Origin of the sequence: Halomonas sp. NCCP-2165, from assembly GCF_023708045.1 — a bacterium.
Lineage (GTDB): Bacteria > Pseudomonadota > Gammaproteobacteria > Pseudomonadales > Halomonadaceae > Bisbaumannia > Bisbaumannia pacifica.
This window is the reverse complement of record NZ_BRCY01000002.1, coordinates 1-109,476: the sequence shown is the minus strand read 5'-3', so window position 1 is coordinate 109,476 and position 109,476 is coordinate 1. Positions and strand designations below refer to the sequence as shown.

109 protein-coding genes and 1 tRNA gene (1 of these 110 only partly in view) are annotated in these 109,476 nt (G+C 67.7%); 48 read left to right on the top strand and 62 right to left on the bottom strand.

Annotated features, from left to right (window positions below):
* The 6 genes from NFU04_RS01535 to NFU04_RS01510 form a co-directional block, all read left to right on the top strand.
* A protein-coding gene (locus NFU04_RS01535) for an ABC transporter ATP-binding protein (protein ID WP_251307779.1) crosses the window boundary here: on the top strand, positions 1-458 show its 3' portion. It extends 496 nt beyond the left edge of the window; 458 of the gene's 954 nt are visible here — the last part of the coding sequence; its start codon lies off the left edge, out of view; the stop codon is at positions 456-458.
* Positions 455-1,198: an ABC transporter permease gene (locus NFU04_RS01530; RefSeq protein WP_251307778.1), complete on the top strand. Its 744-nt coding sequence runs from the start codon at positions 455-457 to the stop codon at positions 1,196-1,198. Before NFU04_RS01535 ends, NFU04_RS01530 begins: the two co-directional genes overlap by 4 nt.
* A 197-nt stretch (positions 1,199-1,395) precedes the next feature.
* Entirely contained in the window at positions 1,396-2,586 is a 1,191-nt protein-coding gene (locus NFU04_RS01525; protein ID WP_251307777.1) for a thiamine pyrophosphate-dependent dehydrogenase E1 component subunit alpha, read from the top strand.
* 1 nt (position 2,587) lies between these two features.
* Entirely contained in the window at positions 2,588-3,565 is a 978-nt protein-coding gene (locus NFU04_RS01520; RefSeq protein WP_251307776.1) for an alpha-ketoacid dehydrogenase subunit beta, read from the top strand.
* Positions 3,566-3,588: 23 nt separating this feature from the next.
* Positions 3,589-5,238: a dihydrolipoyllysine-residue acetyltransferase gene (locus tag NFU04_RS01515; protein ID WP_251307775.1), complete on the top strand. Its 1,650-nt coding sequence runs from the start codon at positions 3,589-3,591 to the stop codon at positions 5,236-5,238.
* Between the two features lie 144 nt (positions 5,239-5,382).
* Entirely contained in the window at positions 5,383-7,221 is a 1,839-nt protein-coding gene (locus tag NFU04_RS01510) for a protein kinase domain-containing protein (RefSeq protein WP_251307774.1), read from the top strand.
* Between the two features lie 63 nt (positions 7,222-7,284).
* On the opposite strand, the gene NFU04_RS01505 is transcribed toward NFU04_RS01510, so the two are convergent.
* From NFU04_RS01505 to NFU04_RS01490, 4 genes are read right to left on the bottom strand one after another with little or no spacing between them, the layout of a single operon-like run.
* On the bottom strand, positions 7,285-7,815 hold the full coding sequence (locus NFU04_RS01505) for a winged helix DNA-binding protein (protein ID WP_251307773.1): 531 nt from the start codon (positions 7,813-7,815) through the stop codon (positions 7,285-7,287).
* Positions 7,816-9,114, bottom strand: a complete 1,299-nt coding sequence (locus NFU04_RS01500) for a TRAP transporter large permease (RefSeq protein WP_251307772.1) — start codon at positions 9,112-9,114, stop codon at positions 7,816-7,818.
* Positions 9,115-9,128: 14 nt separating this feature from the next.
* Complete coding sequence (locus NFU04_RS01495; protein ID WP_251307771.1) at positions 9,129-9,680, bottom strand: TRAP transporter small permease; 552 nt, start codon at positions 9,678-9,680, stop codon at positions 9,129-9,131.
* A 59-nt stretch (positions 9,681-9,739) separates the two neighbouring features.
* Positions 9,740-10,732, bottom strand: coding sequence for a TRAP transporter substrate-binding protein (locus tag NFU04_RS01490; protein ID WP_251307770.1), 993 nt, complete (start codon positions 10,730-10,732; stop codon positions 9,740-9,742).
* A 216-nt stretch (positions 10,733-10,948) separates the two neighbouring features.
* Between NFU04_RS01490 and NFU04_RS01485 the strand changes: the two genes are divergently transcribed.
* The 4 genes from NFU04_RS01485 (at position 10,949) to sugE (ending at position 13,765) form a co-directional block, all read left to right on the top strand.
* Entirely contained in the window at positions 10,949-11,692 is a 744-nt protein-coding gene (locus NFU04_RS01485) for a 5-oxoprolinase subunit PxpA (RefSeq protein WP_251307769.1), read from the top strand.
* Entirely contained in the window at positions 11,689-12,408 is a 720-nt protein-coding gene (locus NFU04_RS01480; protein WP_251307768.1) for a 5-oxoprolinase subunit B family protein, read from the top strand. Before NFU04_RS01485 ends, NFU04_RS01480 begins: the two co-directional genes overlap by 4 nt.
* A complete protein-coding gene (locus tag NFU04_RS01475) occupies positions 12,405-13,337 on the top strand; it encodes a 5-oxoprolinase subunit C family protein (RefSeq protein WP_251307767.1) in 933 nt (310 codons plus the stop codon). Before NFU04_RS01480 ends, NFU04_RS01475 begins: the two co-directional genes overlap by 4 nt.
* 107 nt (positions 13,338-13,444) lie before the next feature.
* A complete protein-coding gene (gene sugE / locus NFU04_RS01470) occupies positions 13,445-13,765 on the top strand; it encodes a quaternary ammonium compound efflux SMR transporter SugE (RefSeq protein WP_251307766.1) in 321 nt (106 codons plus the stop codon).
* 81 nt (positions 13,766-13,846) lie between these two features.
* On the opposite strand, the gene csiR is transcribed toward sugE, so the two are convergent.
* Positions 13,847-14,533 (bottom strand): DNA-binding transcriptional regulator CsiR, encoded by a 687-nt coding sequence (gene csiR, locus NFU04_RS01465; protein ID WP_251307765.1) that lies wholly within the window; start codon positions 14,531-14,533, stop codon positions 13,847-13,849.
* Between the two features lie 185 nt (positions 14,534-14,718).
* Between csiR and glaH the strand changes: the two genes are divergently transcribed.
* From glaH to alr, 3 genes are all read left to right on the top strand, one after another.
* A complete protein-coding gene (gene glaH, locus NFU04_RS01460; RefSeq protein WP_251307764.1) occupies positions 14,719-15,696 on the top strand; it encodes a glutarate dioxygenase GlaH in 978 nt (325 codons plus the stop codon).
* Positions 15,697-15,792: 96 nt separating this feature from the next.
* Positions 15,793-16,986: an L-2-hydroxyglutarate oxidase gene (lhgO, locus tag NFU04_RS01455; protein ID WP_251307763.1), complete on the top strand. Its 1,194-nt coding sequence runs from the start codon at positions 15,793-15,795 to the stop codon at positions 16,984-16,986.
* 199 nt (positions 16,987-17,185) lie between these two features.
* Complete coding sequence (gene alr / locus NFU04_RS01450; RefSeq protein WP_251307762.1) at positions 17,186-18,427, top strand: alanine racemase; 1,242 nt, start codon at positions 17,186-17,188, stop codon at positions 18,425-18,427.
* A gap of 95 nt (positions 18,428-18,522) precedes the next feature.
* Here alr and NFU04_RS16470 read toward each other — a convergent pair whose 3' ends face one another.
* The 4 genes from NFU04_RS16470 to NFU04_RS01435 form a co-directional block, all read right to left on the bottom strand.
* A complete protein-coding gene (locus NFU04_RS16470) occupies positions 18,523-18,810 on the bottom strand; it encodes an FmdB family zinc ribbon protein (protein WP_459382056.1) in 288 nt (95 codons plus the stop codon).
* Positions 18,811-18,814: 4 nt separating this feature from the next.
* Positions 18,815-20,044, bottom strand: a complete 1,230-nt coding sequence (gene fmdA, locus NFU04_RS01445; protein WP_251307761.1) for a formamidase — start codon at positions 20,042-20,044, stop codon at positions 18,815-18,817.
* Between the two features lie 142 nt (positions 20,045-20,186).
* Positions 20,187-20,897 (bottom strand): anti-sigma factor, encoded by a 711-nt coding sequence (locus NFU04_RS01440; protein WP_251307760.1) that lies wholly within the window; start codon positions 20,895-20,897, stop codon positions 20,187-20,189.
* Entirely contained in the window at positions 20,876-21,433 is a 558-nt protein-coding gene (locus NFU04_RS01435; RefSeq protein WP_251307759.1) for a sigma-70 family RNA polymerase sigma factor, read from the bottom strand. The genes NFU04_RS01440 and NFU04_RS01435 overlap by 22 nt, the downstream gene beginning before the upstream one ends.
* 177 nt (positions 21,434-21,610) lie before the next feature.
* Here NFU04_RS01435 and NFU04_RS01430 point away from each other — a divergent pair, with 177 nt between their 5' ends.
* Complete coding sequence (locus tag NFU04_RS01430; protein ID WP_251307758.1) at positions 21,611-22,162, top strand: fasciclin domain-containing protein; 552 nt, start codon at positions 21,611-21,613, stop codon at positions 22,160-22,162.
* A 66-nt stretch (positions 22,163-22,228) separates the two neighbouring features.
* On the opposite strand, the gene NFU04_RS01425 is transcribed toward NFU04_RS01430, so the two are convergent.
* The gene (locus tag NFU04_RS01425) at positions 22,229-23,962 is read right to left on the bottom strand and encodes a SulP family inorganic anion transporter (RefSeq protein WP_251307757.1); all 1,734 of its coding nucleotides are present in this window, start codon (positions 23,960-23,962) and stop codon (positions 22,229-22,231) included.
* A gap of 341 nt (positions 23,963-24,303) precedes the next feature.
* On the opposite strand from NFU04_RS01425, the gene NFU04_RS01420 reads away from it, so the two are divergent.
* Both NFU04_RS01420 and NFU04_RS01415 read left to right on the top strand, forming a co-directional pair.
* Positions 24,304-25,578, top strand: a complete 1,275-nt coding sequence (locus NFU04_RS01420; RefSeq protein WP_251307756.1) for an O-acetylhomoserine aminocarboxypropyltransferase/cysteine synthase family protein — start codon at positions 24,304-24,306, stop codon at positions 25,576-25,578.
* Positions 25,579-25,790: 212 nt separating this feature from the next.
* Positions 25,791-28,121, top strand: a complete 2,331-nt coding sequence (locus tag NFU04_RS01415) for an EAL domain-containing protein (RefSeq protein ID WP_251307755.1) — start codon at positions 25,791-25,793, stop codon at positions 28,119-28,121.
* A gap of 130 nt (positions 28,122-28,251) precedes the next feature.
* On the opposite strand, the gene rarD is transcribed toward NFU04_RS01415, so the two are convergent.
* Positions 28,252-29,184 carry an EamA family transporter RarD gene (gene rarD / locus NFU04_RS01410; RefSeq protein ID WP_251307754.1) on the bottom strand — a complete coding sequence of 311 codons (933 nt, stop codon included), beginning with the start codon at positions 29,182-29,184 and terminating at the stop codon, positions 28,252-28,254.
* Between the two features lie 104 nt (positions 29,185-29,288).
* On the opposite strand from rarD, the gene NFU04_RS01405 reads away from it, so the two are divergent.
* Complete coding sequence (locus NFU04_RS01405; protein ID WP_251307753.1) at positions 29,289-30,104, top strand: amidohydrolase; 816 nt, start codon at positions 29,289-29,291, stop codon at positions 30,102-30,104.
* A complete protein-coding gene (locus tag NFU04_RS01400; protein WP_251307752.1) occupies positions 30,104-30,802 on the top strand; it encodes a pseudouridine synthase in 699 nt (232 codons plus the stop codon). The genes NFU04_RS01405 and NFU04_RS01400 overlap by 1 nt, the downstream gene beginning before the upstream one ends.
* Before the next feature lie 226 nt (positions 30,803-31,028).
* Here NFU04_RS01400 and NFU04_RS01395 read toward each other — a convergent pair whose 3' ends face one another.
* The 6 genes from NFU04_RS01395 to gloB all read right to left on the bottom strand — a co-directional run bounded on the left by NFU04_RS01395 (position 31,029) and on the right by gloB (position 38,757).
* Positions 31,029-32,612 (bottom strand): ABC transporter ATP-binding protein, encoded by a 1,584-nt coding sequence (locus tag NFU04_RS01395; RefSeq protein ID WP_251307751.1) that lies wholly within the window; start codon positions 32,610-32,612, stop codon positions 31,029-31,031.
* On the bottom strand, positions 32,605-33,654 hold the full coding sequence (locus NFU04_RS01390) for an ABC transporter permease (protein WP_251307750.1): 1,050 nt from the start codon (positions 33,652-33,654) through the stop codon (positions 32,605-32,607). Before NFU04_RS01390 ends, NFU04_RS01395 begins: the two co-directional genes overlap by 8 nt.
* 4 nt (positions 33,655-33,658) lie before the next feature.
* Positions 33,659-34,732 (bottom strand): microcin C ABC transporter permease YejB, encoded by a 1,074-nt coding sequence (locus NFU04_RS01385; protein ID WP_251307749.1) that lies wholly within the window; start codon positions 34,730-34,732, stop codon positions 33,659-33,661.
* 17 nt (positions 34,733-34,749) lie between these two features.
* Entirely contained in the window at positions 34,750-36,588 is a 1,839-nt protein-coding gene (locus NFU04_RS01380) for an extracellular solute-binding protein (RefSeq protein ID WP_251307748.1), read from the bottom strand.
* Positions 36,589-36,764: 176 nt separating this feature from the next.
* Positions 36,765-37,940: a transglycosylase SLT domain-containing protein gene (locus tag NFU04_RS01375; RefSeq protein ID WP_251307747.1), complete on the bottom strand. Its 1,176-nt coding sequence runs from the start codon at positions 37,938-37,940 to the stop codon at positions 36,765-36,767.
* Positions 37,941-37,989: 49 nt separating this feature from the next.
* The gene (gene gloB / locus NFU04_RS01370) at positions 37,990-38,757 is read right to left on the bottom strand and encodes a hydroxyacylglutathione hydrolase (RefSeq protein WP_251307746.1); all 768 of its coding nucleotides are present in this window, start codon (positions 38,755-38,757) and stop codon (positions 37,990-37,992) included.
* A gap of 213 nt (positions 38,758-38,970) precedes the next feature.
* On the opposite strand from gloB, the gene NFU04_RS01365 reads away from it, so the two are divergent.
* From NFU04_RS01365 to nudC, 4 genes are read left to right on the top strand one after another with little or no spacing between them, the layout of a single operon-like run.
* A complete protein-coding gene (locus tag NFU04_RS01365) occupies positions 38,971-39,750 on the top strand; it encodes a class I SAM-dependent methyltransferase (RefSeq protein ID WP_251307745.1) in 780 nt (259 codons plus the stop codon).
* Entirely contained in the window at positions 39,743-40,216 is a 474-nt protein-coding gene (rnhA, locus tag NFU04_RS01360) for a ribonuclease HI (protein WP_251307744.1), read from the top strand. The genes NFU04_RS01365 and rnhA overlap by 8 nt, the downstream gene beginning before the upstream one ends.
* Before the next feature lie 2 nt (positions 40,217-40,218).
* On the top strand, positions 40,219-40,974 hold the full coding sequence (dnaQ, locus tag NFU04_RS01355; RefSeq protein ID WP_251307743.1) for a DNA polymerase III subunit epsilon: 756 nt from the start codon (positions 40,219-40,221) through the stop codon (positions 40,972-40,974).
* Positions 40,961-41,731, top strand: coding sequence for an NAD(+) diphosphatase (nudC, locus tag NFU04_RS01350; protein ID WP_251307742.1), 771 nt, complete (start codon positions 40,961-40,963; stop codon positions 41,729-41,731). Before dnaQ ends, nudC begins: the two co-directional genes overlap by 14 nt.
* Positions 41,732-41,775: 44 nt before the next feature.
* On the opposite strand, the gene NFU04_RS01345 is transcribed toward nudC, so the two are convergent.
* Positions 41,776-42,087, bottom strand: a complete 312-nt coding sequence (locus tag NFU04_RS01345; protein WP_251307741.1) for an SCP2 sterol-binding domain-containing protein — start codon at positions 42,085-42,087, stop codon at positions 41,776-41,778.
* A 149-nt stretch (positions 42,088-42,236) separates the two neighbouring features.
* Here NFU04_RS01345 and sohB point away from each other — a divergent pair, with 149 nt between their 5' ends.
* A complete protein-coding gene (gene sohB / locus NFU04_RS01340; protein ID WP_251307740.1) occupies positions 42,237-43,265 on the top strand; it encodes a protease SohB in 1,029 nt (342 codons plus the stop codon).
* 54 nt (positions 43,266-43,319) lie between these two features.
* On the opposite strand, the gene NFU04_RS01335 is transcribed toward sohB, so the two are convergent.
* On the bottom strand, positions 43,320-43,637 hold the full coding sequence (locus NFU04_RS01335; protein ID WP_146801210.1) for an ArsR/SmtB family transcription factor: 318 nt from the start codon (positions 43,635-43,637) through the stop codon (positions 43,320-43,322).
* A 383-nt stretch (positions 43,638-44,020) separates the two neighbouring features.
* Here NFU04_RS01335 and NFU04_RS01330 point away from each other — a divergent pair, with 383 nt between their 5' ends.
* Positions 44,021-45,934 (top strand): acetate--CoA ligase, encoded by a 1,914-nt coding sequence (locus NFU04_RS01330; protein WP_251307739.1) that lies wholly within the window; start codon positions 44,021-44,023, stop codon positions 45,932-45,934.
* A 388-nt stretch (positions 45,935-46,322) separates the two neighbouring features.
* Here NFU04_RS01330 and NFU04_RS01325 read toward each other — a convergent pair whose 3' ends face one another.
* Positions 46,323-47,909, bottom strand: coding sequence for a Na+/H+ antiporter NhaC family protein (locus tag NFU04_RS01325; protein ID WP_285835103.1), 1,587 nt, complete (start codon positions 47,907-47,909; stop codon positions 46,323-46,325).
* Between the two features lie 347 nt (positions 47,910-48,256).
* Between NFU04_RS01325 and NFU04_RS01320 the strand changes: the two genes are divergently transcribed.
* Both NFU04_RS01320 and NFU04_RS01315 read left to right on the top strand, forming a co-directional pair.
* Positions 48,257-48,943: a 7-cyano-7-deazaguanine/7-aminomethyl-7-deazaguanine transporter gene (locus NFU04_RS01320; protein WP_251307738.1), complete on the top strand. Its 687-nt coding sequence runs from the start codon at positions 48,257-48,259 to the stop codon at positions 48,941-48,943.
* Positions 48,944-48,988: 45 nt separating this feature from the next.
* Positions 48,989-49,780: an alpha/beta fold hydrolase gene (locus NFU04_RS01315; protein WP_251307737.1), complete on the top strand. Its 792-nt coding sequence runs from the start codon at positions 48,989-48,991 to the stop codon at positions 49,778-49,780.
* Here the strand turns inward: NFU04_RS01315 and NFU04_RS01310 are convergent.
* Complete coding sequence (locus NFU04_RS01310; protein WP_251307736.1) at positions 49,777-50,898, bottom strand: ABC transporter substrate-binding protein; 1,122 nt, start codon at positions 50,896-50,898, stop codon at positions 49,777-49,779. The two genes, NFU04_RS01315 and NFU04_RS01310, sit on opposite strands and share 4 nt — an antisense overlap.
* A 142-nt stretch (positions 50,899-51,040) precedes the next feature.
* On the opposite strand from NFU04_RS01310, the gene NFU04_RS01305 reads away from it, so the two are divergent.
* Positions 51,041-52,750, top strand: a complete 1,710-nt coding sequence (locus tag NFU04_RS01305) for a potassium/proton antiporter (protein WP_251307735.1) — start codon at positions 51,041-51,043, stop codon at positions 52,748-52,750.
* 289 nt (positions 52,751-53,039) lie between these two features.
* Here NFU04_RS01305 and rcsF read toward each other — a convergent pair whose 3' ends face one another.
* Both rcsF and NFU04_RS01300 read right to left on the bottom strand, forming a co-directional pair.
* Positions 53,040-53,444: an Rcs stress response system protein RcsF gene (gene rcsF, locus NFU04_RS16465; protein ID WP_459382059.1), complete on the bottom strand. Its 405-nt coding sequence runs from the start codon at positions 53,442-53,444 to the stop codon at positions 53,040-53,042.
* 197 nt (positions 53,445-53,641) lie between these two features.
* A tRNA-Ser gene (locus NFU04_RS01300) sits at positions 53,642-53,731 on the bottom strand.
* Positions 53,732-53,844: 113 nt separating this feature from the next.
* On the opposite strand from NFU04_RS01300, the gene NFU04_RS01295 reads away from it, so the two are divergent.
* From NFU04_RS01295 to NFU04_RS01265, 7 genes are all read left to right on the top strand, one after another.
* Positions 53,845-54,300 (top strand): NUDIX hydrolase, encoded by a 456-nt coding sequence (locus tag NFU04_RS01295; protein ID WP_251307734.1) that lies wholly within the window; start codon positions 53,845-53,847, stop codon positions 54,298-54,300.
* Positions 54,301-54,379: 79 nt separating this feature from the next.
* Positions 54,380-55,048: a Bax inhibitor-1/YccA family protein gene (locus NFU04_RS01290; protein WP_251307733.1), complete on the top strand. Its 669-nt coding sequence runs from the start codon at positions 54,380-54,382 to the stop codon at positions 55,046-55,048.
* A 72-nt stretch (positions 55,049-55,120) separates the two neighbouring features.
* Positions 55,121-55,513, top strand: a complete 393-nt coding sequence (gene tusD, locus NFU04_RS01285; RefSeq protein ID WP_251307732.1) for a sulfurtransferase complex subunit TusD — start codon at positions 55,121-55,123, stop codon at positions 55,511-55,513.
* Positions 55,514-55,522: 9 nt separating this feature from the next.
* A complete protein-coding gene (locus tag NFU04_RS01280; protein WP_251307731.1) occupies positions 55,523-55,903 on the top strand; it encodes a DsrE family protein in 381 nt (126 codons plus the stop codon).
* An 18-nt stretch (positions 55,904-55,921) separates the two neighbouring features.
* Positions 55,922-56,212, top strand: coding sequence for a sulfurtransferase complex subunit TusB (gene tusB / locus NFU04_RS01275; RefSeq protein WP_251307730.1), 291 nt, complete (start codon positions 55,922-55,924; stop codon positions 56,210-56,212).
* On the top strand, positions 56,212-56,565 hold the full coding sequence (locus NFU04_RS01270) for a TusE/DsrC/DsvC family sulfur relay protein (RefSeq protein ID WP_251307729.1): 354 nt from the start codon (positions 56,212-56,214) through the stop codon (positions 56,563-56,565). Before tusB ends, NFU04_RS01270 begins: the two co-directional genes overlap by 1 nt.
* Before the next feature lie 6 nt (positions 56,566-56,571).
* Positions 56,572-57,135 carry an acyl carrier protein phosphodiesterase gene (locus NFU04_RS01265; protein ID WP_251307728.1) on the top strand — a complete coding sequence of 188 codons (564 nt, stop codon included), beginning with the start codon at positions 56,572-56,574 and terminating at the stop codon, positions 57,133-57,135.
* Here the strand turns inward: NFU04_RS01265 and NFU04_RS01260 are convergent, their stop codons facing one another.
* From NFU04_RS01260 to NFU04_RS01210, 13 genes are all read right to left on the bottom strand, one after another.
* Entirely contained in the window at positions 57,136-58,341 is a 1,206-nt protein-coding gene (locus NFU04_RS01260) for a molybdopterin molybdotransferase MoeA (protein WP_251307727.1), read from the bottom strand.
* Positions 58,342-58,418: 77 nt separating this feature from the next.
* Complete coding sequence (gene moaB / locus NFU04_RS01255) at positions 58,419-58,949, bottom strand: molybdenum cofactor biosynthesis protein B (RefSeq protein WP_251307726.1); 531 nt, start codon at positions 58,947-58,949, stop codon at positions 58,419-58,421.
* Entirely contained in the window at positions 58,946-59,266 is a 321-nt protein-coding gene (locus NFU04_RS01250; RefSeq protein ID WP_251307725.1) for a DUF1244 domain-containing protein, read from the bottom strand. The genes moaB and NFU04_RS01250 overlap by 4 nt, the downstream gene beginning before the upstream one ends.
* A gap of 89 nt (positions 59,267-59,355) precedes the next feature.
* Entirely contained in the window at positions 59,356-60,408 is a 1,053-nt protein-coding gene (locus NFU04_RS01245; protein WP_251307724.1) for a formate dehydrogenase subunit gamma, read from the bottom strand.
* Positions 60,409-60,419: 11 nt separating this feature from the next.
* Entirely contained in the window at positions 60,420-61,034 is a 615-nt protein-coding gene (fdh3B, locus tag NFU04_RS01240; RefSeq protein WP_146801857.1) for a formate dehydrogenase FDH3 subunit beta, read from the bottom strand.
* Positions 61,035-61,057: 23 nt separating this feature from the next.
* On the bottom strand, positions 61,058-61,186 hold the full coding sequence (locus tag NFU04_RS16330; RefSeq protein WP_285835102.1) for a hypothetical protein: 129 nt from the start codon (positions 61,184-61,186) through the stop codon (positions 61,058-61,060).
* A 23-nt stretch (positions 61,187-61,209) separates the two neighbouring features.
* Entirely contained in the window at positions 61,210-61,338 is a 129-nt protein-coding gene (locus tag NFU04_RS16325) for a hypothetical protein (protein ID WP_285835101.1), read from the bottom strand.
* 23 nt (positions 61,339-61,361) lie between these two features.
* Positions 61,362-64,220, bottom strand: a complete 2,859-nt coding sequence (locus NFU04_RS01235) for a molybdopterin-dependent oxidoreductase (RefSeq protein ID WP_251307723.1) — start codon at positions 64,218-64,220, stop codon at positions 61,362-61,364.
* A 13-nt stretch (positions 64,221-64,233) separates the two neighbouring features.
* Positions 64,234-64,449 carry a twin-arginine translocation signal domain-containing protein gene (locus NFU04_RS01230; protein ID WP_251307722.1) on the bottom strand — a complete coding sequence of 72 codons (216 nt, stop codon included), beginning with the start codon at positions 64,447-64,449 and terminating at the stop codon, positions 64,234-64,236.
* Complete coding sequence (locus NFU04_RS01225) at positions 64,446-65,108, bottom strand: TorD/DmsD family molecular chaperone (protein WP_251307721.1); 663 nt, start codon at positions 65,106-65,108, stop codon at positions 64,446-64,448. Before NFU04_RS01225 ends, NFU04_RS01230 begins: the two co-directional genes overlap by 4 nt.
* A 4-nt stretch (positions 65,109-65,112) precedes the next feature.
* The gene (locus NFU04_RS01220) at positions 65,113-66,804 is read right to left on the bottom strand and encodes a 4Fe-4S dicluster domain-containing protein (RefSeq protein WP_251307720.1); all 1,692 of its coding nucleotides are present in this window, start codon (positions 66,802-66,804) and stop codon (positions 65,113-65,115) included.
* Positions 66,805-66,933: 129 nt separating this feature from the next.
* Positions 66,934-67,467, bottom strand: a complete 534-nt coding sequence (locus tag NFU04_RS01215; RefSeq protein ID WP_251307719.1) for a DUF3306 domain-containing protein — start codon at positions 67,465-67,467, stop codon at positions 66,934-66,936.
* Complete coding sequence (locus NFU04_RS01210) at positions 67,464-67,895, bottom strand: DUF3305 domain-containing protein (RefSeq protein ID WP_251307718.1); 432 nt, start codon at positions 67,893-67,895, stop codon at positions 67,464-67,466. The genes NFU04_RS01215 and NFU04_RS01210 overlap by 4 nt, the downstream gene beginning before the upstream one ends.
* A 93-nt stretch (positions 67,896-67,988) precedes the next feature.
* On the opposite strand from NFU04_RS01210, the gene NFU04_RS01205 reads away from it, so the two are divergent.
* Together NFU04_RS01205 and NFU04_RS01200 are read left to right on the top strand one after the other, a co-directional pair.
* Positions 67,989-68,825, top strand: coding sequence for a formate dehydrogenase accessory sulfurtransferase FdhD (locus tag NFU04_RS01205; protein WP_251307717.1), 837 nt, complete (start codon positions 67,989-67,991; stop codon positions 68,823-68,825).
* A gap of 211 nt (positions 68,826-69,036) precedes the next feature.
* Positions 69,037-70,473, top strand: a complete 1,437-nt coding sequence (locus tag NFU04_RS01200; protein ID WP_251307716.1) for an APC family permease — start codon at positions 69,037-69,039, stop codon at positions 70,471-70,473.
* Between the two features lie 66 nt (positions 70,474-70,539).
* Here the strand turns inward: NFU04_RS01200 and NFU04_RS01195 are convergent, their stop codons facing one another.
* Together NFU04_RS01195 and NFU04_RS01190 are read right to left on the bottom strand one after the other, a co-directional pair.
* Positions 70,540-71,172, bottom strand: coding sequence for a helix-turn-helix domain-containing protein (locus NFU04_RS01195; protein ID WP_251307715.1), 633 nt, complete (start codon positions 71,170-71,172; stop codon positions 70,540-70,542).
* Between the two features lie 116 nt (positions 71,173-71,288).
* Positions 71,289-72,224: a histone deacetylase family protein gene (locus NFU04_RS01190; RefSeq protein WP_251307714.1), complete on the bottom strand. Its 936-nt coding sequence runs from the start codon at positions 72,222-72,224 to the stop codon at positions 71,289-71,291.
* Positions 72,225-72,327: 103 nt separating this feature from the next.
* Between NFU04_RS01190 and NFU04_RS01185 the strand changes: the two genes are divergently transcribed.
* Positions 72,328-75,075: a bifunctional acetate--CoA ligase family protein/GNAT family N-acetyltransferase gene (locus tag NFU04_RS01185; RefSeq protein ID WP_251307713.1), complete on the top strand. Its 2,748-nt coding sequence runs from the start codon at positions 72,328-72,330 to the stop codon at positions 75,073-75,075.
* Between the two features lie 48 nt (positions 75,076-75,123).
* On the opposite strand, the gene pdxH is transcribed toward NFU04_RS01185, so the two are convergent.
* The 7 genes from pdxH to NFU04_RS01150 all read right to left on the bottom strand — a co-directional run bounded on the left by pdxH (position 75,124) and on the right by NFU04_RS01150 (position 79,040).
* Complete coding sequence (pdxH, locus tag NFU04_RS01180; protein WP_251307712.1) at positions 75,124-75,765, bottom strand: pyridoxamine 5'-phosphate oxidase; 642 nt, start codon at positions 75,763-75,765, stop codon at positions 75,124-75,126.
* 174 nt (positions 75,766-75,939) lie between these two features.
* On the bottom strand, positions 75,940-76,287 hold the full coding sequence (locus NFU04_RS01175; protein WP_251307711.1) for a branched-chain amino acid transporter permease: 348 nt from the start codon (positions 76,285-76,287) through the stop codon (positions 75,940-75,942).
* A complete protein-coding gene (locus NFU04_RS01170; RefSeq protein WP_251307710.1) occupies positions 76,284-76,967 on the bottom strand; it encodes an AzlC family ABC transporter permease in 684 nt (227 codons plus the stop codon). Before NFU04_RS01170 ends, NFU04_RS01175 begins: the two co-directional genes overlap by 4 nt.
* A gap of 141 nt (positions 76,968-77,108) precedes the next feature.
* Positions 77,109-77,501, bottom strand: a complete 393-nt coding sequence (locus tag NFU04_RS01165) for a DUF2069 domain-containing protein (RefSeq protein ID WP_251307709.1) — start codon at positions 77,499-77,501, stop codon at positions 77,109-77,111.
* Complete coding sequence (wrbA, locus tag NFU04_RS01160; protein ID WP_251307708.1) at positions 77,498-78,109, bottom strand: NAD(P)H:quinone oxidoreductase; 612 nt, start codon at positions 78,107-78,109, stop codon at positions 77,498-77,500. Before wrbA ends, NFU04_RS01165 begins: the two co-directional genes overlap by 4 nt.
* Before the next feature lie 37 nt (positions 78,110-78,146).
* Entirely contained in the window at positions 78,147-78,485 is a 339-nt protein-coding gene (locus NFU04_RS01155) for an arsenate reductase family protein (RefSeq protein ID WP_251307707.1), read from the bottom strand.
* A 141-nt stretch (positions 78,486-78,626) separates the two neighbouring features.
* Positions 78,627-79,040, bottom strand: coding sequence for a gamma-glutamylcyclotransferase family protein (locus tag NFU04_RS01150; protein WP_251307706.1), 414 nt, complete (start codon positions 79,038-79,040; stop codon positions 78,627-78,629).
* An 84-nt stretch (positions 79,041-79,124) separates the two neighbouring features.
* Here NFU04_RS01150 and smrA point away from each other — a divergent pair, with 84 nt between their 5' ends.
* Positions 79,125-79,709 carry a DNA endonuclease SmrA gene (smrA, locus tag NFU04_RS01145; RefSeq protein ID WP_251307705.1) on the top strand — a complete coding sequence of 195 codons (585 nt, stop codon included), beginning with the start codon at positions 79,125-79,127 and terminating at the stop codon, positions 79,707-79,709.
* A 72-nt stretch (positions 79,710-79,781) separates the two neighbouring features.
* On the opposite strand, the gene NFU04_RS01140 is transcribed toward smrA, so the two are convergent.
* The 4 genes from NFU04_RS01140 to metH form a co-directional block, all read right to left on the bottom strand.
* Positions 79,782-80,300, bottom strand: a complete 519-nt coding sequence (locus tag NFU04_RS01140) for a DUF934 domain-containing protein (RefSeq protein ID WP_251307704.1) — start codon at positions 80,298-80,300, stop codon at positions 79,782-79,784.
* Positions 80,293-81,945: a nitrite/sulfite reductase gene (locus tag NFU04_RS01135; protein WP_251307703.1), complete on the bottom strand. Its 1,653-nt coding sequence runs from the start codon at positions 81,943-81,945 to the stop codon at positions 80,293-80,295. Before NFU04_RS01135 ends, NFU04_RS01140 begins: the two co-directional genes overlap by 8 nt.
* A 133-nt stretch (positions 81,946-82,078) precedes the next feature.
* Entirely contained in the window at positions 82,079-83,407 is a 1,329-nt protein-coding gene (locus NFU04_RS01130) for an MATE family efflux transporter (RefSeq protein WP_251307702.1), read from the bottom strand.
* Positions 83,408-83,461: 54 nt separating this feature from the next.
* Entirely contained in the window at positions 83,462-87,178 is a 3,717-nt protein-coding gene (metH, locus tag NFU04_RS01125) for a methionine synthase (RefSeq protein ID WP_251307701.1), read from the bottom strand.
* A gap of 209 nt (positions 87,179-87,387) precedes the next feature.
* On the opposite strand from metH, the gene nfuA reads away from it, so the two are divergent.
* Entirely contained in the window at positions 87,388-87,978 is a 591-nt protein-coding gene (gene nfuA, locus NFU04_RS01120) for a Fe-S biogenesis protein NfuA (RefSeq protein ID WP_251307700.1), read from the top strand.
* Positions 87,979-88,062: 84 nt separating this feature from the next.
* Here the strand turns inward: nfuA and NFU04_RS16320 are convergent, their stop codons facing one another.
* Complete coding sequence (locus NFU04_RS16320; protein ID WP_285835100.1) at positions 88,063-89,061, bottom strand: DNA-binding protein; 999 nt, start codon at positions 89,059-89,061, stop codon at positions 88,063-88,065.
* A 265-nt stretch (positions 89,062-89,326) separates the two neighbouring features.
* Between NFU04_RS16320 and NFU04_RS01105 the strand changes: the two genes are divergently transcribed.
* Both NFU04_RS01105 and NFU04_RS01100 read left to right on the top strand, forming a co-directional pair.
* Entirely contained in the window at positions 89,327-90,478 is a 1,152-nt protein-coding gene (locus NFU04_RS01105; protein ID WP_459382058.1) for a tyrosine-type recombinase/integrase, read from the top strand.
* 138 nt (positions 90,479-90,616) lie between these two features.
* Entirely contained in the window at positions 90,617-91,042 is a 426-nt protein-coding gene (locus tag NFU04_RS01100) for a SufE family protein (protein ID WP_251307698.1), read from the top strand.
* 62 nt (positions 91,043-91,104) lie between these two features.
* Here NFU04_RS01100 and NFU04_RS01095 read toward each other — a convergent pair whose 3' ends face one another.
* From NFU04_RS01095 to gorA, 12 genes are all read right to left on the bottom strand, one after another.
* Positions 91,105-91,473 carry a ribbon-helix-helix domain-containing protein gene (locus NFU04_RS01095; RefSeq protein WP_251307697.1) on the bottom strand — a complete coding sequence of 123 codons (369 nt, stop codon included), beginning with the start codon at positions 91,471-91,473 and terminating at the stop codon, positions 91,105-91,107.
* A 67-nt stretch (positions 91,474-91,540) separates the two neighbouring features.
* Positions 91,541-92,122 carry a DJ-1/PfpI family protein gene (locus tag NFU04_RS01090; RefSeq protein WP_251307696.1) on the bottom strand — a complete coding sequence of 194 codons (582 nt, stop codon included), beginning with the start codon at positions 92,120-92,122 and terminating at the stop codon, positions 91,541-91,543.
* A gap of 133 nt (positions 92,123-92,255) precedes the next feature.
* The gene (yidD, locus tag NFU04_RS01085; protein ID WP_251307695.1) at positions 92,256-92,615 is read right to left on the bottom strand and encodes a membrane protein insertion efficiency factor YidD; all 360 of its coding nucleotides are present in this window, start codon (positions 92,613-92,615) and stop codon (positions 92,256-92,258) included.
* Between the two features lies 1 nt (position 92,616).
* Positions 92,617-93,063, bottom strand: coding sequence for a phosphoribosyl-AMP cyclohydrolase (gene hisI / locus NFU04_RS01080; protein WP_251307694.1), 447 nt, complete (start codon positions 93,061-93,063; stop codon positions 92,617-92,619).
* A gap of 39 nt (positions 93,064-93,102) precedes the next feature.
* Positions 93,103-93,582, bottom strand: a complete 480-nt coding sequence (locus tag NFU04_RS01075) for a transcriptional repressor (RefSeq protein ID WP_251307693.1) — start codon at positions 93,580-93,582, stop codon at positions 93,103-93,105.
* A gap of 68 nt (positions 93,583-93,650) precedes the next feature.
* The gene (locus NFU04_RS01070; RefSeq protein ID WP_285835099.1) at positions 93,651-94,661 is read right to left on the bottom strand and encodes an alpha-L-glutamate ligase-like protein; all 1,011 of its coding nucleotides are present in this window, start codon (positions 94,659-94,661) and stop codon (positions 93,651-93,653) included.
* A gap of 2 nt (positions 94,662-94,663) precedes the next feature.
* A complete protein-coding gene (locus NFU04_RS01065; protein ID WP_251307692.1) occupies positions 94,664-96,169 on the bottom strand; it encodes an inactive transglutaminase family protein in 1,506 nt (501 codons plus the stop codon).
* An 85-nt stretch (positions 96,170-96,254) separates the two neighbouring features.
* Positions 96,255-97,109: an ATP-dependent zinc protease family protein gene (locus NFU04_RS01060; RefSeq protein WP_251307691.1), complete on the bottom strand. Its 855-nt coding sequence runs from the start codon at positions 97,107-97,109 to the stop codon at positions 96,255-96,257.
* Between the two features lie 450 nt (positions 97,110-97,559).
* The gene (locus NFU04_RS01055) at positions 97,560-97,973 is read right to left on the bottom strand and encodes an ectoine synthase (RefSeq protein ID WP_251307690.1); all 414 of its coding nucleotides are present in this window, start codon (positions 97,971-97,973) and stop codon (positions 97,560-97,562) included.
* Between the two features lie 75 nt (positions 97,974-98,048).
* Positions 98,049-99,311, bottom strand: coding sequence for a diaminobutyrate--2-oxoglutarate transaminase (ectB, locus tag NFU04_RS01050; RefSeq protein WP_251307689.1), 1,263 nt, complete (start codon positions 99,309-99,311; stop codon positions 98,049-98,051).
* Positions 99,312-99,391: 80 nt separating this feature from the next.
* On the bottom strand, positions 99,392-99,970 hold the full coding sequence (gene ectA / locus NFU04_RS01045) for a diaminobutyrate acetyltransferase (RefSeq protein ID WP_251307688.1): 579 nt from the start codon (positions 99,968-99,970) through the stop codon (positions 99,392-99,394).
* A gap of 268 nt (positions 99,971-100,238) precedes the next feature.
* Complete coding sequence (gene gorA, locus NFU04_RS01040) at positions 100,239-101,600, bottom strand: glutathione-disulfide reductase (RefSeq protein ID WP_251307687.1); 1,362 nt, start codon at positions 101,598-101,600, stop codon at positions 100,239-100,241.
* Between the two features lie 210 nt (positions 101,601-101,810).
* On the opposite strand from gorA, the gene can reads away from it, so the two are divergent.
* The 7 genes from can to NFU04_RS01005 all read left to right on the top strand — a co-directional run bounded on the left by can (position 101,811) and on the right by NFU04_RS01005 (position 109,448).
* Positions 101,811-102,458: a carbonate dehydratase gene (gene can / locus NFU04_RS01035; protein WP_251307686.1), complete on the top strand. Its 648-nt coding sequence runs from the start codon at positions 101,811-101,813 to the stop codon at positions 102,456-102,458.
* Positions 102,459-102,623: 165 nt separating this feature from the next.
* Positions 102,624-104,195, top strand: coding sequence for an ABC transporter substrate-binding protein (locus NFU04_RS01030; RefSeq protein WP_251307685.1), 1,572 nt, complete (start codon positions 102,624-102,626; stop codon positions 104,193-104,195).
* A gap of 89 nt (positions 104,196-104,284) precedes the next feature.
* Entirely contained in the window at positions 104,285-105,334 is a 1,050-nt protein-coding gene (locus tag NFU04_RS01025) for an ABC transporter permease (protein WP_251307684.1), read from the top strand.
* The gene (locus NFU04_RS01020) at positions 105,331-106,287 is read left to right on the top strand and encodes an ABC transporter permease (RefSeq protein ID WP_251307683.1); all 957 of its coding nucleotides are present in this window, start codon (positions 105,331-105,333) and stop codon (positions 106,285-106,287) included. Before NFU04_RS01025 ends, NFU04_RS01020 begins: the two co-directional genes overlap by 4 nt.
* Positions 106,288-106,299: 12 nt before the next feature.
* Positions 106,300-107,322: an ABC transporter ATP-binding protein gene (locus tag NFU04_RS01015; RefSeq protein WP_251307682.1), complete on the top strand. Its 1,023-nt coding sequence runs from the start codon at positions 106,300-106,302 to the stop codon at positions 107,320-107,322.
* Positions 107,319-108,404, top strand: coding sequence for an ABC transporter ATP-binding protein (locus NFU04_RS01010; protein WP_251307681.1), 1,086 nt, complete (start codon positions 107,319-107,321; stop codon positions 108,402-108,404). The genes NFU04_RS01015 and NFU04_RS01010 overlap by 4 nt, the downstream gene beginning before the upstream one ends.
* Before the next feature lie 102 nt (positions 108,405-108,506).
* Positions 108,507-109,448 (top strand): LysR family transcriptional regulator, encoded by a 942-nt coding sequence (locus NFU04_RS01005; protein WP_251307680.1) that lies wholly within the window; start codon positions 108,507-108,509, stop codon positions 109,446-109,448.
* The last annotated feature ends 28 nt before the right edge of the window (positions 109,449-109,476 follow it).

Genomic DNA, 109,476 nt, shown 5'->3' with positions numbered 1-109,476 from the left:
AGCCCTTCGGGGCCCTGGACCCGATCACCCGGGAGAGCCTCCAGGAGGAGCTGCGGCGCCTGCAGGGGCGCATTCGCAAGACCATCGTCTTCGTCACCCACGACATGGACGAGGCCCTGAAGCTGGCCGATCGCCTGGTGGTGATGCGCGCCGGGCGCATCGTCCAGCAGGGCAGCCCGGCCGAGCTGCTGGCGGCACCGGCGGATGACTTCGTGGCCTCCTTGCTGGGTGGCCGCGACCGAGGCCTCAAACGCGCCGCCCTGACCCCGGTGGCACGGCTGATGCGTCCCGTCGACGCCGGCCTGCCGGTGGAGCCCGCCGTCGCCCCCGACGAGGACCTGCGCCTGGCCCTGTCGGTGATGCTCTGGCATCGGGTCGAGCGGCTGGCGGTGGTGGATGGCGAGGGTCGAGCCTGTGGCAGCCTGCATCTCAGCGACCTGATGGGGGGCGGCCTATGAGGGCCGTGGCAACCTGGCATCGCTTCGGTCGCGGCCTGGTCCCCCTGCTATGGGGGGCGGGGCTGGTGGGCCTGCTGACCTGGCTGCCCCGGGCCGAGGCCGGGTTTCGTTGGCTGGCCCCGGAGGCCCGGGAGGTGATCTATCCCCGGGACGACTTCACCGCCCTGCTGCTCAATCATCTGGCCCTGGTGGGGGTGGCCTCGGGGCTGGCGATCCTGCTCGGGGTGGGGGCGGCCCTGGCGGTGACGCGCCCCTGGGGACGCGACTTCCTGCCCCTGGCCAGCCAGCTCGCCGCCATGGGCCAGACCTTCCCGCCGGTGGCGGTGCTGGCCCTGGCGGTGCCGAGCCTGGGCTTCGGCGCCCTGCCCACGGTGGTGGCCCTGGTGCTCTACGGGTTGCTGCCCATCCTGCGCAACGGCCTGGCCGGTATCGAGGGGATCGACCCCGGGGTGCGCGAGGCGGCCCGCGGCATGGGCATGTCCCCGGGCCAGATCCTCTGGCGCCTGGAGCTGCCTTTGGCGGCGCCGGTGATGCTGGCCGGCATCCGCACCTCGGTGACGGTGGGCATCGCCACCGCCGCCATCGGCTCCACCATCGGCGCCAAGACCCTGGGCGATCCCATCATCGCCGGCATCGTCAACGGCAACAGCGCCTATATCCTCCAGGGGGCGCTGCTGATCGGCGTCCTGGCCCTGACCCTCGATAGCCTCTTCGAGGCGGTCACCCCGCGTCGCCGCTGAATCTACTGACATTTGGTCGATATCCCGGAAAATTTCCTTGGCAGGGGCGGCTTTGGCTGGTTATCTTAACGTTAACGTCAACTGCGGCGTCGTTGATCCAGCGCTGGAGCGAATCGCTGGCGGCTGACTAGAGTAAAGATGACACTTGCCCTCACAAGGGGCGTGAGATTCCTCACCACTACCCAAGGAAGAGGATCATGACCACAACACCGGCTTCCCAGGTCATCCATGAGCCGCGTTTCATGGATGGCGATGAGTTTCATATCGCCACCTTCGCGCTGCTCCAGCAGGACGGCACCCTCTTCGAGGGGGCTCGGGCCCCGGAGCTCGACCGCGAGACCGCCCGCCGCATCTACCACACCATGGTGCTGATCCGGGTGCTCGACGAACGCATGCTGGCGGCCCAGCGCCAGGGGCGACTCTCCTTCTATATGCAGTGCACCGGGGAGGAGGCGGCGGTGATCGGCAGCGCCGCGGCCCTCGACGACGACGACATGATCATGGCCCAGTACCGGGAGCAGGGCGCCCTGGCCTACCGCGGCTTCGGTATCGACGAGTTCATGAACCAGCTGTTCGGCAACGCCGAGGATTACGGCAAGGGGCGCCAGATGCCGATCCACTACGGCAGCGCCAAGCTCCACTACATGACCATCTCCTCGCCCCTGGCCACCCAGATTCCCCAGGCCGCCGGCTACGCCTATGGCCAGAAGCTCGACGGCCAGGGCCGCTGCACCATCACCTACTTCGGCGAGGGCGCCGCCTCCGAGGGGGATTTCCATGCCGCCCTCAACATGGCCGCGGTGCACCGGGCGCCGGTGATCTTCTTCTGTCGCAACAACGGCTACGCCATCTCCACCCCCTCGGTGGAGCAGTTCGCCGCCGACGGGGTGGCGCCTCGGGCCTTCGGCTACAAGATGCACGTGATCCGCGTCGACGGTAACGACGTGCTGGCGGTCTACGCCGCCACCCGGGAGGCGCGGCGCATCGCCGTGGAGCACAACCAGCCGGTGCTGATCGAGGCCATGACCTATCGCCTGGCGGCCCACTCTTCCTCGGATGATCCCTCCGGCTATCGCAGCAAGAAGGAGGAGGCGCTATGGCGAGAGAAGGACCCGGTCAATCGCATGCGCCTGTGGATGCTGGCCCAGCAGTGGTGGAGCGATGACGAGGAGAAGGCCCTCCAGGAGCAGCTGCGTCGCGAGGTGCTGGAGACCATGAAACGCGCCGAGAAGCGCCCGCCGCCGCCCCTGGCGAGCCTGGTGGAGGACGTCTATGCCGAGGTGCCGGCGCGTCTCCAGGAGCAACTCGACGCCCTGGAGGCCCATGTGCGCCGCCATCCGGAGGCCTACCCCAAGAGTGCCCCGGGCCTCGATCAGGGAGGTGCCTGAGATGCCGACCATGAACCTCTTGCAGGCGATCAATAACGCTTTGGATATCGCCATGGAGAGCGACCCGCGGGTGCTCTGCTTCGGCGAGGACGTGGGCGGCTTCGGCGGCGTCTTCCGCGCCACCAGCCACCTCCAGGAGAAGTATGGCCGCGAGCGCTGCTTCAATACCCCCCTGGTGGAGCAGGGCATCATCGGCTTCGCCAACGGCCTGGCGGCCCAGGGCCACAAGCCGGTGGCGGAGATCCAGTTCGCCGACTACATCTTCCCGGCCTTCGACCAGATCGTTAACGAGTCCGCCAAGTTCCGCTACCGCTCCGGCAGCCTCTTCGAGGTGGGCGGCCTGACCATACGCGCCCCCTACGGCGGCGGTATCTCCGGGGGGCTCTACCACTCCCAGTCGCCGGAGGCCTATTTCGCCCATACCCCGGGCCTGAAGATCGTCGTGCCGCGCAACCCCCATCAGGCCAAGGGCCTTCTGCTGGCGGCGATCCGCGACCCCGACCCGGTGCTGTTCTTCGAGCCCAAGCGGCTCTACCGCGCCTCCACCGGCGAGGTGCCCGAGGCGGACTACCAGCTGCCCCTGGGCGAGGCCGAGGTGATCAAGGAGGGCGGCGACGTGACGCTGCTGGCCTGGGGCGCCCAGGTGGAGGTGACCGAGAAGGCCGCCGAGCTGGCCGAGAAGGAGGGCATCTCCTGCGAGGTGATCGATCTGCGCAGCATCCTGCCCTGGGACGTGGAGACCGTGGCCCAGTCGGTGCTCAAGACCGGGCGCCTGGTGATCAGCCACGAGGCGCCGCTGACCGGCGGCTTCGCCGGCGAGATCGCCGCCACCATCGCCGAGCGCTGCTTCCTCTACCTGGAGTCGCCGATTCAGCGGGTGACCGGCCTGGATACCCCCTTCCCCCTGACCCTGGAGAAGGAGTACCTGCCCAATCACCTGAAGATCGTCGAGGCCATCAAGGCCAGCATCGACTTCTAGGCCGATATCCGAGGAGAGCGACAATGAGCGATTTTATGCTGCCCGATATCGGCGAAGGTATCGTGGAGTGCGAAGTGGTCAAGTGGCTGGTCAGCGAGGGGGAGACCATCAGCGAGGATCAGCCGGTGGCCGAGGTGATGACCGACAAGGCCCTGGTGGAGATTCCCGCCCCCTACGCGGGAAAGGTGACCCGCCTCTATTACCAGGAGGGGGAGATCGCCAGGGTGCATGCGCCGCTGTTCGCCCTGGTTGCCGAAGACGAGGCCGAGGCGGAGAGCGAGACTCGGCGCGAGGCGGCAGCGACGCCGCCCGATAAGGCCCCGGCCGGCGAGTCCGGTGAGGCGACCCCCGAGCCCTCCGCCGATGCCGGCGAGGCGAGCGCCGCCGGCAAGGACTTTATCCTGCCGGATATCGGCGAGGGCATCGTCGAGTGCGAGATCGTCGAGTGGCGCATCGCCGAGGGCGAGACGGTCGCCGAGGATCAGCCGGTGGTGGACGTGATGACCGACAAGGCGATGGTCGAGATCACCGCCCCGGAGGCGGGGCGGGTGACCCGGCTCCACTACGCCCAGGGCGAGAGCGCCCGGGTGCATACGCCGCTGTTCGCCTATCTGCCGGAGGGTGGCGAGGCCGCGACGGCGTCTCCCCGGCCGGCCCAAGGCGCCGCCCGGCACCAGGCCGCGGCTCCTGCCCGGGGAGACGCCCCGGCGCAGCCGACGCCCGCCAGGGAGACCGGAGGCCAGGGGCCCTATGGGCGGATCCCCGCCAGCCCCGCGGTGCGTCGCCTGGTACGCGAGCACGGCCTGACCCTGGCGGCGATTCCCGGCACCGGCAAGGACGGGCGGGTGCTCAAGGAGGATGTGCAGCGCTATCTTGAGGCGCCCCAGGGCGGCGACCAGGCCGAGCCGGCCGCTGCGTCGCCATCGCGTCCCACGCCTGCCTCGGCCCAGGCCGGTGGAGCGCCTCGGGACGAAGTCCGGGTGGAGCCGCTGCGCGGGATCCAGGCGGCCATGGCCAAGCGCATGGTCGCCTCCGCCCAGTCGATCCCCCATTTCGCCTATGGCGACGAGTTCGATGTCACCGAGCTGGTGAGCCTGCGCGAGCGCCTCAAGGTCAAGGCCGAGGCCCGCGGGGTGCGCCTGACCCTGATGCCCTTCTTTATGAAGGCGCTGGCCCTGGCCGCGCTCGAGTACCCGATCCTCAACAGCCGGCTGGACGAGGCGGCGGGGGAGATTCACTACCTGCCCCGGGTCAATGTGGGCATGGCGGTGGATGGCAAGGCGGGCCTGATCGTGCCCAACGTCAAGGGGGTGGAGCGGCTTGGCCTGCTGGAGATCGCCGCCGAGGTGGGCCGCCTGACCGAGGCGGCCCGGGAGGGGCGCGTCGCGCCATCCGACCTCACCGGCGGCACCGTGACCATCTCCAATATCGGCGCCCTGGGGGGCACCTATGCGGTGCCGATCATCAATGCCCCGGAGGCGGCCATCGTCGCCATCGGCAAGACCCAGTGGCTGCCGCGCTTCGATGCCGACGGCCAGGTGGTGCGCCGGGCGATCATGACCGCCACCTGGTGCGGCGATCACCGGCTGATCGATGGCGGCACCATCGCCCGCTTCGCCAATGCCTGGAAGGGCTATCTGGAGGATCCCGAGAGCCTGCTGTTGGCGTTGTAGGTCGGATAAACGAGCCGCAGGCGAGAGCATCCGACGGATGTCGTCGGATGCGCCTGCGGCTTATCCGACCTACGCAGCTGCCCTAAGCGCCCTCGGGCTATCCTCACCCAGGGTGCGTGCCCCGGGGCCCAATCAGGAGAGTCGATGAGCCAGGCGCCCCTGCAGCAGTTCTATATCCCCGAAGAGCAGTCCATCTACCTGCTCAGCCAGGACGATGCCCGCAAGCTGCGCGAGTGGGTTGCGCTGTGCCGCACCCAGCTCGAGCAGCTCGGCTACCGGCAGATCGAACTGGTGGGCAAGGGCGCCTACGGCTTCGTCTTCGCCGGGATCACCGCCCTCGACCAGCGGTATGTCTTCAAGTTCAGCCGCGTCACCCTGCCGGCCCACCTCCAGGAGCGCCTCGAGGAGGAGGCCTTTATGCTCGAGCAGGTGGACCATCCCCGGGTGCCCCGGCTGATCGCCTACCAGCGGGTGCGCAACCAGTCGATCCTGGTGATGGAGCGGGCCCCGGGCCTCAACCTGGAGGAGGTATCGCTCAGGGAGGGACGCCTGGCGCCGCGCCTGGTGGTGCATATCGCCGACCAGCTGGCGGATATCCTTCGCCACCTGCGGCGGGAATCCGGCGTCACCGGCAAGCCGGTGATCCACGGCGATATCAAGCCCTCCAACCTGGTCTTCGATGCCGCCCGGGAGGAGGTGGCGCTGATCGACTGGGGCTCCTCGGTATTCGCCCAACTGGACGCCAACGGCCAGTTCGTGGCGTCCAATGTCATGGAACTGATGTCCGACAACCTCCAGCAGACCAATGCCCGGCTGGGGGACGTCTACTTTATCGGCGAGGAGCAGCTGAATGGGGCCCTCTCCTCGCCACGCTTCGACGAGCAGGGCGCCGCCGCCACCCTCTATGCCCTGGCCTCGGCCCAGTCCTGCCGCTTCGGCCACCGGGTGATCCCCGCCACCTCCCTGGGCCTGCCCATGGAGTTCGCCCGCCTGCTGGATGCCATGCTCGACCCGGATCCCGGCCTGCGGGCCCGGGCCGGGGACTACTTCCTGAGCGAGATGCCGCGCCTGGCCCGGGTGGTGATGATCGACCTGCCGACGCCCGCCGAGAGCGCCCTGGTGCCGGTCTGGGCCCGTCCCGCCGGCCGCGAGATCGATACCGTGGTCTACTCCTCCCGCAAGGCCTTTTTGCGCGAGGAGCATGCCGAGGAGACCCTCAACGACGTCAACGACGTCCAGCTGGATCGCTACTACAAGAACTTCATGCAGGGCATGGGGGAGACCGAGAAGGCCTTCCTGGCGGCGGTGAGCCGGCTCGGCAAGTACCCGGTGGTGGGGGGGCTGGCGGTGCGCTGGGAGGCCGACGGCGTCTATATCGACACCTCCCTCAACCTGCATGACCCGGCGCTCAAGCCGGCCTTCGTGGCGGCGGTCAACAACCTGGTCAGCCTGGCCCGGGGCATCTATCGCCAGGGCATCTTCAAGAGCTGCCTGTTCAACGCCCGGGACACCCTGCATATCGACCGCCACGGCCCGGAGCAGCCGTTTCGCCTTACCCCGGGCATGTGCCTGCCCTACGAGGTCAGCGCCGCCCCGGAGCTGGAGGACCGCAGCCGGGTCCACTCCTACTTCGAGGATGGTCCCGACCCGGAGGAGTTCCTGGTGCTCCCCGACGAGATCATCCTCTCCCTGGAGGCCCTCAACCAGATCCACCACACCGGCATGATCATCTTCGAGGCGCTGCCCAATCACCTCAAGATCCATAGCTACTACCGGCTGCTCGACCCGGCCCGGGAGGCGGAGTTCCGCCACTACCTGGACGATATCCTGAGCGCCGTGGGGCTGATCGAGGGGCTCGGCGTCTCCGGCTTTATGAAGATGCCCTACAAGGACACCCGCTTCTTCTCGCATATCGAGCAGATGCCGGAGCGCTACTATCCCAAGAATCCTCGCGGGGCCAGGCGCCAGGGAGACGGCGCCTGAGCAAGGCCGCCGCTCCGGGGAGCGGCGGCGGGGTGGCGTTATGGTGAGGCGGCGCTCGGCGTGTCAGAGCGAGGCGGCGGAGCGGGCCGCCTGATCATAGAGCCCCGACATGGCCCTGAGCATACCGGCGATCTGATGCATCTCCTCGCGGCCGATGCCCATGGAGGAGAGCGACTCCACCAGGCAGGCCTCGCGAATCTCCGCATACTTCATGCAGGCCGCCCGGCCCGCCTCGCTGGTGCGAAAGAAGGTCTCCTTGCCGTGCTTCTCGCCGCCGACCAGGCCCAGCTTGGTGAGCTTCTTCAGCGCATAGGTCACCGTATGGGTGTCCTCCACGTTGAGCACCAGGCAGATATCCGCCTGGCGCTTGGCGCGCTCCCGATGGTTGACGCTATGCAGCACCAGCACGTCCAGGGCGCCCAGCTCCGGGTAGCCGCTGGCGGTCATGCAGCGCACCATCCAGCGGTTGAAGGCGTGGCTGGAAATGATCAGGCCGAATTCGAATTCCGAGAGCTCCTGGGCGCTGCGCGACAGGTGCTCGGAGGAGACGATGGGCCCGCGCGGATCGGCGGCGCTGCTGCGTGCTTGACTCATTTAGCGGTTCCCCATGGCATCGGGCAGATAAGTGACGATCTGCGGGAAGAGGGTGATGAGGATAACACCCAGCAGCATCAGCCCGAAGAAGGGCAGGGCGGCCTTGGCGATATGCAGGATGTTCTTGCCGGTCATGCCCTGCAACACGAAGAGATTGAAGCCCACCGGTGGCGTGATCTGCGACATCTCCACCACGATCACCAGGAAGATACCGAACCAGATCAGGTCGATGCCCGCGGCCTCCACCATCGGCAGCATGATCGAGGTGGTCAGCACCACCACCGAGATACCATCCAGGAAGCAGCCCAGCACGATGAAGAACAGGGTCAGCGCCAGCAGCAGCATCAGCGGCGACAGCTCCAGGGTGGCGATCCAGGCGGCCAGCTCACTGGGTAGCCGGGTGAAGCCCATGGCCACGGTGAGGAAGGAGGCCCCGGCGAGGATAAAGGCGATCATGGTGGAGGTCTTCACCGCGCCGAGCAGGGCGTCGCGGAAGATTGCCCGGTTCATGGCGCCCTGCACCCGGGCCAGCCCCAGGGAGAGGGCCACCCCCACCGCGGCCGCCTCGGTGGGCGAGGCCAGGCCGGCGTAGATGGAGCCGATGACCCCGACGATCAGTCCCATCATCGGAATCAGGCGCTTCGAGCGGCGCAGCTTGTCGCGGAAACTGGTGCGCTCGTCGGCGGGGGGAACCCGCTCGGGGTAGCGCCAGGCCCAGAGCATCAGATAGCCCGTGAACAGGGCGATCAGCAGCAGGCCCGGGAAGACGCCGGCCATAAAGAGGCGGGCGATGGACTGGTCGGTGGCCACGGCGAAGACGATCAGGATGATCGACGGGGGAATCAGCAGCCCCAGGGTGGCGGACCCGGCCAGGGTGCCCAGCACCAGGCGGTCGTCATAGCCACGGCGGCCGAGTTCCGGGAGGGTCATCTTGCCCATGGTGGCGCAGGTGGCGGCGGAGGAGCCGGAGACCGCGGCGAACAGGCCGCAGCCCACCACATTGGTGTGCAGCAGGCGTCCCGGCACCCGCTGCATCCAGGGCGAGAGGCCGCTGAACATGTCCTCTGCGAGGCGTGAACGAAACAGGATCTCGCCCATCCAGATAAACATCGGCAGGGCGGTCAGCTCCCAGCTGTAGCTGGCGCTCCAGATGGTGCTGGCCATGACGTCACCGGTGGGCACATTGGTGAAGGCGGCGATACCCAGCCAGCCCATGCCCAGCAGGGCGAAGGCCACCCAGACGCCACTGCCCAGCATGATCAGCAGGGCCACGAAGAGAAGGGTCATCATCAACAGCATGGTGGACTCCGGGCTTATTCGTGGCCGGCGTCGTCGATGCGAAAGCTCGACGGGCGGGTCAGGGCGATAACGAGGGTGGTGAGCCAGGCCTCCAGCAGGGCCAGGCAGAACAGGATCACGCCGGCCAGCATTGCCGACTGGGGGATCCACAGCGGGATACTCAGTAGCCCATAGGAGGTCTCGCCGAAGGCGATGCTGTCCTCCAGCAACCAATAGAGGTTCCAGCCCAGGTAGGCGGCCAGGAGGAGTGCCAGGCTAAGGCAGAGCAGTTCCACCTGGGCGCGCCAGGCGGGGGCCAGGCGGCCGATCAGCAGGGTCACGCGGATATGGCCGCCGTGGATAAAGGTGTAGGCCAGCCCCAGGAAGCTGGCACCCACCAGCAGGAAGCCGGAGATCTCGGCGAGACCGGGAATCGCCAGGCCGATGCGGTCGAAGCCGAGCTGGATGGCGAGTCGGTCGACGATGCGGCCGAGGATCTGGGCGGTGATCAGGCCGCAGATCAGGCACAGGCAGGTAGCGGCCAGGTAGCCCCCCAGGGTGTAGAGGGGGCGGAGTCGATAGCGCATGGGAGTCACCGTGATGCGGTCGGCAGGGGGAAGCCGGGCCCTGGGGGCCCGGGCCCCGGCTAGCGGGCGTTGAGGTAGTTGCCGAGGATGGCGGCGCCCTGGTCGCCGGCGCGCTCGACCCACTCGTCGGTCATGGTGGCGCCGACCTGTTCGAGCAACCCGGCAAGCTCGGCGCTGGGCTCGTTGACCTGGATGCCGTTCTCGGCGAGTACCGACAGGGCCTCCGCGGTCTCCTGGCGGCTCATCTCCCAGCCACGGCGCTCGGCCTCGGCGGCGGCCTCGAGCAGCGCCTCTTGGGTGGCCTCGTCGAGGCGCGAGAAGCTCCGCTCGTTGACGATCACCATGTTCTTGGGCAGCCACAGCTGGGCATGGTTGAAATGGCTAAGGTAGTCCCAGGCCTTGGTGTCGGCGCCGGTGGCCGGCGAGGTGACCATGGCCTCGACACGGCCGGTGCTGAAGGCGGTGGGGATATCCGGCACCTCCACCTGGGTCGGCACGGCGCCGGTCAATTGGGCCAGGCGCTCGCTGGCGGTGTTGTAGGCGCGCATGCTGAGGTTGCGCAGGTCATCCGGCGACTCGATGGCCCGCTGGGTGAAGATCCCCTGGGGCGGCCAGGGCACCGCGAACAGCAGACGCAGGCGCTGGCTGGCCAGCTCCTCGGCGATGATCTCCCGAGAGGCCTCCCACAGGGTCCAGGCATCCTCGTAGTTGGCCGCCAGGTAGGGCACCGAGTCGACCTCGTAGATGGGGTTCTCGTTGGCCAGCCGCGACATGATCAGCTCGCCCATGGGCACGATACCGCGGCGCACCGAGTTCTTGATCTCGGGGTGACCGATCAGCGAGCCGTTGGAGTGAACGGTGATATCCAGCTCGCCATCGGTGCGCTCGCGCACCTCGTCGGCGAACTCGCGGATATTGACGGTATGGAAGGTGCGATCGCCATAGGGGGTAGGCATGTCCCATTGGGTGGCGGCCTGGGCGCCGGTGCCCAGGGTGGTGAGGCCGAGGCCCAGGGCGGTGGCGGTCAGCCCTGCCAGTAGACGGGTCTTCATCGAATCTTCCTCGTGGTTGGGTCTCTGTTGTTGTATCGGTCGCCATGGCGCCGAGGTTCACAGTCGCAGCGTAGTCGCTGGTGTGATGGGAGGTTAGGTCCCCTATAGATGATACGTCAATGTTTCTAAGACTATTTGATGATGAAATACCATCAATTTATCTATAAATTGTTTTTAAAGCACAACGACGTCATCGCCATGACGAGGAGCCTGGACATGACCCGACTACGACTCAACGCCGATATGGGCGAAAGCCTGGGGCCCTGGGTGATGGGCCGCGATAGCGAGCTGATGCCCCATGTCGACCTGGCCAATGTGGCCTGCGGTTTCCACGCCTCCGATCCGGATACCATTCGCGCCACGGTCCGCCTGGCGGTGGCCCATGGCGTCACCGTGGGGGCGCATCCCGCCTATCCGGACCTGGTGGGGTTCGGGCGACGCTCGCTGGCCTGCAGCCCCGAGGAGGTGGAGAGCCTGCTGCTCTATCAACTGGGCGCCCTGGCGGGCATCTGCCGCGCCGAGGGCACCCGGGTGGGCTATGTGAAGCCCCATGGCGCCCTCTACAACGACATGATGCGCGATCCGGCGATCCTCGCGGCGGTGATGCGGGCGGTGGCGGCCTATGATGCCGGCTTGCCGCTGATGGTGATGGCCACCCGCGACAATGCCCCGGCCCGGCGCCTGGCCGAGCGTCATGGCCTGACCCTGTGGTTCGAGGCCTTCGCCGATCGTGCCTACGATGGCCAGGGGCGCCTGGTCTCGCGCCGCGAGCCCGGCGCCGTGCACCATGACCCGGCACGGATCGTCGAGCAGGCGCGTCGTATCGCCCGGGGCGAGCCCTTGACCGCCAGTGACGGCAGCGAGCTGGTGCTCCAGGCCGAGACCCTCTGCGTACACGGCGACAACCCCGAGTCCATCGCCGCCGTGGTGGCCATTCGCCAGGCCCTGGAGGCGCTATGAGTCGTCCTACTCCGCGCCTGGAGTCGGCGGGGCTGGATGGCTGGCTGGTACGCCTCTTCGAGGAGATCGACGAGGCCAACCTGGCCTGGATCGAGGCCCTGATGGACGCCTGCGAGGCGAACTTCGGCGCGGCCCTGATCGACCTGGTGCCTTCGTACACCACCCTGCTGGTGTGCTTCGATCCGCTGCGTCTGGACGGCGGCGAGGCGCGCCGCCGACTGCTGTCCCTGCTCGCCGAGCTGAGGCCCCGGGAGCCTGGCGCCGAGCGGGCTCCGCTCAAGACGCTGCCGGTCTGGTATGACGAAAGCGTGGGGCCGGAGCTCAAGCGTCTCGCCGGGCGTTTCGATGGCGAGATGGGGGCCGTGATCCACGCCCATACCCAGGCGGAGTATCGGGTCTTCGCCCTGGGCTTCGCCCCGGGCTTCGCCTTTATGGGGGGGCTGCCGGCGAGCCTGGAGGCGCCGCGCCTGGCCACCCCGCGACGCCGGGTGCCGGCGGGCAGCGTGGCGGTGGCGGGGCGCCAGGCCGCCGCCTATCCCGCGGCATCCCCCGGGGGCTGGAACCTCCTGGGGCGCACGCCGATAGCGCTCTTCGATCGCCACCGCCAAGGCTATAGCCTGCTGGCGGTGGGCGATCGGGTGCGTTTCGAGGCGGTGGACCGGGAGACCTTTATCGAACTGGGGGGCGACCCCACCCCCATGGAGGAGGGCGCATGAGCGAATTGGCGAGACTGCGGGTGGAGCAAGCCGGTCCCCTGGCGCTGCTTCAGGACGCCGGGCGCTTCGGTGTCAGGCGGATGGGCGTGACCCAGGGGGGAGCGGCGGACCCGCACGCCTGGGCCTGGGCCAATCGCCTGGCGGGCAATGCCTGGGGCGCCGCGGCCCTGGAGATCACCCTGGGGGGGCTGACCCTGGTGGCGGAGCGGGACGCCTGGCTGGCCCTGGCCGGGGCGGACCTGGGGGCGACCCTCGATGGCGAGCCGCTGGCGCCCTGGCGGCGCTTTCGCCTCGGCGCCGGCCAGCGCCTCGCCTTCGCCACGCCCCGGGCGGGGCTTCGGGCCTACCTGGCGGTGAGCGGTGGCTTCCGGGGCGAGGCGGAGCTGGGGAGCCTGGCCTGCGTGGTGCGCGAGGGCCTGGGCGGCCATCGCGGCGAGGGCCGGGCGCTGGCGGCGGGGGATGCCCTGGCGTTTCGGCCTGGTGGCCCCGCCGCCGGCCCCGCCGAGGCCCCGCTGGCGGTACGCCCCGACTATACGGCCGAGCCCCGGCTGGCGCTGATTCCCGGCGCCCAGATCGGTGCCTTTCGTGGTTCGAGCCTGTTCGCCGCCTTTCATCACCCCTGGCGGGTCGATGCCCGGGCCGACCGCATGGGGGTGCGCCTGACCGGCCCGAGGCTCGAGTGCGCCATCGACTCCCTGGTCTCGGAGGGCATCGGCCTGGGGGCGGTGCAGGTGCCGCCGGATGGTCAGCCCATCGTGCTGCTCAACGACCGCCAGACCATCGGCGGCTATCCGCGCCTGGGCAGCCTGACGCCCCTGGCCTGCGCGCGCCTGGCCCAGTGCCAGCCGGGGCAGCGGCTGTGGCTCAGGCCCCAGGGCCGGGAGGCGGCCCATAACGACTTCGTGCGCTGGCGCCGGGAGTTCGACTAGTTCCCCTTGACCGGGAGCCCCCCTTTGCTAGGCTTGCTGCCGCGGCGGGACGACCCGCCGTTATCGCACTCACCGGGGACGGCCCCGACCGACCCGGAGGCACTCCCATGACCACCGCCTGGATCCTGCTCGTCGCCGCCGGCCTGCTCGAGGTCGCCTGGGCCCTGGGGCTCAAGGCCTCGGAGGGCTTTACCCGGCTCTGGCCGAGCCTCTTTACCCTGGTCGCCATGCTGGCCAGCTTCTACCTGCTCGCCCAGGCCATGAAGGTCCTGCCGGTGGGCACCGCCTACGCCATCTGGGTGGGCATCGGCGCCCTGGGCACGGTAGTGCTGGGCATGCTGATCTATGGCGACAGCGCCACTCCCCTGCGCCTGCTCAGCCTGCTGCTGGTACTGGCCGGCCTGGTGGGGTTGAAGCTCGCTAGCTAGCCACGCTTCCCTGCGACCACAAGACAAGGCCCGCGGCGATCGCCGCGGGCCTTGTGGTTGTCGGCTGTCCGGGCCCAAGGCCTAGAGCAGGCCGCGGCGCTCCAGCACCCCGGCGATGATCGGTACCGGGGTCATCAGGTGCTCGCGCATCATGGCGCAGGCCCTGGGGCTGTCCCGGTCGAGGATCACCTCCACCAGGGCCGCGTGTTCGTCCCGCTTGGTGGCCAGGGCCGCCTCCGAGAAGACCGTCTCCCGCAGCCACAGATGGCGATAGCGCTCCGCCTGGTCGAAGAGGCTCGCGCGAATGCGCAGCAGGTGCTCGGAGCCGCAGCCGGCGACGATGGCCTGGTGGAAGGCCTTGTGGCGGGCATCCCAGATATCCAGCACCTCGTCGGGGCCGTTCACCTCGACCACCTTGGAGAGGGTATGGGCATGGGCGAGGATCTCCGCCTCCCAGTCGTCGTCGCCGCGCTCGATGGCCAGGCGCAGCAGCAGGCCCTCCAGCTGTGAGCGGGCGTCATAGAGGTCATTCAACTCCGCCAGGGACATGCTGGCGACCCGGTAGCCGCGCTGACTGATGGCCACCACCATGCGCTCCGCCACCAACTGGGACAGGGCCTCGCGGAGCGGGCCGACGCCCAGGTCGTAGCGCTCCTTGAGGTGGCTCATCAGCAGCTTCTCGCCCGGGGGGAAGACGCCGCGAATAATGTCTTTCTTGAGCCAGGTGTAGGCGCTGATGCCCTGATTCTGCCGAGGGGGGGTATCCATGGGTTCACTCCTTATCTTGTCGACATGATACCCAATCCATCGATGAGCCGCCTAATGGGATAGACGATCGAATAATACCTACTTTGCGGATACTGGTTGACGTAAATTATAAATGTCGATATTTTTGTATTGTGTCGTCAATAAGGGCGCCCCAGAGGGCCCACAACGCCAGCCAGGAGCCAACCATGACCGTCTTGACTCAGCTTCCCGCCGCCATGCCGCTGCCCGAGGCCATCCAGGGCTTCACCCTGGAGCCGAGCAGCCACTCCCCGCGCCTGCTCGACCTGACGCTGTCCCGTGAGGTGGTCGAGGCCTTCCTGGCCGCCGTCGCCGATACTCCGGTACAGGCGCTGGAGTACAAGTCGATGCTGCGCTTCCGGGTCGCCAAGGTGCTCGACGACCTGTGCGGCAACACCCTGCAGCCGGTACTGATCAACACCCTGGTGGACCGCGCCACCGGTGGCCTGCAGGTGACCCCGGAAGGCCTCGATGAGGTGGCCCAGGCCGAGGAGATGGTCAAGGTGGCCACCGCCGTCGCTCACCTGATGGGACGCTCCAACTATGACGCCATGAGCGGCCAGTACTATGCTCGCTTCGTGGTCAAGAACGTCGACGACTCCGACAGCTACCTGCGTCAACCGCACCGGGTGATGGAGCTGCACAACGATGGCACTTTCGTCGAGCAGGACACCGATTATGTGCTGATGATGAAGATCGACGAGCAGAACATGGAAGGCGGCAATTCCCTGTTGCTGCACCTGGACGACTGGGCCGACCTGGAGCGCTTCTACGCCCATCCGATGGCGCGTCGCGAGATGCGCTGGAGCGCGCCGCCCAGCAAGAATGTCGCCAAGGACATCTACCATGCGGTCTTCGATGTGGATCGTGAGGGGCGTCCGATCATGTCCTATATCGATCAATTCGTGCAGCCCAAGGACTTCGAGGAGGGCAACTGGCTCACCGACCTCTCCGAGTCCCTGGAGACCAGCCCGGGAATCCTCTCGGTGCCCAACCCGGTGGGGAGTTTCCTGCTGATCAACAACCATTTCTGGCTGCATGGCCGCGATCGTTTCACCCCGCATCCGGACCTGCGTCGCGAACTGATGCGCCAGCGTGGCTACTTCACCCACGCCAAGACCCTGCGCAATCCGCGTCAGAAGTAAGTAGACTTTCCGCGGCCGCGCCAGGCGCGGCCGCGGTATATGACGTTCCTCCCGGTGCAGGAGGAACGCGCCCCTGACAAGACGACGAGGCCTGCGGTGTACGACTTTATTATTATCGGCGGCGGCATCATCGGCATGTCCACCGCCATGCAGCTGATCCGGACCTATCCCGATCGGAAGATGCTCCTGGTGGAGAAGGAGTCGGGCCCGGCTCGCCACCAGACCGGCCATAACAGCGGCGTGATTCATGCCGGGGTCTATTACACCCCGGGTAGCCTCAAGGCGCGCTTCTGCCTGGAAGGCAATCGTGCCACCAAGGCGTTCTGCGACACCCACGGCATCGCCTATGACGAGTGCGGCAAACTGCTGGTGGCCACCAATGATGTCGAGATGCAGCGCATGCAGGCGCTGTGGGAGCGCACCGAGGCCAACGGCCTGGAGCGTCACTGGCTGTCGGCCGCCGAGCTCAAGGAACGCGAGCCCAATATCACCGGCGTGGGCGGGATCTTCGTGCCCTCCAGCGGCATCGTCGATTACGCCCAGGTGACCGAGGCCATGGCCGGCGAGTTCCAGCGCCTGGGTGGCGAAATTCGCTATTCCACCGAGGTGACCGGCCTGGAGGAGCGCGCCCAGGAGGTGGTGGTCAAGACCCGCCAGGGTGAGGTTAGCGGCCGGTATCTGCTCTCCTGTTCGGGGCTGATGGCCGACCGGGTGGTGCGCATGCTGGGCCTCGACCCCGGCTTTACCATCTGCCCCTTCCGCGGCGAGTACTACTTGCTGCCGGAGAAACACAACCAGATCGTCAACCACCTGATCTATCCGATTCCCGATCCCTCCATGCCGTTTCTCGGCGTGCACCTGACCCGCATGATCGACGGCACCGTGACCGTCGGCCCCAATGCGGTGCTGGCGCTCAAGCGCGAGGGCTACCGCAAGACGGATATCTCGGTGGGCGACCTGGCCAAGATGTTCACCAATCCGGGGATCCTCAAGGTGCTCAAGGCGAATCTCAAGCCGGGGCTCCACGAGATGAAGAACTCCCTGTTCAAGGGCGGTTACCTGGAGGAGGTGCGCAAGTACTGCCCCAGTATTTCCAAGGCCGATCTGGGGGCCTATCCCGCCGGGGTGCGGGCCCAGGCGGTCTCCAAGGACGGCAAGCTGGTGGACGACTTCCTCTTCGTCAACACCAAGCGCACCATCAATGTTTGCAATGCGCCGTCTCCGGCGGCCACCTCGGCGATTCCCATCGGCGCCCATATCGTCGAGAAGGTACAGGCCCAGGTGGCCTGAGGCTGCCGCCACTTATGTGACTCTCGGTCTTGCCGCGGCCCTGTGCCCGGTAGCCATTTTGCCCACGCCTCGGCGTGGGTTTTTTTATTTATTTGCCGTTTCTTGTATAGAGGCGTCATCGAGGTTCGTGAGTCGAAGGGGGCAGGGCTAGGGTGGGCGCGGGATGCCATAACAACCCCAACCATTCAAGGAAGCGAAGATGAAATTGACACCCACCCTGTTGGCGGCGGCCATCGCCACCGCCCTCTCCGGCACCACCCAGGCCGCCCCGCTGCTCGACGACCGGCCCCTGCTGGTCGGCAGTCCCGAACACCAGAGCGCCAATGCCTGGGTCGAGATCTCCCAGGCCGCCTTCGAGGGCAATGTGCGCGGGGTGCAGCAACTGCTCGACGGCGACTCCGAACTGTGCGCCATCATGAAGGCGGACGCCTATGGTCACGGTATCGCCAACCTGATGCCCTCGGTGATCGCCCTCGGCATTCCCTGCATCGGCGTGGCCAGCACCGAGGAGGCGCGGGTGGTACGAGCCAGCGGCTTCGCGGGGCGCCTGATGCGGGTACGCAGCGCCACCCCCGAGGAAGTACGCGGGGCCTTCGACTATGAGATGGAAGAGCTGTTCGGCGATATCGCGGCGGCGCGCCAGGCGTCCGAGGCGGCCGCCGAGGCGGGGGTGACCCTGCGCTATCACCTGGGGCTCAATGCCGGTGGCATGGGGCGCAATGGCCTGGCCCTGGAGGACGACGCCGGGCGTCAGGAGGCGCTGGCGCTGATGGCGCTGCCGCGGCTGGAACTGGCCGGGATCATGACCCACTTCGCCTTCGAGGACGTCGACTATGTGCGCCAGGGGCTGGCGGCCTTTCACGAGCAGAGCGACTGGCTGATCGAGGCCGCTGAGCTCGACCGGGATGCCCTGATCCTGCACGCCGCCAACTCCTTCACCACCATGGAGGTGCCCGAGGGGCGGCTCGATATGGTGCGCCCCGGCGGCCTGCTCTACGGCGATCTGCCGCATTATCCGCAGTTCCAGCCGGTGATGTCCTTCCGCACCCGGGTCGCCTCGGTCAACGACTATGCGGCGGGCAGCGGCGTCGGCTACGACAACGTACGAGTCCTGGAGCGTGACAGCCTGCTGGCCAACCTCCCGGTGGGCTACTCGGATGGCTATCGCCGGGACTTCACCGATGCCGCCCATGTGCTGATCAACGGCGAGCGGGTGCCGGTGCTGGGCAAGGTCTCGATGAACACCACCATGGTGGATGTCACCGACCTGCCCGGGGTGAGTGCCGGCGACGAGGTGGTGCTCTATGGCGTCCAGGGGGAGGGGCGTATCACCATCGAGGAACTGGAGGCTCTCAACGACGCCCTGCTGGCGGATGTGTATACCGTCTGGGGCAACTCCAATCCCAAGGTGCTCAGGCCCGACGACGCCGAACCGCAGTAAGCCGATGCCTCACCATCGACCGGACGCCGCCCCCAGGGGCGGCGTCCGGCATTCGGGGTGGGTGAAAAGGTGAAAAGGAGGCCTGACGAGAAGCCCTAGTGACCCAGCATCCAGGGCCGGCCGTGTCCGGCTCGGGGGCGAGCGTCCCGTTCTCCGGGGGGCTGGGCACAGGCGTGACGCTGCCTGGGTTCGTGGGCGCTACGCTCGTTGGTGGCATGAGCCCGGCGCCGGGCATCAGTCAGTATGGCCAGGCGCGGCGCGCTGAGGCGCCGAGGCGCGGGATCGCCACAGCCGGGGCAGGGCCTCGCTGCCCCGCGCTCGTTCAAGGGCAGCAGGGCATCGAAGCTCCCGCAGCGAGGGCAGTCGAATTCATAGATGGGCATGGCGCTATCCTCTCCAGGGGGCCTTGGGGAGGTCGCCGGCCTGGATGCTCGGGTGGGGGCCCGAGGCCTGGGGCTGGATATCGAAGTCGAAGATCTCCGTGGGCAGCCAGAGCGTCGCGCACACATTGGGGATATCGACGATGCCACTGATATGCCCCTGCACCGGGGCCGTACCCAGGAGGGCGTAGGCCTGGGCGCCGCTATAGCCGAAGGTCTTGAGGTACTCGATGGCGTTGAGGCAGGCCTGCCGGTAGGCCACATGGGCGTCCAGGTAGTGCTGTTTGCCGCTTTCATCCACCGAGATGCCCTCGAAGATCAGATGGTTCTGATACTTTGGCTGCATCACGCTGGGCTGGAAGATCGGATTCTTGACCGCATAGCGGCGCATGCCGTCCTTGATCAGCTGGACCCTCAGGTGGATCCAGCCGGCCATCTCGATGGCCCCACAGAAGGTGATTTCGCCATCCCCCTGGGAAAAGTGCAGGTCGCCCACCGAGAGGCCACCCTCCTTCACGTAGACCGGGAAGAAGACCCGGGACCCCTTGGTGAGATCCTTGATATCGCAGTTCCCGCCATGCTCCCGGGGCGGTACCGTGCGTGCGCCCTCGGCGGCCGCCTGGGTAGCGCTTGCCTTGTCCATCCGCCCCATATGGGCGGTATCCGCATAGGGTGGATTGGCCAGCGGCGGGACGCGCTGCGGGTCGGTATCGATCAGCGCCTGTTCGCGGCGGTTCCACTCGTCGAGCAGCTCCCGGGACGGCAGGCAGCCGATCAGGCCCGGGTGCATCAGGCCGGTGAACTCGACGCCTGGCAGGTGGCGGGAGCGGGTGGTGATGCCGTGGAAGTCCCAGATCGACTTGCGCGCCTCGGGGTAGTGCTCGGTGAGGAAGCCGCCGCCGTTTTCCCGGGCGAAGATGCCGTTGAACCCCCAGGTCTGCTCGGGGAAGGCGCCGATATCGAGGATTTCCACCACCAGCAGGTCCCCGGGCTCGGCTCCCTTGACCCCAATCGGACCGCTAAGGTAGTGCACCTGACTCAGGTCGGCATCGCGGATGTCCTCGGCACGATCGCTGTTGCTTACCTGGCCCCCGGTCCAGTCCATGCACTCGACGATAAAGTCATCGCCGGGATTGACCCTTGCCACCATGGGGATATCCGGGTGCCAGCGGTTGTGGATGGTGTCATGCTCGGCGGGAGACTTGCTGAGATCGATACGAATCAGGGTGTCGGTCATGGCTGATGTCGCTCCATTGACATGGGGGATTATGCTTATGTGCAGCCATTCTTAAGTTAGTAGAAAAACATTTAAGCGCCAGGGCATCGCGGCAAGAGAGGTACGAGCCACCGAGGTGGCCCGATAAAGGGGGGGGGTGAGGCTAGAAGCGCAGGGTGGCGCCGCGCACCGGGGTCAGGCGGCCATGGTCGACGATGGGGCCGGTGGGTTGGCCCTGGGGGGCGCCCCCCGCGGGCTCGATGCTGACCGCCAGGTCCGCCTGCAGCAACAGGGCGCGCAGTTCGGGACCGGGGGCCAGGCGTTCGCGGCCCTGGCTGGGCAGCAGGCCCAGGGAGACCGGGGTGCCGTCGTCGATCAGCCACAGCTCGCCGGTCTGGGCCTCGCCCACCTGGGTGGGTTGCACCGCCTGGACCAGCAGTTCGCCGGCCTCGGTGGCACTGATGATCCAGCCGGGGGTGCGCTGTTCGTCGAGGACCACGAAGACCGCCTGCTCGTCGGCGGGCAGGACGGGCTCGGCCTGCTGCCACAACAGGCCCAGGGCGATGGCCAGGACGGCCACCCCCGCGGTCATGGCCTGCCAGGCCCCCAGGCGCCGCCACCAGGGCGTCGCGGCCAGGCCCGTGGCGGCGGTGATGCGGCGCCATACCTCGGCGGGGGGCGTGCGTGGGTCGAGGCGCTCGTTGAATAGCTGCAGGTGCTCCCGCCAGCGGGCCACGTCGTTCTGCAGATCATGGCTTACCGCCAGCAGGGCCTCGAAGCGCGCCTTCTGGTCGGTATCCAGCACGCCCAGCACATATTCGCCGGCGGCAAGGTGGCGCTCCTGCGGATCGCTCAGGTCCCATGACTCAGGCATGCCTTTAACCTCTCCAGTCCACGTCGAATCCAGCTCTTGATGCTGCCCAGGGGTTGCGCCAGGGCCTCGGCGAGCTCGCGATGGGTCAGCCCCTGGTAATAGGCCATTTCCATGGCCTGGCGCTGGGTCCCGGTGAGCGTATCGAGGCAATCCCGCAGCTCATGCTGCAGCTGTGCCTGCATGTTGCGTGTCTCCGGGTCGTCATCGCCACTCAGGCCGTCCAGCAGGGCGTCCCCTTCGGTGCTGTCCTGGGGCTTCTGGCGGCGTAGCCAGTCGATGCCGATATTGCGCGCCAGGGTGGCCAGCCAGGTCATCGGCCTGGCGCGGCTCGGATCGTACTGTCCGGCGGCATGCCAGAGGCGCACATAGACGTGCTGCAGGCAGTCCTGGGCGGCGCTCTCGTCTCTAACGATACGCAGCAGGATGGCATACAGATGCGAACTGCTGGCTCGATAGAGACGCTCGAAGGCGAGGGCATCGCCCCGGGCGCAGGCGGCGAGCTGATCGATCAGGTATTGCTGGGAGGCGTCGGGCATGGGCGTCCTTGCGAATCCAAGCGTATCAAGCGCCAGTCTTGGGTAGGCAGTCGCTAATGTAAAGCGGCCGGGATCAACGCGATCGAAGGAGTTGCATCCAGTCGGCGCGGCGCTGCGTACCTCTCGATGACACCCCGCTGCGGGGTGACCTCGATTCGCCAGACAGGAGAGTACGCCATGACACTCAAGCTTCTTACCGCCGGCTGCTGCGCCGCCGCCCTGAGCCTCGGCATGGCCCAGGCCGATCATGGTCCCACCGAGGTCGGTGGGGCCGCCATGCTGCCGGAGCGCAATATCATCCAGAATGCCGTCAATTCCGGCGACCACGAGACCCTGGTGGCGGCGGTGCAGGCCGCCGGCCTGGCCGAGGTGCTGCAGGGGGAGGGGCCCTTCACCGTCTTCGCGCCGGTGGATGCGGCCTTCCAGCGGCTGCCCGAGGGCACGGTGGAGACCCTGCTGCGGCCGGAGAATCAGGAGCAGTTGCAGACCGTGCTGACCTACCATGTGGTGCCCGGCAACCTGACCCGGGACGACCTCTGGGAGGCGGTGATGGCCCGCGATGGGGCGGCCAGCTTCGCCACCGTTCAGGGCGAGTGGCTCACCGTGATGCGCAACGGCAATAACCTCAAGGTCATGGATCGCAATGGCAACTCGGCCAATCTCAGCGTGGTGGACGTGGCCCAGGCCAACGGGGTGATCCATGTGGTCGACCGGGTGCTGATGCCGTAAGGGCATCGCCGCAAGGCCACCCTCGGCAAGCGCTGCCCGACAGCGCCCCGCGACGCCGCCGCCGGCCTAGCCGGCGGCGGCGTCGTGTTCCACGCCGCGTCCCTTGAGCTCGCTCCAGGCGGCATAGGTGCTGAGGAAGACTCGGCCGCCCAGGTCGTCGAGGAAGTCGCTGTGCTTTAGGCGATCCATCACCGGCCCCTTGACCTCGGCCAGGTGCAGGGTGACCTCCGCCTCCTTGAGGCGGGCATTGATGGCATCCAGGCTCTCCAGGGCCGAGGCGTCGATCAGGTTGACCGCCGAGCAGATCAGTACCACATGCTCGAGCCCCGGGCGCGCCGCCACCAGTTCCAGCACGGTGTCCTCCAGGTAGCGGGCATTGGCGAAATAGAGGCTCTCGTCGACCCGCAGGAAGGCCACATGGCCGAGGGTCTCCACCTCGTGACGCTCGGGATTGCGGAAGTGCTCGGTGCCGGGGACGAGGCCCACCAGGGCGCAGTGGGGGCGGCTGGTGCGATAGAGGAAGAGGCCGATGGAGAGCGTCACCCCGGCGAGGATGCCCAGTTCCACGCCCTCCGTCAGGGTCAGCAGGATGGTCACCGCCATGGCGGCGAAGTCGCTGCGGGAGTAGCGCCAGGTCTGGCGCAACATCGGGATGTCCACCAGGGTGAGGATGGCCACGGTGATGGTGGCGGCCAGGGTGGCGATGGGCAGGTAATAGAGCCAGGGGGTCAGGGCCAGGGTCACCAGGCCGATGCCGAGGGCGGCGAAGACCCCCGCCATGGGCGTGCGGGCCCCGGCATCATAGTTGATCACGGTGCGCGACAGCCCGCCGGTCACCGGCATGCCGGCGGAGAAGGCGGCGGTCAGGTTGGCGCCGCCCAGGCCCAGCAACTCCTGATTGGGGGAGAGGCGTTCGCGACGCCTGGCGGCGAGCATTTGGGCCATGGAGACCGACTCCACGAAGCCCACCACGCTGATCAACAGGGCCGGCATCAGCAGGGCCCGCCACAGGGTGCTGTCGAAGCCGGGCAGGGTCAGCGGCGGCAGCCCCCGGGGAATCTCGCCGATCACCGCGACGCCGGCCCGGTCCAGGCCGAGGCGCCAGGTCACCAGGGTGGTGACCACCACCGCCAGCACCGGCCCGCTGCGGGTCAGCAGCCCCGCCAGGTTGGCGGGCAGGCCGAGGCGCCGGAGGCTCGCCTGACCATATCGACGTACCGCCACCAGGAAGGCCAGGCTGCCGCCGCCGATGGCCAGGGTCGGCCAGTGGAGCCGGTCGAGGTTGGCGGCCAGGCTCAGCAACTGTTCGAGCAGGGTATAGCCGTCCCCCGGGATGCCCAGCAGGTGGCCCGCCTGGCCGGCGGCGATCAGCAGGCCCGAGGCGGTCAAAAATCCCGAGATCACCGGGTGGCTAAGGAAGTTGGCCAGGAAGCCCAGCCGCGCCAGGCCCATGATCACCAGCATCAGCCCCGAGAGCAGCGACAGCACCAGGGCCGCCTGCAGGTACTCCGGGGTGCCCGGGGTGGCCACCCCGGCCAGGGCGGCGCCGGTCATCAGGGCGACGATGGCCACCGGACCCACCGCCAGGGTGCGGCTGGTGCCCAGCAGGGTATAGGCCAGCAGCGGCAGGATGCTGGCGTAGAGGCCCACCACCGCCGGCAGGCCGGCGAGGAGCGCATAGGCCAGCGACTGGGGAATCACCATGATGGTAACGATGATTCCGGCCAGCAGGTCCGCGGCGCAGAGGCGCCGAGTGTAGTGGGGCAACCAGGTGAGGATCGGCAGGTAGCGCTTGAGCATCCGGTCTCGTCTTGGGGGAAAGCGGTCCTACAGCCTAAACGAAAAGTGGGCGCGGCGAGAGGGGCGTGTGGCACCAGGTGAAACCCGCGGCACAAACTCCTGGATATCGGTCATATCGCCGGGGGCTTGAGTACGCCCTGGGTCGTGCCGCCAAAGTCCCACTTTCGTCCCGCTCGCCCCCGGGTATGCTGGCGACAGATCAACAAGAACGGGGATAGCGCATGCTGATGATCGGACTGGCCCTGGCCGCGGGGGGGCGCGCCGAGCCCGCGTCACCGCTGGTCGCCGTTGAGGCGCTGAGGTAGCATCGACTGGCTGGACTCACCTACAAGGAAGCCCCAATGAAGCCCGAAACGCTGGCCCTCCATCATGCCTATGCCCCGGATAACCAGAAGTCCGTGGCGGTGCCGATCCACCAGACCACCTCCTTCGCCTTCGATAGCGCCCAGCATGCGGCGGATCTCTTCGATCTCAAGGAAGAGGGCAATATCTACTCGCGGATCATGAACCCCACCTGCGCCGTGCTGGAGCAGCGCATCGCCGCCCTGGAGGGCGGGATCGCCGGCCTGGCCGTGGCCTCGGGGATGGCCGCCATCACCTATACCATCCAGACCCTGGCCGAGGCGGGAGACAATATCGTCTCCATCAGCGAGCTGTATGGCGGCACCTACAACCTCTTCGCCCATACCCTGCCGCGCCAGGGCATCGAGGTGCGTTTCGTCGACAAGGATGACCTGGCGGGCATCGCCCAGCGTATCGATGGTCATACCAAGGCGCTCTACTGCGAGAGCATCGGCAACCCCTCGGGCAGCGTGGTCGATATGGCGGCCCTGGCCGAGCTGGCCCATGAGCATGGCATCCCGCTGGTCGTCGACAATACCGTGGCCACGCCCTTCCTGTGTCGGCCCATCGAGCACGGTGCCGATATCGTGATTCACTCGGCGACCAAGTACATCGGCGGCCACGGCACCACCGTGGGTGGGGTGATCGTCGATTCTGGCAAGTTCCCCTGGGCCGAGCATGCCGAGCGCTTCCCGCTGCTCAACGAGCCGGATGTCTCCTACCACGGCATCAGCTATACCCGGGACGTGGGCGAGGCGGCCTTTATCGCCCGGGCCCGGGTGGTGCCGCTACGCAACATGGGGGCGGCCCTGTCGGCCCAGGCGGCCTGGAACCTGCTGCAGGGGCTGGAGACCCTGGCCCTGCGCATCGAGCGGGTCTGCGCCAATGCCCAGCGGGTCGCCGAGTACCTGGCGGGGCATGAGGCGGTGACCTGGGTGCAGTTCGCCGGCCTGCCCGGCCACAAGGATCACGCCCTGGCCGAGCGCTATATGCAGGGACGCGCCTCGGGCATCCTCAGCTTCGGCATCCGCGGCGGCCGGGAGGCCGGGGTGCGCTTCTATGATGCCCTGGGCCTGATCCTGCGCCTGGTCAATATCGGCGATGCCAAGAGCTGTGCCTCGATTCCCGCCGCCACCACCCATCGCCAGCTCAACGACGAGGAGCTCGCCAGCGCCGGAGTCAGTGCCGATATGGTGCGCTTGTCGATCGGCATCGAGCACGTGGATGACCTGATCGCCGACCTGGATCAGGCCCTGGCCGCCAGCCAGGCCTGAGGCGACGGGCTCGCCGGCCTGGCGTGAGCCCCGGCGAGGGCCTGCGGTCACCCGGCTGTCGTCATCCGCGTTGATGTGTCAGGGTTGACGGCATCCCGGTCGGCGGGTGTCATACTCCCTCGATGCCCGGGGATCCGATCATGACGTCGCGCTACCGCCGAACTCTCACACTGCTCGCCTGTTTCGCCGCCCCATTGTCGGGGTGGGGGGCTGTGGGCGAGGCGCGTGGGGCGGGCGCACCCGCCCCCGAGCCGCTCCAGGTCCTCGCCTCCTACCATCGTGGCAACCCCTGGAACGATGAACTGGTGCGGCGGCTCGGCGAGGCCTCCGAACGGCTCGGCCTGCCCCTGGAGGTGGACTACCTGGATGCCCGGCGGCTCCCCGAGGCCCAGGCCTTCCAACTGCAACTGAGTCGCCTCGTCGGGCGCCGGGCGGTCACTCCCGGCGATCGCCTGCTGCTGCTCGATGATGCGGCCCTGCGTTTCTATCTGGCCCATGCCGAGGCCCTGGGCGAGCCGCAACGCGTGCTGGCCCTGGGCATCAACGAGCCCGCGCTGCGGCGGCGCGCCATGGCGCGGGGCGTCCGCCTGGTGGCGTATCGCCCCGTCGCCGAGGACTCGCTGCGCTTTCTCGTCGAGCTCTTCGGCCCCTCTCTGCCGCTGCTGGTGCTGGGCGATGACACCGAGGTGGGGAGCGCACTCACCCGAGACTTCCTGGAGGCCTTGGCGGCGGTGGATGGGGCCACGGCGGTGGAGGTGCTCTGGCAGTGGGACCCGGCACGGGTGCGCGAGGCCCTGGCGCGGGCCCCCGCGGGGACTCGCGTCTACCTGGTGGAGGGGCAGACCACCGGCGCCGGGGACCTGAGCCGCGAGGCGCGCAGCTGGCTGCCGGCGCTGGAGGCGGCCGGGGTGCCGGTCTTCTGCCACCTTCCCTATCAGGTGGACCTGGGCTGCGCCGGCGGTGCCATCCTCGATACCCGTCGCCTGACGCAGTTGGCCGTGGAGAGCCTGGTGGGAAACGCCTTCGAGTGGCTACCAGGGTCGCTCGAAGTGGAAACGACTCGCCTCCAGCTGCATGCCAGCTTCCATCCGCGGCTCTCGGCGGCGAACCGTGAGCGGGTGGACACCTGGCTGGCGGTGGATGAGACCCTGGGCAGCCTCGATACCCAGCGGCGCTGGATCCTCGTCGGGTGGGGAGGCGTGGGGCTGCTGGGCGTGGGTCTGACGCTGCTGGCGGCCTCCCGCTGGCGGATGCGTCGGCGGCTGCTGGTCGATGCCACCACCGGCCTGCCCAGCCGTCAGGCCCTGGAAAACGCCTTCGTCAACGACGCGCCGGAGCAGGATGGCTGGTTGTTCACGCTCTTCTGCCCCGGGCTGCGGGGGTTTCGTCAGCGCCTCGGTAGCGAGGCGGCCCTGGGCGTCTACCGCGAGCAGCTGCGGCTGCTGCGCCGCCTGTTGCCATCGGGCTGGCGCCTGTATGCCGGCAGCGAATTCACCCTGCTCGGCCGCATCCCCCCGGGCCACGCCGCCCGGGCGGAGAGCGACTTCGATGCCCTGCTGGCGCGATTCGAGACGGCCCGGGAGGAGGGCGGCGGGCCGCGCCTGGCCTGGTACGCCAGCCTGTTGCCGCTGGCCGGCCACCGGGCCGGCCTGGCCCAGTGCTGGGCGGCCCTGGACGATGGCCTGCTGCGCCTGGAGCGCCAGGGCTGGCGTCAGCCGGTGATTCGGGTCTCGCCGATGCCCCGGGGCCTGGCCACCCGCTTCCGGCGCCTGGCCGACGACCTGGAAGCCTTGATCGAGGCGCCGGAGCGCCAGTGGCGGCTGATGATCCAGCCTCGGATGGGCCCCGCGGATGGGCGCCTGCTGGGGGGCGAGATGCTGCTGCGCTGGGATCACCCGTCCCTCGGCGAGATCCCGCCGGGGGAGTTCCTGCCGATCGTCGAGGTGCTGGGCCTGATGGCCCGGCTGGATGCCTGGGTCATGACGCGGAGCCTGGCGTGGTTCGCCGGCCCCCGGCCCGGGGCGGTACTGCCGACCCTGGCCATCAACGTCAATCTGGCCAGCCTGGAGGGCCCGGGCTTTATCGAGGCCCTGGACGAGCAATTGCGCCGCCATGGCCTGGATCCGCGGCGCCTGGAGCTCGAGATCACCGAGCATGCCGACTTCAGTGACCCCGATCGGGTGGCCCGGACCCTGGAGGCCCTCGAACGGCTGGGCGTGCGCCTGTCCCTGGACGATTTCGGCACCGGCCGCACCGCCTTCCAGCTGTTGCAACGATTACCGCTGAGCACGGTCAAGCTGGATCGCGAGCTGTTGTACGCCGCCGGCAGTGAGCCACGAGCCCGGGAGGCCTATGTCGCCCTGGTGCGCTTCTGCGAGCAACTGGGCCTGGACACGGTGGCGGAAGGGGTCGAAGACGGCGAGCAGGCCGAGTGGCTCAGCGAGCTGGGCGTCACCGAGGTGCAGGGCTTCTTCTACGCCCGACCGATGGCCCTGGATGCCCTGCTGGTCGCTTATGCCCCTTCCTCCAATATGGCGCCCTAAGCCGCGGGCCGGGCTGGGCGGCGATAAGCCTGCCAGACGGCGAAGGTGTTGGAGTGAGGGCGCTCAGGCCTCGAGGTGGGCCTGGCGGCGGTGAGCCTGCCAGGCGGCGAAGGTGTTGGAGTGAGTGCGCTCAGGCCTCGAGGTGGGCCTGGCGGCGATGGGCCTGCCAGGCGGCGAAGGAGTAGAGCGCCAGTCCCAGCCAGATCAGCACGAAGGTGCCCAGCTGCACCGTCGACAGGGGCTCGCGGAACACCAGCAGGGCGATGGCGAACTGCACGCTGGGGTTGAGGTACATCAGGAAGCCCAGGGTGGCCAGGCGCAGGCGCCGGGCGGCGCCGGCGAAGGCCAGCAGGGGCAGGGCGGTGATCACCCCGCTGGCGACCAGCAGGGCGCTGACTTCGGCGCCCTCGCCGAAGTGGGACGCGCCCACGGCGCTTAGCCAGGCCAGGGCCAGCAGCCCCAGGGGCAAGAGCAACAGGGTCTCGACGAAGAGCCCGGAGAGGCCATCCAGGGGCACCTGCTTGCGCAGGAGTCCATAGGTGCCGAAAGTCAGCGCCAGGGTCAGGCTGATCCAGGGCAGCTCGCCCAGCAGCAGCAACTGCAGGGCGATGGCCGCCACCGCCAGGGCCACCGCGGCGCCCTGCAGGCGCGACATCGATTCCCGCAATACCAGCAGGCCCAGGGCCACATTGACCAGCGGCGTCATAAAGTAGCCGAGGCTCGCCTGGAGCACCTGGCGGCTCTCCACCGCATAGATATAGAGCCCCCAGTTGATGCCGATCAGCACGGCGCAGCCCAGCACGCGCCCCAGTCGCCGTGGTTCGGCCAGGGCCGCGCGGATCGGTGCCCAGCGTCCCAGCAGGCTGACCAGCCCGATCAGGAAGAAGCACGACCAGAGCACCCGGTGAATCAGGATCTCCCAGGCCGGCACCCCCTCGAAGAGGGCGAAGAAGAGCGGGAAGCAGCCCCACATCAGGTATGCGGCCAGGCCGAAGCCGACCCCGCTGCGGGCCTCTCGGGCCTGGCGCTGCTGTTCCATCCGCTGCTCCACTTCCTGGCTCATGGTTATCTCGCTATCGAAAACCTCAATCTACCATAGTCGATGCTGGGCGTCGGCGATTTCAGCGGGTAGCCTAGTCGCTATCGCGACCAATCGAGGAACCAAGCGTGAGCGAGCTACGTGTGACCCTGGTGCAGTGCGATCTGCGCTGGGAGGATCCGGCGGAGAACTGCCGCCGACTGGAGGAGGCCCTGGGCGAACTGGGGAGCGAGCAGACCGACCTGATCGTGCTGCCGGAGATGTTCGCCACCGGCTTTACCATGAACTCCCGGGCCATGGCCGAGCCCATGGCCGAGAGCCGCACCCTGGCCTGGCTACGGGCCCAGGCGCGTCGGCGCGGCTGCGTGATCACCGGCAGCGTGGCCATCGTCGAGGGCGGCGAGTACTACAATCGCCTGCTCTGGGTGACTCCCGACGGCGGGGTCACCCGCTACGACAAGCGGCACCTCTTCCGCATGGCCGGCGAGCACGAGCGTTACGGCATGGGTGACGAGCGGGTGATCGTCGAGCTCAAGGGCTTTCGGCTGCTGCTCAGCGTCTGCTATGACCTGCGCTTCCCGGTCTGGCTGCGCCAGCGGCCCACCGAGGACGCGCACTTCGAGTATGACGCCCTGCTCTGCGTGGCCAACTGGCCGGCGCCGCGGCGCCACCCCTGGCGGACGTTGCTCCAGGCCCGGGCCATCGAGAACCTCTGCTACGTGATCGGCGTCAATCGGGTCGGCGAGGATGCCAAGGGGCTGGCCTATGCCGGCGACTCCCTGCTGGTCGACTTCAAGGGCGAGGCGCTGATCGACCGCCCTCGAGATGAGGCCTTTATCGCCACCGGTACCCTCTGCCGGGAGGCCCTGCGCGAGTTCCGCGACAAGTTTCCCGCCTGGCAGGACGCCGACGACTTCACCCTCTCCCTGGAGGCGCCACGCTGATGCGTCTGGATCGTTTTCTCTGCGAAACCACCGAACTGACCCGCAGCCTGGCCAAGCGCGCCCTCAAGCGCGGCGAGGTCAGCGTCAATGGCGAGGTGGTGCGTGGCGCCGCCACCCAGCTCGACGCGGCGGACAAGGTCAGTTGGCTGGGCCAGTCGCTGGCCCTGGTGGGGCTGCGCTACGTGATGCTCAACAAGCCCGCCGGGGTGGAGTGCAGCGCCCGGCGCGGCCTCTATCCGCTGGTCACCGAGCTGATCGAGCTGCCCAAGGCGGAGCGATTGCAGCCGGTGGGGCGCCTGGACGTGGACACCACCGGGCTGGTCCTGCTCAGCGACGACGGCCAGTGGCAGCACCGGGTGACCTCGCCGGCCAGGCGCTGCGGCAAGGTCTATCGGGTCAGCCTGGCCGAGCCGCTGGAGGGCGAGGCCCTGGCGGCGGTGGTCGAGCGCTTCGCCGAGGGGGTGCTGCTCGACGGCGAGGAGAAGCCCACCCGGCCCGCCGAGCTGAGGATGCGCGAGCCCCGGGTCGCCGAGCTGACCCTCTACGAGGGCAAGTACCACCAGGTCAAGCGCATGTTCGCCGCCGTGGGCAACCATGTGGAGGCGTTGCATCGCGAGGCGATCGGCGAGCTGAGCCTCGACGGCCTGGCCCCCGGCGAGTGGCGGGAGCTCAGCGAGGCCGAGGTGGCGCTCTTCTAGGCGCCTGGCAACGCCTTCATTGTGGTGCCCCCGCGCTGCCGCGGGAGACCATATCCCGGCGGGTCGGGCCGGTTTATACCGTTATCTTGTTTGTCGATGCCGGGGTGTCATGGCCTCGGCGCCTGCTCGCCGCGCATCGCAGCCACGGGGGCATCGCGGCGAGAGGAGTGGCATCCATCGAGGCCGCCGCCGCCGGGCCGTTCCTGGCATATCACCCGGGCTGGCCTCAGGAAGCGAGGCCGGCGGCCTCCACCAGGGCTCGGGTGTAGTCGCTCGCCGGGGCCCCGAGCACCGTCTCGCAGTCGCCGGCCTCCACCACCCGGCCCTCCTTGAGCACCATCACCCGATGGGCCATGGCCCGGACCACCGCCAGGTCGTGGCTGATAAAGAGGTAGCTGAGCCCGCGCCGCGCCTGGAGGTCGCGGAGCAGCTCGACCAGTTGCTTCTGCACGGCGCGATCCAGCGCCGAGGTGGGCTCGTCCAGCACCAGCAGCTCAGGCTCCAGGATCAGCGCTCGGGCGACGCTGATGCGCTGGCGCTGGCCGCCGGAGAACTCGTGGGGGTAGCGGGCGGCGCAGTCGGCGGGCAGGCCCACCTCGGCCAGCGCGGCGGCGACCCGGTCCGCTACTTCGGGCGCGCCGAGTTCCGGATGGTGAAAGCGCAGCCCCTCGCTGACGATCTCCGCCACCGGCAGTCGCGGCGAGAGGGAGCCATAGGGGTCCTGGAAGACCACCTGGAAGCGCCGCCGCTGGCGGCGCAGGGCGTCGCCGCTCAGGCGATCGAGACGCTCGCCGGCGAAGTCGATCTCGCCGGAGCTCGCGGTCAGGCGCAGCAGTGCCAGGGCCAGGGTGGTCTTGCCGGAGCCGGATTCGCCGACGATGCCCAGGGTCTCGCCGCGGCCCAGGGTCAGGTCCAGGGGCTTGACCGCCTCGAAGGGCGGCGGACGGCGACTGAAGAGGCGCTTGGGGCGCTGAAAGCCGACCGAGAGCGCCCGGGCGCTAAGCAGGGCGGTGCCGGGGTCGAGCGGGGGGCCGGGGCGCCCCTGGGGCTCGGCGGCCAGCAACGCCCGGGTATAGTCGCTGCGCGGTGCGGTGAAGACGCGCTCCACCGGCCCCGACTCCTGCTCCCGGCCGCGGTAGAGCACGCAGACCCGGTCGGCATGGCGGCGTACCAGGTTGAGGTCGTGGCTGATCAACAGCATGGCCATGCCGTGACGGTCGCGGAGCTCCGCCAGCAGCGCCAGGATCTCGCGCTGGACGGTGACATCGAGGGCCGTGGTGGGCTCATCGGCGATCAGCAGCTCCGGCTCGTTGGCGATGGCCATGGCGATCATTACCCGCTGGCGCTGGCCGCCGGAGAGCTGATGGGGCCAGGCGTCGATCAGTCGCTCGGGGTCCGGCAGCCTGACCTGGGCGAGCAGCGCCAGGACGCGGCTGCGGGCGGCGGCCCCCGAGAGGCCCTGGTGCAGGCGCAGGCTCTCGCCGATCTGGCGACCGATGCGCTGCAGCGGGTTCAGCGAGGTCATCGGTTCCTGGAAGATTACCCCGACGCGGGCGCCACGCACTCCCTGCCATTGGCGGGGGGTGAGGCGCGAGAGGTCGGTGTCGCCGAGCCGGCGGCCGCCCTCGACCCGGGCGCTGTCGGGCAGCAGGCCCAGGGCGCCCAGCGCCGAGACCGACTTGCCGGAGCCGGACTCGCCCACCAGGGCCAGGGTCTCGCCGCGGCCCACGCCAAGGCTCAGCTGCTCCACCACCGGCTGGCCGTGGAAACGGACGCTCAGGTTGTCGAGGCGAAGGACGGCATCAGGCATGGTCGGCGCTCCGGGGCGTGTGACGGGGGTCGAAGGCGTCGCGCAGTCCCTCGCCGATAAATACCAGCAGCGAGAGCATCAGCGACAGGCTGACGAAGGCGGTGATGCCGAGCCAGGGCGCCTGGAGGTTGTTCTTGCCCTGGGCCACCAGCTCGCCCAGCGACGGCGACCCCGGGGGCAGGCCGAAGCCGAGGAAGTCCAGGGCGGTGAGGGTGGTGATGGCGCCGGTGAACAGGAAGGGCACGAAGGTCAGGGTGGCGACCATGGCGTTGGGCAGCACATGGCGCCACATCACCAGCCGCGAGGGCAGGCCCAGGGCCCGGGCGGCGCGCACGTACTCCAGGTTGCGGGCGCGCAAAAACTCGGCGCGTACCACGTCGACGATGCCCAGCCAGGAGAACAGCAGCATGATGCCCAGCAGCCACCAGATATTCGGCTCCACCAGGCTGGCCAGGATGATCAGCAGGAAGAGCATCGGCAGCCCCGACCAGATCTCGGTGAGGCGCTGGCCGAAGAGGTCCACCTTGCCGCCGAAGTAGCCCTGGAGGCCGCCGATCAGCACGCCCAGGGCCAGGGAGCCGGCGGTGAGCACCAGGGCGAAGGCCACCGAGAGGCGAAAGCCGTAGATCACCCGAGCCAGCACATCGCGGCCCTGGTCGTCGGTGCCCAGCCAGTGGCGGCCGTCCGGCGGCGCCGGGGAGGGGCGGCGCATCTGCATGTCGAGGGTCTGGTAGGCGAAGGGGATCGGCGGCCACAGGGCCCAGCCGTGGGCGTCGATCCGTTGCTGGATAAAGGGGTCATGGTAGTCGGTGCCGGTGGGCAGGAAGCCGCCGAACTCGGTCTCCGGATAGTCCACCAGCAGCGGCACATACCACTGGCCGTCGTAGCGCATCACCAGGGGCTTGTCGTTGGCGATCAGCTCGGCGGCCAGGCTGACCAGGAAGAGGCCGGTAAACAGCCACAGCGAGAACCAGGCGCGCCGGTTGCCGCGGAACACCGCCAGGCGGCGGCGGGCGATGGGCGAGAGGTCGAAGCGGGCCATCGGCTCAGGACTCCCTTGTCTCGAAGTCGATGCGCGGGTCTACCCACACATAGGTGAGGTCGGAGATCAGCTTGAGGATCAGGCCGATCAGGGTGTAGAGGAAGAGGGTGCCGAAGATCACCGGGTAGTCGCGCTGCATCACCGCCTCGAAGCCGAGCAGGCCGAGCCCCTCCAGGGAGAAGATCACCTCGATCAGCAGCGACCCGGTGAAGAAGATGCCCACCAGGGCCGCCGGCAGCCCGGCGATGATGATCAGCATGGCGTTGCGGAACACATGGCCGTAGAGCACTCGCCGGTCGCTGGCGCCCTTGGCCCGGGCGGTCAACACGTACTGCTTGTGGATCTCGTCGAGGAAGCTGTTCTTGGTGAGCATGGTCAGGGTGGCGAAGCTGCCGATGGTCAGGGCGGTGACCGGCAGCGCCAGGTGCCAGAAGTAGTCCTTGACCTTGCCCCAGGCGGAGAGCGCCTCGAAGTCCGGGGAGGTCAGGCCGCGCAGCGGGAAGAGGTCCCAGTAGCTGCCGCCGGCGAACAGCACGATCAGGAGTATCGCGAACAAAAAGCCGGGGATGGCGTAGCCGACGATCACCAGCGACGAGCTCCAGATATCGAAGCGCGAGCCGTGGCGCAGCGCCTTGCGGATGCCCAGGGGAATCGAGATCAGGTAGACCAGCAGGGTCGACCAGAGGCCGAGGGAGATCGATACCGGCAGGCGCTCGACGATCAGCTCGACCACCGGGCGATCGCGAAAGAAGCTCTCGCCGAAGTCGAGGCGCGCATAGTCGGCGAGCATCCCCAAAAAGCGCTCATGGGCGGGGCGATCGAAGCCGAACTGGGCCTCCAGCTGCTCGATGAACTGGGGATCGATGCCCCGAGCGCCCCGCGACTCGTTCTCGACCACCACCTCGCCGCCGCCCATGTCGAGGCGGGTGCTGGCCCCGGCATCCAGGCCCTCGAAGCGCGCCAGCAGCTGGTCGATGGGGCCGCCCGGGGCGGCCTGGACGATCACGAAATTGAGCAGCAGGATGCCCAGCAGGGTGGGGATCATCAGCAGCAGGCGGCGCAGGGTATAGCTGGCCATGGACGTGTCTCCTCGGGCTAGCGGCCGCGCTGGCGGCGGGTGATCTCGGCGGCTCGCTCGGGGTCGACCCACCAGGCGGCGAAGTCGTTGCCGTAGCGGGGGAAGGGCTGGGGATGGCCGAACTTGTCCCACAGCGCCAGGCGCGTCTCGCCGGAGTGGTAGTGGGGAATGATCGCGAAGCTCAGGCGCAGCACCCGGTCCAGGGCCCGGGTATGGGCGATCAGCGCCTCGCGGCTGTCGGCGCGGATCAGCCCCTCCACCAGGGCATCCACCGCCGGGTCGGCGAGCCCCATCAGGTTGCGCGCCAGGGGCGTCTCGGCGGCCTCGCTGGTCCAGTAGCTGCGTTGCTCGTTGCCCGGGTTGTTGGACTGGGGGAACTGGCTGGTGACCATGTCGAAGTCGAAGCCACGCAGCCGATTGAGGTACTGGTTGACGTCGACGATGCGGATGCGGGTCTCCACCCCCAGGCGCGCCATGTTGCGCAGCATCGGCTGGGCGACCCGCTCCATGCCGGTATCGAAGAGCAGCATCTCCAGGCGCAGCGGCTCGCCGCTCTCGCCATGGACCAGGCGCCGGTCCCGGTAGACATAGCCCGCCTCCAGCAGCAGGTCATGGGCCCGGCGCAGCCGCTCGCGCAGGTCCTCGGGCTCGGCCAGCGGCATGGGCTCGTCGAAGACCCGCGGGTCGAGGTGTTCGCGCCAGGGCTCGAGCAGGGCCAGCTCGGCCTCGGAGGGCAGGCCGCGGGCGGCCAGCTCGGAGTTCTGGAAGGCGCTCTGGGTGCGCGCATAGCTGTCGTAGAAGAGGTTGGCGTTGAGCCAGGGGAAATCGAAGGTCAGCGACAGCGCCTCGCGGACCCGCGGGTCCTGGAAGCGTGCCTGGCGCAGGTTGAAGACATAGCCCTGGAGGGTGGCGGGGGTGCCGTCGGGGATGGTCAGGCGCCGCACCGAGCCATCCTGGTAGGCGGGAAAGTCGTAGCCGGTGGCCCAGGTGGCGGCGCGGGCGTCGATGCGCAGGTCCAGCAGTCCCGCCTTGAAGGCCTCCATGGCGATGTCCCGGTCGCGGAAGTAGTCGTAGACCAGGCGCTCGATGTTGTGGCGCCCGCGGTTGACCGGCAGCGCCTCGCCCCAGTAGTCCGCCACCCGTTCGTAGACGATGCGCCGGCCCGGCTCGACCCGGGCGATGCGATAGGGACCGGAGCCGGGGTGGGCCTCGAGGCTCGGCGAGGCGAAGTCGCGGCTTGCCCAGTAGTGCCTGGGCAGGATCGGCAGGTCGCCGAGGATCAGCGGCAGCTCCCGGGAGGCGTTGTCGACGAAGGTGAAGCGCACCCGACGGGGGCCCAGCACCTCGACGCCGGTCACCTCGGCGTAGTAGCTGCGGTAGCTGGGAATGCCTTCCTCCATCAGCAGCTCGAAGCTGAAGGCCACGTCCTCGGCGGTGATCGGTTCGCCGTCGTGGAAGCGTGCCTCGGGGCGCAGCCGGTACTCGATCCAGCGCCGCTCGGGGTCGAGGACCAGGCGTTCGGCGATCAGGCCATAGACGCTGAAGGGCTCGTCGGGGTTGGCGGTGGTCAGGCTGTCATAGGTCTGGGAGAGGCCCGCCGCCGGGGTGCCGCGGAGGATAAAGGGGTTGGTGGAGTCGAAGCTGTCGCCCACCGCGGCGCGGGTCAGGCTGCCGCCCCGGGGCGCGTCGGGATTCACATAGGGGAAATGGGTGAAGTCCGCCGGCAGGGCCGGCGCCCCGTAGAGGGCCAGGCCATGCACCGGGGCGGGCGTCGGCGCCTGGGCCGCCAGGGGCAAAGACAACGTCAGGCACAACAGGGCGAGCAGCCCGGCACGCGGCATGGGTATCCCTAACATGATCACTCCCGGATAAACGACCGGGGCTAGTCTACCCGGAACCGCGGCCCGGGGTCAGGGGGGCAGGCCAATCGGGCCTCCACGCCGCGTTGCGCAGAACCCAAAAGAGCCCCGGCGAAATCGACGGGGCTCGTATGGTATCGGCGTCGCGCCCCGGTGCAGGCGCTGGACCGCGATTAGCTGCGGTTGGCGGCGAGCTGCTGGGTCGGCACGCGCAGGGTCTGGCCGATCTGCAGGGTGTCGTCGTCCAGGCCATTGCGCCGACGCAGTTGACTGACCGAGGTGGCGAAGCGGCTGGCGATGGCGGAGAGGTTGTCGCCGCGGCGCACCACGTACTGCTGCCAGCCACCGGCAGTGGCCAGGCTCGGGGCGCTCGGTGTCGAACGGGTCAGGCGTGCCACCAGGCGCTCGGCGTTGTCGCTGGGCACCAGCAGTACCGGGGTGTTGGCGGGATTGTGGCTGCCATCGAGGACCCCGGGGTTGAGGGCCGCCAGGGTCTCGTGGCTGACCCCGGCCAGGCGAGCGGCCTCGTTGAGTGCCAAGGGGCGGTCCACCGTCACCCTGGCGAAGGCGGGGGCGTCCTCGATCTCCGGCAGGGCCACGCCGTAACGTTCCGGCTCGTTGATGATGGCGGCGATGGCCAGCAGCTTGGGCACATAGTTCATGGTCTCGCGGGGCAGATTCAGCGCCCAGTAGTCGCTGTCCGCCCCGGCGGCGCGGCGGGCCCGATTGACGGTGCCGGCGCCGGCATTGTAGGCGGCCAGCGAGAGCAGCAGATCGCCCTCGTACCAGCGTTCGGCCTGCTGCTCGATATAGTCCAGGGCCGCGCGGGTCGAGGCCACCACATCGAGGCGACCATCGTAGTGACGGTTACGGCGCAGTCCCAGGGAGTCCCCGGTGCGCGGCATGAACTGCCAGAGCCCCCGGGCACCGCGGTGGCTGCCGGCGGTGGGATCGAAGGAGCTCTCCACGAAGGGCAGCAGGGCGATCTCGGCGGGCAGGTCACGATCCTGCAGCCGATCGAGGATCCAGCTCATCCAGGGGCGGGCTCGCTCGGTGATCTCCTCGATATTGTGGGGGCTGGCGCTGTAGTGGTCGATCCACTCCTGCACCCGGGGGTGGTCGATCTTCTCCTGCCAGGCCAGTTGGCCACGCAGACGCGACCAGACGTCGCTGGGCTGGGGTTCCAGGGCCAGGGCGTCCCAGAAGTGGCCGCCGTCCAGCGGGGTAGCGTCGTGCGGCGTCGCCGACAGGCGCGGGTTACCGCTCTGGGCGCCGGCGGCGGCCAGCGACAGGCCGAGCAGGGTCACCGCCAGGCCAAGGACCAGGCGGCGGTGGGTACGGTAGGTCATCTAGGCGTGTCCTCGTGGGCGCGATGGCAGAGGGCGTCCATGGGCATCGTCAGAAGCGATCCTTCCAGGATCGCAGGGTGGTAAAGGTCGTCAGTGGATCGCTCGCTTCGCCTTGGGCCGCAGCTTGGCGCTGCACAGCCGGGTCGGCACCGCGCAGAAAGGGGTTGATGCGCCGCTCCTGCTCCAGGGTGCTGGGCAGGGTGGGGCGATCCAGGGCCCGGGCCTGCTCGCACTGCGCCTGGTAGGCCTGCAGGTCGGCGTTGTCCGGGTCGGCGGCCAGGGCGAAGCGCAGGTTGGCCAGGGTGTATTCGTGGGCGGCGAACACCAGGGTCTCTCCCGGCAGGGCCGCCAGCCGCGTCAGGGAGTCGAACATCTGCTCGGGACGGCCCTCGAAGAGCCGGCCGCAGCCCGCCGAAAAGAGGGTGTCGCCGCAGAACAGCAGGGGGGGCACCCCCGGGGCGAAGAAGGCGATATGATCCAGGGTGTGCCCCGGCACCGCCATGACCTCGAAGCGACGCCCCAGCACCCGGCATTCGTCGCCGTCGCCGAGGCGCTCGTCGATGCCGGGGATGCGCGGGTTGTCCGGGCCATAGACCCGCGGCGAGTAGCGCGCGATCAGCTCCGCCAGGCCGCCGGTATGATCGGCGTGGTGGTGGGTGATCAGGATGGCATCGAGGCTCAGGCCGTCGCGCTCCAGGGCCTCGATGACCGGGGTAGCATCGCCGGGATCGACCACGGCGGCGCGGGAGGTCGAATCTTCCCGCAAAAGCCAGATATAGTTGTCATTGAAGGCAGGAATCGGTGTCACGCTCAACATGGCATCGCCTTCCTCACAGAGGCTAGGGGCACGCAGGCTCGTCCTGGTCGCGCCGGTCGGGGATCACGGTCTGTCTCGACTCGAATCTCGAGAGGCCAGTCCGCCCACCTGTCGATGGCCCACGGTGCTCGATGCCCATGCCGCTCGATGTCAGGCGCTTAACGTCAGGGATCTGGCCCACAAAATCGCACACTTTGGAGGCTTCGCCGCGCCGTGTCAAATTCGCAAAGGACGATCTCACTGCCGGAACGGGTGCGCGAGGGGCGTCGCTTCTGGGCCTCGAAGGCGGGTAGTGCCCTGTGGCGCGCCGAGCGAGCCTGCCTGGGGCCCGCCTGTGAGGCGCTGCATGGGGCCCATAGCCTGGAACTGAGCATGGCGCCCTCGCTGACCGATATGTGTCCGGTGCGCCATACCCTGCGCTGGTCGCCGACCCGGGAGCTCGCCGAGGGGCCCTCGACCCTGGTGTGCCAGCCGGACCACCTGCCGCTGCCCGATGGCTGCCTGCAACTGGTGGTGATCCATCATCTTCTGGAGGTGGTGGCGGACCCTCATCATCTGTTGCAGGAGGCCGCCCGGGTCACCGCCGATGGCGGTCGCCTGGTGTTGATCGGCTGGTTGCCCCTGGGGCCGGCGGGACTCTCGCGGCTGTGGACGCGACGCCGGCGCCAGCCGCCCTGGCGCGGGTCCTGGCGGGGGCCGGGACGGCTCAAGGACTGGCTGACATTTGTCGACTTCGAGACCGAGCGGATAGACTATTGCGGCTTTCATCTGCCGGGGACGGCGCCGCGCAATGCGAGCCTGGAGGCCCTGGGGCGGCGCCATAACCTGCCCCTGGGCGACAGCTTCATGATTCGCGCCCGGCGGCGTGCCATGCCGGCCCAGGTGCAGCGCCCGCGCTTCAGCCTGGATGCCGCCCTCGGCGGCCACTCCCTGGGTTCGGCCACCCGGCTGACCCGCCAATCCCGCAGCGACAGGAAGATCGAGGTTGACTGATTCCCCCCAGGCGAGCCCCGCCGTGACCATCTATACCGACGGCGCCTGCCGCGGCAACCCGGGCCCTGGCGGCTGGGGCGCCGTGCTCGAGAGCGGCCCCCACGAGAAGACCCTCAAGGGCTTCGAGGCCGAAACCACCAATAATCGCATGGAGCTGATGGCCGCCATCATGGCCCTGCGCGAGCTCAAGCGCCCCTGTCGCGTCGAGCTGTGGACCGACTCCCAGTACCTGCGCAAGGGGATCACCGAGTGGATCCACGGCTGGCAGAAGCGGGGCTGGAAGACCGCCGCCAAGCAGCCGGTCAAGAACGCCGAGCTATGGCGGGCGCTGCTGGCCGAGAGCGAACGCCACCAGGTGGCGTGGCACTGGGTCAAGGGGCATAGCGGCCACCCCGGCAACGAACGGGCCGACAGCCTGGCCAACGAAGCCATCGACGCGGCCCAGGCCGCCCATCAGGGAGACTAAGCATGCGTCAGATCGTGCTGGATACCGAGACCACCGGCATCGACCCCAAAGAGGGGCATCGGCTGATCGAGATCGGCTGCGTGGAGATGGTCAACCGCCGCTTCACCGGCCGCACCTACCACCAGTTCATCAACCCCGAGCGGGAGATCGAGGCCGAGGCCATCGAGGTCCACGGCATCACCAACGAACGGGTCGCCGACGAGCCGCGTTTCGCCGACGTCGCCGACGAGTTCTGGGAGTTTATCCGCGGCGCCGAGCTGGTGATCCATAACGCCGCCTTCGACGTGGGCTTTATCGACCACGAATTCGGCCTGCTCAATGCCCGGCGGGGGGAACCGCGGCTCGGCCCGGTGGCCGAGCACTGCGGCATCCTCGATACCCTGAAGATGGCCAGGGACAAGCACCCGGGGCAGCGCAACAACCTGGATGCCCTGTGCAAGCGCTACGACATCGACAATGGTCGCCGGGTGCTCCACGGCGCCCTGCTGGATGCGGAGATCCTCGCCGAGGTCTATCTGGCGATGACCGGTGGTCAGACCGCCCTGACGCTGGACGCCAGCGGCGAGGAGGAGGGCGGCGACGCCCAGGGGGGCACCACCGGCGGCATTCGTCGGCTCTCGTCGGCGCGTCCGCGGCTGGCGGTGGTGGCGCCCAGCGAGGCGGAACTCGCCGCGCATCGCAGCAAGCTGGAGGCGATCCGCCAGGCCGCCGGCGAGTGTGTCTGGGATCGGCTGGAGGGCGGCGATGTTTCGTCGTGATCGCCCGCAGGGGGCCACGGAAGGCTACCTGATCCGCCTGGCCCAGGGGCGCATCGCCCCGGGGGCCGAGGCGGGGATCCTGCAGCCGCCGGCGCCCTGGCCCGAGGGCGCCATGGCGCTCGGCCACTGGGAGGATATCCCGGTGGCCCTGTCCCTGGAGGACGAGCCGGGGGAGGCCTGGCTCGACGGGCGCGGCTGGTTGGGGCGGCTCCCCGAGTCGCACTTCGGCCTGCTCTCCACGGCCCTGCAGGTCGGCCATTGGTACCGCAACCACCGCTTCTGCGGGCGCTGCGGCAGCCGGGCCAGTGCCCTGGAGCACGAGTTTGCCATGGCCTGTCCGAGCTGCGGGCACCGCAACTACCCGCGCATCTCGCCCTGTATCATCACCCTGGTGACCCATGGCGAAGAACTGCTGCTGGCGCGTAGCCCGCGGTTTCCGCCGGGACGCTACTCGACCCTGGCGGGGTTTATCGAACCGGGAGAGGCGGCGGAGGAGGCGGTGCGTCGTGAGATCTTCGAGGAGGTGGGCCTGACGGTGGGACGGGTCGGCTACTTCAAGAGCCAGGCCTGGCCCTTTCCCCATGCGCTGATGCTGGGCTTCTTCGCCGAGGCGGCCAGCCGGCGGATTCGTATCGACGGCGAGGAGATCGTCGATGCGGCCTGGTTCACGCCGCGGCGGCTGCCTCAGCTGCCGCCGCTCTACTCGATTTCCCGCGCCTTGATCGAGACGCATCTCAAGGCGGTGGGAGGGCGGTAAACGGTGAACGCCCCTTGGCCACTCTAGCCGGGATGGCCTAGGGCTTAGCCCCTGGGAAAGAGGCTGGTCAGGCGGGTGGCCAGCATCACATTGCCGGTGGCCTTGAGCTTGCCGGTCATAAAGGCGCTCATGCCGTTGATCTCGCCGCTCATCACGCCCTTGAGGGTATCGGTGGAGAGGCTCAGGGTAACCGAGGGGTCGTCGTGATCGCCCTGCTGGATATCGAGCTCGCCGTCCTTGACCGCCAGGTAGTGGTTGTCGGTATCGGTAAAGTTGAACTGGAAGACGTCGTCCATGCCCTGGGCGGCAGCGGCATCGAAGCGGGAGTGAAGCTTGTCGAAGATCGGGTTGCTCATCGGGGATCCTGTCCGTGTCGGGGAGTCAAGGGAACTCGAGCATATTTAAAACAATCGTTTGAAGCAAGCGGTCTCGGAGCGATCGCCGGACGGAGGCGGATGCCGCCCGCCGCGGCGTCCGGGCGGGACGCTCAGGGAAGGAGGTGCGTGTGAGCGAGTGGTTGAGTGATCTGGGGGCCTTCGCGGTCCAGATGGCCCTGCTGGCCCTGGTGGTGGTGGTGACCCTGACGCTGGTGGCGAGACTGCGGGAGAACGGCGCGGAGCGTACCCGGCTGCGTATCGAGGAGCTCAATGGGCGCAGCCGGCGGCGGCGGCGGCTATTGCAACTGGCGGCCAGTGCCCCCGGCGAGCGTAAGGGGCTGCTCAAGCGGTTTCGCCGTGATGACAAGCGGCAGCGCCGCCAGGGCGAGGAGAGCGGCCAGCGCTGCTGGGTGCTGGATTTTCATGGCGACCTCAAGGCCTCGCGGACGGCCCGCTTCGGCGAGGAGATCTCGGCGCTGCTGGAGGTGGCCGAGCCCGACGATGAGGTGGTGATTCGCCTGGAGTCCGCCGGCGGCCTGGTCCATGCCTATGGCCTGGCGGCGGCTCAGCTCGACCGACTACGCGAGGCGGGACTCGCCACCCGGGTCTGCGTCGACAAGGTGGCGGCCAGCGGCGGTTACCTGATGGCCTGCTGCGCCCAGCATATCCAGGCCGCGCCCTTCGCGGTGCTGGGCTCCATCGGCGTGGTGGCGCAGGTGCCCAATGTGCATCGCCTGCTGAAGCGTCATGACGTGGACGTTGAGGTACTGACCGCGGGGCGTTACAAGCGCACCCTGACCGTGCTCGGCGAGAACAGCGAGGAGGGGCGCGAGAAGTTCGTCGAGGACCTGGAGCATACCCATGAGCTGTTCAAGGCCTTCGTCGCCGAACGCCGTCCGGCCCTGGATATCGAGGCGGTGGCCACCGGCGAGATCTGGTATGGCCGGGATGCCCTGGGGCGGGGGCTGATCGATGAGCTGGGGACCAGCGAGGCCTACCTGCAGCGTCGTCAGGAGACGGCACGGGTCTACCTGGTACGCCTGGAGAGCCAGAAACGCCTGGGCGAGCGCCTGGGAATGGCGGTCTCCCGAGGCGTGGAACGCGGCATCGAACGGACCCTGGAGGCGCTGGATGCCAGCCGCTGGCTCAAGCGCTGAAAGGGAATTAACCGCCGCTGGGCAGCGGACAGGGCCCCACGACCAGCGGCCTCATCACTCCAGGTAAAGCTCGGCGAGGGTCGCGACGATACGTTTTGCCTGATCCCCCTGCAGGGAGTAATAGATGGTCTGGGAGGCGCGGCGGGTACTGACCATGCCTTCCCGACGCAGGATCGCCAGGTGCTGGGAGAGCGCCGACTGACTGAGGCTCAGCTTGGCATTGAGCTCCGATACCGACAGCTCGACGCCGTCCAGCAGGCAGAGGATACGCAGACGGTTTTCATTGGCCATGGCCTTGAGCAACGCCGTGGCGCTCTCCAGGGTGGGGGCGCCGGCGGCCAGCAGGCGGGCGGCGGGTTGGGATGTGCTCATGGCGGTCTCCGGGTGAGGCGAGGACGCCAGGGCATCCCCGCGGTTTCGAGCCGTACTGGCGGTTCACCCTGCGCACTCGGGCGTGTCGAGTCGTGGGGCGTAGCGTCTCCCTGCGTGTCTTGTCAGTTTCTCATTTAGTTATCCCTCAATACTGATTTAGTGGATCAGCCAGCGGGATGCCACTTCTTTGTCACCAATAAGTTAACGCTGAGTCAATGTGTGTGTCCTGGATGGGAGTCATTCGGCTGGTTGTAGACAATTAGTCGAGTGGGGACGGAGAATTAGCCGATGGTCTCAGGGAAAAACGCCGTGAATTCGCTAGAGTGTCAACAATGGGCGGCGACGCCTTCGCCCCTTTCACTCAGTGAGTCATGAGATCCGCCATGAGCCATTACCAGACCAGCTATCGTCATGCCATCGAGCAGCCCGAGGCCTTCTGGGCCGAGCAGGCCAAGCGCCTTCCCTGGTTCACGCCGCCATCGACGATTCTCGAGTATGACGATCAGGGGCATGCCCGCTGGTTCGTGGATGGCGAGATGAACACCTGTTTCGCGGCCCTCGATCATCAGGTGGCCGAGGGGCGTGGCGAGCAGGCGGCCCTGCTGTGGGACTCCCCGGTCACCGGCGAGAAGCGGCGCCTGAGCTATCGCGAGCTGCGCGACCAGGTGGCGCGCTTCGCCGGGGCCCTGGCCGGCCTCGGCGTCACCAAGGGCGACCGGGTGGTGATCTATATGCCCATGGTGCCGGAGGCGCTGGTGGCCATGTATGCCTGCGCGCGCCTGGGGGCAGTGCACTCGGTGGTATTCGGCGGCTTCGCGCCCCATGAGCTGGCGGTGCGCATCGACGACGCCCAGCCCAAGGTGGTGGTGGCGGCGTCCTGCGGGATCGAGGTGGATCGCGTCATCGCCTACAAGCCGATTCTCGACGAGGCCCTGAGCCAGAGTCGGCATCGGCCTGACGCCTGCGTGGTGCTGCAACGCGAGCAGGGCCGGACCGAGCTGACGCCGCGGGATCATGACTGGCAGGCGCTGGTGGCCGAGGCGGCGCCGGCGGAATGCGTGCCGGTCAAGGCCACCGATCCACTGTATATCCTGTATACCTCCGGGACCACCGGCAAGCCCAAGGGGGTGGTGCGCGACCACGGCGGCCATGCGGTGGCGCTGCACTACTCCATGGAGGCGATCTATGGCATGCAGCCCGGCGAGGTGTTCTTTTCCGCCTCCGACGTGGGCTGGGTCGTCGGCCACTCCTATATCGTCTATGGCCCGCTGCTGCGCGGCTGCACCACCCTGGTCTACGAGGGCAAGCCGGTGCGCACGCCGGATGCGGGGGCCTTCTGGCGGCTGATCGAGGAGTACGACGTCAGGGTCTTCTTTACCGCGCCCACCGCCTTTCGCGCCATCAAGAAGGAGGACCCGGAGGGGCGGCGGCTGGCGGATCACGATATCTCGGGGCTGCGTGCCCTCTTCCTGGCCGGGGAGCGCCTCGACCCGCCCACCTTCCACTGGCTCGACGACCTGGTGCCGGTGCCGGTGATCGATCACTGGTGGCAGACCGAGACCGGCTGGCCGATCGCCGCCAATCCCCTGGGGCTGGAGGCGGTGCCCACCAAGGCCGGATCCGCCACCTACCCGGTGCCGGGCTTCAATGTCCAGGTGCTCGACCGCGACGGCGAGGTGGCGCCGACCAGTACCCAGGGCAGCGTGGTGATCCGCCAGCCCCTGCCGCCGGGGTGCCTCACCGGTATCTGGCGCGACCCGCAGCGCTTTCACGCGGCCTATATGGCGGCCTATCCCAACTGCTACCTCACCGGCGATGGCGGCTACTTCGATGACGACGGCTACCTGTTCATCATGGGGCGCACCGATGATGTCATCAACGTGGCCGGGCACCGTCTCTCCACCGGCGAAATGGAGGAGGTGCTGGGCAGTCATCCGGCGGTGGCCGAGTGTGCGGTGATCGGTATCCAGGACGCCCTCAAGGGGCAGCTGCCGGTGGGGCTGGTGATCACCAAGGATGGGTTCGACGGCGACGAGGCGGCGCTGGAGGCCGAGCTGGTGGCCCGGGTACGCCAGACCATCGGCGCCATCGCCTGCCTCAAGGAGGTGCTGGTGGTGCCGCGGCTGCCCAAGACCCGCTCCGGGAAGATCCTGCGTAAATTGCTAAGGACCATCGCCGATGGCGAGGCCTACGGCATTCCCTCGACCATCGATGATCCGGCCAGCCTGCAGGAGGTGCATGAGCAGATGCGGACCCGGGACCTGGGGCAATCGAGCCAGGCGCGACCGGCGCAGTAGCGCTAATTGCTCGGCTAACACCGGACCGCCGATGGCGAGGCCTACGGCATTCCCTCGACCATCGATGATCCGGCCAGCCTGCAGGAAGTGCATGAGCAGATGCGGGCCCGGGACCTGGGGCAATCGAGCCAGGCGCGACCGGCGCAGTAGCGCTAATTGCTCGGCTAACACCGGACCGCCGATGGCGAGGCCTATGGCATTCCCTCGACCATCGATGATCCGGCCAGCCTGCAGGAAGTGCATGAGCAGATGCGGGCCCGGGACCTGGGGCAATCGAGCCAGGCGCGACCCGCCGACTGACCCCGGTCAGCCGACGCAGCATCGACGGGCCCCGGCGTGATACCGCCGGAGCCCGTCGTGTCGGTTGGGGCTTAGTGAGGGGGGAGGGTTAGGCCCGAGTCGCCAGGCGAGCCTGGCGCCGCACCAGCAGGGCGATGCTCAGGGCCAGCAGCGCCAGGCAGCTCAGCAGGCCCCAGAGGGGGCTGCCACTCAGCCCGACCACCAGATAGCCCGTCAGGCTGACCAGGGCCCCCAGGCCCGCATAGGGCAGCTGAGTGATCACATGATCGATATGGTGGCAGGCGGCTCCGGTGGAGGAGAGGATGGTGGTGTCGGAGATCGGCGAGCAGTGATCGCCGAAGACCGCGCCGGCCAGCACCGCGCCCAGCATCGGCAGCAGCATGGCCAGGTCGGTGGCCGCCGCCAGGTCCCCGGCGATCGGCAGCAGGATGCCGAAGGTGCCCCAGCTGGTGCCGGTGGCGAAGGCCATCAGGCCGCCCAGCAGGAACAGCAGGATGGGCAGCCAGTGGGGCGCCAGGACCCCTTCCACCAGGCCGGCCAGGTAGGCCCCGGTGCCCAGCTCGCCGATCAGGCCGGTGAGCAGCCAGGCGAGGATCAGGATCTGGATGGCCGGCCACATGGTGCCCAGGCCGAGCCACAGGGTGCGCGGCAGGTTGGTGCGTACCGCCGGCCGCGACCACAGCAGGGCCAGGGTGGTGCCCAGGCCGAGCAGGCCACCGACCAGCAGTGACAGGGCCACGTCGGTCTGCTCGAAGGCGCCGAGCAGCGAGAAGGGCAGCCCCGCGGCGGCCAGGCCCCGGGCGCCGGTCACCAGCAGGGCGAACAGGGTGCCCGCCACCAGCACGGCGATGGGCACCAGCAGGTCACGGGGGCGTCCGCCCTCGTGTTCGGTGACCGGCGGATTGCCCGGCGGCTGGCCGCGGCGGCTGTCATAGACCCGCCCCTGGCGGGCGGCGGCCTCGTGGCGGCTCATGGCGCCCAGGTTGAGGTCGAGGGCGGCGGTGGCGATGACCAGCAGCAGGGCGCTGATGGCATAGAAGTTGAGCATCGAGACCTGCACGAAGGCGCCCAGGGCGCTGCTGCCGGTGATAGCGTGGGCGGCGAGGATGCCGCCGATCAGGCTGATCAGGTAGGCGCCCCAGCTGGAGAGCGGCATCAGTACGCAGACCGGGGCCGCCGTGGAGTCGATCAGGTAGGCCAGCTTGGCCCGGGAAACGCCCTGACGATCGGTTACCGGGCGGCTGACATTGCCCACCGCCAGGCTATTGAAGTAGTCGTCGATAAAGATCACCGCGCCCAGAACCACGGTCATCAGCTGGGCGTCGCGGCGCGTGCGGATGCGTCGCCGCGCCCACTCGCCGAAGGCCCGGGTGCCACCGCTCAGGGTGACCAGGGCGACCATGGCGCCCAGCAGCAGCAGGAAGCCGAGGATCGAGAGGTTCCAGGCCTCCGGGGCCCCGAGCCCGGGCTCGTCCACCGCCGGCAGGGTCCAGAACAGGGCCAGCAGGCGGCTCGCCAGGTCGCCCAGGGCGGTCAGGGGATGACCGCCATTGTGCAGCAGGGCGCCCACCAGGATCCCCAGACCCAGGGAGAGCAGCACCCGCCGGGTCAGGACGGCAAGGCCGATGGCCACCAGAGGCGGCAGGAGTGACAGGGCAGAGTCGGTGACGGTCATGGCGATCTCGGCTGAGGGTGGATTTGGCGGCGCATTATGCCCCAAGGGGGTAGCACGCTAAAGACGACGGCCGCTTAGAATGGTGAAAAGTTCTGCGGGATGTCCCATTTATGGAAAAAGTTGCGGATGTTTTTCCTGCCGAGCGGGGCATCGCTGCGATTTTACCCGGGTAAAGCTGCTCTCCTGCCGATCTGTCCATGGGCTCGACGGCTTCCCGGGGGCGCTGACGTCGCGGGTCGCACCGCGTATACTAGGCGCCTCGCACGACCGCCCGGGCCTCTGCCCGGGCGGTCGCCGTTGAACCACCGAGGGTTCCCTCACCCCTCCGCCATGCCAAAAAGGTCCCCATGTTCGATCTGACTCCCCATCAGGCGCGACGCTGCCTGGTTCTCCTCGTCGCCTTTCATATCGGCGTGATCGCCGCCAGCAATTACCTGGTGCAGCTGCCCTTCACCCTGTTCGGCTGGCATACCACCTGGGGCGCCTTCAGCTTTCCCTTTATCTTCCTGGCCACCGATCTCACCGTGCGGCTGTTCGGCAAGCGCCAGGCCCGCGCCATCATCCTGCGGGTCATGCTGCCGGCTCTGGTGATTTCCTATGCGATCTCGGTGATCTTCCCCCGGGGCAGTTACGTCGGCCTCGAGGCCCTGGGCGAGTGGAACACCTTCGTGGCGCGCATCGCCCTGGCCAGTTTCCTGGCCTATGTGCTGGGGCAGTGGCTGGATATCCAGGTCTTCGATCGGCTGCGCCGTTTCCGTGCCTGGTGGCTGGCGCCGGCGGTCTCCACGGTATTCGGCAACCTGGCCGATACCCTGGTGTTCTTCGCCAGCGCCTTTCAGGGCAGTCCCGATCCCTTTATGTCGGCGCACTGGCCGGAGATCGCCCTGGTGGATTACGTGATCAAGCTGGGCATCAGCCTGTTGTTCTTCCTGCCGCTATACGGCGTGCTGCTGGCCTGGCTGAGTCGCCGCCTGGTGGCCTGGACCGGGCGCCGCGAGGGCCAGGTGGCGGCGTTCGGCGGCAGCCATGGATAAGCTCCGGCGACGCCGGGGCATCGTAACGACGACAAGGAGATAAGGATGGCGATCGAGCTGCATACCCTGGACGGCGGCGCCGGCGACGGCCTGCCCCTGGTGGTGATCCACGGCCTGCTGGGCAGCGCCGATAACTGGCGCTCGCACCTGCGCGCCTGGCAGCCGCTACGCCGCACCCTGGCGGTGGATCTGCGCAACCATGGCCGCTCCCCCCATGCCGAGGGGATGGGCTATGACGCCATGGCCGACGATGTCCTGGTCACCCTGGATCGCCTGGGGATCGAGCGCTGCCACCTGCTGGGACACTCCATGGGCGGCAAGGTGGCCATGACCCTGGCGCGGGAGAATCCCGAGCGAGTCGCTTCGCTGGTGGTGGCGGATATCGCCCCCGTCGCCTATGGCCACGGCCATGACGCCATCTTCGCCGCGCTACGGGCGGTGGAGGCCGCGGCGCCGGAGCATCGTCGCGAGGTGGATGGGATCATGGCCGAGCATGTGCCGGAGCGGGCGGTGCGCCTCTTTTTGGCCACCAACCTGGTGCGTGGCGAGGGCGCCATGCGCTGGCGGGTCGGCCTCGACGAAATCGAGGCCGATTACGAGGCGATTCGCGGCGAGCCCCAGGGGGAGGCCCCCTATGCCGGCCCCAGCCTGGTGATCCGCGGCAGCCGCTCCCACTACGTGACCGACGCCATGCTGCCGGCGCTGCGTGAGGTGCTGCCCGAGGCGGCGCTGGTGACGCTCGAGGCGGGGCATTGGCTGCATGCCGAGCAGCCGGAGGCCTTCCAGGCGGCGGTCAACGACTTTATCGCCGGCGTCGAGGGGGCATCCCGCCACTAGTCGTTGGGATCCACGGCCAACTGGGCGACCGGGCGAGCCGCCTCCAACTGGCCTTCTTCCACCAGGAAGCGCTCGAAGCGCTCGTAACGCCCCGGGTCGAGAGCCGCAGGGCGGCTGGCCAGGCGCGCCAGCAGCCCGGGCCAGGCGCGCCGATTGGCGGCGCTGTCCAGGCTCGGTTCGCTGGCCACCAGCAGCGACCAGGCCGCTTCGGGGTGATTCAGGGCCCAGAGGGTGGCACGCTCCAGGGCCGTGACCAGGCGCTGGATATCCTCCCGCAGGCCGGCCAGGCGCTCCTGATGGGCCATCAGGATCAGGCCGTCATAGGCGGGCAGGCCGTGCTCCTCGGCGGGGAAGTGGTGGGTGGCGAGCCCTTCCTCGGCCAACTGCGCGCTCAGGGTGATCGAGAGCGGCGCCACCACCGCCACCACCTCCTCGCCGAGCAGGGCCTGGCCCAGGGCGAAGTGGCGATCCACCAGTCGCGAGGCCTCCAGGGCGATGCCCTGCTGCGCCAGCATGGTGCGCGCGATCAGCGGGCTATCCGCCACCCCGTAGGCGAGCCGACCCTGTGTCAGGGCATCGAGGCCATCGATATCCTCGCGCATCAGCAGGCCGCCGGCCGGGCTGTCGATCAGGGTGGCCACCCTGACCAGGGGCTGGCCCGCGGCGCTCTCCAGGTGCAACTGGGGCTGGCGGCCCAGGGCCAGGTCGATGCGTCGGGCCGACAACAGCTTGGTCGGCACCTCGGGATCCGCCGGCGACATCAGCTCCACGTTCAGCGCCTGACGGTCGAAGTGGCCGCGTTCCCGGGCCAGGATCCAGGGGGCGTGCTGGAGTCCCAGGTACCACTCCAGCATCACCTTGAGCTCGCGCAGCGGCGGCGGGGCGATGGGCTCCGGGGCGCGGTCGGTCTGGGTCGGCGGGGGGAGCGGTTCGGCCGGTGCCTCGATCAGCTCGCGCGCCGCCTCGATGGCGCGCTCCTCGAGGCGCGGTTCGGCGACGCTGGCCGGGTTGGCATCGGCCGCGGGGTCGGGCTCGGCCAGCCCGGGGGCGCTCCACCCCAGGCACAGGGCGGCGACCAGGGCGAGGGCACGGCGAATCGGCTTGGTGGTCGGCGTCATGGAATCTCCAGTCGGGTGGCCACGGGGCCGAGACAGCCCAGAGTCTATCCTCGTCGGCCCCGCCGGTGGAAGGGTGGGCGATGCCTTTGCTCGGCATCGCGGTGTGGCATACTTCTCCTATTTACGCGAGTGCAGCAACGCCATGGACAGCATCAATAGCCTCTTTCTGCTCAGCGGCCTCCTCTTGGCCCTGAGCATTCTCGCCAGTCGTCTCTCTTCGCTGGTGGGGCTGCCGTTGCTGCTGATCTTCCTCGGGTTGGGGATGCTGGCCGGGGAGGAGGGCGTGCTGGGCATCCAGTTCGACGACTATGGGCTGGCCTTCCTGATCGGTCATCTGGCACTGGCGATGATCCTGCTCGATGGCGGCCTGCGCACCCGTCTCAAGACCTTTCGCGTCGGCTTCAAGCCGGCCCTCTCCCTGGCCACCCTGGGGGTCTTTATCACCAGCCTGGTGGTGGGGGGCATCGCCATGTGGGTCTTCGGGCTCTCGCTGGTGCAGGGGCTGCTGGTGGGGGCCATCGTCGGCTCCACCGATGCCGCGGCGGTCTTCTCCATGCTCAGCGGGCGCGGCGTCAACCTCAACGAACGGGTCGGCGCTACCCTGGAGATCGAGTCCGGCACCAACGACCCCATGGCGATCTTCCTGACCCTGATGCTGGTGGAGGTCCTGGTCGGCGAGATCGGCGGTCCCGTCGATACCCTGCTGTTCCTGATCAAGCAGTTCGGCCTGGGGCTGGTGATCGGCATCGGCATCGGCTGGTTGAGTGCGCGGCTGCTGCGCTGGGTCGATCTGGCCCCGGGGCTCTACTCCCTGCTGGCGCTGGCCCTGGGCTTCCTGGTCTTCGGCCTGACCGCCTTCCTCGGCGGTAGCGGCTTCCTGGCGATCTACCTGGCGGGCCTGATGATCGGCAATCAGCCCGGGCGGCATCTCAACTTCATCCTGCCGGTACACGATGGCCTGGCCTGGCTCAGCCAGATCGGCCTCTTCCTGGTGCTGGGGCTGCTGGTGACGCCCAGCGAGATGCTCCATTACGCCCTGCCGGCCCTGGGCGTGGCCCTGGCGCTGATCTTCGTGGCGCGTCCCCTGGCGGTGCTGCTGGCCATCAAGCCCTTCTTCAAGTTCCGCTGGCGCGAGGTGGGCTTTATCTCCTGGGTGGGACTGCGTGGCGCCGTGCCCATCGTGCTGGCGATCTTTCCGGTGATCGGCGGGGTGGAAAACGCCTCCCTCTACTTCAACGTGGCCTTCGCGGTGGTGCTGATGTCGTTGGTGATTCAGGGCGGCAGCCTCTCCTATATGGCGCGCTGGATGAAGGTGGAGGTGCCGCTCGGGGTGACCCCGAACCGCCGTGGCCCCCTGGGCATCCTGCCGGAGAATGACTACGAGATGTTCGTCTATCGGGTCGAGAATCAGGACCTGGACGAGGTGCCTATCCGCCTGCTGCGCTTTCCCTCCGGGGCCGTGATCTCGGCGCTCTTTCGCCAGCACGCCATGCTTCATCCCAAGGGCAGTACCCTGCTCAAGCAGGGCGATGTGCTCTGCGTCATCGGTCGCAGCGAGGACCTGCCGGCGCTGAATCGGCTCTTCAACGGCGAGGCGCGACTCAAGCGGCAGCAGGCCTTCTTCGGCACCTTTACCCTGGATGGCGATGCCCTGATGCAGGACGTGGCCGCCGCCTACGGCCTGACGCTGAGCCCGGGAGAGGAGGGCATGACCCTGGGCGAGTTCGTTTCGCTGCGGGTGGGCGGTCACCCGGTGGTGGGCGACGACGTGGGCTGGCACGGCATCCACTGGGTGGTCAGCGAGATGGCGGGCAACAAGATCACCAAGGTGGGCCTGCGATTGTATCAATAGGCCTGGAGGTGTCTACGAAACCCGGGGCGATTCACGAAGACCATGCGGACGGCCCGCTGACGGACCTCAGGGGCATATCGTTTGGAAGTATTCATGGCTCCATCCTCTCAAGGTTTGGAGCCTCCGGAAATCCCGGTACGGTTCATCATGCGTCACCACGCCTGGCTAGGCTGAGAGCGTGACGCCGCCATGCGTGCCGCGGGAAGCGACTCGCCGCCAAGGAGGGCAGGGCGTCACCCAGTGGCGAACAAAGTAGCACCGGGCCAGTTGGTGGGCAGCCTCGCTTGGCTTATCGCTCTACTCTGAGAGCTTCTCCTACACAAACCCAAGACTCCCAGCAGTTATTTCCCCAGTCTACGGATGCATCATGAGAGCATGTAGGAAACAGAATGCCATTGGCTTCCTCTAGAACCGCCTTTATCTGCAGCTGCGTCATGGCGCCTTCGCGAGACGCCGATCCGCTAACTGCGGACCCCTTGCATGAAAGCCCCTTGATTCTGCCAATGTTGGTATAGCTCAAGCCCTGAAGCTCACTCTCACTTTCATATAGCTCGAGGCTATTCAAGCTCCGCAGCTGGTGAGGGGATAGGTCCTCTACCTGCTCAATCTGACCAAATCCTGCGCATCCGCCGAGAAGGGCGGTAACAAGAACAACTCCAGCCCTAACCACAAGCTTCTCCCTTGAAGGCTGCATACCATGAGGCGTTGATGATATACGCCTGCACTTCATCAGGCGATGCCGGGCCCAATAGATTAGACCTTAGTCTATTACTTGCTGGTCTGGCCATGGCGGTGCAACGGCCATCGTTGCACCCGTTGCACTTTTGCTAGATTCAGAGAGGCGGAAACGAAAAAGGGAACCAGCTAAGTAGCTGATTCCCTAGAATAAAGTGGCGGAGGGACAGGGATTCGAACCCTGGGTAGGCTCTCACCTACGCCGGTTTTCAAGACCGGTGCATTCAACCGCTCTGCCATCCCTCCGGCTCACGGCGGTGTATATTATCAGAACGTTTTCCGACGTCAAGAAGCTTTTGCGATCAAGTCGTTACCCGCCGGCCGAATGACCCTGCCGGGGAACGATACAGGAGGCGGGGATGGACGAGTCCGGGGTGTTGGTGGGGGTTGCGGCCTTGGTGGTTCGCGAGGGTCGTTGTCTGCTGGTCCGTCGAGGCAAGGCGCCCAATGCCGGGCGCTGGGCGCTGCCCGGCGGCAGGTTGCGGCATGGAGAAAGCCTGGCAGCGGGGGCGCTCCGCGAGTTGCGGGAGGAGACCGGCGTGGAGGCCGATGCCCTGGGCGTGGTGGATATCAGCGAGGTCCGCGGGGCCTCGCATCATTATGTGTTGATCACCCAGGCCTGCCGCTGGCGACGTGGGGAAGGCGTCGCCGCCGACGATGCCAGTGCCCTGGGCTGGTTCGCGCGCGGCGAGCTGGAGGCTCTGGGGGAGGCCCTGGTGCCGGCGGTACGCTCGCTGGTGGAACGCCGCCTTGCCGCCGCGGTCGAAGAAGGGGCTGGAGCAGTCGCCAAGAGTGTCGTTGAAACAAGCTCTTAGCCTAAGGTATTGCGCCTCGCCCGCGGAGGCGGCATCCTTGGGCCACAGGCAAGATCAACAACCTAGGGAGCAATGATCGATGGCCTATCACGATACACGGGTCGCCCACACGCAGACTCGCGACGTCAGTACCAACAAGGTATTGCGCAATACTTATGGCCTGCTGGCCATGACGCTGCTGTTTTCCGCCGTGACCGCCGGGGCCGCCATGGCCATGGGCGTCGAGCGGATGAACATCTTTGTCTTCTTTATCGGTGCCTACGGCCTGATGTTCCTGGTCCACAAGACCGCCAACTCGGCCATGGGGCTGCTGGCCACCTTCGCCTTCACCGGTTTCATGGGCTTTACTCTGGGCCCGATTCTCAACGCTTACCTGGCCCTGCCCAATGGCGCGGCCCTGGTGATGAATGCCCTGGCCATGACCGGCCTGACCTTCGTCGGGCTCTCCGCCGTGGCGCTGGTCTCCAAGAAGGACTTCAGCTTCCTCGGCAACTTCCTGATGGCGGGGGCCATCGTGCTGATCCTGGCCATGGTGGCCGGGCTGATCTTCCAGATTCCGTCGCTGATGCTGATGGTGTCCGCCGGCTTCGTGCTCTTCGCTTCAGCGGCGATCCTCTATCAGACCAGCGAGATCGTTCATCGCGCCGGCGAGACCAACTATATTCTCGCCACCATCACCCTCTATGTTTCCATCTACAACCTCTTCGTCAGCCTGCTCTCCCTGCTGGGGATCATGAGCAGCGACTGATCGAACGCGGAATGAGCCCGACCTTGGCCCCGCCATCGGCGGGGCCAAGGCGTTTCTAGTCGAGGTATTGGCATGCGTTATGCTTTGCTGGTGCAGGGGGGGCCCTATAGCCACCAGGCCACCCACTCCGCCCTGCGCTTCGCCGAAGCGTTGATTCGGCGGGGGCATCACCTGGAAACCGTCTTCTTCTATCATGATGGGGTCTACAATGCGGCCCGCCTGCTGGCGCCGCCCCAGGACGAACCGCATCTCGGCGATGCCTGGCGTCGCCTCCACGACGAGCATGGCACCCGGCTGCAGGTGTGCATCGCCGCCGGCCTGCGGCGCGGCCTGCTGGATGAGCGGGAAGCCGCGCGTCACGGCAAGGCGGGGGCCAGCCTCGAGGCGCCCTTCGAGCTGACCGGCCTCGGCCAGTTGGTGGACGCCGGCCTGAGTCATGACCGCCTGATCACCTTTGCGCCCTGAGGAGGCCCCATGAGCGACGAATCCGAGCTGCCTTCCGGCGATCTGCTGGTGGTATTGCGCCATGGCCCCCACGGCAGCCTGTGGCTGCGCGAGGGGCTGGAGGCGGCGCTGGTGGCGGCCGCCCTGGGGCAGCGGGTCTCGCTGCTGTTTATGGGGCCGGGCGTGGCGGCCTTGGCGGCCAATCAGCAGCGTGGCCCGCTGGAGCAGAAGGGCACCCTGCCGATGCTGGAGATGCTGCCGCTATACGAAGCGGAGCACCTACTGGCGGTGGAGGACGATCTGGATGCCCTGAGCCTCGACGCCGACCACCTGGCGGTGCCGGTCGAGCGGGTGGAACCGGCGGCGGTGGCGGCCTTGATGGCGCGCCACCCCCTGGTACTGAATTTTTGAGTCGGTGAGGGAGCCTCGATGATACTGCATATACTCAACCGCTCGCCCCTGGATAGTCGGGTCTACCGCCAGGCATTGACGGCCATGGGCCCCGACGACAGGCTGCTGTTGATCGAGGAGGGCGTCCAGGGGGCCCTGCCGCAGATGGTGCGCCACTTCGAGGGCCTCGATGGACGGCTCTTCGCCCTGCGCGAGGATCTCATCGCCCGGGGGCTGGAGGGGCGGTGTGCCGATGGCGTCCTGGTGGTCGACGTGGAGGGTTTCGTGACCCTGACCGAGGAGGCCGACAAGTCGGTGAGCTGGTTCTGATGGCAACGACGGAAATCACCCGCTATCTCGAAGTGAACGGCGAGCGAGTCGGCCTCGACCCGGAAGGCTACCTGGTGGAGCTCGCGGCCTGGTCGCCGGCGGTGGCCGAGGCCCTGGCCGCCGAGGAGGGGCGCGAACTGAGTGCGGCCCACTGGGAGGTGATCGAGGTGCTGCGTGACTTCTACGCGCGCTTCGAGACCTCGCCGGCCATGCGCCCCCTGGTCAAGGCAGTGGCCCAGGCCCTGGGCAGCGACAAGGGCAACTCCCTCTACCTGATGCGCCTCTTTCCGGAGAGCCCGCCCAAGGTGGCGGCCCGCCTGGCCGGGTTGCCCAAGCCCGCCAACTGTCTCTAGGCGACCATGAACTTCCTCGGCCATGCCCGGCTCGGTTATCGCGGTAGCGATGACTTCCTCTTCGGCAACCTGATCGCCGACGGGGTAAAGGGGCGGGATCTCGGCGCCTGGCCGGAAGCCGTGGCGGCGGGAATCCGCCACCACCGCCGGGTGGATGCGCGCATCGATGGCGCCCCGGAGCTGCTGGCCCTGCGCCGCCGCAGCCCGGAAGGGCTGCGGCGCTATAGCGGCATCGCCCTCGACTTGATGTGGGACCACTTCCTGGCTCGGGACGGTCAGGGCGAGGCCAATCATCGGGCCCTGGTGGCACGCTGCTATGCGTTGCTGGAGGCGCGTCCGGCGCCGGCCCGACTGGCGACCATGATGCCGGTGCTGGTCGAACAGGACTGGCTCAACGGCTATGCCGATCTTGCCTTTACCCAGCGTGCCCTCGAGGGCCTGGCGCGACGCCTGCCGGCGGGCAACCGGTTGGCCGAACTGGCCCCCTGGCTGGAGGCGGAGTATCCCCGCCTCGAGGCGACCTTCTACCGTCTCTGGCCGAGCCTGGAGCGAGAGCTCGGCCGCCCCTGATCAGTCACTCAGCCACAGGCATTCGAGACGATCCCCCGGCGTGACCTCGCTATGGGCCGGTACCACGGCCAGGGCATTGGCCATCACGCAGGAGGAGAGCACCCCGGAGTTCTGGTCGGCGAAGGCCTCGGCCACCGGCCCCTCGGGGGTGAAACGCAGCTTCACGCGCAGGTAATGACGGCGGGCCTGGGTGCGGGTGGCGAAGTCGGCCCGGGCCCAGACGCTGGTGAGGCGTTCCAGGGCGGGGCAGGCCAGCAGGGCGCCGAGCAGCGGACGCAGGAAGAGCCAGGCGCCCACATAGCCGGAGACCGGGTTGCCGGGCAGGCCGACGAAGCGCACCTCGCCGCCGTCCGCTCGGGGCAGGCGCCCCAGGGCCAGGGGCTTGCCGGGGCGCAGCGCCAGGCGCCATAGATCGAGGCGCCCCAGGGCTTCCACCGCCGGCTTGACGTGATCCTCCTCGCCGACGCTGACGCCACCGGTGGTGATCACCAGGTCCGCCTGCTCGGCGGCCTCCTGGAGCAGCCGTCGGGTGGCCGCGAGGTCATCCGGCGCCCTGGTCAGGCACACCAGTTCGCCGCCGAAGTCCTCGATCAGGCGCGCCAGCATGGGGCGATTGGAGTTGTAGAGCTGGCCCGGGGCCAGGGGCGTGCCGGGTTCGATCACCTCATCCCCGGTATTGATCAGGGCGACCCGGGGGCGGCGGCGGACCCGCACCTCGGTAATGCCCTGGCCGGCCAGGTGGCCCAGGGCCGCCGCCTCCAGGCGTAACCCGGCGGGGAGCAGTTCGTTGCCGGCGGCGACATCGCGGCCGCGGCGGCGAATATTGTCCCCCGGCGTCAGCTCGGCGGGCAGCCGGATGCCAGCCTCGGTGACCTCGACCCGCTCCTGCATCACCACGCAGTCGGCGCCCTCGGGGAGTTCGCCGCCGGTGAAGATCCGCGCGCAGCTGCCGGGGGCCAGGGGCTCGGCGGGCTGACCGGCGGCGATGCGCTGGCTCACCGGCAGACAGGCGCCGGCATCCGTGCTCCGCAGGGCATAGCCATCCATGGCGCTGTTATCGAAGCCGGGTACATCCTGGCGAGCCAGTACCGGCTCGGCCAGCACCCGGCCCGCGGCTTGCGTCGTCGCGAGCGGCTCGCTTGCCAGGGGCGCGACGCCCTCCAGTAGTGCCGCCAGTGCCGCCTCGATCGGTGCCAGCTCAGCCATGGGTGCCTCGCTCGGGGATCACCCGGTTGGTGGGAAGCGATAGGGCGTGACTTGGCTTGTGCCGGCCGGGAATCACTTCAGCCATGGGTGCCTCTTTCCGGGATCACCAGGTTCGCGTAATTGCACGGCTTATGCCGGCTATCCAGCTGTTCGGCGAGGATGCCGTCCCAGGCGGTGCGGCAGGCGCCGGTGGAGCCGGGCAGGCAGAACACCACGGTGGCATTGGCCAGCCCGCCCAGGCAGCGACTCTGGATGGTGGAACTGCCCACCTCCCGGTAGGAGAGCTGGCGGAACAGCTCGCCGAAGCCCTCGATGCGCTTGTCGAGCAGCACGCCCACCGCCTCCGGGGTGGAGTCGCGGCCGGTGAAGCCGGTGCCGCCGGTGGTCAGCACCACCTGGACCTCGGGCTCGGCGATCCAGGCGGCCACCTGGGCGCGGATGCGGTAGACGTCGTCGGCGATGATGCGTTTCTCCACCAGTCGGTGGCCGGCGGCGGTGAGGCGTTCCACCAGGGCGTCGCCGCTGCGATCATCGGCCGCGGTGCGGGTGTCCGAGACGGTCAGGACGGCAATCCGCAGGGGCACGAAGGCGTCGCGATCCTGGCTCATTTAGCGGCTTCCTTCTTGGCCTGCTGGCGAGCTTCCAGGGCGGCCAGCTGCTCGGGAGTGGCCGGGGCCTGGTGCTTCTCCTTCCACTCGCCGTAGGGCATGCCGTAGACGTATTCCCGGGCCGCCTCGTAGTCGAGTTCGGCGCCGCGTTCCTCGGCGGCGGCCACCAGCCACTTGGAGAGGCAGTTGCGGCAGAAGTCGGCGAGGATCATCAGGTCGATATTCTGGACCTCCTTGTGCTGGTCCAGGTGCTTGAGCAGGTGGCGGAAGGCGGCGGCTTCCAGTTCGGTGCGGGTGGCGTCGTCCAAGTGTTGCATGGGCTTGTCTCCTCTGGAAATTTTCATTCCAGCATACCAAAAGAGACCGCCGGTGGGCGGTCTCTTTTGCGTCACTGTCGTGGGCTCATTCAGGTCGGTCGTTGGGGCAGGGTGCCATCCTCCGGGGGGGCTGACTGGGCGGGAGCCGGCGGGGCCTCGGCGCTCTCCTTGACCGTTTCGTACCACAGGCTGTGGTGCTCCTTGGCCCAGCTCTCGTCCACGTAGCCGCTCTTCATGCCTTCGAAGGAGCCCTCGGTGCCCAGGGTGCCGATATAGATATGCCCCAGGGCCACGGCGGTGAGCCCCAGGGCGCCCAGGGCATGGATCAGGTTGGCCCACTGCATGGTGTCGCGGCCCTGGCCGACGTTGGGGAAGTCGAGCACTAGGCCACTGAGGATCACCGCCACCCCGGCGGTGGCCAGCAGCCAGTACCAGACCTTCTCGCCGCCATTGGCGAAGCCCGCCTCCACATGGCCCTTGCCGACCAGGCCGCCGCCCTTCTTGAACCAGGTCAGGTCCTCGCGGCTGGGCAGGTTATGGCGCAGCAGCTTGAGCAGCAGCACCACCAGCAGGATGCCGAACAGCGGTCCCAGGTAGTTATGGACCACCTTGGAGGCGCTGATCATGGCGCCCCAGATGGCATCCCCGAACAACGGCCGAAAGACGAACTTGCCATAGAGCAGGTTGAGCCCGGAGAGGGCCAGCAGGATAAAGAGGGTGGCCACGCTCCAGTGCAGGGCCCGGGTCAGCACCGACCAGCGCAGCAGCAACCGTCCGGTACGCGGCTCGTCCAGGGTCTTGCGGCCCACCACCAGGTAGAAGAGCGCGATCATCAGGGCCATGCCGCCGATGGCGATCAGCCCGAAGGGGGAGATCCAGCGGTTGCGCCACTGACGCCAGCCCTCGCCGCTGGCGTTGACCAGGTTGTAGTTGGAGTCGGCGCGACTGTCGCGGAAGTTGGCGTCCACCTCGCCGCTACGGACCAGCCGCCAGGTATCGGGGGTCACCCCCACCACGGCGGTAGCGGTCTCCCGATCCGCGGTTTCCTGGGCCAGCAGCGCGGGGGCCAGCAGCAGGCCGAACGCCAGCACCAGGGTGATGGCGAGCCACCCGCAGAGCCGGCCGGGATTGGCAGTGTGCATCACGGGCCTCCTTACCCTTGGCGGGTGGCGTCATAGGCCAGGTCATCGACGCTGGCCCGGGGGTTGTCCGACCAGGCGCCGTCGGGATGCCCGCGCTGCACCACCCGCTGGCGGAAGATATCCGCCACCGTCTGGGCATCGCCGGCGAGCAGCGCCTTGGTGGAGCACATCTCGGCGCACAGCGGCAGTTTACCTTCGGCGATGCGGTTGGCCCCGTACTTGGCATACTCCTCCTCCGGGGAGTCGGCGGGGCCACCCGCGCAGAAGGTGCACTTGTCCATCTTGCCGCGCTCGCCGAAGGCTCCCTGCTGGGGGAACTGGGGGGCGCCGAAGGGACAGGCGTAGAGGCAGTAGCCGCAGCCGATGCACAGGTCCTTGTCGTGGAGGACGATGCCGTCCTCGGTGCGGTAGAAGCAGTCGGTGGGACAGACCGCCATGCAGGGAGCATCGTCGCAGTGCATGCAGGCCACCGAGATGGAGACCTCCTCGGGGAGGCCGTCATCGAGGGTGACCACCCGGCGTCGCTGGATGCCCCACTCGGTCTCGTTGGCGTTCTTGCAGGCGGTGACGCAGCCGTTGCACTCGATGCAGCGTTCCGCGTCGCACATGAATTTCATCTGAGCCATGGGAATCTCCTGTCACGCGGCCGTCAGCTGGCTTTCTCGATCCGACACAGGGTGCACTTGGTTTCCTGCATCTTGGTCTTATGGCAGGCGGTGTCGTAGCCGTTGCACTCGATGCCGCGTTCCGCGTCGCACATGAATGTCATCTGAGCCATGGGAATCTCCTGATACGCGGCCGTCAGCTGGCTTTCTCGATCCGACGCAGGGTGCACTTGGTTTCCTGCATCTTGGTCTTATGGCAGGCGGTGTCGTAGCCGCTGCACTCGATGCCGCGTTCCGCGTCGCACATGAATGTCATCTGAGCCATGGGAATCTCCTGTCACGCGGCCGTCAGCTGGCTTTCTCGATCCGACACAGGGTGCATTTGGTTTCTTGCATCTGGGTCACTGTGTCGTAGCCATAGGTGGTGGCGGTATTGGCCGCCTCGCCCAGCACATAGGGCGCGCTGCCCTCCGGGTAGCGGTCGTGCAGGCTCTCGCCCTGGAACATCCCCCCGAAGTGGAAGGGCATAAAGACCACCTCCCGGGCCACCCGCGGGGTCACCAGGGCCTGGACGCGTACCCGGCCGCCCTCGGCACCCTCCACCCAGACCATGTCGCCGTCGGCGACGCCCAGGTCATTGGCCAGCGCCGGGTTGATCTCGACGAACATCTGCTGCTGCAGCTCGGCGAGCCAGGACATGGAGCGGGTCTCCTCGCCGCCGCCCTCGTACTCCACCAGGCGCCCCGAGGTGAGGATGATCGGGTAGCGGTCGGAGTTGTCGTTGTCCTGGATGCTCTTGTAGAGGGTCGGCAACCGGTAGTGGGAAGCCACGTCGTCCCAGGTGGGGTAGTCCGCCACCAGGTCGCGACGACTGGTGTAGAGGGGCTCGCGATGCCTGGGGATGGGGTCCGGGAAGGTCCAGACGTTGCAGCGTGCCTTGGCGTTGCCGAAGGGCGCGCACTCGTGGGCGATGGCCACCCGCTGGATGCCGCCGGAGAGGTCGGTCTTCCAGTTCTTGCCCTCGGCCTCGGCGCGCTCCTCGGCGGTCAGCTCGTTCCACCAGCCCAGGTCCTTGAGCATCTGAGCGGTGAACTCCGGGTAGCCGTCGTTGAGGTCCGAGTCGCGGCTGAAGACCCCGTCGGCGAGGATATTCTCGCCGTTGTGCTCGATGCCGAAGCGGGCGCGGAAGGTCAGCCCCCCCTCGGAGACCGGCTTGCTGGTGTCGTAGAGGATCGGCGTGCCGGGATGATGCATCTCGGCGGTGCCCCAGCAGGGCCAGGGCAGGCCGTAGTAGTCGCCGTCGGCGGGGCCGCCCTCGGCACGCAGCGTCCGGAAGCTGAAGGTGTGCCAGTTCTGCTGATGGGCCTTGAGGCGCTCGGGGCTCTGTCCGGTATAACCCACGGTCCACATGCCGCGGTTGAACTCCCGGGTGATGTCCTCGATCACCGGCTCGGTGCCCTCCACGCGGATATGCTTGAAGAGCTCCTCGGCGAAGCCCAGCTTGCGGGCCAGCAGGTACATGATCTCGTGGTCGGGCCTGGACTCGAAGAGCGGCTCGATCACCCGGTCCCGCCACTGGATGGAGCGGTTGGTGGCGGTGACGCTGCCGGTGGTCTCGAACTGGGTGGCCGCCGGCAGCAGGTAGACCCCGTCGCTGCGCCCATGCATCACCGCTGCCACCGTGGGGTAGGGGTCGACGATCACCATCATCTCCAGCTGCTGCATGGCGCGCTGCATTTCCGGGCCGCGGGTCTGGGAGTTGACCGCATGGCCCCAGTAGAACATCGCCTTGAGCCGAGTGCGCTGGGAGATCGCCTCCTCCTCCTCGAGGACGCCGTCGATCCAGCGCGACACCGTGATGCCATTGCTGTGCATGGGCAGGCCGTCGGCGTACTCGGTCTGGTCGAAGCGACCGCGCAGCCACTCAAGGTCGAGATCCCAGACCCGCGCCCAGTGGGCCCAGGCGCCTTCGCTCAGGCCGTAGTAGCCGGGCAGGGAGTGGGACATCAACCCTAGGTCGGTGGCCCCCTGGACGTTGTCGTGGCCGCGGAAGATATTGGCGCCGCCGCCGGAGACGCCGATATTGCCCAGGGCCAGTTCGAGGATGCAGTAGGCGCGGGTGTTGTTGTTGCCGGTGGTGTGCTGGGTGCCGCCCATGCACCAGACCACGCAGCCGGGGCGGTTCTCGGCCAGGCGCTGGGCGGTGTCGCGCATCTGGGCCTCGGCGACGCCGGTGATGCGCTCCACCTCGGCGGGCGGGAAGTTGGCCACCTCGGCGCGCACCTCATCCATGGCGTAGACCCGCTGGTGGATATACTCGCGATCTTCCCAGCCGTTCTCGAAGATGTGCCACAGCAGCCCCCAGATAAAGGCCACGTCGGAGCCGGGCCGGATGCGCACATAGCGGTCGGCCTTGGCGGCGGTGCGGGTAAAGCGCGGGTCGACGACGATGATCTGCGCCTGGCTGCGCTCCTTGGCCAGCAGGATATGCTGCATGGCCACCGGGTGCGCTTCGCTTGGATTGGAGCCGATAAACAGGATGGAGCGGCTGTTCTGGATATCGTTGAGCGAGTTGGTCATCGCTCCGTAGCCCCAGGTGTTGGCCACCCCGGCCACGGTGGTGGAATGGCAGATACGCGCCTGGTGGTCGGTGTTGTTGGTGCCGGCCAGGGCGGCGAATTTGCGCATCAGGTAGGCCTGTTCGTTGCTGAACTTGGCCGAGCCCAGCCAGTAGATGCTGTCGGGTCCATGCTCCTCGGTCAGCGCCAGGACCCGGTCGCCGATCTCGTCGATGGCCTCCTCCCAGGAGAGGCGCTGCCACTCGCCACCCACCAGCTTCATGGGGTACTTGAGGCGCCGGCTGGAGTGGCCGTGCTGGCGCAGGGAGGCGCCCTTGGCGCAGTGGGCGCCACGATTGATGGGGTGGTCGAAGGCCGGCTCCTGGCCGGTCCAGACCCCTTCCTGGACCTCGGCGTAGACGCCGCAGCCCACCGAGCAGTGGGAGCAGATGGTGCGCCGGGTCTCGACGGGCGCATCCGAATAGGGCGTGCGCTCGGCGGCATCGACTCGGCGCATCATCGGCGCCCCCATCAGGCCGGCGGCGGCCAGGCCGCCGGTGGTCGCGCCGCTGCGCTTGAGGAACTGGCGACGGGAGATACCGAGGCCGGCGCCGGCCTTGGGGGTCGCATGCTTGGGCGTCAAACGCATGGTGGTTTCCTCCTCAGTCCCGCAGGGTGGCGTAGTAGGCGCGGATATGCTCGCTCTCGTGGTAACGGCGCGGTGCCTCATCGGTGCGCGGCGAGGCGCTCTCGGCCTGGACCAGGGAAACATGGCCGAGGCCGGCGACCGCCGAGGCCGCGGCGGTGCCGGCGCCGAGGGTCTTGAGGAAGTGCCGGCGCCGGGGGTTCACGGGGGTGTCGGATCGCTGCTGAGTCATGATTTGGCCTCACTCTGGTGGTGGGATGACCGGGGGGCGCTGGACCAGCGCAGGGGCTGGAGCTGGGCCGCCTGCTCGAGACGCGCCTGCTCATGGGCCATAAAGGCCAGGCCCAGCTCGGCGAGCCGGGCATAGAAGGGGGTGTCGACCCGGGCCAGATCCGCCAGGCAGTCGCTGGCCCAGGGCGCCAGATGGCGGTCGAAGAAAGTCGGTGCCGCCTCGGGATGCGACTCGGTCAGCATCGCCATGCACTCGAAGAGCGCCGCCAGGTGGTCTTCCGGGTCGGCGTTATCGGCATGCCGGGCGATGCCCAGTCGCTTGAGGTCGCGACGCAGGTCGATCAGCGCCGCGTCCATCAGCTCCCCCTGGCGATACCAGGAGGCGTAGGGCACCACCTCGCCCTGGATCACGCCGATCAGATGGCGAAAGTGGGCCCGCTCCAGGGCCGCCGGCGGCGCCTGCCGGGCGGCCGCGGCGAGGCCGTCCCAGGCCCGTCCCAGGGGGCCGCCATCCTCCGCCTGCAGTTCGCCCAGCCAGGCGAGCAGCTCACCACTCGGGGGCTGGCGAAGCAGCTCGGCCAGCAGGCGATAGATCTCGGCGTGGAGGGCCGATACCTCGTCGGCGGGGCCAGGGGTCGTGGTCTCTGTCATGGCGTCCATGGCGTCATACCTTGAGTTGCGCTTCGGGGTCCCGGGCCAGCGAATGCCAGACGTCGCGGACGCGACAGTCCTCGCACATCTCCAGGCGTCGGGCGGCCTCGCCGGAAAAATAGGGGTGGGCGGCGAGCTTGTCCTTGATGGTTTCGATGGTGGCGGCGCTGGCGAAGGCCTTGCCGCAGCCGATGCAGTGGAAGGGCGCGGCCTCGTGAAGCGTGCGCCGTTCGCTGCGCTCGGGGCCGGCCAGGAAGCCGGGCTCCAGGACGATGGCCTGCTCCGGGCAGGTCGCCTCGCACAGGCCGCACTGCACGCAGTCCGCCTCGCGCAGGCTCAGGGCCGGTTGCTCCCGGCCGGCGGCCAGGGCCGGGGTGGGGCAGGTGGAGACGCAGGCCAGGCAGAGGGTGCAACGCTGACTATCCACCCGGATGCCACCATAGGCGGCGCCCCGGGGCAGCGCATGGCGGGTGCCATCGCCGCCGCCCTGGGGGGCCAGATGATCGAGTACGTGATTCAGGCGCTCGCGCTTGCTTGACTCGTCGGGGGCTTCGCTCAGGGGGACCAGGGCCGGGTGGCGCGGCGGGGCATCCCGGGCCGTGGGGTCGGCGTCGATGGCCCGGATTCGCTCCCGGGGCAGCCCCAGGGCCTCGAGCAGGCCGTGTGCCAGGGCGAGTTCGTCGTCCAGGAAGCTGCGCAGGCGCTCGGGCATCTCGGCCAGGTACTGAATGCGGACTTCCGCCGCCCCGAAGGCCAGGGCCGCCAGCCACTGATCATGGCCGGCGCTGCCCAGCTCCTCCAGGGGCAGGTCGATGACCTGGCCGGCCACCCGGGCCTCGTCGACGAGATCGGCCGCGGCGGCGAAGCGCACCACCGGGTCGCGTCCCCCCGCCTGGCGGTAGTGCTCGAGCCAGGCGGCGAGGGTGTGCTGGAGTTGCCGATCTTCCGGCAGGCGATAGCGAATGGCGCCGGTGGGGCAGGCGCTGGTGCAGCTGCCCACGCCATGGCAGCGGAAGGGATCGATCGCGACCCGAGCCGCGATGCGTCCCGGGTGGCTGGCGATGGCATCGGCGGGGCAGACCTCGAGGCAGCGGCTGCAGCCGCGCTTGCCCTGGGCATCATGGGCGCAGAGGTCGGCATCGATCTCGAAGTAGCGGGGTTTGTCGAACTCCCCCACCAGGGCGGCCCAGTCGGCCAGGGGCGAGGCCTCGAGGGGCTCGCCACGGCTGGCCAGGTAGCCCGGTGGCGGCAATTCCAGGTCGAGCCGCGCCCGGCGGCCCAGGTCGAGAATCAGGTCGAAGTGATCGCGCCCGGCCAGGGCCCGGGCCAGGTCGAGCCACTCGCTGTCCCGGGCCAGGCCGACGCGGAAGTGGCCCAGGTAGCCCTCGAGGGTCAGGGCCTCGGCCTCGCCCCGGTTCAGGGCATGGCTGGGCAGCGGCCGGGTTTGCTTGAGCAGCTCGTCCGCCTCCTCCATATCGATGGTCGAGGGGGCCTCGGTAAACAGCAGGGTCAGGGACGCCAGCTCGTGGGCTTGCAGTGTCACGGCGGCGCGGCGCACCTCGACCTCGCTGCCGATCAGCAGGGCATGGCCGGCGCTGGCATAGGTGACGCTGCTGGGCGCCAGGTTGCGGGGCCAGGAGACGCGGCGATAGGCGTGCTCCCGGGCCAGACGGTTACGGTCGTCGGCCGCTAGCGGTTGCGTCATGGTGTCTCGCGGTCCTGTCTCACGGGCTTGTCTTGTGATGTTGCCGGGCCGTCGCGGCCGGGCCTGCCTCTTGGGCGTATTTTTTATCGCTAATGCATGAGTGTGGTCGGTTCTGGGTATCTCGCCAGATCATCCTTGGTCTAATGTCTTTGGGGGATCGGGGCGTGTCTCAGCATCGGCGGCCTCCCGGGGCGCGGCGGAGGGCGGGTCGCCAGGCATGGGGGCGCCGTCTGTCTCGGTGGGCAGGGCGTCCTGGGCCGTCTCTTCTTGTGCCTTCTCTTCCTGGGCCGTCGTTTCCGCAGGACGGGTCCAGCGCCTGAGGCGCTCGGCCAACTCACCGGCCAGCGGTTGCAGGCGCCGATAGTCGTCGTCGTAGTCATCCAGGCCGTCGCGTAGGCCATACTGTTCGCCGGCGAAGAGGCGCCGCAGGGCGCGTCGGCGCAGGGCCTCGCCGACGCCGCTGGCCATAAAGGCAGAGATCTCGCTGCCCGGCGCCAGGTCGTCCGGATCGGGCAGTGGGGCCGCCTCGCCGCGATCCGGGGCGGCCTCGGCGATATCGCCGGTTTCCTCGGCAGGCGACTCGGCCTCGGGCATCTCGGCCTGGGTTGCCTCACGCTTGCGCTCGGACCAGCGGGCCAGGCGATTCATGGCGGTCTCTCTCATGGTTGCATCTCCCGGGCGCGGCCGGCGCCCTGGCGTCTTTTCTTGCGGCCCTCAGGGGGCGCCTCGCCGTGGCGGGCCAGGTAGGCCTCGATCCAGGCCTGGATGGCCAGCGGCATGGCCACTTCCAGGACCCGCTGTTCGCCGTCCATCCAGGCCGCCGCCACCTCCTGGCTGGCGGTGATGGCGCCGGGACGGGGCTCGGGCGCATCGCTGTCACCGGCGCGCAGGAAGAGTCGCGGGGTGACGGAGGCCAGATTGAAGCGGTAGGCGGCGCGCTCGGTCATCAGCAGCTGTAGCCTTAGGCACCAGGGGCCGGCGTCGCCCGGTGTCAGGCCGGTGACCCGCCAGCGCCGATGAGTAAAGCCCTTGATGGTGACGGGGGCGCTCGACAGGTCGAAACTCAGGGAGCAGGATGTCGTGGCAGGCATGGGGCACTCGTGTCGGCTTGACTCCCCTGCAGTAAAGACACTCCTGGCCGAGACCGCCATGATGTCGATCAACGATTGATTAAGGAGTTGCGAATGCTTGCCTTGCCGCGAACCCATGCCCGGCTGCCGGCCACCCTGGAGATCACCATCGTCGACGAGTATGGCGAGGCTCGGCGCCAGGCGATCGCCGCCGAGCGGGCCCTGACGGTCTACCTCAACAAGCGCGAGATCGTCACCCTGATGACCCTGGGTGCCGATCCGGAGGCCCTGGTGGTGGGCTATCTGCGCAATCAGGGGCTGGTGGCGGCCCGGGAGGACCTGGTTCAGGTGGCGGTGGACTGGGAGGTGGAGTCCGCCGCCGTGGTCACGCGTCATCCCCCCGAGGACCTGGAGGCGCGGCTGGCCACCCGCACCGTGACCACCGGCTGCGGCCAAGGCACCGTCTTCGGCCGGCTGCTGGAGAGCATCCCGCCCGCGCCGCCGGCGACGCGGTTACGGCAGTCGGTGCTCTATCGGCTGCTGGATAACCTGGGCGCCTACAACGCGACCTATCGCAGCGCCGGAGCCGTGCATGGCTGCGCCCTGTGCCGCCAGGAAACGGTGCTCGATTTCGTCGAGGACGTGGGGCGTCACAATGCGGTGGATACCCTGGCCGGGCGCCAGTGGCTGGAGGAGGCGGAGTCGACGGCGGCGGACATCTTCTATACCACCGGTCGCCTGACCTCGGAGATGGTGCTCAAGGTGGCCCAGATGGGCATCGGCGTGCTGGTCTCCCGCTCCGGGGTGACCCAGAAGGGCGTGGAACTGGCCAGTCGCTTCGGGGTGTTGCTGATCGCCCGGGCCAAGGGCAAGCATTTCCAGGCCATTCATGGCGAATCGCGGCTGGTGTTGGATGCGATGCCGCCGCGGCGTCCCGGGGATCGCCGCTGATCGCTTTCGGTGCAAATGTTTGATTTTCTGCACAAGACTGGTGCCGTATCGCCCCCGTTACCCCCGCGGATCCTCTTTAGGCTTCGGAATCTCCTCAGGCGCTTGTCTCTCCCTCGCTTGTCAATTATCTTTGTCGCCCGTGAAAGATAAGACACATAAACGTCGACAAAATTAAATTCTTACGATAATTCAAGTCTAGAGGCAGACACCCATGACGGATTCCCCTTCCGGAACCCAATTGACCCGCGTGCTGGCGCGCAAGGACGTGCTGGCGCTGGCCTTCGGCGCCATGATCGGCTGGGGCTGGATCGTGCTCACCGGCAGCTGGATTCAGTCCGCCGGCAGCCTCGGCGCCATCGCCGCCTTTATTCTCGGCGGTATCGCCATCGTGCTGGTGGGGCTGACTTACGCCGAGCTGGCCTCGGCCATGCCCCAGGTGGGCGGCGAGCATGTCTACAGCTATCGGGCACTCGGTCACTTCGCGTCCTTCTTCTGTACCTGGGCCATCGCCCTGGGCTATGTGAGCGTGGTGGCCTTCGAGGCGGTGGCGCTGCCCACCGTGGTGGAGCATCTCTTCCCCGGCTATGCGGTGGGTCAGCTGTGGACCATCGCCGGCTGGGACGTTCAGGCCACCTGGGTGGCGGTGGGCGTCGCCGGTTCGCTGGCGATGATGGCGATCAACTATGTGGGCATCCGCACCGCGGCCCTGGTGCAGAAGGTGGTCACCCTGTTGATCCTGGTGGTGGGCGTGATGTTTATCACCGGGGCGCTGTTCGAGGGGGAGCGGGCCACCATGGAGCCGCTGTTCAACACCTCCGAAGGGGTGATGGGCGGCATCATGATGGTGCTGATCATGGTGCCCTTTATGTTCGTCGGCTTCGATGTGATTCCCCAGGCCGCCGAGGAGATCAACCTGCCGTTCCGCGAGATCGGCCGGGTGCTGATGATCTCGGTGATCCTGGCGGTGTTCTGGTATGCGTTGATCATCCTCGGCACCTCCCTGATGCTGGACGCCGAGGCCCTGGGGGCCAGCTCCCTGGCGGTACCGGATGCCATGCAGGCGGTCTTCCAGGCCCCCTGGGCGGGTAACCTGATGGTGCTGGCGGGGATCGCCGGAATCATCACCAGCTGGAACGCCTTCTACGTGGGGGGCTCTCGGGCCATCTATGCCCTGGCTCACTCCGGGATGCTGCCGGCCTTCCTGGCCAAGCTGCACCCCAAGCATCGCACCCCCACTAATGCCATCCTGCTGATGGGACTGCTCTCCTGCATCGCGCCCTTCTTCGGACGGCCGGCGCTGGTATGGCTGGTGGTCGCCGGCGGCCTGGGGATCGTGATCGCCTACCTCTTCGTGTCGCTCTCCTTCGTGGTGCTGCGCCTCAAGGAGCCGGGCATGGCGCGTCCCTTCAAGGTGCGTCATGGCATGGCGGTGGGAGTGGTCGCCGTGCTGCTCTCCCTGGGCCTGATCGCCCTCTACCTGCCGGGTAGCCCCTCGGCCCTGGCGCCGGTGGAGTGGACCCTGTTCCTGGGGTGGATGGGGCTCGGCCTGGTGCTCTACGGCTGGTCCCGGGCGCGCTATGGCGTCGCCTTCAGCGACAAGATGATGTATCGCGAGCTGGCCGGCACCGCCCCCGATTCCGGGCGCTGATCCGCGCGCGTCGAAGCCAAAAGCCCCGGTCAATGACCGGGGCTTTTGCGTCCTGGGGGCAACGGCTCAGACCACGTCGCCCCGGGTACAGACCGAGAGCACCACGGCGTCCTCGTCGCTGACCGAGATCAGCGCATGCCCCATGTCGCTGTCGAAGTAGATGCTGTCGCCGCGCTCCAGGCGCAAGGGCTCATAGAACTCGGTGTAGAGCAGGATCTCGCCGTCGAGGACGATCAGAAACTCCTCGCCGTCATGGCGAACCCACTCGTGGAACTCCTCGAAGTGACGAGCCCGGACGATGGTCTTGAAGGGGATCATGCGCTTCTGCGCTAGCTGCCAGGAGAGCAGCTCGTGTTCGTAGGTGGGGGTCGGATGAAGCTGGCCTTCGCCGACCCGGGTGAGGTCTCGCCGCCCCAGGGTACGTTGTTGAGTCTTGGGGGGGCTGAGTAGCTGGGGCAGGTCGATGTTGAGGCCGGTGATCAGCTTCTGCACCGCGCTGAAGGTCGGCGAGATCTGGTCGTTCTCGATCTTCGACAGGGTGGAGCGGGCCAGGCCGGTACGCTGGCTGACGTCATCCAGGGTCCAGTGGTTGGCGAGACGGATCTCCTTGAGCCGCTCGCCGAGTCGCAGCGGCTCGACGAAGGCCTTGCGTCCCGAGGCGATACGCAGGGCGGCGGCCTGATCGGTGGTGGCGGTCATAGGGCGGGTTCACTATCGGAAAAAACTTTCCTCAAAGCGTACCATAGAACGCCCGCCGTCGTGGGGCGCTGCCTGTCCCCCGGCGACACCGGAATAGTCAGCGGCGTCGGTGTGGGTCAGCCCTCGAAGGGGAGTCCGAGCAGCGCCCGCACATGGGCCTCGGCGCAGCGGCCCAGGGAATCCAGGTCATAGCCGCCCTCGAGCACCGAGACCAGGCGGTTGTCGGCGAAGCGGGCGGCGATCTCCAGGGCGAAGCGGGTGACCCAGTCATAGTCGGCCTCGGTGAGGCAGAGTTCCGCCAAAGGATCGTCGCGGTGACCGTCGAAGCCCGCCGAGACCAGCACCAGCTCCGGCCGGAAGGCCTCCAGGGCCGGCCGCCAGTCGCGCTCGATGGCCGCCCGGAAGCGGGCGCCATCGCTGCCGGCGGGCAGCGGCGTATTGATCACGTTGGCGTACTCGGCCTTGAGGTAGCGCCAGGGATAGAGGGGGTACTGATAGCTGGAGCAGATCAGCACCCCGGGATCGTCCTTGAAGATGTCCACGGTGCCGTTGCCCTGATGGACATCGAAATCGAGGATGGCGATGCGCCGCGCCCCATACCGAGCCCGTGCATGGGCCGCCCCCACCGCCACGTTATTGAAGAAGCAGAAGCCCATGGCTTCGCCGGCCTCGGCGTGGTGCCCCGGCGGGCGCACCGCACAGAAAACGTTGTCGGCCTGGTGGCGGTAGACCTGGTCGACGCCGCGAATCACCGCGCCGGCGGCGACCCGGGCCGCATCGAGGCTGGCGGGATTCATCAGGGTGTCGCCGTCCAGGGAGATCACCCCCTGCTCGGGGACGCACTTGATCAGCGACTGCAGATGGCGGTGCGGATGCACCCGTTCGAGCTGCTCGTCGCTGGCCGGCTTGGCCTCGGACTGCATGGTCTGCTGGAGCAGGCCGCTCAGCGACAGCCGAGCCCGAATCGCCTCCAGGCGCAGCGGGCTCTCGGGATGCTCCGGCCCCATATGGTGGTCGAGACAGCGGGGATGGGTGATATAGGCGGTGATCATGGTGGGCTCCGGCCGGGACGCCCCACCTTAAACGCGGGTCGGCCTTGCATGACAGTGCCAATAAGTCGTACACAGGGGGCTGAGCGACGCGGGGGAATCAGCGGTGAGCACACGTTTTCTACGACACTTCTTCGAGCCGCGCAGCGTGGCAGTGGTCGGGGCCTCGGAGAAGCCCCACTCCATGGGCGGATTGGTGATCCGCAACCTGCTGGAGGGCGGCTTCCCGGGGCCGGTCTGGGCGGTCAATCGCAAGGGCTATGCCGGCGTGCACGGCCAGCCCTGCGTGGCGCGGATCGAGGCACTGCCGGAGGTGCCGGATCTCGCGGTGATCTGCACGCCGGTTTCGACCCTGCCCAAGCTGATCCGGCGCCTGGGGAGCTTCGGCGTCAAGGCCGCCCTGGTGCTCTCGGGGGGCTCCCACCTCGACGACGGCGCCGACGGCGAGGGCTCGATCCGCACGCGCATGCTGGCGGCGGCCCGTCCCTCGGGGATTCGCGTGCTGGGTCCGGAGTGCATGGGCATCGTGGTGCCCGGGCGGCGCCTCAACGCCACCTACGCCGGCCAGCCGGTCAAGGCCGGGAAGGTGGCCTACCTGGGGCAGTCCGGCATGCTGGGCAATGCCATGATCGATTGGGCGGCGGGGCGCGGCATCGGCTTCTCGCACCTGGTGACCCTGGGCGACAGCGTCGATGTGCTGCTCCCCGACCTGATCGACTACATCAACCAGTACGCCCCGGCCCAGGCGCTGCTGCTGCACCTGGAGCGCATCCACGACGCCCAGCACTTCATGACCGCCCTGCGCGAGGCCTCGCGACATCGCCTGGTGCTGGCCATCAAGAGCGGCCGCACCGCGGCCTCGGACCTCTCGGGGCTCTTGCCTACCCCCGGGGTGGCCAATCGCGACGTCATCTTCGATGCGGCGCTGGCGCGGGCCGGGGTGGTCCGGGTCAACGATTCCGATGAGCTCTTCGATGCCCTGGAGACCCTGTCGCGGATGAAGCCGCTGCGCGGCGACCGCCTGGCCATCGTCGCCAATGGCCTGGGGCCGGCGATGTTGGCCATCGACAAGCTGATCAGCGCGGGGGGACACCTGGCCGAGTTCACCGATGCGACCCGCGAGGCGCTGCTGGCGGCGGATTTCGACATGACCCTGCCGGGACGCAACCCGGTGGACCTGGGCAGCGATGCGACCCCGGAGCGCCTGGTGGAGGCGCTGGCGCTGGTGGCCGCCGATGCCAACGTGGACGCGGTGCTGGTGGTGCATGCGCCGACCCGGCTGGCGCCGGCCAAGGCCACCGCCGAGGCGCTGATCGCCAACCGCAGGCGCTTCCGGCGCAACCTGCTGACCAGTTGGATGGGCCTGGAGGAGGCCATGGCGGCCCGCCATGAATGCCACCTGGCGGGGCTGCCCACCTATATGTCGCCGGAGAAGGCGGTCAAGGCCTTTATGCATATGGTCGACTATCAGCGGGTCCAGGCGCTGCTCCAGGAGACCCCGCCGAGCCTGCCCTTCACCACCTCGGCGGCGAGTCGCGACCGTTGCCGGACGCTGATCGATCGCGCCTGGGACGCCGGACGCCGGCGCCTGAGCCATAGCGAAACCGCCCGGGTGCTGTCCGCCTACGGCATCGAGGCGGCGCCGTCCCGTTATCCCACCACGGCGGAGGAGGGCGAGGCGGCGGCCGCCGAGCTCGAGGGGCCCCTGGCCCTGAAGGTGGTGCATGACCATAACTGCACCCCCTTCCGCTACCGGCGTCATCCCCACAAGCTCTCCGCCGGCCTGTTGCAGGACCTGGAGAGCCCTGCTCAGGTGGCCGAGGGCATGCGTCGACTGGCCGACAAGGTGGCGGAGAAGTTCCCCGACAGCCCGCTCCACGAGTTCTGCCTTCAGCCTATGCAGCGTGGCAAGCACTCCATGCAGCTGTGTGCCGGCATCACCCGGGACCCGGTGTTCGGCCCGGTCATCCTCTTCGGCATCGGCGGTTACAAGGTCAACGTCCTGGCGGATCGTCAGGTGGCGCTGCCGCCGCTCAATATCACCCTGGCCGACGACCTGATTCAGCGCACCCATGCCGCGCGGCTGATTCGCGAGCACTCCCGGGACCCGGAACGCGACCTGGAGCGACTGCGCCGCCTGCTGGTGCAGCTCTCCCAGCTGGCCGCCGACCTGCCGCGGCTGCAGGGGCTGGAGATCAACCCCCTGGTGCTCAATCGCGATGGCATGGTGGCGGTGGACTTCGCCATGGACCTGGGGACGCCGGCGCGTCACGCCATCATGCCCTACCCGGAGGAGCTACGGGAGTGGCTGACCCTGCCCAATGGTATGCAGGTGGAGGTGCGGCCGATCCGCGCCGAGGATGCGCCGCTGATCACCGGCTTCCACACCCAACTCTCCGAGGAGAGCATCCGCTTTCGCTACTTCCACAACAAGGCGTCGCTGACCCAGCGCGATCTCTCGATGCTGGCGCATATCAACTACGATCGGCAGATGGCCTTTATCGCCGAGCGCCATGGCGAGGACGGCGACAAGGAGATGCTGGGGGTGGTGCGGGTCTGGAACGACCCGGACAATATTCGTACCGAATTTTCCATCATCATCCGCGATGACCTCCAGGGACAGGGCCTGGGCAGCCTGCTGATGAACAAGATGATTCGCTACTGCAAGGGGGTGGGGACCCTGGAGATGGTGGGGCAGATCATGGTGGACAATCATCCCATGCGGGCGCTGATGAAACACCTGGGCTTCCGGCTGCGCTACAACATGGAAGAACAGGTGGTCGATGCCACCTTGCGCCTGAATGAGCCGAGCAGCGAGTGGCAGCGTCATCGCCTGGAGAGTCAGCCGGATTAAAAGCCGCGACGGCCACCCTGGAGCGGCCGTCGACATCTGGTGAGCTCCTCAGGGGGCCAGGCGCACCTTGCTCCACTGGCCGTCACGCAGGCTGTAGCGCACCCGGTCGTGAAGGCGGCTGGGCTGTCCCTGCCAGAATTCGATCATCTCGGGGATGACCCGATAGCCGCCCCAGTTGGCCGGGCGCATCACCGGCTGGCCGTCATAGGCCTGCTCGAAGCGACTCTGACGCTCCTCCAGCCACTCCCGGTCGGGAATCTCCACGCTCTGGGTGGCGATCCAGGCGCCCAGCTGGCTACCCCGCGGGCGGCTGGCGAAGTATTGATCCGACTCTTCGGGGCTGACCTGGCTCACCGGGCCCTCGATGCGCACCTGGCGATCCAGTTTGGGCCACCAGAAGACCAGGGCGGCATGGGGCACATTGGCCAGCTCGCTGCCCTTGTGACTGTGGTAGTTGGTATAGAAGCACAGGCCCGTGTCGTCGATGCCCTTGAGCAGCACGATGCGCGCGTGAGGCAGCCCTTGGCTGTCCACCGTGGCCAGGGTCATGGCGTTGCCGTCCTCGCCTTCGGTGTCGAGTGCCAGGGCCAGCCACTCCTCGAACAGGGGCATCGGCACGTCGGGAGTTGCCGTAGTATCCAGCCGTCCCCCTTCATAGTCGCGACGGATATCGGCGATATTGCGTGTCATGGTGGTCTCCTTGAAGTCTCTTACAGGGTCGCTGGTTGTCGAGGCAAGCTCAACAGCCGCCGAATCGATCAGGGGGTCGTCCCCTATCTTAAGGGCTCCGGTCCAACGGGACCATGACCATATCGGTTACGGTACCGATTACGGTGATCACGGCCCCTCGGCGTGATCTGAACCTCAGGGGCGGAAGCCCAACTGGACCATGGCCATATAGCTTGCGGTGCCGATCACGATGGAGAGCAGGGCATTACGCCGCCAGTGATGCAGGATGACCACCACCAGTGCGGCCAGCAGCATCGGCCAGCCATTCGGCGCCGCATTGAGGCGGCCATCGATCAGGGGGCGAAAGTCGCGAAGGGCATAGATCACCAGGATCAGCATGACCGCCGGCGGCAGGTAGCGGCCCAGATGCAGGATCAATGGATGATCGGCCTGGCGCGCCAGGGCCACGAAGGGGAGCAAGCGTGTCGCAAAGGTGGCGAGGGCGCAGACGGCAATAAAGGCCAGCAAGGCGGTCAGGCTCATGCGTCGGCCTCCCGGTAGTAGCGGTAATGCCCCAGCAGCAGCAGGGTGGCGGCGCCGATGGCTCCCAGTAGCAGATGACGTTCCGGCAGCACGAATAGGGCGGCCAGGCCGCAGAGCAGGGCGATCACGAAGGGCAGGCCCCGGCGCAGGCGCCGGGCCTGTTCCAGGGTCAGGACGATAAACAGCGCGGTCAGGGCGAACTCGATGCCGCGGCTATCGAAGGCGAGGCCCGTGCCGATGGCGGCGCCCAGGGCCGACCCCAGCACCCACCACAGCTGATTGAGCAGACTGATACGCAAGGCCTGGGCATGGTCCAGGGCGGCGCCCTGGCTGGTCAGCAGCGAGTAGGTCTCATCGGTCAGGGCGAAGATCAGGTAGGGCTTGCGCCAGCCGGCACCCGAGAAGGGCTGCAGTAGCGACAGACCATAGAAGAGATGTCGGGAGTTGAGCATCAGGGTGGCGACCGCCAGCTCCAGCAGACCGGCACCGGCGCCCAGCAGCGCCACCGCCAGGAACTGGCCGGCGCCGGCATAGATCACCAGGGACATCAGCAGGACGCCCCATAGCGGCACCCCCACGTCGATGGCCAGGATGCCATAGGCCGCGCCCAGGGGCAGGTAGCCGAACATGACCGGCAGGGTCGTGGAGAAGGCCGATTTCCATGGCCTGTCTTGGGGCATCGCCTAACCTCCCTGTGAGTCGTCGCGAGGACCCCATTATATACGGTGGTTAATGTATTTTCTGGATGGATCACCCGAGAAACTCGCGCTAATCCGATATATCGAAGGAATATATCGGATAGCATCAGTGTCTTTTCCGGGTTAGTCCTGGCCGCGTAGTTGGCGGCTGCGAAAGCGGGCATAGCCGGTGGCGCCGACGAACAGCGTCAGCGCGGCGACGACGATGGCCAGGCCCAGCACCCCCAATCCCGGCAGGATGGCGATATTCACGCCCATCATGAAATAGAGCAGGCTGACGAAGGCGAGCCAGGCGTGGCCCCGCGGGCGACCGGAGATCAGGCTGGGCAGGAAGAGCAGCAGTGGCAGCAGATAGATCAGCATGGCGAGTGGGCTATTGCCTCCCTGCAGCCGCCAGCCGGCCAGGGCCAGCAGCAGGGCCAGGACGGCGAAGCTGCCCAGTACCAGGCGGCGACTGCCACGGGTCAGGTGATCCAGGCCGCGGCGGGCTTCCCAATGTTCCAGGGCGCGTCTCATCGGGCACCCTCCAGGGCCAGGGCGAGGCGGGCCAGGCGGCGCCCCTGGGCAAAGGCGAGGTTACGCTCCGCCTCGTCGAGGGGACGGTCGCTGCGCTGGCCGGCCAGATGACTGGCGCCATAGGGGGTGCCCCCGGCGGTAGTGGTGTAGAGCTCGGTCTCGCTATACGGGAGGCCGGCATAGACCATGCCATGGTGCAGCAGCGGCAGCAGCATGGTGATCAGGGTGCTCTCCTGACCGCCGTGCAGGCTGGATGTGGAGGTGAAGGCGGTGGCCGGCTTGTCGATCAGGGCCCCGCCGACCCACAGCTCGCTGGTGGTATCGATGAAATGCTTGAGGGGAGCGGCCATATTGCCGAAGCGGGTCGGGCTGCCCAGCGCCAGGGCGGTGCAGTGGCGCAGGTCGTCCAGGCTGGCGTAGACGGCGCCCTCGTCGGGGATCTCGGGGGCTACCGCCTCGCAGGTGGGTGAGACCGGCGGCACGGTCCTGAGGCGGGCGGTGATGCCCGACCGGGACTCCACGCCGGCGGCGATCTGCTCGGCCAGGGCGCGGGTGGCACCCTGGCGGGAATAGTAGAGGATCAGCACATAGGGGAGGGTGTCAGGCATCGGGACTCCGCATACAGGAAATGACGGCGAGGGGCGATCAGTCGAGCAGGGCGAGGATCGCTTCGGGGGGACGGCCGATGATGGCTCTATCGCCACGATCGGCGATGGGACGCTGCATCAGCTTGGGAGTCTCGGCGATGGCGGCGATCACCGTCTCGAGATCGCTGGCCTCCTGGCCCAGGGCCTTCCATTCGGCCTCGTTGCTGCGCAGCAGGGCACCGGCATCATCGACTCGTCCGGCCAGCTCGCGCAGGGCCTGAGCATCCAGGGGATCGTCCAGGTAGCGATGGACCCGAAACTCGACGCCGCGGGCCTCCAGCAACGCCAGGGCTTCCCGGGACTTGGAGCAGCGGGGATTGTGATAGAGGGTGATCATCGGTGATGGCCTCGCAAGGGAATCAGTGGGTTGGCGGCTATTGTAGGGAGGGGCTCGGACCCTCACAAGGCACCGATATGGAAGAACCCCTCATTTATACCGTTATCTTGTTTGCCGCCACACCATCCCCACGGCCTCGGGCTAGTCGAGTCGTCGATAGACCCAGGCAGGCCTGCCATCGGCGAGGGGCAGGGCGATCCGCTCATAGCGAATTCCCAGCCGCTCGTAGCGATCGAGCCGCGCCAGCTCCTCGGCATCGACACGCAGCACGAGCCCCTCGACGCCGGCATCGGCATCGCGGTGGATATCGAGCCCATCGCGCCGATAGCCAGGCAGGCGGGCCGGCGCGGGATCGCCACTGCGTCCATAGATCAGCCAGCGCAGCGGCGCGTGGCGCAAGGTGCCATAGACGAAGACCCGGTGCTCGCCGGCGGCGATCGGCGCCAGATCCTGTGGTGGGGCGTAACCGAAGGGGCTCAACAGCGTCCACCAGAGATACCCCGTGACCAGCAGTGGCAGACCCAGGAGTCCGGTCAGCAGATAGCGTAGCGGCATGGAATCGTCTCGTGAGGCAGGAGGGTGACAAGGGACTCCCCACGGGGGTTACCATAGGGATCGGGTCTCAAGGAGGCAATCGCCATGGGTCAGGAAACCGAAGATTTTCGCCATCTGATAGGGGACGTGGAGCCGCTGCGCCGTGGTCAGGGGCGTGCCGACCCGGGACACCGTCGCCGCCCGCCCAGCGAGGCACAGTTGGCTCGGCGTCGCGACGCCGAGGCGGCCGGGGAGGAGAGCAACTTCCTCACCGACGACTTCGTCGAGCCACTGGGTGCCTGGGATCCACTGAACTATCGCGGGGATGGCATCCAGACCGGGGTCATGGATCGCCTGCGCCAGGGCGGCTATGCGTCACAGGCGCAGTTGCACCTGATCAAGGTCCCCCTGGAACGCTGTCGCCGGGAGCTGTTCGGTTTTATTCGCGATGCCGAGGCCCACGACCTGCGCTGCCTGCTGATCGTGCATGGCCGGGGACAACGCGATGACAGCCCCGCCAACCTGCGCCGCGCCTACCTCGACAAGTGGCTACGCCAGTTCGCTTCGGTACAGGCCTTCGCCTCCGCCCAGCCGCAGCATGGGGGACTGGGGGCCACCTATGTGCTGTTGCGCAAGAGTGAGCGGGCCCGGGCCGCCAACCGGGAGCGGCAGCAGAAGCGCCGCGGTTAAGGCGCTGACCACCAACGACATGGCCCCGGCAAGTGCCGGGGCCATGTCGCGTCTGGCATTGCCTGAACTCGCTCAGGCGCCGCCGTTCTCCCGCAGGCGGCGCTCGAAGAGCGCCTCCTGGCTGTCCACCGCCGGCTGGTAGCTGACGCTGAAGGCCCCCAGGGCACGCAGGGCATCGTCCAGGTGCTGATCCTCGCGCAGGGCCAGGGCGTCGAAGCCGCAGCGGCTCATATAGTAGAGCTGATCCACCAGCACATCGCCGATGGCGCGCACCTCGCCATCATAGCCGTAACGCTCGCGCAGCAGCCGCGCCAGGCTGTAACCGCGGCCGTCGGTGAAGGCCGGGAAGTCGATGGCGATCAGCGGCGCCGGCGCCAGGCGCTCGGCCAGCTCCGGCGTCAGCTCGGTGTCGCTGGGCAGCCAGGGGGCCAGGCCCTCGTCGGCGGCGGCGTCCAGCCACAGGGCCAGGGGCACGATCACCGGGCGCCGGGTCGGCAGGGCCTCGGCATGGCGGGACAGGGCCCAGTCATCCTGTTCCGGTTGACCCAGCTTGATCAGGGTCTGGGCGTGCTCGAGTTGAGTGTCAGGCATAGACCCGCTCCTTGAAGGGCTTGAGACCGATACGGCGATAGGTGTCCAGGAAGGTCTCGTCATCGTGGCGACGCTCGACGAAGACCTTGAGCACCTTGTCGATCACCTCCGGCACGTCCTCGCGGAAGAAGGAGGGGCCGAGGATCTTGCCCAGGGAGGCGTCGTCGCTGGCGTTGCCCCCCAGCGAGATCTGGTAGTACTCCTCGCCCTTCTTGTCGACGCCGAGGATGCCGATATGCCCCACGTGGTGGTGACCACAGGCGTTCATGCAGCCGGAGATATTGAGGTCCAGGGGGCCCAGATCGTAGAGGAAGTCGAGATCCTCGAAGCGCTCCTGCAGCGCCTGGGCGATGGGAATCGACACCGCATTGGCCAGGCCGCAGTAGTCGCCGCCGGGGCAGCAGATGATGTCGTTGAGGGTCCCGACGGTGGGATTGGCCATGCCGAGTTCGTCGAGCTCCCGCCACAGGGCCTCGAGCTCGTCCGCCGGTACGTCGGAGAGCACCAGGTTCTGCTCGTGGGTGACCCGCACCTCACCGAAGCTGTAGCGCTCGGCGAGATCCGCCACGGCGTCGAGCTGGTCGGCGGTCACGTCGCCGGGAGCATGCTCGCGGCGCTTCAGGGAGAGGGTGACCGCCTGATAGCCGGACACCTTGTGGTCGGTGACATTATTGGTGACGAAGCGGCCGAAGGCGCGGTTCTCGGCGCGCAGTGCCTCGACGGCGGCGATGGCGTCCTCGGCCACCGGGCGGCGCTCCGGCTCGACGAAATGGGCGCGGGCGGCCTCCACGGCCTCCTGGGTCAGGGTCTGGGGACCATCCTTGAGGTGAGCCCACTCGGCGTCGACACGACGGCGGAACTCCTCGATGCCCAGGGCCTTGACCAGGATCTTGATGCGCGCCTTGAACTTGTTGTCGCGGCGACCGAACTGGTTGTAGACCCGCACGCAGGCCTCCAGGTAGGTCAGCAGGTGCTGCCAGGGCAGGTCCTCGCGTACCACGTCACCGATCATCGGCGTACGGCCCAGGCCGCCGCCGGCCAGTACCTTGACCCGCAGCTCGCCCTGATCGTCGTGCCACAGGCGCAGGCCGATATCGTGGACCTGGATGGCGGCCCGGTCGGCGGCGGCGCCGGTCACGGCGATCTTGAACTTGCGCGGTAGGAAGGCGAATTCCGGGTGCAGGGTCGACCACTGACGAATCAGCTCGCACCAGGGGCGGGGATCCTCCACCTCGTCCCGGGCGATGCCGGCGAACTGGTCGCTGGTGGTGTTGCGAATGCAGTTGCCGCTGGTCTGGATGGCATGCATCTGTACTTCGGCGAGCTCGGCGAGGATCTCCGGCACGTCCTCCAGCGCCGGCCAGTTGAGCTGCAGGTTCTGGCGGGTGGTGAAGTGGGCATAGCCGCGATCATAGCGGCGGGTGATCTCGCCCAGGCGACGCAGCTGGGTCGCGGAGAGCATGCCGTAGGGGATGGCGATGCGCAGCATGGGCGCATGCTTCTGGATATAGAGCCCGTTCTGCAGGCGCAGCGGGCGGAATTCCTCTTCCGGCAGACGCCCGGCCAGGTGGCGCGCCATCTGGTCACGGAACTGGGCGACGCGTTCGTCGACGAGCGTCTGATCGTAGGTGTCGTACCGATACATTCAGGGGTGTCCTGCTAGTCGGGGCCAAAAATAGGGTGCCTTGTGCTGGCACCTTACTCCTCTCTCTTTATTCTATGAAAGAATAAATGATCATAGAATTTTATTAAAGAGTTATTAAAGGGAGCCGGGGCCACTAGATCACCAGGCGCTGCCAGCGTCGTCGTTGCCAGATCAGCGCGAAGCAGGCCGAATTGAAGCAGCGATAGCCGAGCTGCACCCACCAGATGCCGATCAGTCCCTGCTCCAGCACCACCCCGACCCACCAGGCCAGGGGCAGGAAGACCAGCCACTGGGTGGCCAGGGTCAGGGTCATCACGGTGCGGTTGGCCCCGGCCCCCAGTAACGCCTGGCCCAGGACCAGGGCGGCGGCATCCAGCACGATCATCAGGGCGGTCAGCCGCAGGGGCAGCCGGCCCATGTCGATCAGCGCCGGGTCATGCAGGAAGAGCGACAGCACCGCCTCGGGGAACAGCAGCATGGGCAGGGCCAGGGTCGCCAGGCAGGGCCAGGCCAGGCGCACCACGTCCCAGCCCCAGCGATGGGCGTCTCCGAGGGCCTCGCGGCCCATGGCCTGGCCCACCAGGCTGAGGGCGGCCAGGCCCAGGCCGATCCCGGGCAGGATCAGCAATAGCGACAGGTTCACCAGCACATGGCCCACCGCTACGCTGGCGGTGTCGAGCTGACCGAGGATCCAGAACAGCACCGCATAGCCCGCCGCGAACCACAGTTGCTGGAAGGAGTGGGGGGTGGCCAGGCGCAGGGTGGTGGCCAGGATGGCCGGCCGGGGCCAGCGCCGGGGGCCGACGCGAGGCCCCAGATGTCGGCGGCTGACCCATGCCCAGAGGGCCACGCCCATCAGCAGCGAGGCGGTGGTACCGGCGCCGGCGCCGGCGGCCTCCAGGCGCGGCAATCCCCAGTGGCCGAAGATCAGGCCGATACTGGCCAGCACATTGACCGCATGCATCGCCAGGATGATGCGCAGGTAGATGCCGGTGCGCTGGATGCCGTTCCAGTAGCCGCGAAAGCAGAAGATCATCGCCACCGGCACCAGGGAGAGCACTCGCCAGCGGAAGTAGCTCACCGCCTCGGCGTGCACGGCCACCTCCTGGTTGATCCACCCCAGCAGCCGGGGGGCCTGCCAGAAACAGAGCAGTGTCAGGGGGCCGGCCACCAGCAGGGCGATCAGCAGGCCCGCCCCCAGGGGATGGGCGCGACCGCCCCAGTCCCCCTCGCCGTGGCGCCGGGCGGTCTGGGCCTGGACCCCGGAGGAGAGGCCGAAGACCACGGCGGTGATCAGGAAGATCGCATAGCCGCCGATGCCGACGCCGGCCAGGGGCGCCTCGCCGAGGCTGCCCACCAGGGCGGCGTCGATCAGGTTGAGCAGGCTCTGGGAGAGCATACCGGCGATGATCGGCAGGGCGAGGCGCAGGATGGTCTGGCGGCGGGTCGACTCGGGAAGCATCGGCTCTCGTCGGCTGAGCGGCCCGGCGACTCAAGAGTCGCCGGGCCGGGCGGCTCAGGCGGGGTCGTAGGAGAGCACCGGCGCCAGCCAGCGCTCCAGCTCGGCAAGCGACATGGCCTTGCGTTCGGCCAGTGCCTCGACCTGGTCGCGGGTGATCTTGCCAGTGGAGAAGTACTTCGACTGGGGGTGGGCGAAGTACCAGCCGGCCACCGCCGCCGCCGGCCACATGGCGAAGTTCTCGGTGAGGGCCAGGCCGCTGTGGGTCTCGGCCTCGAGCAGGCGGAAGAGGGTCGCCTTCTCGGTATGGTCGGGGCAGGCGGGGTAGCCCGGCGCCGGGCGGATGCCCTGGTACTGCTCGGCGATCAGCGCCTCGTTGTCGAGGGTCTCCTCGGGCACATAGCCCCAGTACTCCTTGCGGACCCGCTCGTGGATGCGCTCGGCGAAGGCCTCCGCCAGGCGGTCGGCCAGGGCCTGGACCAGGATGGCGTTGTAGTCGTCGCCGGCGGCCTCGTAGGCCTTGCTGAGTTCCTCCACCCCGTGGCCGGCGGTGACCGCGAAGCCGCCGATCCAGTCCGGCTTGCCGCTCGGCTCTCCATTCGCGTCATAACGGGGGGCGATAAAGTCTGCCAGGCTGTAGCAGACACCATCGCGGTTCTTGGTCATCTGCTGGCGAATATGGTGCAGCCGCTCGACCACCTCGCTACGCGACTCGTCCGCGTAGACCTCGATGACGTCGTCGTCGACGCTGTTGGCCGGCCACAGGCCGATCACGCCCCGGGCCTGGATGCGCTTCTCGTCGATCAGCTTGGCGAGCATCTTCTGGGCATCGGCGAAGAGGCTGCGGGCCGCCTCGCCGACTACCTCGTCCTCGAGGATCCTCGGGTACTTGCCGGCCAGTTGCCAGCTCATGAAGAAGGGCGTCCAGTCGATGCGCTCCACCAGCTCCGCCAGGTCGTAATCGTCGAAGACGGTGAGGCCCGGGGCGCGGGGCGCCGGCGGCGTATAGCCGGCCCAGTCGATGGCGAACTTGCGCGCCCGCGCCTCAGCATAGGAGAGGTCGGCGGCCTTGGGGCGACGCTTGGCGTTGCGTTCGCGTACCTTCTCGTATTCGGCGCGGATCTCCGCCACATAGGCCTCCTTGAGGCCCGGGGAGAGCAGCTTGCCGGCCACGCCCACGGCCCGGGAGGCGTCGGTGACATAGATCACCGGATGCTCGTAGCCGGGCTCGATCTTCACCGCGGTATGCGCCTTGGAGGTGGTGGCGCCGCCGATCAGCAGCGGGAGCTCGAAGCCCTGGCGCTGCATCTCCTTGGCCACGTGGACCATCTCGTCCAGCGACGGGGTGATCAGCCCGGAGAGGCCGATGATATCGGCGTTCACTTCCCGGGCGGTCTGCAGGATCTTCTCCGCGGGCACCATCACGCCCAGGTCGATCACCTCGTAGTTATTGCACTGCAGGACCACGCCGACGATGTTCTTGCCGATATCGTGGACGTCGCCCTTGACCGTGGCCATGACGATCTTGCCCTTGGCCTGGGTCTCCTCGCTCTTCTCCGCCTCGATAAAGGGGATCAGGTAGGCCACCGCCTGCTTCATCACTCGTGCCGACTTGACCACCTGGGGCAGGAACATCTTGCCGGCGCCGAAGAGGTCGCCGACCACGTTCATGCCGTCCATCAGCGGCCCTTCGATCACCTCGATGGGGCGTGCCGCGGCGGCCCGGGCCTCCTCGGTGTCCTCCTCGATATAGGCGGTGATGCCCTTGACCAGGGCGTGCTCGATGCGCTTGTTGACCGACCAGGAGCGCCACTCCAGGTCTTCCTTCTTGGCGCCGCCGGAGCCGTCGCCCTTGTACTTGTCGGCCAGGTCGAGGAGCCGCTCGGTGCCGTCGGAGCGACGGTTGAGGACCACGTCCTCCACCGCCTCGCGCAGCTCCTCCGGCAGGTCATCGTAGACCGCCAACTGGCCGGCGTTGACGATGCCCATGGTCAGGCCGGCGCGAATGGCGTGGTAGAGGAACACTGAGTGAATCGCCTCGCGCACCGGGTTGTTGCCGCGGAAGGAGAAGGAGACGTTGGAGACGCCGCCGGAGACCATGGCGTGGGGCAGGTGCTCGCTGATCCACTGGGTCGCCTCGATAAAGTCCACGGCGTAGTTGTCATGCTCCTCGATGCCGGTGGCGATGGCGAAGATATTGGGGTCGAAGATGATGTCTTCCGGCGGGAAGCCGATCTCGTCCACCAGCAGCCGATAGGCGCGCTCGCAGATCTCGGTCTTGCGGGCGAAGGTGTCCGCCTGGCCGGTCTCGTCGAAGGCCATCACCACCACCGCGGCCCCGAAGCGCCGGCACTTGGTGGCCTGCTCGCGGAAGGCGACCTCGCCCTCCTTGAGGGAGATGGAGTTGACCACGGCCTTGCCCTGGACGCACTTGAGGCCCGCCTCGATGATCTCCCACTTGGAGGAGTCGATCATGATCGGCACCCGGGCGATATCCGGCTCCCCGGCGATCAGGTTGAGGAAGCGCACCATCGCCTCTTCGGACTCGAGCATGCCCTCGTCCATGTTGATATCGATGACCTGGGCGCCGCTCTCCACCTGCTCCAGGGCCACCTCCAGGGCGGTGGTGTAGTCCTCCTCCTTGATCAGTCGCTTGAAGCGGGCGGAGCCGGTGACATTGGTGCGCTCGCCGACGTTGACGAACAGCGAGTCCGCCTCGATGTTGAAGGGCTCCAGCCCCGAGAGGCGACAGGCCCGGGGGCGCTCCGGCACCGCCCGGGGAGCGGTCTCGCGCACCGACTCGGCGATGGCGCGGATATGTTCCGGGGTCGAGCCGCAGCAGCCGCCGATGATATTGACCAGGCCGCTGGCGGCGAACTCGGCGACGATGGCCGCCATCTCCTCCGGGGTCTGGTCGTATTCGCCGAACTCGTTGGGCAGGCCGGCATTGGGGTGGGCGGAGACGAAGGTGTCGGCCTTGTTGGAGAGCTCTTCCAGGTAGGGGCGCAGCTCTTCCGCGCCGAGGGCGCAGTTGAGGCCCACCGAGAGCGGCTGGGCATGGCGGATCGAGTTCCAGAAGGCCTCGGTGGTCTGGCCGGAAAGGGTCCGGCCGGAGGCATCGGTGATGGTCCCGGAGATCATCACCGGCAGGCGCTCGCCGCGAGCCTCGAAGAGCTCCTCCAGGGCGTAGATGGCCGCCTTGGCGTTGAGGGTATCGAAGATGGTCTCGATCAGGATCAGGTCGCTGCCGCCCTCCACCAGGGCCTCGGCGGCCTCCAGGTAGTTCTCGCGCAGCTGGTCGAAGGTGACATTGCGCTTGGCCGGGTCATTGACGTCCGGCGACAGGGAGGCGGTGCGCGAGGTGGGCCCCAGCACCCCGGCCACATAGCGGGGCACCCCGGTCTCCGCGGCCACGGCATCGCAGACCTGGCGGGCCAGGCGCGCCGACTCGCGGTTGAGCTCGGGGACCAGGTCTTCCATGCCGTAGTCGGCCTGGGAGAGGCGGGTGCTGTTGAAGGTGTTGGTCTCGACGATCTCGGCGCCGGCCTCCAGGTACTCCCGGTGGATACGGCCCACCAGGTCGGGGCAGGTCAGCGCCAGCAGGTCGTTATTGCCCTTGAGGTCGCTGGGCCAGTCGGCGAAGCGGGTGCCGCGGAAATCGCTCTCGTCGAGGCTGGCGTTCTGCAACATGGTGCCCATGCCGCCATCGAGAATCAGGATGCGGCGTGTCAGGGTATCCAGGAGGGTGGCGATACGGGCGTTCGGGGCAGCCATGGTCGGGGATCGTCTCCAGCGGTTCCAGCGTCTTTTTCTGTGCGGGCGGCGAAGCCACCAGGGCTCGCGCGACCCGCTATCTTATCAGAAGCCTGGCTGTCCCGGGCAGGGGGTGGGGTATACCCCAGTAAAAAGCTCGGGATTGTGTCGCCCGGGAGTTTTCCTTACCATGGCCCCATAATGACCGTGCCTACCAGGATTCTTGCCCCATGAGCCAGAGCATCCAGATTACCGATAGCGCCCAGGAGTACCTCGCCGAACTGCTGGAAAAGCAGAATGTCGAGGGCATCGCGGTGCGCATCTTTATCACCCAGCCCGGCACCCCCTATGCCGAGACCTGCCTGGCCTACTGCCGCCCCGGCGAGGAGGAGCCCAGTGACGAGCTCCTGGAGCTCGATAAGATTCGCGTCTACCTGGACAAGCACAGCCTGGCGTTCCTCGACGAGGCGGTGGTGGACTTCAATGCCGACCGCATGGGCGGGCAGCTGACCATCAAGGCGCCCAACGCCAAGATGCCCAAGGTCAATGCCGACAGCCCCCTGGAGGATCGCGTCAACTACGTCCTCTATAGCGAGATCAATCCGGGGCTGGCCGCCCATGGCGGCGAGATCAAGCTGGTCGAGCTTACCGAGGAGAAGGTGGCGGTACTGGCCTTCGGTGGCGGCTGCCAGGGCTGCGCCGCCGTGGACCTGACCCTCAAGGAAGGTGTCGAGAAGACCCTGCTCGAGCGCATTCCCGAGCTCGCTGGGATCCGTGACGTGACCGACCATACGGATACCAGCCAGGCCTACTATCGCTAAGGTGGTCGACTAGTCACCTCCGGCAAGGCCGCCCTCGGGCGGCCTTGTTGCGTTATACGCCACCTTACTCCCGGCGCCCGCTACCTAATAGACGAAGGGCGGCAGGGAGTCCTCGGCCAGTCGCGCCTGAAGCGCCGTCAGTTGGCCTTGCAAGGCTTCTAGCTGCCCCTTGAGGGCCGCGCTCTCGCTCTCGCGGGCCGCCAGCAGGGCCTCGAGGCGCGCCTCCCCTTCGCGCCTGGCCTGAACTTCGGCCTGCCGTTGTTGCTCTGACCGCTCGGCCTGCTGCTGTGCCTCCTGCCTCGCCTGCTCCGCCTCGGCGGCGAGCCGTCGCTGCTCGTCCAGTTGGCTGTCCAGGCGGCTCAGCCGCGCCTCCAGGCGCTGGTGACGTTCGCGGTGCTGCTTGTCGTCGGCCTGACGCTGCTGACGCGCCTCGTCGAGCAGCGCCATCAGCCGCGACTCGGCGGCTTCATGGCGCTGCTCCTCCTGAACCAGTTGCCGGCGATGCGCCGCGGCCTGTTCGGTCAGGGCCTGCTGGTGGGCGGCCTCTCGGGTCTCGAGCTCCCCACGCAGGCGGGTCGCCTCCGCCTTCCACTCCTCCCGCTCACTGCCCGACCGCTGCTCGGCTAGCCGGGCCTGATCCCGCTCGGCTTCCAGCCGCGCGGCCTGGGCGCCCAGTTCTTCCAGGCGTGCCAGGGCGCGATTGAGCTGCTCGGCCAGGGTCGATTCCCGCTGGGCGGCATCCTCCGCCTCCCGACGTGCCTGACCCGCCGCCTCCCGGGCCTCGGCCACGCGCCGATCCGCTTCCTCCCGGTAATGGCTCAGGGCCTGATTGGCGCTCTCCTGGGCCTCGCTCCAGAGCTCCGCCATGCCGCGCTGCAGGACCTCGGGCAGGGCCTGGGTGGGCGGGGTGTCGCGATTGGTCTCGCGGCGGGCGCGCCACTCCCGCAGATGATCGCTGATGGTGGTAAAGCTGCCGGTGCCCAACACCTCCCGCACCTTCTGAACGCTGGGGGTCTCCTGGCGCTGCAGCAGGGTGTCGATGGCCCGCTGCACATCCTCGTACTGCACGCCGCTTCGTGCCATCTCGTCTCTCCTGTCGATTCCGGGCGCCGCCTGGGACGGCCTGGGCGCAGCTTAGCGTCTCGCCGGGGGCTTGGGAAGCTCTTTTACATATTACGTAATGCGTAATTTTATTTATTCAACAAGGAATAAAATCATGATTACGCGGCTTATCTTGATTTTCTTTCCCTTATGCGGGGATACTTGGCCGGCCAAGTGCCACACCATCGGCAGGGAGCGAGAAAGCGTGCTGGAACACGACGGGGAAATGCCCGGGGCAGGGGAGGCGATGCTTGCCCTGGAGTCGCTTACCCGGGCCGGGGAAGTGCTTTCCGAGGCGCCCGAAGGCGTCTCGACGAGCGTTCCTGGGGGCGTGCATATCGGCGCCGAGAGCGATATCGAGGCGGTGGGCCTGTGGCTGAACGAATACCGCGCCAGCCCCCAGACCTGGCGGGCCTATCGCCGCGAGGCGGAGCGGCTGCTGCTGTGGCTCGATCGGCAGGGGCTGCGGCTTGGCCAGGTGCGCCGGGAGCATCTCGACGCCTTCGAGGCCTTCCTCGGCGACCCGCGCCCCCGGGAGGCGTGGATCGGCCCGCCGCGCTCGCGGCGTTCGCCCGAATGGCGCCCCTTTCGCGGCCCCTTGTCGCCGGCCAGTCGCCGCCAGAGCCTGGTGATCCTCCAGGGACTCTTCGCCTGGCTGGCGGAGGCGGGCTGGGTCGCCCATAACCCCTTTCGGCTGATGCGCGACAAGCGCCGCCGCCTGGACAATCGCCAGACCAGCATCGAGCGTTACCTGGAGCGCCCCCTCTGGGAGTGGTTCTGGGCGTGGCTCAATCGCCCGCCGGCGGAGCCCGCCACGCCACGTCAGCGCTTCGAGTGGCAGCGTCGACGCCTGGTCTTCGGCTTCGCCTACCTGCTGGCCCCGCGGATCGCCGAGATAAGCGCCGCCCGCATGGGCGATTTCCGGCGCCGGGAGGGGCGCTGGTGGTGGGAAGTGATCGGCAAGGGGAGCAAGCGGGCACTGATTCCGGTGCCACCGGATATGCTCGTCCTGCTCGGCGACTGGCGAGAGGAACTGGGCCTGCCCCCCGAGCCGCTGCCGGAGGAGGACGAGCCGTTACTGCGCAGCCTGGACGGGCGCCGCGGCCTGGGTGACAACCGCCTCTACCGGCTGATCCGCGAGAGCTTCGCCGCGGGGGCCGAGGCCCTGGAGGCACTGGGCGATGCCCTGAGGGCCCGCCAGCTGCGTCGCGCCACCCCCCACTGGCTGCGTCACACCGCCCTGACCCATCAGGCCCAGGCAGGAGTCGAGCTGCGCTATCTGGCGGCCACGGCGCGTCATGCCCGGCTCGATACCACCGCCCGCTACTTGCATGCCGAGGCCGAGGAGTGGCATCGCCAGCAGGCGCGTCATGGCCTGGGGTCGGCAACGGAGCCATAGGACAGGGCAGACGAGGCGGGCGAATGGGAAGAGCAGCCAGCCTATCCCAACCAGGGAGGCGCGGACGAGAGAAGCGGCGGGGCGGACGAGCCGGGGAGGGAGCCTGTATAATGGGGCCATTACCAGCGAGGAGTTTTCATGAGCATCGACACCACCGCCGAGCAGGCGCAGCAGGAGCTGCTGGAAGAGTTCGAACTGTTCGATAACTGGATGGATCGCTACCAGTACATCATCGACCTGGGCAAGCAGCTGCCGGATTTCCCCGACGAGTGGAAATGCGACGAGCACAAGATCCAGGGCTGCCAGTCCAATGTGTGGATGCGTCACCGCCTGGAGGCAGGGCGCCTGCACTTCGATGCCATCTCCGACGCCGCCATCGTCTCGGGGCTGATCGCCGTGCTGCTGCGCATCTACAGCGACCGCCCGCCGGCGGAGATCCGCGACACCCGGCCCGACTTCCTCGCCGCCCTGGGGCTCGACAAGCACCTGTCACCGACCCGCAGCAACGGCCTGCACGCCATGCTCAATCGCATCTACGAGGTCGCCGAGCGGGCCGCCGCCTAAGCCCCGACTCATCGCGGATAATCCTGTTGGTCAGACAGTTGGCAAAGGGGCGGCCCAATCGGTCAGGTCCCGGCGCCTTGCCGCACGGGCCTTCTGCGTTGGCGTTCCCGGGCGAGGATCGCCTCGGCATCCAGGTCGGCGATGGCCCCTTCGGCGGGAATCTCTCCGGCCAGCCGCAAAGCCTGGTAGCGCCCACAGCAGACGCGCAGGAAGGAGGCGAAACTGCCCTGGTCGTGACCGGCTTCGTCGCACTCCCGCGCGAGCCGGCCGATCAGTCGGGCCAGGCTATGACCATCGCGGTGGGCGATCTCCTCCAGCACCTCCCAGTAGAAGCGCTCCAGGCGCACGCTGGTGGAGATCCCCTCCAGGCGCAGCGATCGGGTCTGCGCCTCCCATAGGCTCGGCTCGGCACCGATAAAGAGTCGACACATGATTGTCTGCTCCCATGCTAAATGACCGGGAACACCAGGGTACTCCCGGTCCGAGCATATCGGGAGCCTAGACTTCGAGCCGTGCCCCCAGCACGGCCATGAATTGCGCCAGCCAGGCGGGATGTGCCGGCCAGGCCGGAGCGGTGACCAGGCGGCCATCGGTGACGGCGGCATCCACGGCGATATCGGCATAGTGACCGCCGGCGAGCTCCACCTCGGGCCGGCAGGCCGGGTAGGCGGCGCAGCGGCGCCCCTCCAGCACCCCGGCGGCGGCCAGTAGCTGGGCGCCGTGACAGATCGCCGCCACCGGCTTGTCGGCGTCGAAGAAGTGACGCACCAGGGCAATGACCTTGTCATTCAGGCGCAGGTACTCCGGGGCGCGGCCACCGGGAATCACCAGGCCGTCGTAATCGTCCGGCGTGACGCCGGCGAAATCCGCATTGAGGGCAAAGCGGTGGCCGGGCTTCTCGGTATAGGTCTGGTCGCCTTCGAAATCATGGATGGCGGTGGCCACGCTGTCGCCGGCGACCTTGTCGGGGCAGACCGCATCGACCCGATAGCCCACCGCCTGCAGGGCCTGGAAGGGCACCATGATCTCGTAATCCTCGACGAAATCCCCGCACAGCAGCAGCAGTCGTTTGGTGGACATGGCGTCACTCCTCCTCGTGATCTTGTGATTGGCGTCTCCGCCACCGGCGGAGAGAATCATTCTGGCACGGCGCGAATCGCGCGAGGTGGTAGCGGGCTACTACGTCAGTCAGGGGGCAGGGCGAGGAGGGGCTTCAATGGTCTCGGCAGTCGTCGTGGCGGGGCCGTAAGTGCTCGTCGAGCTCGGGGTCTTCGCGGCAGAGTCGCTCGCTGGGGCCGCCGGGGACCGGGTCGATGCCGCCCTCGGCGCCGGGGTGGCAGCGCAGGATGCGCCGAGCCGCCATCCAGCCCCCCTTGAGGGGGCCATGCACCCGGAGGGCCTCCACCGTGTAGTGGGAGCAGCTCGGCCAGTAGCGACAGCGGGGGCCCAGCAGGGGGCTGATCCCCCACTGGTAGAGGCGCACCAGGCCGATCATCAAGGCAGCCAGCAGCCGGCTCAGCGAGGCAGCCAGGCCGCGTCGCAAGGCGGCGAGCCCGCCGGCCGGGCGGCGCATGCTAGGCCTTGCCCGGCCCATAGAGGGTGTCCGGGTCGATCAGCGGCTCACTATCGACGCGCCCCTGGTCGGCATCCAGGCTCACATAGAAGCAATGACGCCGCCCGGTGTGGCAGGCGGGGCCGGTCTGGTCGACCTGCAGCAGCAGGGTGTCGCCGTCGCAGTCCAGGGCCGCTGACTTGAGGTGCTGCTGCTGGCCGGAGCTCTCGCCCTTGCGCCACAGCTTGCCCCGCGAGCGGGACCAGTAGCAGACGCGGCCACTACGCAGGGTCTCCTCCAGGGCCTCGCGGTTCATCCAGGCCATCATCAGCACTTCGCCGCTATCATGCTGCTGGGCGATGGCGGGAATCAGCCCGGCGTCGTTCCAGGCCAGCGCATCCAGCAGTCGGTCAGTGGACTCGCGGGTATCCAGGGGGGCGCGCTCCAGCGCCTTGAACAGCTCACTCATGTGACTCTCGCAATCGCGGTAATAAAAAAGGGCAGGGCACTATCCCTGGCTCGCTTCCAGGGTCGGGGCCGAAGCGGCCTGCCCCTGGCGGCAGTCGTCGCAGCTACCCAGCAGTTCGATGGTCTGACGCTCGACGCGGAACCCCAGTTCCCGGGCGCGCCCGGCGAGCTGGGCATCCACGTCGTCCAGGTGCAATTCCTCGACGCGCCCGCAATGACGGCAGATCAACAGCTGAAAGCCATGGGCGTGCTCGGGACAGGGGCAGGCCACATAGGCATTGAGGGATTCGATGCGGTGTACCAGGCCCTGCTCGATCAGGAAATCGAGGGCCCGATAGACGGTGGGAGGGCGGGCCGCCGCGTGCTCCAGGGCCAGCCGATCGAGCAGGTCATAGGCCTTGAGACCCCCCGGGGAGTCGGCGATCAGCGCCAGGACGCGCCGCCGAATGGGCGTGAAACGTGCGCCTCTCGCCTGGCATTGGCGCTCGGCCCGCTCGAGCAGTTGTCGGGAATGGGGCATGAAAAAGGGTCCTGTCGATACCAGCGTTCAGTCTACCAGAGGCCGGACCCGCCGGCAGCCGCCGGGGCTCAGGCCGGCACCCCGGATACCGGCAGCTCCGAGGCCCGCGCGAAATGGCGCTGCGCGAAGGCGACCCGATCGGCGACCGGGAGCCCGGCGGGTTGCCGCTCGATCAGATCGAGTCGAGCGCGCAGGCCCTCGCCGTTGGCCATCTGAATCGCCAGGCCGGGACGGGCATTGAGTTCCAGCAACATCGGGCCATGTCGCGCATCGAGCACCATATCGGTGCCCAGGTAGCCCAGGCCGGTCATCTCATAGCACCCCGCGGCCAGGGTCAGCAGGGTGCCCCAGTCGGGAATCCGCAGGCTGGCCAGCTCATGGCCGGTGTCCGGATGGCTGGCCTGGGGACGATCGAACTGCACGCCCCGCAGCGCCGTGCCGGTGGCGATATCCAGGCCCACCCCCACGGCGCCCTGGTGGAGGTTGGCCTTGCCATCGGAGGCGGCCGTCGAGAGGCGCATCATGGCCATCACCGGGTAGCCCTGGAAGACGATCACGCGGATATCCGGCACGCCCTCGTAGGTATATTCGGTCAACGATGGATCGAAGTGGATCAGATCCTCGATCACCGCCACATCCGGCGAGCCGCCCAGGGAGTAGAGCCCGGAGAGGATATTGGAGACATGCCGCTCCAGGTCCTCGCGACTCAGGTGGGCACCACTGGGTTTGACGTAGGCGTCACCATCGCGCCTCTCGATGACCAGGATGCCCTTGCCGCCGCTGCCCTTGGCGGGCTTGATCACGAACCCCTGCCGCTCTTCCACGAGCGCCGCCACCTGCTTGACCCCGAACTGGGTGGTCACGGTGCCGATCAATGCCGGCGTGGTGATGCCATGGCGTTCCGCCAGCAGCTTGGTCTTGAGCTTGTCGTCCACCAGAGGGTAGAGACGCCGCCGATTGTAGCGGCCGATATAGCGGATATTGCGCCGATTCATGCCGATAATGCCCTTGGCATGCAGCTTGCCCGGACGGGTCCAGCCCAGGGCCCAGGCCAGGACGCTCGAAGGGGAGGTCGCCATGCTCAATCCTCCGCCACCGGCTTGAAGCGACGCAGCTCCAGCAACCGATAGCCGGTGTAGTTACCCGCCAGCAGGATCAGCGCCATCAGCACCAGCTGCAGGCCCAGGAAGTTGAAGGTGATATGACGAATCCAGGGATTGTTCATGGCCAGATAGGCCAGCACCGCGGTCAGCAGGCTGCCGCCGCCCTGGATCAGTACCTGCTTGGGACCCTCCTCCTCCCAGAGGATCGACATCCGCTCGATGGTCCAGGCGAGGATGATCATCGGGAAGAAGGTGATGGTCAGGCCGGCGTTGAGGCCGAAACGGTAGGAGAGCACCGAGAAGATGGAGATGATCGCGATGACCGTGATGATCACCGCCGACACCCTCGCCACCAGCAGCAGGTTGAGGTGCGACAGGTAGCTGCGAATCACCAGCCCCACGGAGACCACCAGCAGGAAGCCGATCAGCCCGGTTGACAGGCTGGTCTGGATAAAGGCCAGGGCGATCAGCACCGGCATAAAGGTCCCGGAGGTCTTGATCCCCACCAGGATACGTAGCAGCACCACCACCAGGGCGCCGATGGGAATCAGCAGGATGGTCTGGAAGAGCGCCTGCTCTTCCAGCGGCAGGCTGTGAATGGAGAAGTTGAGCAGGGTATCGTCGGCCAGCTGGCTGCGTACCGCCGAGGCCGCCGGCTGATTATGGGTGAGAATGGAGAAACTGACCCGGGAGTTGCTGCCCCCCTGGACCTCCAGCACCGCTTCCCCGGCGCTCTCCCACAGCAGCAGGTCATCGGGGCGCCCCTGTTCGCCCGTCTCGGGGTGGAACAGCGCCCAGTCGTTGCCGTCGAAGACCTGAATCCACGGCGCCAGGCTCTGGCGGCGGCGCCCATCCTCCAGGCGCAGGCCACTGACTTCCCGGGCGGCGATACCGGCCTGGTTGAGTAGCCGGACCAGCAGGGGAGCGCGGTCGTACTGGGTCAGCAACAGGCGGGTGTTCTCGCTCTGACGATCGCCGCTCATGTCGCGGATCAGCTCCCGGGCGAAGGTAAAGGGCGAAGCGCTGCGGGCCCAGGCGCGCTCGATCACCTGACGGGCGGCGGTATCGTAGGGGCGTTCCCAGAGGATCTGACGGGGCAGGGCGGGCAGGGCCTGCGGCGGTGCCTCGGCGTCCGGGGCCACCAGCATCTGCACCGTGTAATAGAGCTGCTGGGAGCCATTGGCCTCGCGGATGGTCCACTGGGCCCGACGGCCGCCGTTCTCCTCCCGAAACGCCAGGCCATAGCCGGAGGAGGCGGTGTGCTCGGTCAACAGCCGATAGCCCTGCTGATGGCTGGGCAAGGCCATATCGACGATCACCGGCTCGCCATGGGCGGTCAGGTTCACCTGGGCCTCGATTTCCCATACCTGGCGCTGCTCACCGGGGAGCCAGGGTACGTCGAATTGCAGATGGCGATGCAGGCTCAGGCCGATACCGGCCAGCATCAGCACACTTACCAGCAGATAGAAGGGCAGTCGCGACATGGGGGCTTCCTTGATCGAACCGGGCGGCGGGGGCCGGCCCGGAGTAATAGCACTGGCTCGGTCGGCGAGCCGACCCGCGGAGCATTCAGGACTCGCCGTCGTCCAGGTCTAGCGCCTCATCGGCGGCGGCCTCGTCGGCGGGGCGACCACCGGGGAACTCCGGTCGCGGATGGAGGTAGCGCTCGGCCACATCGATTATCGCGATATCCATCATAAAGCGGCGCCCCAGCAGTACCGGGTAGTTGAGGTGGGTGCGATCATTGAGGGTGAACTCCACCGGCTGGCGAATCGGCCCCAGGGTCATCACCAGGCTGACCACCGGACGCGACTCGCTGCCGGCGGCCTGGAGGATACGGACTCGCCGTTCCACCGGGGCTTCGATCCACGCCTCGCGCACGCCATCCACCACCACGTCGTCATCGGTGAGTCCCAGGCGAAAACGCACCCAGTCCTGGCCGTCCCGCTCGAAGGGAGTGATCTCCTGGGCCGAGAGCGAGGAGGTGTTGGCCCCCGAGTCGACCCGCGCGCGCAGATAAGTGCCGACCTCGGGCAGCCCGATCCACTCCGCACGGCCCAGCACCTGCTTGCCCTCCAGTTGGGAGCTGTCGACGCTCTCGCACTGGCGGCCGGACGGCGGTGATGCCTCGTCACGCCGCGCCAGGTCGTCGCGCATCGCGCTCAGGCGATCGCCCAGCTCGCGGATATCCGCCAGCAGGTAGCGACCCAGGCGGGCCTGGCGATCCTGCCAGTCGAGGCGGCTATCGCAACGCGCCACCAGCTGCGTTTCCAGGGCATCCATGCGTGCCTGGAAGGCCGCGGCGCTGACGGGAGGTGGCTCGGGCTCGACGACGGGCTGGCGGACACACCCCGCGAGCAGCAACAGACCGAGTCCGGTCAGCGTCAGGGATGTCAGGCGTCGTGATCGCGGCGAAGAGAACATGGGTGGGCGTGGGTCCTTTGCGGGTCTTACCGTTTCGTCGGTGGCTGCGATGATGGCCAATAAGAGAAGCGCCGCGCGCGGCGGTCCTTGCCAACGCAAGGGCATCCGTCGATGGTTCAGGACACCCGGAAACGGCGACAACATCATGACAGAGCGGCGCAAGCTGTCAATGTGGCGAGGCTTGCGAGAGAGGCTCAACGACCATGTCAGGTGCCGGGCTCCCAGCCTTGATTTAACATAATATACATTATGCGTAGCTGTGTGCCGGGACCCGGCACACCGCCGATCCTTATGGTCACGCCTGCTCGTATGGCTATTGACTGCCCATCGAGATCGACGGGCGCGATAACGATGGATGACGCTTCGAATCTCGACGACTGAACCCAGACGAGCGCGCCCCCGGCCATGGCCGGGGGCGCGTCTTACCTAGCTAATCGATCAGGCACGATCTCAGAGCGGCTGGCTGTCGTCGGCCTCGTCCGCCGGCGCATAGGAGCCATCCTCGCGGTGCACTTCATTGCCACTCAGGCCCGGGGTAAAGACGCAGGCCAGGTGCATGGTCTTGTGGGCGCGCAGCAGGTGCTCATCGTGCTGATCGAGGATATAGATGTCGCCCGGCTTGATCGGCCAGATCTTGCCATCGGCCAGGGTCTCCACCTCGCCTTCCCCTTCGATGCAGTAGACCGCCTCGAAATGGTGCTTGTAGTGGATATGGGTCTCGGTACCCTCGAAGATACGGGTGATATGGAAGGAGCAGTTGCCGCCGTCGTCGGCGAGGCTCAGGCGGGTGCTATCCCAGTTGCCGTTCTCGGCCTTGACCAGGCGGTCGGTCTTGCGGGCCTCTTCCAGGTTACGAACGATCATCGCACTATCCTCATGCTGAAGCGGTGACGGGCGCCCTCTCCGGGCGCCCGGTTAAGTCAGGGTGGGTGACGCGGCTTAGAAGACCGCCTTGACGCTGGCCTCGAGGATATCCAGGGCCTCGAGCAGGTCTTCATCACCGATGGTCAGCGGGCACAGGCACTTCACCGCCTGGCCGTCGTGGCCGCTGGTCTCGATCACCAGGCCGCGCTGGAAGGCCTCGGCGGTGATCTTGTCGGCACGCTCGCCGCTGCCCACGTCCAGGGCGCGCATCAGGCCGCGACCGCGCTCGGAGGCGGTGATGCCTTTCTCGCCCAGATAGTCGGCCAGCTGCTGGAAGCGCTCGGCGACGATGCGCCCCTTGCGCTGGACGTCGCGCTCGAGCTTGTCGTCGCTCCAGTAGGTGCGCAGCGCGGCGGCGGCGGTCACCATGGCCAGGGAGAAGCCCCGGAAGGTGCCGTTGTACTGGCCCGGCTTCCACTTGTCGAGCTCGGGACGCATCAGCACATGGGCGAACGGCAGGCCATAGCCGGACAGCGACTTGGAGTTGGTCACGATATCCGGGGTGATGCCGGCATGTTCGAAGCTGAAGAACTTGCCGGTGCGGCCGCAGCCGGCCTGGATATCGTCGACGATCAGCAGAATCTGGTGCTCGCGGCAGATCTTCTCCAGGCGCTTGAGCCAGTCGAGGCCGGCGGGGTTGATGCCGCCCTCCCCCTGCACCGTCTCGACGATGACCCCGGCGGGCAGGTCCAGGCCGCTGGAGTTGTCGCCCAGCAGCTTCTCGAAGTAGTCGAGGGTATCCACCGCCTCGCCCATGTAGCCGTCGAAGGGCAGGAAGGCGGCGCCCTGGGTGGGGATGCCGCCGGTGGCCTCGCGGAACTTGCGGTTGCCGGTGGTGGCCAGGGCGCCCATGGTCACGCCATGGAAGCCGTTGGTGAAGGAGATGATGTTGTGGCGACCGGTGGCCACCCGGGCCAGGCGAATCGCGGCTTCCACCGCGTTGGTTCCGGTCGGCCCCGGCAGATGCACCTTGTAGTCCAGGCCACGCGGCTTGAGGATCACCTCGTCGAGGGCCTCCAGGTAGTCGCGCTTGGCCTCGGTCCACATGTCCAGGCCGTGGACGATACCGTCGGAGGCCAGGTAATCGAGCAGCGCCTGCTTGATCTTGGGGTTGTTGTGGCCGTAGTTGAGGGTACCGGCACCGGCGAGGAAGTCGATGTACTCCTTGCCGTCTTCCGCGGTCAGGCGAGCGCCCTGGGCCTTGGTGAAGACCACCGGAAAGGAACGGGAATAGGTGCGAACTTCGGATTCCATGCGTTCAAGAATCTGGGTCTGCATTGGATCTCCTAGCGAAACGGGAATCAATAGGGTGAGTGGCGCCGGCCGCAGGGCCGTCGCCAGCGAATCGGGGGTGGGACCTAGATCAGCGCCGGCTGGAAGGGGCCGATACGCACCAGGTTTTCCGGATCGTGCTCGCCGCCGAGCTGATCGGTGGAGAAATACTCGCGGCTGTTCAGGGGCGCCTGCCAGCGATCGGCCAGGCGAGTAAAGAGTCCCCAGGACGCCTCGTTGTCCGGCGTGATGGTGGTCTCCAGGTGGCGCACCTCGGCCTGCTCCTCGCGGCGCATTACCGCCTCGACCAGGCGACGGGCCAGGCCGGTGCCGCGGGCCTTTTCACCCACCGCCACCTGCCACAGGAAATAGGTGTCGGGCGCATTGCTCTTCACGTAGCCGGAGACGAAGCCGACGATCTCGCCCTCCTCGTTGGTGGCTACCGCGCAGGTATCGCGGAACTGGGTCGCCAGCAGCAGGTAGGCGTAGGCGGAGTTGACGTCCAGCGGCGGACACGCCTTGACCAGTTCATAGATGCCCCAGCCGTCGTCCGGATTGGGCTTGCGGATAAACAGCGGTGACTGGGGATTTCCCACCACGGCGTCGGCCACGCTGGGGCGGGCCAGATCGGAGGAGGGGGTGAAGGGATGCGTCGATACGTTCATGGTTATAGTTCGCTGTTGGCGAATTCGCCCACTACGATAACAAGGATTTATGCATAAATCAAAAGGCGCCTTATCATCGTTGGGCGTATCCATAATCCCTGGTTATGTTCACTGAGTGAGGCCACTCATCACCCTGAGTTTAGTCGCGGATACCGCGGCCGTTGGTCCTTTACGCCAGCCGATAACGACGAAGGCCATCCACGCGGGATGGCCTTCAGGGTGCCGACGGCGGATGACGCCGGCATGACGCTGCGGTGACTTACTGTGGCTAGCGGCGGCTGACGCTGCGCAGGGTCACGAACTCCTCGGCGCCGGTGGGGTGAATGCCCACGGTGGCATCGAAGTCGGCCTTGGTCAGGCCGGCCCGCACGGCGATGGCGATCCCCTGGATCACCTCGCCGGCCTCCTCGCCCACCATATGGGCGCCCACCACCACGTCGCTTTGATCATCGACGATCAGCTTCATCAGGCAGCGCTCCTCGCTGCCGGAGAGGGTGTGCTTCATGGGCCGGAAGTCGGTGCGGTAGACGCGGATGGCCCCACAGCGTTCCCGGGCCGCTTCTTCGGAGAGCCCCACGGTACCGATATTGGGGTGGCAGAAGACCGCGGTGGCGATCTTGTCGTAGTCGAGCGGCTTGGGGGTACCCTCGCCGAAATGCGCCTGCACCATCTGCATCGCCTCGGCCAGGGCCACGGGGGTCAGCTCGGGGCCACCGATGATATCGCCCAGGGCCAGCACGGAGGGCACCGAGGTCTCGAAACGCTCGTTGACCCTGAGGGTGCCGTCCTCGTCGAGTTCGACGCCCAGGGCGTCGAGCCCCAGGCCGGCCAGGTTGGGCTTGCGCCCGGTGGCCGCCAGCACCGCATCCACCTCCAGCACCTCGCCGCTGGTGAGCATCACCTTGAGGACCTCGCCCTCCTTGTCGATGCGCTCGATATTGGTCTCGAAGTGGAGGTTGACGCCCTTCTTGGCCATCTCGTCCCGGGTGAACTCACGGACCTCGTTATCGAAGCCGCGCAGGAACAGCTCGCCGCGATAGACCAGGTGAGTATCGCTGCCCAGGCCATTGAAGATGCTGGCGAACTCCACGGCGATATAGCCGCCGCCGAGGACCAGGAAACGCTGGGGAAAGCGTTCCAGATCGAAGACCCGGTTGGAGTCCAGGACGTGCTCCTTGCCGGGAAAGTCCGGCACCCAGGGCCAGCCGCCGGTGGCCACCAGGATCTTCTCGGCACTCAGGACCTCGCCGGCCACCTCGACGCGATGGGCATCCAGCACCTTGGCTCGGCCATTGATCAGGCGCACCCCGGCGCCCTCCAGCAGGCGACCATAGATACCGTTGAGGCGCTTGATCTCTTCGATCTTGTTGTCGCGCAGGGTCGCCCAGTCGAAGCGTGGCGCCTCGGCCAGGCTCCAGCCGAAGCCGGCGCTCTCCTCGAAGGCATCATGATAATGGGCCGCGTAGGAGTAGAGCTTCTTGGGGACGCAACCGACGTTGACGCAGGTGCCCCCCAGGTAGCGATCCTCGGCGACGGCGACGCGTGCACCGGTGGCCGCCGCGGTGCGGGCGGCACGCACGCCGCCGGAGCCGGCGCCGATGACGAAGAGGTCATAATCGAACTGGGACACGAAGTTCTCCTGAAACCTTGGACGAAAGGGATGGCGCGATGATACCACCGGCACCCGGGCTTGACAGGCTCTTGGCCAGATAGGCGATAACTATCAATGTCATAGATCACCACCGATGGACGGCCCACTTTTCTCCTCACCGCGGTAGACTAGAGGCTTCCGGTGGCGCCTCCCCCTGGCGCACCACTCGCCCAGCCACAGAGCGAATGCATGAAAAAAGAGATCAAACGCCTCGTCGAGCGCAATCGCCAATGGGCCGACGGGGTCCGCCGGCAGGATCCCGGCTTCTTCGATCGTCTGGCGCAGCAGCAGAATCCCGATTACCTGTGGATCGGCTGCTCCGATAGCCGGGTCCCGGCCAACCAGATCATCGACCTGCCCCCCGGCGAGGTCTTCGTGCATCGCAACGTGGCCAACCTCCTCCACCACAACGACCTCAACGCCCTCTCGGTCCTGCAGTACGCCGTCGAAGTGCTTCGGGTACGCCATATCATGGTGGTGGGCCACTACGGCTGCGGCGGGGTGCGTGCCGCCGTGGAGGGCGGCGACAACGGCATGGTGGATATCTGGCTGCATTCGGTGCGCGAACTCTATGCCCGGCACCGGAAGGAACTGAGCCACCTCAGCCTGGAGGCGCAGGTGGACCGCATGTGCGAGCTCAATGCCCAGGCCCAGGTCAACAACCTGTGCCGCACCAAGATCGTCCAGCATGCCTGGCAGCGGGGCCAGCCGCTGGCGGTACACGGCTGGGTCTATGGCCTCAAGGATGGCCATGTCACCGACCTGGGCTGCACGGTAGAGCGCCTCGACCAGGTGGACTCCCTCTACCGTATCGAAGGCCTAAACCCGGCAGGCTAAGGTCCCATGGGGCCACCCCGTCCCATGGGACCCGGCCACCGATTCCCCGGGCAATGATGCGGTTGGCGTATAGGCACTGTCATTATTTCGATTGTGCCGATTCCGCGGGGCTCTCTATGGTTAGTGTCGTCACAACACATAACAACCCGTTAGGGATACGACGACATGACTTTCAAGAAGACCCTGCTGGCGTCCGTGATCGGCGCCGCCCTGGCCGCCACCGCCCTCCCCGCCAGCGTCTCCGCCGAGACCCTGCGCATCGGCTATACCGCCGACCCGGAGACCCTGGATATCCATGAGCAGCTCTCCGGCGGCATGCTGCGGCTCTCTCACCTGGCCTTCGACCCCTTGGTGCGCTGGACCCAGGACTTTCAGTTCGAGCCGCGCCTGGCCACTGCCTGGGAGCAGGTCGACGACACCACCGTGCGCCTGAGCCTGCGCGAAGACGTCACCTTCCACTCCGGCAACCCCTTCACCGCCGCGGACGTGGTCTGGACCCTCGAACGGCTCAAGGAGAGCCCCGATTACCGGGCCATCTTCGAGCCCATCGCCGGGGCCGAGGCGATCGACGAGCATACCGTGGAGATCACCACCGACGGTCCCTACCCGCTGCTGCTCAACCTCGCCACCTATATCTTCCCGATGGACAGCCAGTTCTACACCGGCACCACCGAGGATGGCCGCGATCGCGGCGAGATCGTCAAGGCCGGCAACTCCTTCGCCTCGCGCCATATCTCCGGCACCGGTCCCTTTATCGTCACCGAGCGTCGCCAGGGCGTGCGGGTGGAGATGGAGCGCTTCGACGACTACTGGGACGAGGACAGCGAGGGCAATGTCTCGCGTATCGTGCTGACCCCCATCGCCGAGAACGCCGCCCGGGTCTCGGCCCTGCTCTCCGGCGGCGTCGACTTTATCGATGCGGTGCCCCCCAACGACCTGGAGCGGGTCCGCGAGGCCCAGGGCATCGACCTGGTGGAGGTGCCCGGCACGCGGATCATCGGCCTGCAACTCAATCAGGCACGGGTCGAGGCCTTCGCCGATCCTCGGGTGCGTCAGGCGGTGGCCTACGCCATCAACCAGGAGGGCATCGCCGACCGCCTGATGCGCGGCTTCGCCAGCCCCGCGGCGCAGTTCTCGCCCCCCGGCTACTCCGGCCACAATCCCGAGCTGACCCCGCGCTATGATGTGGAACGGGCCCAGGCGCTGATGGCCGAGGCCGGTTACGCCGACGGCTTCAGCATCGACATGATCGCCCCCAACAACCGCTACGTGAACGACGCCCAGATCGCCCAGGCGGTGGCCAATATGCTGGCGCGCATCAATATCGACGTGAACCTGCGCACCATGCCGCTGGCCCAGTACTGGCCCGAGTATGACGAGCGCACCTCCGACATGGCGATGATCGGCTGGCACGCCGACACCGAGGACAGCGCCAACTTCTTCCAGTACCTCTCCGCCTGCATCGACACCGAGACCGGCGCCGGCCAGTACAACTACGGCAGCTACTGCAACGAGGAGATCGATGCCCTGGTGGCCCGCGCCGACCGCGAGACCGATACCCAGGCGCGCAATGCCATGCTCCAGGAGGCCGAGGCCATGCTCCATGAGGACGCCGGCTATATCATGCTGCACTGGCAGAACCTGGCCTATGGCGCCCGCGATGGCGTGGACATTGCCCCGGTGGTCAATGCCCTCGACTTCCCCTACCTGGGCGACCTGGTGATCCAGGGCGAGTGATCCCCCCCGGCCATCGCCCCGATGGCCGGCCCCCTCGCCCGTGATGGGCGAGGGGGTCCTTTAGCCACACCCCAGACAGGCTTACCCCCATGATCGCCTTTCTTACCAAGCGGCTGATGCACGCCCTGCTGGTGATGTTCATCATCAGCGTCATCGCCTTCGCCATCCAGGACAACCTGGGCGATCCCATCCAGCAGATGGTCGGCCAATCGGTCCCCGAGAGCGAGCGTGAGGCGCTCCGCGAGCAGTTCGGCCTCAACGACCCCTTCCATGTGCAGTACCTGCGCTTCGCCGGCAATGCCCTGAGTGGTGACTTCGGCACCTCCTACTTCTACCGGGAGCCGGCCCTGGAGGTGATCGCCCGTCACCTGCCGGCGACCCTCGAGCTGGTCTTCGGCGCCACCCTGCTGATCGTGCTGCTGTCGGTGCCCATCGGCGTCTACAGCGCCATCAAGCCCCGCGCCTGGATCTCGCGTTTCTTTATGGGCGCCTCGATCATCGGCATCTCGATTCCGGTCTTCCTCACCGCCATCCTGCTGATCCAGGTCTTCTCCATCGGCATCACCGTGAGTTTCTTCCCCGAGTCCACCGCCTGGGGCGCCTGGCTCAACGGCCTGCTCTCCACCCACGGCGGCATGCCCTCTTTCGGTCGCGGCCAGGACCTGGTGCCGGTGGTCGGCCACTGGGAGACCAACCTGGCCAGCCTCGGCGGCCTGACGCACCTGGTGCTGCCCTCGGTGGCCCTGGCCTCGATCATGCTGCCGCTGTTTATCCGCCTGATCCGCGCCGAGATGATGGAGGTGCTGCAGTCGGAGTACGTCAAGTTCGCCCGGGCCAAGGGCATCGGCGTGCGGCGCATCTATTTCGTGCATGCCCTGAAGAACACCATGCTGCCGGTGATCACCGTCGGCGGGGTGCAGATCGGCACCATGGTGGCCTATACCATCCTCACCGAGACGGTCTTCCAGTGGCCCGGCATGGGCCTGATGTTCCTGGACGCCATCAACCGCGCCGATATCCCGCTGATCGTCGCCTACCTGATGATCGTCGGCGTCATCTTCGTGGTCACCAACACCCTGGTGGACCTGATCTACGGCCTGGTGAACCCCACCGTCAAACTGACAGGCAAGCCCGCATGAGTACGACCTCCTCCTCCCCGGCGGCGACCCCGGCCGGGGGCCGCTGGCAGCGGCTGCGCGACTCCTATCTGTGGTACAGCTTCAAGCGCGACCGCGGCGCCCAGTTGTGCCTGGCGACCCTGCTCGCCCTGGTCGGCATGGCGCTGCTGGCCCCCTGGCTGGCCCCCACCGACCCCTACGACCTGGCGCAGATCGATATCCTCGCCTCGGAGCTGCCGCCCTTCTGGATCGACGGCAGTGACCCCGCCTACACCCTGGGCACCGACGCCCAGGGGCGCGACCTCTGGTCGATCATCCTCTACGGCACCCGGGTGTCGCTGCTGATCGGCTTCGGCGCGGTGCTGCTCCAGGCCCTGCTGGGGGTGGTCTTCGGCCTGCTGGCCGGCTACCTGGGCGGCCGCGTGGATGCCCTGCTGATGCGCCTGGCGGATATCCAGCTCTCCTTCTCCACCCTGATGGTGGCCATCGTGGTGGGGGCCGTGGTCAAGGCCACCCTGGGCGGCGGCTTCTACAGCGACTACGCCATCCTGATGCTGATCCTGATCATCGGCCTGGCCGAATGGCCCCAGTACGCCCGCACGGTACGCGCCTCGGTGCTAGCCGAGAAGCGCAAGGAGTATGTGGATGCCGCCAAGGTGATGGGCCTGAAGTCGCGGCGCATCATGTTCCGCCATGTGCTGCCCAACACCCTGTCGCCGATCTTCGTCATCTCCACGGTGCAGATCGCCAACGCCATCATCTCCGAGGCGGCACTATCCTTTCTGGGACTGGGCATGCCGGAGACCCACCCGTCGCTGGGCTCGCTGATCAAGGCCGGCTTCGACTACCTGCAGTCCGGGGCCTGGTGGATCACCCTGATTCCCGGCGCCTTCCTGGTGGTGCTGGTGCTGTCGATCAACCTGCTCGGCGACTGGCTGCGCGACGTCATGAACCCGCGTCTCTACAAGGGCTAAGGAGCACCTCTTATGGCACTTCTCGAAGTTCGCGACCTGGATGTGCGCTTCGCCCTGCGCCAGGGCGAGGTGCGTGCCCTGCGCAATATCAATTTCACCCTGGATCGCGGCGAACGCCTCGGCCTGGTGGGCGAATCCGGCGCCGGCAAGTCGGTGGCCGCCTTCAGCCTGCTCAACCTGATCGCCAAGCCCGGCTATATCGCCGGCGGCAGCATCCGCTTCGACGGCCAGGAACTGATCGGCCTCGGCGAGCGGCAGCTGCGGCGCATCCGCGGCAACCGTGTGTCGATGATCTTCCAGGACCCGATGATGACCCTCAATCCGGTGCTGACCATCGGCGAGCAGATGGTCGAGTGCCTCAAGGCGCATCGCCGCATCGGCTCCCGGGAGGCCCGGGCCATCGCCCTGCACAAGCTCCAGCAGGTGCAGATCCCCTCCCCGGAAACGCGCCTCGATCAGTACCCCCACGAGCTCTCCGGGGGCATGCGTCAACGGGTGATCATCGCCATCGCCCTGCTGCTGGACCCGGACATCATCATCGCCGACGAGCCCACCACGGCGCTGGACGTGACCATCCAGGCGGAGATCATGACCCTGCTGCTGGAGCTGTGCGAGAAGCACAACGTCGGCCTGATCCTGATCACCCACGACCTGGGGGTGGTCAGCCAGGTGACCCAGCGCATGCTGGTGATGTACGCGGGACGGGTGATCGAGGCCGGGCCGACCCGGGAGATCATCAACGACCCCCAGCACCCCTACACCCAGGGGCTGATGAACGCCCTGCCACAGATGGCCACCCCGGGCAGCCACCTCAATCAGATCCGTGGCAGCATGCCGCCGCTGACCCAGTTGCCCTCGGGGTGCGCCTTCCATCCCCGTTGCGACTTCGTGACCCGCGCCGATGGCGAGGAGCGCCCCGCCTGCTCCCGCCAGGTGCCCGACTTCGTGGCCTCCGGCAACTGCCGGGTGGCCTGCCATATGGTGGCGGAGATGCTGGCCCGGGAAGCCACCGCCACCGAGGAGGATCGCCCATGACCGCCCAGGCCCTGCCCCACACCGAGACGCCTACCGAGCCCCGACGCCAGCCGGCACCTCCGTCGGCCCAGGAGAATGCCCCGCTGCTGGAGATCCGCGACCTGCGCAAGCGCTTCGATCTCTCCGGCGACTTCCTCGAGCAGCTACGCTTCAAGGGCGGTCGCCTGGTGCGCCATCAGGAGTTCGTGCATGCCATCAACGGCGTGGACCTGAGCATCCGGCGCGGCGAGGCGCTCTGCGTGGTCGGCGAATCCGGCTGCGGCAAGTCCACGGTGGCGCGCACCGTGATGGGGCTGCTCTCGCCCAGTGCCGGGGAGATCCACTACGACGGGACGCGGATCGATGATCTCTCGCCCAAGGCGCTGCTGCCCTATCGCAAGCGCATGCAGATGATCTTCCAGAACTCCTATGCCTCGCTGAATCCGCGCATGACGATTCAGCAGACCCTGGAGGAGCCGATCCGCCTGCACCATCCCGACTGGGGGCGGGAGCGGGTGACCGCCAAGGTGGACGAGGTGATGGCCTCGGTGGGTATCGACCCGGAATGGGGCGCGCGCTTCGGTCACGAGTTCTCCGGCGGTCAACGCCAACGCATCGCCATCGCCCGGGCCCTGGCGGTCGACCCGGAATTTATCGTCGCCGACGAGCCGATCTCGGCGCTGGACGTGTCCATTCAGGCCCAGGTGCTCAACCTGCTGATGGATGCCCAGCAGGAGCGCCACCTCACCTACCTGTTCATCACCCATGACCTGGCGGTGGTGGAGCACTTCGGCACCCGCGTCGCGGTGATGTACCTGGGCACCGTCTGCGAGGTGGCAGCGACCCGGACCCTGTTCGCCACGCCCCGCCACCCCTATACCCAGGCGCTGCTCTCGGCGATTCCGCGCCTGGAGGACGACCGCCCCCAGCCGATTCGCCTGACCGGCGAGGTGCCGACCCCGGTGAACCTGCCCACCGGCTGCGTCTTCCATGGGCGCTGCCCCCATGCCGACGCCCGCTGCCGCCGGGAGGTGCCGAGGCTGAGGGCCCAGGCCGATGGCAGCCAGGTGGCCTGCCATGGCGTCGAGGAGGGACGCCTGTAGGGACGCTTGTAGGGACGACTGTAGAGAAACGACCGCCCAGATGGCAGAATTCACTGCCATATGGAACAAATCCAATAATAGTTTCGGCAAACCCTATAGATCATGGAAATTCGTTGGCTGGAAGACTTTATCGCCCTGGCCCGCACCCGGCACTTCTCCCGGGCGGCGGAGGCGCGCAATGTGACCCAGCCCACCTTTTCGCGACGCATCAAGCTGCTGGAAGAGGAGATGGGCACCACCCTGGTCAACCGCCAGACCCTGCCCCTCTCCCTGACCCCGGCCGGCGAGGAGTTCCTGAGCCTCTGCGACGAGGTCACCCGGCGGGTGCAGGGCACCCGGGAACGGCTGTCGCGGCTCGCCGAAGCCCAGGCCAACCGCCTGCGCCTGGCGGCGCCCCAGAGCCTGCTCTCCCACTTCCTGCCGGAATGGCTGGCGGCCCACCATGAGGAGCCGCCCCTGGAGCCCTATCTGCGCGCCACCGGTTGGCTGATCGATGACTACTTTCAGGCCCTCGACCGGGGCGAGTGCGACCTGGTGCTCTGCTACTGGCCCCAAGAGGCGCTGCCGCCGGGGCTCCCCGAGGTCGAGGGCGACTATCGACGGGTCGGCGAGGAGCGCCTGCTTCCCCTCTCGGTGCCGGATGCCGATGGACGTCCGCGCTTCTCCCTGGGCAGCGGCCCCCGGGAGAGCCTGCCCCTGATCGGCTTTCATCCCCGGGGATTGATGCATGGCGCCATCCAGGCACACCTCTCGCGCCTCGGCGAGACCCCGGCCTTCCGGGTCCTCAACGAGAGCATCCAGAGTCACAACGTTCGCGAGCTGATCGGCCTCGGCTATGGCCTCGGCTGGCTGCCGGCGCGGCTGGCCGCCCCGGCCCTGGCCCGGGGCGAGTTGGTCGCCTCCGGCGATGCCCGCTGGCAGGTCCCCCTGGAGATCCGCCTCTATCGCCATCCCGGCGTCGCCTCCGCCGCCCTGGAACACTTCTGGCAGGCCCTGCCCGAGCCACTGGCCACCCCCACCGCCCCCATCATGGAGACCCGATGATGCCGCCTCTCGCCCATGCCCAGCGTCA

What these genes read in the sequence shown, in the direction of transcription:
- NFU04_RS01530 (WP_251307778.1), top strand. Translation starts at nt 455, where the DNA reads ATGAGGGCCGTGGCAACCTGGCATCGCTTCGGTCGCGGCCTGGTCCCC.
- NFU04_RS01525 (WP_251307777.1), top strand. Translation starts at nt 1,396, where the DNA reads ATGACCACAACACCGGCTTCCCAGGTCATCCATGAGCCGCGTTTCATG.
- NFU04_RS01520 (WP_251307776.1), top strand. Translation starts at nt 2,588, where the DNA reads ATGCCGACCATGAACCTCTTGCAGGCGATCAATAACGCTTTGGATATC.
- NFU04_RS01515 (WP_251307775.1), top strand. Translation starts at nt 3,589, where the DNA reads ATGAGCGATTTTATGCTGCCCGATATCGGCGAAGGTATCGTGGAGTGC.
- NFU04_RS01510 (WP_251307774.1), top strand. Translation starts at nt 5,383, where the DNA reads ATGAGCCAGGCGCCCCTGCAGCAGTTCTATATCCCCGAAGAGCAGTCC.
- NFU04_RS01505 (WP_251307773.1), bottom strand. Translation starts at nt 7,815, where the DNA reads ATGAGTCAAGCACGCAGCAGCGCCGCCGATCCGCGCGGGCCCATCGTC.
- NFU04_RS01500 (WP_251307772.1), bottom strand. Translation starts at nt 9,114, where the DNA reads ATGCTGTTGATGATGACCCTTCTCTTCGTGGCCCTGCTGATCATGCTG.
- NFU04_RS01495 (WP_251307771.1), bottom strand. Translation starts at nt 9,680, where the DNA reads ATGCGCTATCGACTCCGCCCCCTCTACACCCTGGGGGGCTACCTGGCC.
- NFU04_RS01490 (WP_251307770.1), bottom strand. Translation starts at nt 10,732, where the DNA reads ATGAAGACCCGTCTACTGGCAGGGCTGACCGCCACCGCCCTGGGCCTC.
- NFU04_RS01485 (WP_251307769.1), top strand. Translation starts at nt 10,949, where the DNA reads ATGACCCGACTACGACTCAACGCCGATATGGGCGAAAGCCTGGGGCCC.
- NFU04_RS01480 (WP_251307768.1), top strand. Translation starts at nt 11,689, where the DNA reads ATGAGTCGTCCTACTCCGCGCCTGGAGTCGGCGGGGCTGGATGGCTGG.
- NFU04_RS01475 (WP_251307767.1), top strand. Translation starts at nt 12,405, where the DNA reads ATGAGCGAATTGGCGAGACTGCGGGTGGAGCAAGCCGGTCCCCTGGCG.
- sugE (WP_251307766.1), top strand. Translation starts at nt 13,445, where the DNA reads ATGACCACCGCCTGGATCCTGCTCGTCGCCGCCGGCCTGCTCGAGGTC.
- csiR (WP_251307765.1), bottom strand. Translation starts at nt 14,533, where the DNA reads ATGGATACCCCCCCTCGGCAGAATCAGGGCATCAGCGCCTACACCTGG.
- glaH (WP_251307764.1), top strand. Translation starts at nt 14,719, where the DNA reads ATGACCGTCTTGACTCAGCTTCCCGCCGCCATGCCGCTGCCCGAGGCC.
- alr (WP_251307762.1), top strand. Translation starts at nt 17,186, where the DNA reads ATGAAATTGACACCCACCCTGTTGGCGGCGGCCATCGCCACCGCCCTC.
- NFU04_RS16470 (WP_459382056.1), bottom strand. Translation starts at nt 18,810, where the DNA reads ATGCCCATCTATGAATTCGACTGCCCTCGCTGCGGGAGCTTCGATGCC.
- fmdA (WP_251307761.1), bottom strand. Translation starts at nt 20,044, where the DNA reads ATGACCGACACCCTGATTCGTATCGATCTCAGCAAGTCTCCCGCCGAG.
- NFU04_RS01440 (WP_251307760.1), bottom strand. Translation starts at nt 20,897, where the DNA reads ATGCCTGAGTCATGGGACCTGAGCGATCCGCAGGAGCGCCACCTTGCC.
- NFU04_RS01435 (WP_251307759.1), bottom strand. Translation starts at nt 21,433, where the DNA reads ATGCCCGACGCCTCCCAGCAATACCTGATCGATCAGCTCGCCGCCTGC.
- NFU04_RS01430 (WP_251307758.1), top strand. Translation starts at nt 21,611, where the DNA reads ATGACACTCAAGCTTCTTACCGCCGGCTGCTGCGCCGCCGCCCTGAGC.
- NFU04_RS01425 (WP_251307757.1), bottom strand. Translation starts at nt 23,962, where the DNA reads ATGCTCAAGCGCTACCTGCCGATCCTCACCTGGTTGCCCCACTACACT.
- NFU04_RS01420 (WP_251307756.1), top strand. Translation starts at nt 24,304, where the DNA reads ATGAAGCCCGAAACGCTGGCCCTCCATCATGCCTATGCCCCGGATAAC.
- rarD (WP_251307754.1), bottom strand. Translation starts at nt 29,184, where the DNA reads ATGAGCCAGGAAGTGGAGCAGCGGATGGAACAGCAGCGCCAGGCCCGA.
- NFU04_RS01400 (WP_251307752.1), top strand. Translation starts at nt 30,104, where the DNA reads ATGCGTCTGGATCGTTTTCTCTGCGAAACCACCGAACTGACCCGCAGC.
- NFU04_RS01395 (WP_251307751.1), bottom strand. Translation starts at nt 32,612, where the DNA reads ATGCCTGATGCCGTCCTTCGCCTCGACAACCTGAGCGTCCGTTTCCAC.
- NFU04_RS01390 (WP_251307750.1), bottom strand. Translation starts at nt 33,654, where the DNA reads ATGGCCCGCTTCGACCTCTCGCCCATCGCCCGCCGCCGCCTGGCGGTG.
- NFU04_RS01385 (WP_251307749.1), bottom strand. Translation starts at nt 34,732, where the DNA reads ATGGCCAGCTATACCCTGCGCCGCCTGCTGCTGATGATCCCCACCCTG.
- NFU04_RS01380 (WP_251307748.1), bottom strand. Translation starts at nt 36,588, where the DNA reads ATGTTAGGGATACCCATGCCGCGTGCCGGGCTGCTCGCCCTGTTGTGC.
- NFU04_RS01375 (WP_251307747.1), bottom strand. Translation starts at nt 37,940, where the DNA reads ATGACCTACCGTACCCACCGCCGCCTGGTCCTTGGCCTGGCGGTGACC.
- gloB (WP_251307746.1), bottom strand. Translation starts at nt 38,757, where the DNA reads ATGTTGAGCGTGACACCGATTCCTGCCTTCAATGACAACTATATCTGG.
- dnaQ (WP_251307743.1), top strand. Translation starts at nt 40,219, where the DNA reads ATGCGTCAGATCGTGCTGGATACCGAGACCACCGGCATCGACCCCAAA.
- nudC (WP_251307742.1), top strand. Translation starts at nt 40,961, where the DNA reads ATGTTTCGTCGTGATCGCCCGCAGGGGGCCACGGAAGGCTACCTGATC.
- NFU04_RS01345 (WP_251307741.1), bottom strand. Translation starts at nt 42,087, where the DNA reads ATGAGCAACCCGATCTTCGACAAGCTTCACTCCCGCTTCGATGCCGCT.
- NFU04_RS01335 (WP_146801210.1), bottom strand. Translation starts at nt 43,637, where the DNA reads ATGAGCACATCCCAACCCGCCGCCCGCCTGCTGGCCGCCGGCGCCCCC.
- NFU04_RS01330 (WP_251307739.1), top strand. Translation starts at nt 44,021, where the DNA reads ATGAGCCATTACCAGACCAGCTATCGTCATGCCATCGAGCAGCCCGAG.
- NFU04_RS01325 (WP_285835103.1), bottom strand. Translation starts at nt 47,909, where the DNA reads ATGACCGTCACCGACTCTGCCCTGTCACTCCTGCCGCCTCTGGTGGCC.
- NFU04_RS01320 (WP_251307738.1), top strand. Translation starts at nt 48,257, where the DNA reads ATGTTCGATCTGACTCCCCATCAGGCGCGACGCTGCCTGGTTCTCCTC.
- NFU04_RS01315 (WP_251307737.1), top strand. Translation starts at nt 48,989, where the DNA reads ATGGCGATCGAGCTGCATACCCTGGACGGCGGCGCCGGCGACGGCCTG.
- NFU04_RS01310 (WP_251307736.1), bottom strand. Translation starts at nt 50,898, where the DNA reads ATGACGCCGACCACCAAGCCGATTCGCCGTGCCCTCGCCCTGGTCGCC.
- NFU04_RS01305 (WP_251307735.1), top strand. Translation starts at nt 51,041, where the DNA reads ATGGACAGCATCAATAGCCTCTTTCTGCTCAGCGGCCTCCTCTTGGCC.
- rcsF (WP_459382059.1), bottom strand. Translation starts at nt 53,444, where the DNA reads ATGCAGCCTTCAAGGGAGAAGCTTGTGGTTAGGGCTGGAGTTGTTCTT.
- NFU04_RS01295 (WP_251307734.1), top strand. Translation starts at nt 53,845, where the DNA reads ATGGACGAGTCCGGGGTGTTGGTGGGGGTTGCGGCCTTGGTGGTTCGC.
- NFU04_RS01290 (WP_251307733.1), top strand. Translation starts at nt 54,380, where the DNA reads ATGGCCTATCACGATACACGGGTCGCCCACACGCAGACTCGCGACGTC.
- tusD (WP_251307732.1), top strand. Translation starts at nt 55,121, where the DNA reads ATGCGTTATGCTTTGCTGGTGCAGGGGGGGCCCTATAGCCACCAGGCC.
- NFU04_RS01280 (WP_251307731.1), top strand. Translation starts at nt 55,523, where the DNA reads ATGAGCGACGAATCCGAGCTGCCTTCCGGCGATCTGCTGGTGGTATTG.
- tusB (WP_251307730.1), top strand. Translation starts at nt 55,922, where the DNA reads ATGATACTGCATATACTCAACCGCTCGCCCCTGGATAGTCGGGTCTAC.
- NFU04_RS01270 (WP_251307729.1), top strand. Translation starts at nt 56,212, where the DNA reads ATGGCAACGACGGAAATCACCCGCTATCTCGAAGTGAACGGCGAGCGA.
- NFU04_RS01265 (WP_251307728.1), top strand. Translation starts at nt 56,572, where the DNA reads ATGAACTTCCTCGGCCATGCCCGGCTCGGTTATCGCGGTAGCGATGAC.
- NFU04_RS01260 (WP_251307727.1), bottom strand. Translation starts at nt 58,341, where the DNA reads ATGGCTGAGCTGGCACCGATCGAGGCGGCACTGGCGGCACTACTGGAG.
- moaB (WP_251307726.1), bottom strand. Translation starts at nt 58,949, where the DNA reads ATGAGCCAGGATCGCGACGCCTTCGTGCCCCTGCGGATTGCCGTCCTG.
- NFU04_RS01250 (WP_251307725.1), bottom strand. Translation starts at nt 59,266, where the DNA reads ATGCAACACTTGGACGACGCCACCCGCACCGAACTGGAAGCCGCCGCC.
- NFU04_RS01245 (WP_251307724.1), bottom strand. Translation starts at nt 60,408, where the DNA reads ATGCACACTGCCAATCCCGGCCGGCTCTGCGGGTGGCTCGCCATCACC.
- fdh3B (WP_146801857.1), bottom strand. Translation starts at nt 61,034, where the DNA reads ATGGCTCAGATGAAATTCATGTGCGACGCGGAACGCTGCATCGAGTGC.
- NFU04_RS16330 (WP_285835102.1), bottom strand. Translation starts at nt 61,186, where the DNA reads ATGGCTCAGATGACATTCATGTGCGACGCGGAACGCGGCATCGAGTGC.
- NFU04_RS16325 (WP_285835101.1), bottom strand. Translation starts at nt 61,338, where the DNA reads ATGGCTCAGATGACATTCATGTGCGACGCGGAACGCGGCATCGAGTGC.
- NFU04_RS01235 (WP_251307723.1), bottom strand. Translation starts at nt 64,220, where the DNA reads ATGCGTTTGACGCCCAAGCATGCGACCCCCAAGGCCGGCGCCGGCCTC.
- NFU04_RS01230 (WP_251307722.1), bottom strand. Translation starts at nt 64,449, where the DNA reads ATGACTCAGCAGCGATCCGACACCCCCGTGAACCCCCGGCGCCGGCAC.
- NFU04_RS01225 (WP_251307721.1), bottom strand. Translation starts at nt 65,108, where the DNA reads ATGGACGCCATGACAGAGACCACGACCCCTGGCCCCGCCGACGAGGTA.
- NFU04_RS01220 (WP_251307720.1), bottom strand. Translation starts at nt 66,804, where the DNA reads ATGACGCAACCGCTAGCGGCCGACGACCGTAACCGTCTGGCCCGGGAG.
- NFU04_RS01215 (WP_251307719.1), bottom strand. Translation starts at nt 67,467, where the DNA reads ATGAGAGAGACCGCCATGAATCGCCTGGCCCGCTGGTCCGAGCGCAAG.
- NFU04_RS01210 (WP_251307718.1), bottom strand. Translation starts at nt 67,895, where the DNA reads ATGCCTGCCACGACATCCTGCTCCCTGAGTTTCGACCTGTCGAGCGCC.
- NFU04_RS01205 (WP_251307717.1), top strand. Translation starts at nt 67,989, where the DNA reads ATGCTTGCCTTGCCGCGAACCCATGCCCGGCTGCCGGCCACCCTGGAG.
- NFU04_RS01200 (WP_251307716.1), top strand. Translation starts at nt 69,037, where the DNA reads ATGACGGATTCCCCTTCCGGAACCCAATTGACCCGCGTGCTGGCGCGC.
- NFU04_RS01195 (WP_251307715.1), bottom strand. Translation starts at nt 71,172, where the DNA reads ATGACCGCCACCACCGATCAGGCCGCCGCCCTGCGTATCGCCTCGGGA.
- NFU04_RS01190 (WP_251307714.1), bottom strand. Translation starts at nt 72,224, where the DNA reads ATGATCACCGCCTATATCACCCATCCCCGCTGTCTCGACCACCATATG.
- pdxH (WP_251307712.1), bottom strand. Translation starts at nt 75,765, where the DNA reads ATGACACGCAATATCGCCGATATCCGTCGCGACTATGAAGGGGGACGG.
- NFU04_RS01175 (WP_251307711.1), bottom strand. Translation starts at nt 76,287, where the DNA reads ATGAGCCTGACCGCCTTGCTGGCCTTTATTGCCGTCTGCGCCCTCGCC.
- NFU04_RS01170 (WP_251307710.1), bottom strand. Translation starts at nt 76,967, where the DNA reads ATGCCCCAAGACAGGCCATGGAAATCGGCCTTCTCCACGACCCTGCCG.
- NFU04_RS01165 (WP_251307709.1), bottom strand. Translation starts at nt 77,501, where the DNA reads ATGAGACGCGCCCTGGAACATTGGGAAGCCCGCCGCGGCCTGGATCAC.
- wrbA (WP_251307708.1), bottom strand. Translation starts at nt 78,109, where the DNA reads ATGCCTGACACCCTCCCCTATGTGCTGATCCTCTACTATTCCCGCCAG.
- NFU04_RS01155 (WP_251307707.1), bottom strand. Translation starts at nt 78,485, where the DNA reads ATGATCACCCTCTATCACAATCCCCGCTGCTCCAAGTCCCGGGAAGCC.
- NFU04_RS01150 (WP_251307706.1), bottom strand. Translation starts at nt 79,040, where the DNA reads ATGCCGCTACGCTATCTGCTGACCGGACTCCTGGGTCTGCCACTGCTG.
- smrA (WP_251307705.1), top strand. Translation starts at nt 79,125, where the DNA reads ATGGGTCAGGAAACCGAAGATTTTCGCCATCTGATAGGGGACGTGGAG.
- NFU04_RS01140 (WP_251307704.1), bottom strand. Translation starts at nt 80,300, where the DNA reads ATGCCTGACACTCAACTCGAGCACGCCCAGACCCTGATCAAGCTGGGT.
- NFU04_RS01135 (WP_251307703.1), bottom strand. Translation starts at nt 81,945, where the DNA reads ATGTATCGGTACGACACCTACGATCAGACGCTCGTCGACGAACGCGTC.
- NFU04_RS01130 (WP_251307702.1), bottom strand. Translation starts at nt 83,407, where the DNA reads ATGCTTCCCGAGTCGACCCGCCGCCAGACCATCCTGCGCCTCGCCCTG.
- metH (WP_251307701.1), bottom strand. Translation starts at nt 87,178, where the DNA reads ATGGCTGCCCCGAACGCCCGTATCGCCACCCTCCTGGATACCCTGACA.
- nfuA (WP_251307700.1), top strand. Translation starts at nt 87,388, where the DNA reads ATGAGCCAGAGCATCCAGATTACCGATAGCGCCCAGGAGTACCTCGCC.
- NFU04_RS16320 (WP_285835100.1), bottom strand. Translation starts at nt 89,061, where the DNA reads ATGGCACGAAGCGGCGTGCAGTACGAGGATGTGCAGCGGGCCATCGAC.
- NFU04_RS01105 (WP_459382058.1), top strand. Translation starts at nt 89,327, where the DNA reads ATGCTTGCCCTGGAGTCGCTTACCCGGGCCGGGGAAGTGCTTTCCGAG.
- NFU04_RS01100 (WP_251307698.1), top strand. Translation starts at nt 90,617, where the DNA reads ATGAGCATCGACACCACCGCCGAGCAGGCGCAGCAGGAGCTGCTGGAA.
- NFU04_RS01095 (WP_251307697.1), bottom strand. Translation starts at nt 91,473, where the DNA reads ATGTGTCGACTCTTTATCGGTGCCGAGCCGAGCCTATGGGAGGCGCAG.
- NFU04_RS01090 (WP_251307696.1), bottom strand. Translation starts at nt 92,122, where the DNA reads ATGTCCACCAAACGACTGCTGCTGCTGTGCGGGGATTTCGTCGAGGAT.
- yidD (WP_251307695.1), bottom strand. Translation starts at nt 92,615, where the DNA reads ATGCGCCGCCCGGCCGGCGGGCTCGCCGCCTTGCGACGCGGCCTGGCT.
- hisI (WP_251307694.1), bottom strand. Translation starts at nt 93,063, where the DNA reads ATGAGTGAGCTGTTCAAGGCGCTGGAGCGCGCCCCCCTGGATACCCGC.
- NFU04_RS01075 (WP_251307693.1), bottom strand. Translation starts at nt 93,582, where the DNA reads ATGCCCCATTCCCGACAACTGCTCGAGCGGGCCGAGCGCCAATGCCAG.
- NFU04_RS01070 (WP_285835099.1), bottom strand. Translation starts at nt 94,661, where the DNA reads ATGGCGACCTCCCCTTCGAGCGTCCTGGCCTGGGCCCTGGGCTGGACC.
- NFU04_RS01065 (WP_251307692.1), bottom strand. Translation starts at nt 96,169, where the DNA reads ATGTCGCGACTGCCCTTCTATCTGCTGGTAAGTGTGCTGATGCTGGCC.
- NFU04_RS01060 (WP_251307691.1), bottom strand. Translation starts at nt 97,109, where the DNA reads ATGTTCTCTTCGCCGCGATCACGACGCCTGACATCCCTGACGCTGACC.
- NFU04_RS01055 (WP_251307690.1), bottom strand. Translation starts at nt 97,973, where the DNA reads ATGATCGTTCGTAACCTGGAAGAGGCCCGCAAGACCGACCGCCTGGTC.
- ectB (WP_251307689.1), bottom strand. Translation starts at nt 99,311, where the DNA reads ATGCAGACCCAGATTCTTGAACGCATGGAATCCGAAGTTCGCACCTAT.
- ectA (WP_251307688.1), bottom strand. Translation starts at nt 99,970, where the DNA reads ATGAACGTATCGACGCATCCCTTCACCCCCTCCTCCGATCTGGCCCGC.
- can (WP_251307686.1), top strand. Translation starts at nt 101,811, where the DNA reads ATGAAAAAAGAGATCAAACGCCTCGTCGAGCGCAATCGCCAATGGGCC.
- NFU04_RS01030 (WP_251307685.1), top strand. Translation starts at nt 102,624, where the DNA reads ATGACTTTCAAGAAGACCCTGCTGGCGTCCGTGATCGGCGCCGCCCTG.
- NFU04_RS01025 (WP_251307684.1), top strand. Translation starts at nt 104,285, where the DNA reads ATGATCGCCTTTCTTACCAAGCGGCTGATGCACGCCCTGCTGGTGATG.
- NFU04_RS01020 (WP_251307683.1), top strand. Translation starts at nt 105,331, where the DNA reads ATGAGTACGACCTCCTCCTCCCCGGCGGCGACCCCGGCCGGGGGCCGC.
- NFU04_RS01015 (WP_251307682.1), top strand. Translation starts at nt 106,300, where the DNA reads ATGGCACTTCTCGAAGTTCGCGACCTGGATGTGCGCTTCGCCCTGCGC.
- NFU04_RS01010 (WP_251307681.1), top strand. Translation starts at nt 107,319, where the DNA reads ATGACCGCCCAGGCCCTGCCCCACACCGAGACGCCTACCGAGCCCCGA.
- NFU04_RS01005 (WP_251307680.1), top strand. Translation starts at nt 108,507, where the DNA reads ATGGAAATTCGTTGGCTGGAAGACTTTATCGCCCTGGCCCGCACCCGG.